Below are 112,193 nucleotides of genomic sequence, written 5' to 3' on the forward strand. Positions count from 1 at the left end.
GCGCTTGAGTCAGACATGGTGTGGCTCCTTCCGCCAGGCCGAATAGCCGAAAGTAACGCATGAGACACACACGGTGATATGGCGTGGTGGTGAGGCATGAGTACCGGCGGCAGAAGGACGACTCGGCAAAGAGCGTCAGTCCGCTACGTTCGCCTGGGCGAGGAGACCTCCGCCCGTGTCACCGCCGGACACGATCCGGCAGCACGCCTACGCCCCCGCTGACGACCTCCTCCGGTCTCCATGCTCGAAGCTCGGGGGTGAGAAGGCGAGCACCTCGGGAAGGGGGCTGTCGTAGCGCTCGACGTCGACCAGTGCACTGAGAGCACTCGGTCCTTGGGACAGGCGCGAGCACGGCCGATCCGCGGTGAGGACGTTCGGATTACCGTGGCGGTCCAACGTTCCGTTCAGGCCTGGCTGGACCGGATCCCACCACGCCCCCGTGGACAGTTGCACGACGCCCGGCATGACGTCGTCCGACAGGACCGCGCCCGCCAGACAGCTGCCTCGATCGTTGTGGACGCGCACGATCATGCCGCTCTCGATGCCGCGCGACGCGGCGTCCGACGGGTTCATCGTCACGGGCTCACGACCATCGATCTTCGAGCTGAGACTGCGGCCACCGTTGTCGTACTGACTGTGCAAGCGTGAGGCCGGCTGATTCGAGATCAGGTGCAGCGGGAATCGGTCCGACAGTTCCGCGCGAAGCCACTCCGCCGGTTCGAACCACTTCGGATGCCCGGCGCAGTCGTCGTAGCCGAACGAGTCGATCTCCTCGGAGAAGATCTCGATCCGGCCCGACGGCGTCAGCAGGGGGAAACGCTGCGGATCTGAGCGGAGGTCCTCGAAACTGCCGGGGAACGGTCCGGTCACCGCCGGCAGCTCAGCGGTGGAGCTGCGCCAGAAGTCGTCGAAGCCCGGCAGGGCGGCATCGCCGCCGAGCTTGGCCCTGGTCTGCTCGTAAAGGTGTCGGACCCACTCGATCTCGGAGCGCGACTCCGTGAACTCCCGCTCGTACCCGAGCCTGGCGGCCAGGGCGGCGAAGATGTGGTGATCGGTGCGCGACTCGCCCGCCGGCTCGCGGACCTTCGGCATCGCGACGAGGTGGGGGTCGGAGAATCCGGCGGCGAAGTCGTCGCGCTCCAGGCCGGTGGCGACGGGCAGCACGATGTCCGCGAACTTGGCCGTGGTGTTCCACCAGGCCTCGTGCACCACCACCGTGTCAGGGGTCTGCCAGGCGCGCGCCAACCGATGGAGATCTTGGTGGTGGTGGAACGGGTTCCCTCCGCACCAGTAGATCAGGCGGAGCTCGGGCAACGTGAGGCGCCGGCCGTCGTAGTCGATGGTCTTGCCCGGATGCAGCAGGGCGTCGGCGATCCTGGCCACGGGGATGAAATCCGGAACAGGGTTGGATATGTCGGGTATCGTCCCCACGAAGGCGCGATCCGGGGCAACGCCTGTCGCGTCCATCGTCGCGTACCCCGCGCCCCAGCCGCAGCCGGGCCGGCCCATCGAGCCGGCCATGGCGGCCAGTACGACAGACATCCAGATCGGCTGTTCACCATGGTCTGCCCGTTGCACCGCGTAGTTGACCATGATGAGAGAACGCCGGGTGGTGAGGCGGCCGGCGAGGTCGATGATCGCGTCGCGGCCGATGCCCGTGATCTCCGCTGCCCAGGCAGCGTCCTTGGGAATGCCATCGAGCTCGCCGACCAGATAGGAGGCGAAGCGATCGAACCCGACGCAGCATCGGCGAAGGAAGTCCTCATCGTGCCACCCGTTGACCAGCATCGTGTGTGCGATGCCGAGCATCGCGGCGGTGTCGGTGTTGGGGATGACGGGCAACCATTCAGCGTCGAGGAAGCGGGCGGTATCGCTGCGGATGGGGCTGATGTTCACGAACCGCACCCCAGCCTCACGGCACCGGCGTTGCAGGTCCTGCGTCTGGTGCCTGGCCAGGCCACCGGGGTTGATCTGGCTGTTCTTGAGCGCGAGCCCTCCGAACGCCACCACGAGCTCACAGTTCTCGGCTATCTCACCCCACATCGGCATCCGGGACTGGTAGCTCCACGGATGGCCTCCGATCACATGAGGGAGGATGACCTCCAAGGCCGCGGTGCTGTAGGTGTTGCGAGAGTCGGTGTATCCCCCTCCCAGCGCCAGGAACCGGTGGAGCTGACCCTGCGCGTGGTGAAACCTGCCCGCGCTCGCCCAGCCGTAGGACCCGCCGAACACCGCGCTGTCTCCGTACTGTGATCTAACTCGACGGAGTTCGTCGCTCACCAGCGTGATCGCGTCGTCCCAGCTCACCTCCACGAAGGCGTCGGTGCCTCTGGCCGTGTCGTGGGCACGCGGCTCGCCGTTCAGCCAGCCCTTGCGCACCGCGGGGCGTAACACGCGAGCGCTGTCGTCGGCGGCTGTCACCATTCCGGGGCCGATCGGTGATGGCACGGGGTCGTCGTGCCTCGGTTCGATGCGCACCAGCCGGCCGGAATCGACCACGGCGATGTAACTTCCCCAGTGCGTCGCGACCGACATGCGTCGTTCCACCATGGCTCAACTCCGGCTCTGAAGTTTCCGCCTGACAGGGACAGCGGTTGCTGACGTCATACCCCTGGGCACTACAGTGCCACCCCTGACCACCGGGCCCCAGACTTGTTCTACATTGGCGCTGAACCGGGAGCTGAGGAGGGCCGCGTGGCCGTCGGCGTCGAGGTCAAGATCGCGAGCTTCTGCCGGGAGCTCGGCGACGACACCCTGGAAGGGCTCGCCCGGGAGGAGAACGCGCTCGCGGCCTACCTCCGGGCCCGCTCCGCGATCCGGGCGGGCCGGGTCGACCAGGAGCTGGAGGCGGATCTCGACGCGCTGGACCGGGCCGTCCTGTCCGCCACCGGCCAGGGGCTCTTCCCCTCCGGCAACCGCGCCTTCCAGCCGCTGCCGGGAGCCCAGGGGACGGGCGGCCCCCGCTTCTGGGAGTGCCCCCGCGGGCTGTGCGCCGGACGCGGCCGGGTCAGGCCGGGACAACCGGCCCCGTCGTGCGGCGCGTCGGGGGAGCCGCTGAAGCCCGGGCCCCTGCCGCGGTGAACGGTTTCCTCGGCGAGCTCGGCAAGAAGCTGGCCGAGCGGTGGGCGGCGCTCCTGGCCCTGCCGGGCCTGCTGTTCCTGGCGACCGCGGCCGCGGCCCACACCCTGGGCTGGGCGGACGCCCTGGACCTCGCCCGGCTCCGCGCGCGCGTCGAAGAGTGGGCCGCGGAGCCCGTCCTGCGCTCGGTCGGCGGCGGGGTGCTCACCGTCGCCGCCGTCCTCGCCGGGTCGGTGGCGGCCGGGCTGGTCGCGGCGGGCCTCGGCCGGCTTCTGTCCCGCCTGTGGAACCTGCCCGGCCACCGGCCGCCGGCGAGCTGGCTGGCGGACGCTCGCCGCCGCAGGTCGCGACGGGCCAAGAGCGAGGCCGACGACCCCGCGGCGACGGCGCGGCAGGTCGGCGCCGCGATCGCCAGGGCCGACCGCGTCAGCCTGGTGCAGGCCGAGCGGCCGACCTGGATCGGTGACCGGCTGCACGCGTGCCGGGTGCGCGTCGAGACGAGCTACGGGCTGGACCTCGACGCGGCCTGGCCCCGGCTGTGGCTGCTGCTGCCCGACACGGCCCGTACGGAGATCCTCGCCGCGCGCCAGGCGTACGACGCCTCGGCCCGGCTGATGGGGTGGGCGCTGCTCCATCTCCTGCTGACCGCCTGGTGGTGGCCCGCCGCCCTGATCGCCGCGGCGACGGGGGTCACCGCCTGGAGCAAGGCGCGGGCGAGCGTCGCCGGCTTCGCCGACCTCGTCGAGTCGGCCGTCGACCTGTACGGCAGGGAGCTCGCGACCCGTCTCGGCCATGCCGTTCGCGACGACGGCCCGCTGACCGTCGCGGAGGGCGAGGCGATCACCACGACGACGCGCAAGTCACGGTGGGATCCCGACTCGCCGCTCGCGGACTGATCCGGGCCGGCGGAAGGCAGGGCGGATCGCCCGGGCACGGCGTACGTTCGGGTGGTGCGCCAGGATCTCCTGTCCCTTGTCGCCGCCCGGGTGCTGGAGATGAGCGCCACCGGCGACCTGTCCGCGGTCGCCGACCCCGAAGCGCTGCGGCAGGCCCAGGCCCTGGCCGACTCCCTGGCGGCCGACGACCTGCCCGAGGTTCGGGTCGTCCTGGGCTGGTGGCACTGGCTCCGCCACCGGGGCACCGGGGATCCCGGCGAGTTCCGCCGCGCGGTCGAGCTGCTCGTGCCCTGCTTCCTCCTCGAGATCGACGCGCTGCCCGAGCCGATGCTGCCGGCGATCGCCGTGGCGGCGGCCGTCCCCGCCGTGGACCTCCTGCGCGATGCCTTTGACGGGGCCGACTCCCAGCGCCTGTCCGCGATCATCCGGCTGTGGCGGCGCATCACGGCCGCGGTGCCCGCCGACGGCCAGGAGCAGATCCTCTACCAGCCGCTGCTCTCCTCGGCGCTGCTCGAACGGTTCCTGCGAGCAGGCGACGACGCCGACCTCGCAGCCGCGCTCCAGGCCTCGGAACGAGCCCTGCGGGCCGGCGCCGCACACGACCGGAGCGACCCGCGGCACCTCTTCGACCACGCCCAGCTCCTCCTGATCCGGAACCGCCGATCGGGCCGCCGCGAGGACCTGAATGCGGCGGTCGCCGCGCTCGGGCTCGCCTTCTCCGCCGGGTCGTCCGGCGACGACTGGTGGGATCCCTGCGTGACGCAGCTCGGCGGCCTGCTGGCCTCCCGGTACGAGCACTTCGGCGACGCCCGCGCCCTGGACCAGCTGATCGAGGTGTACGCCAGGGCGTCGGCGGCCGACCCGGACGACCGCCGGCGGGGACTGCTCGCGGCGGCGCTCCACCACAGGTTCAAACGCTCGGGGCAGCCGGAGGACCTGGCCGCCGCCGTACGGCTCGGCGATCCGGGACCGGGGTTCGCGCCGTCCGGCGACGCCGACGCCGAACGGCTGGCCCAGTGGGCCGACATCCTCCAGACCCGCTTCGAGGAACACGGCGACCCCGCCGACCTCAACGCCTGCCTCGACGCCCACCGGCGGGCCCTGCGGGTTCCCGGCCCGCACCCCGCGCACCGGCACTCGGGCTACGCCAACGCGCTGCGCGCCCGCTACCAGCAGACGGGGGACCTCGCCGATCTCGACGAGTCCGTCGCCGTGCACCGGCACGCTCTGGACCTCGCCCAGAACTCGTCGTCCGGGAACGACCTGCCCATGTTCAAGTCCAACCTCGGGCTCGCGCTGGTCGCCAGGTTCGAGCGGACCGCGCGGGAGGACGACCTGGACGAGGCCGTCGAGCTGCACCGGCAGGCCGCGTCCACGAGCGGCCGGGAGGACGTGCGCCGGGGCCTGCTCCACGCCAACCTCGGTGGCGCGCTGATGAGACGCGTCGAGCTGCGCACCACGGCCGACGACGACCCCGGCGCCGCCGATGACGACCTCGGCCAGGCGATCGAGGCGTTGCGCACCGCCGTGGCCGCCGTGCCTCCCGGCCACCGGGACCGGGGACGCCACCTGGTCAACCTGAGCAGCGCGCTGTTGCTGCGGCAGCGACGCGCCCCGGAGCACGCCCTGCTCGCCGAGGCGGAGGACCTGCTGCGCGAGGCCGTCACCTGCCAGCCGGACGGCCATCCCGACCAGGCGTCCGTCCACCTCGCGCTCGGGCAGGTCCTGCGGGCGCGCTTCGACCGGGAGGGCGGTGAGCCCCTGCGCGCCGAGGCGGTGTCGGCCTTCGTACGCGCGGCCGAGAACACCTCGGCTGCCCTCGTCCTGCGGATCCGGGCCTATGAGGCGGCCTCGTACCTGGTCGCGGAGTCGGCGCCGGGCCGGGCCGCGGATCTGCTGGAGGCCGCCGTACGGCTGCTCCCGCACCTGGCCGCCCGCCAGCTCGGCCGGGACGGGCAGCAGGACCTGCTCAAGGAGTTCAGGACGCTGACGGCGCAGGCCGTCGCCCTGGCGCTGACCCGGCCCGAGTCCGGCCCGGCGCAGGCCCTGCGGCTGCTGGAGACCGGCCGGGCCGTGCTGCTGAGCCAGGCGCTTGACGTCCGCGCCGACCTGGGCGCGCTGCACGAGCGCGATCCCGGGCTCGCCGGCCGCTACCTCGAACTCAACGACCGCCTCTCCCGGCCGCGGTCGCCATCGGCCGCCGATCCGCACCGCGTCGCGCAGGAGCTGGCGGAGACGGTGGCGGCCATCCGGAGGCTCGACGGCTTCGCGACCTTCCTGGAGCCGCCGACGGTGGGGGAGCTGCTGGCGGAGACCGCCCAGGGCCCGATCGTGGCGTTCACCGTCAGCCGCACCCGGGGCGACGCGCTGCTGCTGACCTCCGACGGCGTCCGGGCGCTGCCGCTGCCGGGCCTGGACGTCACGGCGACGCTCGACAAGGTCACGGAGTTCTACGGCGCGCTCCACATCACGCAGACGGGGACGACCCTGGCGGAGCGGGCCGCGGCTCAGGCCGCCATGAACGAGGTCCTCGCATGGTTGTGGCGGGTCGCGGCCCGTCCGGTCCTCGACGCCCTGCGGCTCGGCCCCGTCGCCGCCGGCGGCGCATGGCCCAGGATCTGGTGGGCGTCCGGCGGCATCCTGTCGCTGCTTCCCCTGCACGCGGCCGGCGTGCCCGGCTCCGAGACCGACGCGGTGCTGCACCGGGTCGTCTCCTCCTCCATCCCCACCGTCCGCGCCCTGCGTCACGCCCGCCGCCCGCTCCCGCCGGGCGACGGACGCGACGGCGCCCTGGTCGTGGCGATGCCCACCACCCCCGGCGGGCCGGACCTGGAGCACGCCGCCGCCGAGGCGGCCGCCGTGGCCGGGCACCTGCCCCATGCCGTCGTCCTGACGCCGGCCGGGCCTCGCGAGCCCACCCGTGAGACCGTGCTCTCCCACCTGGCCACCAGCTCGATCGCCCACTTCGCCTGTCACGGGGCGATCCACCCGACGGACCTCTCCCGCAGCATGCTCGTCCTGCAGGACCACGCCACCGCCCCGCTCACCGTGGCCGCACTGAACGCGGTACGCCTCGATCACGCCGAACTGGCCTATCTGTCCGCGTGTGTGACCGCGACCGGTCCCTCCGCCCATCTGGCCGACGAGGCGATCCACCTGGCGAGCGGGTTCCAGCTGGCCGGGTTCCGGCACGTCGTCGGCACCCTGTGGGAGATCCAGGACGAGTTCGCCGTCGACCTCGCCGACGCCTTCTACCGGGGTCTGGCCACGGGGGCGGGGTCGATCGACCCGGCGCGGTCCGCGTTCGCGCTGCACCACGCCGTACGGGAGCGTCGAGCGCGGCATCCCCGGGCCCCGTCGCTGTGGGCGGCCCACATCCACGTGGGAGCGTGAATCGAAAGCGCTCATCAGGTGAGCACTTTGCCTGGAAGCATCGTTCTCACAAGCCACCGGACGGAAGGCAGAGGGACATGCTCCGCGGACTCACCACCATCAGCTTCTACGCCCACGACGTCGTGGCCGCCCGCGACTGGTACGCCGAGCTGCTCGGCGTACGGGCCTACTTCCAGCGGCCCGAGCAGGGCGACCCGGCCTACGTGGAGTTCCGCGTCGGCGACTACCAGCACGAGCTCGGCATCGTCGACGCGCGCTTCGCCCCGGACGGCTGGAGCGCCGAGAGCGCCGGAGCGATCGCCTACTGGGCCGTCGACGACCTGGAGGCGACCTGGAAGCGGCTGCTGGAGCTGGGGGCCACCCCGTTCGACAAGCCGACCGAGCGCGGCCCCGGGTTCGTCACCGCGTCGGTGCGCGACCCGTTCGGCAACATCCTCGGCGTCATGGCCAACCAGCACTACATGGACGTCCTGGCGGGCCGGAAGGGCTGACCACGAACTTATTGAACCTTTTGGTTCAGCGTCGTATACTGAACCATATGGTTCAGCAAGAGGTCCTTGACCGGACGTTCGCTGCCCTGGCGGATGCGACGCGACGACAGATCCTCGTCCGGCTCGGCCAGGGGCCGGCCACGATCGGTGAGCTGGCCGAGCCGTTCGACATGTCACTCACCGGCATGAAGAAGCACGTGCAGGTCCTGGAGAACGCCGGACTGGTCACCACGGAGAAGGTCGGGCGATCACGGCGCTGCCGCCTGGGCGCCGAACGACTGGAGGACGCCATGTCCTGGATCAGGTTCTACCAGCGGCTCTGGGAACGCCGGCTCGACGGCCTCGACGCCTACTTCACCCTCAGGAAGGAAGACGACCGATGACGCAGAACATCGAGACCGCTCAGCTGCGCGTGAGCCGGGTCCTGCCCGCGACCCCGGAAGAGGTCTTCGACGCCTACACTGACGCCGAGAAGCAGAAGATCTGGTTCAGCATCCTCGACGAGACGCCCGGCTTCGTGGAGATCGACGTGGACCTGCGGGTCGGAGGCCGGCAGACCGCGGTGTGGGGGCCGGACCCCGAGACCCTGTTCCGCGAGACGCAGACGTTCCTGGTCATCGACCGTCCGCACCGCCTGGTCACCGAATCCGTCGGCGCCGGCCCGGACGGCATGACCATGACGACCACGGTCGAGGTCACCTTCGAGGAGCACGCCGACGGGACGCTCCTCACCGTGGTGCAGTCCGGGTTCCCGGCGGCCGAGATGCGCGACTTCTTCGTACGGGAGGTCTGGGCGGGCGCGCTCGACCGCATCGAGACGTACCTGCGCCGTCAGTAATTCGCGGCAAGCCGAATGAGCAGGCAACTGGTACGCTCCGGGCTGCTGTAGATCATCCGGTTGCTGTGCCAGGTCTCGGAGGCCCTTTCGATGCGCCGTTTGCCAGCCCTCTTATCCGCCATGATCGTCGGCCCGGCGGCCCTGCTCGTGGTTCCGTCCGCGGCGGAGGCCGCCGTTCCCGATGTCGTACGCGCGGTACGCGAACAGCTCGCCAGGGGCGCGAGCGTGAAGTTCACGCAGTACGGCTCCGTCGAAATCAACAACCGCAACAAATACACCAACCACACGGCCCGGGTGTTCCGCTACAACCCGATGCAGGAAGGGACGCTGGTTCTCGGCAGAGGCGGGGTCGTCGCGGCGAGCATCACGCGCCGGGTGGATTTCAACCGTCACCTGCTTTCGCTCCCCAAGGAGCGCGCGGCCGAAGGCGACCCGGTCTCCCGGAGCCTGCTCGCGCAGACCCGGCCGCACCGCTGGATCAACGCCAAGGGCCGCTTCTACAGCACCGGACGGCTGTGGACCGCGGACCTGCCGCAGGGAAAGACCTGGGCCCGGCGCGGCGACCGGGGCGCGGGCGCCACGGCCTTCGGCGACCACCTCATCAACATCTTCGAGCTCGGGACGCTGAAAGCGCTGATCGCCGGCGCCGATGAGAAGAAATTCAATCTGCCGAACCCGGCGGGCAAGACCGCGGACCTCAAGCGGACCGGGTTCTACCGCGGCAGCCTCACGTTCGCCGAACTGTACGACCTCTCGCCCACTTTCCGGCAGGTCGCGGGGAGACGGCCGGACGCGAGTTACGCGAACAAGGAAGTGGGCTGGACGCTCTATTTCGACGCGAAAGGGCTGCCCTTCAAATTCGGATCGGGCTTCTCCACGCAGGAGAAGGAGAAGTACTACACCCAGGGAGGCGCGACGACGGACATCGTGAGCTGGGGCCCGTCCAGGAACATCGCGCCGCCCAGGCCGGATCAGGTCGGTGTCGTCCGCGCTCCCGCCGACGGTCTGCCCGAATTCGACGACCTCGCGGAGGTCGCCCAGGTGAAGGCGCCGAGCACGGAACCGGCGTGGGAGTCGAGGTGAGCTGAAGGCCGGACCCGCGAGGCGGCGGCGCGGGGATCGGCGTGCCGGTCCGACGGCCCGCCCCGCGCCGAACGCCGGCGCGGGTCAGCGGGCGAGCCGGTACAGCCGCTCGTTGATCCTGTAGTAGAGGTTGCCGTAGTCGTCGGCGGTCAGTCCTTCCATGCCGTCGGCCGTCAGCAGGACGGTCACCGCCTTCGTCGACCTGTCGATCCTGAAGATCTGGTCGCCGAGGGTGCCGTACACGTGGCCCGGATCCTGGGGCACGGTCAGCAGTACGCCGTCCCGCCAGGCCAGGCTGGGATGGGCGGCGTAGTCGGGGTCGGGGAAGAGCCGTTTCGTGGTGATCGTCCCGGGCCGGGCGGGATCGAGCGTGAACAGCGTGCCGCCCACCAGGCCCCACAGCTCGCCGTCCACCTCCCTGAGGGCCGTGACGGCCTTCGGCGCCGTCAGCGGGAGGGGGTGCAGGCGTACGGCGCCGGTGGCGGGGTCGTAGGAGAAGAGCGTGGCCGAGGCCCCCGGCGCGTAGACCGGGTCCACGCCCAGCGCGCCGCGCGTGGACGTGCCGCCGAACACCTTGCCGCCCGCGTAGGCCAGCGCGACGACGGCCTGGTCCTGCGCCACGCAGAGGGTCCGCGCGGCCGTGCCCTGCTTCCAGACGGTGAGGGCTCCGCTGCGCTTGCCGTACTTCGGCACCGTGCCCATGTAGACGGCGCCGTCCGGGCCGCCGGCCAGCGCGTACGGCCGGTCCTGCGGCGGCGGACCCTTGCCCGGCTCGCAGTCGTCGGCCTTGTCGCCCGCCTCGCCGCCGGTGTGCAGCAGCGCGGGCGGCCAGGAACCGCCGGGTTCGTAGGCGTACAGCTTGGCCGACGGGTAGGCGCCGATGTAGAGCCGGCCGTCGTGCGTCAGCATGCTGTCGGTCTGGCTGAGCCCGTTGCGCGTCGGCGTGTCGGGCCGGTCGTCGTCGCCGTCGCCGCGCAGTGGGTCGTGAACGCCGAAGCCGCCGGTCAGGTAGCCGCCGGTGTAGACGCGGCCGTCGGGCCCCGTGGCGAGGGTGTTGATCGCGGCCGGCAGAACGGGGGTGCCGGAGACGGGTCTGGTGCTCCCTTCGCCGGTCGCCGGGTCGTACCTGAAGATCCTGGTGCCGTCCGTGGCCCCGCCGAGCCCGATCAGGGTGCCGCCGGACCAGGTGTAGCCGGTGACGTCGAGGCCGGGACGGACCGAGGTGGCCTGCACGGACCTGGTGGCCACGTCGTAGGAGTGCAGCAGCCCCTCCTTGACGAACCAGACCTTCCCGTCGCGGGCCGGCGAGTGCTGCAGGTCCACGTCCCTGATGGTGGCGTCGGTCTCGGCTGCGTACGAGCCGTCGGCCGCGCGGACCACGCGCAGGACGAGCAGCGTGCGGTCGATCCAGGCGAACAGCCTGCCCCCGGTCCAGGTCAGCCCGCCCACCATGGAGTCGTGCGCGTAGGCCGCGGGCAGCAGGCTGTCCTTGCGGCCCGTGACGTTGTCGAACCTGATCAGCGCGGCGTTCGTGCCGGTGCCCAGGTAGGTGGCGTTGGCGGCCGGGTCGTGGGCGATGCTGCGCACGTTCTGCGCGCCGGCCACGATGGGCACGCTGCCGATCGTGGTGAAGGCGCCGTTGTCGTACTTGAAGTAGCGGCCGTCGTTGTGCGTGCCGCCGTACACCTTGCCGTCCGCGCCCGCCTCCAGGTCCCAGATGAAGGAGTAGCCGCCCTCCGCCCGTCCGAGGTCGCTGATCGTGGACTGGCCGGGGACGTACCGGTAGAGCTTGGAGTTCGGGTAGGTGCCGAGGTAGACGCTGCCGTCGGTGGCCGTGGTCGCCGCCCAGCCGCCGACGGTGGGCGTGGCCGCGCTGTCGGGGATGGTGAGCTTCCTCGTCGTGGTCCCGGTGGCCAGGTCGATCACGGCGAGCTGCGGGTTGACGTCGGCGGTGCCGGTGAAGAGGGCGTAGGCGCTGCCGCCGGCGAAGGTGGTGGCGTTGGGCACGCTGCTCTCGATCTGCACGCCGAGGTCGCTCACGTTCTTGGTGATCAGCACCTCGTCCCAGTAGGCGGTGCCCACGTCGGCCACGCCCGAGTAGATGAGGGCCGAGACGGTGGCCGTGCCGGCGGGCGCGACGCCCGAGGTCGTCACGCGGTTCCACCGCCGCCCCGTCGCCGAGGCGTTCGCGCCGCCGGACAGGAGCCGGCCGGAGGCGTCCCTGAAGCGCAGGTACAGCTGTGCCGTGCCGGTCTCGGCCCAGACCTGGGCGTTCAGGGTGTAGCGCGTGCCTGCGGCCGCGGGCAGGCCGGGCATGCTCTCCCTGCCGTAGGCGGCCGCGGGGTCGGCGTCGGTGACGCGGGCGGTGGTCCGCCCGTCCCAGAGCACGGGATCGACGCCGCCCGGGCTGTGCGAGCCGCTCCACCCGGTCAGCCCGTTGTCGAAGCCGTCGTTGACGAGCCGCAGGTCGGCCGCGGAGGCCGGCGTGGGCGGCGCCGCGAGCAGCGCCGCCAGCAGCGCGGCCGGGGCCGTCGCGCGCAGGACGCGCCTCACGCGCCCGTGCCTTGCCTGGGGGCGGCGCGCCGCCGATGGGACCGTGTCGAGGGAACATGCGGGGGGACGTGCACAGCGCCACCTCCAGGGGCTCGTGCAGGCGTGATAACGGTCCTGACCGTAACTTGGCAAGGCGGGTCCGTCAATGACGGGGCTGTCATGAGGGCTAGGCTTGCCGCCGCCGTAACCCCGAGGCCGTTGATCCGCCGCCTTTATCCGATATGGAGGGACAGACCGTGCGCATCGCACTCGCCGGGCTCGCCACCAGTCACCCCTACACCGATGCCCGCACCCTGTCCCGCCACGCCGAGCTCATGGTGTGGGAGCCCGACCCGGAGCGGCTCGCCCGATTCAGCGCCGAGCACCCGCGGGCGAAGGTGGCGGGCAGCCTGGAGGAGGCGCTGGCGGGCCGGCTCGACGGGGTGGTGCTGACCGTGCCCAACCCGCAGGTTCCCCGGGCGCTGGCCCAGGTGCTGGAGACCGGGCTGCCCTGCTTCGTGAACAAGCCCGCCGCCGCCGACCGGGCCCAGCTCGACGCGCTCGACCGGCTGCCGATCCATGACCGGGTCCTGTCGAGCTCGGTGCTGCGCTTCGCCCCCGCCTTCGCGGGCAGGCGTGTCGACCGCGACGAGGTGCTGGCGGTGCGGGCCACCGTACGGCACGACGTCGGTCTGTGGGCCACCGGCTACAACGCCTGGCAGGACACGCCGGGCGAGGGCGGCGGCACCATGGTCACCATGGGCATCCACGGCGTGGAGCTGCTGGTGGCGCTGCTCGGCCCCGACGTACGGCTCGCCGGAGCGGCGGGGGCGAAGCGGCACTACACGACGCTCCGCTCCGAGGACACCGGCGTGATGGCGCTGCGCTGGGACGACGGCGTCACCGCCACCGTCGAGATCCTCGGCGTGTCGGAGTCGGAGTCCTACAGCGTCACCCTGCACAAGCGCGACGGCACCGAGACGATCGTGATCGAGAGCGGGGACGACCCGGTCCGCAACCTCGGGTACGAGGCGACGATCGAGGCGTTCCTCGCGATGGTGGGCGGGGCGCCCAGCCCGGTGCCGTGGAGCGAGACCAGGGCCATCCTCGACGTGCTGATCCGCGCGCGCGAAGCCTGCTGACCACCCGAGGAGCGCCGCCTCCCCGTTGACAGCCGACACTTCGCCCAGTTACGGTCTGGGCCGTAAATCGAACTTCGGAGGAGACCGCGTGCGGACGACAGCGGAGCTGGAGGAGCGGCTGGCACGGCCGAGCCAGGAGCTCGTCGACGATCTGGGCAAGCTGGACGGCGACATCATGATCCTGGGGGCCGGCGGCAAGCTCGGACCGAGCCTCGTACGCCTGGCGCTGAACGCCACCGGCGGCGACAGGCGGATCATCGCGGTGTCCCGGTTCTCCGAGCCCGGCCTGGCGGCCGCGCTGAGGGACGAGGGCGCCACGGTGATCGCCGCCGACGTCGCCGACGAGGCCGCGCTGGGCGAGCTGCCGGACGCGCCCAACGTGGTGTTCCTGGTGGGCGCCAAGTTCGGCACGAGCGGCCGCGAGCACGCCGCCTGGTTCACCAACACCTACCTGCCGGGACGCGTCGCCGACCGGTTCGCGGGGAGCAGGATCGCCGCCTTGTCCACGGGGAACGTCTATCCGCTCGTCCCCGTCGCCGAGGGCGGCAGCACCGAGGACTCGCCCGTCGGCCCCGTCGGCGACTACGCGATGAGCTGCCTCGGCAGGGAGCGCGTGCTGACCCACTTCGCCGAGCGCAACAGCACCCCGATGTCGCTGCTGCGCCTCAACTACGCGGTCGAGCTGCGCTACGGCGTGCTGGTCGACCTCGCGCAGAAGGTGCTCGCCGGACAGCCCGTGGACCTGACGACGGGCCAGGTGAACGTGGTCTGGCAGGGCTACGCCAACGAGGTGACGCTGCGCTCGCTGCTGCTCGCCGACGTACCGCCGTACGTGCTCAACGTCACGGGCCCCGAGCTGATCTCGGTGCGGCAGGCGGCGCTGGCCCTCGGCGAGGCCCTGGGCAAGGAGCCGGTGTTCACCGGCGAGCCCGCGCCGACGGCGCTGCTGTCCAACGCCTCGCGCTGTCACCGCCTGTTCGGCTATCCCGAGCTGACCCCCGCCGAGCTGATCGAGCACACCGCGCGCTGGGTCACCGACGGCGGGCCGCTGCTGGGCAAGCCCACCAAGTTCGACCGCCGCGACGGGCGTTTCTGAAAGCGCGTGCTCACTTCACACGGCAACCACAAAGGGGGACCTCACGTGCTCGGCACGGTTTCAGAGGCGCAGACGTCCGTACGCGACCTGTTCAGGCGCGGTCTGGTGATCCCGGCGCACCCGCTGGCCCTGACGGAGGACAGGAGGCTCGACGAGCGCCGCCAGCGCGCGCTGACGCGCTACTACGTCGAGGCCGGCGCCGGCGGGCTGGCGGTGGGCGTGCACACCACGCAGTTCGCCCTGCACGGCGGCGGCCTGTTCGCGCCCGTGCTCGAACTGGCCGCGACCACGGCCAGGGAGGCCGGCCGCGAGGTCGTGCTGGTGGCCGGCGCGACCGGCCCGACCCGCCAGGCGGTGGCGGAGGCGGAGCTGGCCCGCTCCCTCGGCTATCACATGGTGCTGCTCAGCCCGCACCGGGAGCTCGACGAGGACGGGCTGATCGCGCGGGCCAGGGCCGTGGGGGAGGTGCTGCCCGTGATCGGCTTCTACCTGCAGCCCGCGGTGGGCGGGCGGCCCCTGTCGCGCGACTTCTGGACGCGGTTGGCGAGCATCGAGTCCGTGGTGGGCGTCAAGGTCGCGCCCTTCGACCGCTACCGCACGCTGGACGTGCTGCACGGCGTCGTACGGGCCGGCCGCGCCGGCGAGGTCGCGCTCTACACGGGCAACGACGACCACATCCTGGCCGACCTCATCACCTCGCACCGGGTGGTCGTGGACGGGCGGCAGGTGGAGGTGGAGTTCGTCGGCGGCCTGCTCGGCCAGTGGGCCGTGTGGGTGCGGCGGGCGGTGGAGCTGCTGGAGGAGGCCAAGCTGGCGCGCTCGGGCGACGACGCCGCGGTGCGCCGGCTGCTCGGCCTCGACGGCCACCTGACCGACGCCAACGCGGCCATCTTCGACTCGGCGAACGGCTTCCACGGCTGCATCCCCGGCATCCACGAGGTGCTGCGCCGCCAGGGGCTGCTGGCGGGCCGCTGGTGCCTGGACCCGGAGGAGGACCTGTCGCCCGGGCAGCTCGCCGAGATCGACCGGATCTGGGCCGCCTACCCCTGGCTGCGCGACGACGACTTCGTGGCCCAAGGGCTGGACCGATGGCTGGCCTGAGCGGCTACAGGGTGAGGCGGTAGAGCGTGAGGGGACGGCCGCTGGACCCGCTGGTCAGGTTGCCGGTGCGCTCGGCCAGTCCGGCAAGCTCCAGCCGGTGCAGCATGCGCCGGGCGGTGCGCTGCTGGACGCCGAGCCGCTCGGCGATCTCGCGGGTGGTCAGCGCCTCCCCGCCGGCCGCGTCGCGGGCCTGCAGCAGCTTCTCCAGCGTCGGCACCGACAGCCCCACGCGGCGGGCGATCAGCGCCAGGTTCTGCTCGCCGGAGGGCGCGCTGATCACCGATTCCAGCACGATGTCGGTGTCGGCGCGCAGGGACAGCACGGCGGCCACGTTCCCGATGCGCCTGGCCCTGGCCAGGGCGCGGCGGGCCAGGCTCTCGGCTTCGGCGGCGCTGCGCCCGAGGCCGAAGCCCACCCGCGCCACGCTGCTGTGAGCGGCCAGCCGCGCCAGCATGGGCAGGCCCGTGAAGCCGCCCGTGGCGTCGTGGAGCGGGCCGCGGGTGGTCACCAGCAGGTGCGTGCCCCCGCGGAACCCGGCCAGCGTGCCGGCCAGCGCCCCGGCCTCGCGCAGCAGGCCCTCCTCGCCGTCCACCTCGACCAGGCCGAGCGCGATCTGCGCGTCCTCCTGGGCCTGGCCCTCGGCGGTGAGCAGGAGCTGGCGCAGCGCCGTGCGCACCGAGTGCTCCGACGGCGCCAGCCGCAGCACCTGCATGTCGCCGCGCAACGCCTCGTGCACCGAGCTGAGGCAGGTGATCACGGGATGGTCGGGGGAGCGGCGGTGGAAGGCGATGATCTTCTTGGAGGTGGTCTCCGGCCGGTAGCCGAGCGTGCGCAGGCCACCGGTGGGCAGGCCGGCCTCGACGAACGTGGCGGTGACGTCGGCGGGCGCGATGGTGTCGATGGACAGGCGGGTGATGTCGCGGCCCTCGTGCTGGAGCCGTACGAGGGCGCTCAGCAGCGTCGCGCCGGAGTAGTCGACGAACACGGCGGGGCGGGTGAGCACGTCGGCGCCGCGGGCCAGCATGTACGGGACGATGCCGGTGAACAGCCAGCCCTCGACCGAGCCGGCCTGGGCCTCGACGATGGCCGGCGCCTGCGACTCGTGGTCGTAGTCGAGCCGGAGCGTGCTCACGCCGGGCTGCTCCTCGCAGGTGGCCGCGACGTCGTCGACCAGGTCGTGCGGGCCGACGACTCCGATGACGAAACCCACCCGCGTCTCCTTCCGTTTTACGGTCTAGACCGAAAGGCTATCCGGTGACCCTGCACTTTCCCAACATGGCCGAACCCGCGGGCCGCACCCTCGGCGACGAGGAGCTCGCGGCGCTGGAGCGGGTGATCCGCTCCGGCATGCTCAACTCCGTCTGGGGGAGCGAGGCGCGAGCGCTCGAACGCGAGGTCGCGGAGCTGTACGGCTCCCGCCACGCGATCGCGTGCTCCTCCGGCACCGCGGCCCTCCACCTGTCGGTCGTGGCGGCGGCGCCGGATCCCGGTGACGAGATCATCACGACGCCGATCACGGACTTCGGGACAGTGGCCCCTATCTTGGCGCAGAACGCGGTTCCTGTCTTCGCCGACGTGGATCCGTCCGACGGCAACCTCGATCCCGACGCGGTGGCCGCGCTCATCGGGCCGCGCACCCGCGCCATCATGGTGGTGCACCTGTTCGGCGCGCCCGCCCGGGTCGGCGAGCTGCGCCGGCTGGCCGACCGGCACGGGCTGACGCTCATCGAGGACTGCGCGCAGGCATGGCTGACCGAGCTGCCCGGCGGCCGGTACGCGGGGACCGCGGGCCACGTCGGCACGCTGAGCCTGCAGCAGTGGAAGCACATCACCTGCGGCGACGGCGGCCTGACGCTCACCGACGACGACGAGCTGGCCAGGCGGATGCGGCTGTTCGCGGACAAGGGATGGGACCGCGCCGCGGGCCGTTCGCACGAGAGCCTCGGTCTCAATTACCGGATGACCGAGCTGCAGGCGGCGGTCGCCCGCGCCCAGCTCGCGAAGCTGCCCGGGGTCGTCGAGTCCAGACGCCGCACGGCCGCCGAGCTGATCGCGGCCCTGCGCGCGCTCGACCTGGGCCTCGGCCTGCCGCGGCCGGACGGGCACGCGTGGTGGCTGTTCCCGATCGTCCTGCCCGGCGGCGGCGCGGCCGGGCTGGCCGCACACCTGAGCGCGGCCGGAGTCCCCGCGCGGGCCGGCTATCTGCGCGAACCGCTCAACCACGCCCCGCTGTGGGACGGGCCGATCTACGGCTCCTCGCGCTACCCCTTGCGGGACTACCGCCCCGCCCCCTGCCCGGAGGCCGAACGGCTGGTCGCGGCCACGCTGCTCACCGTCGAATGGAACGAGCACTACACGTCCGAGCACGTCAAGGTCATCGCGGAAGCCGTCGCGGACTACTCCGCCCGGGCCTAGTTACGTTCATGTATCAGGCATTGACCGGGCCATCCGCTATCACTAGGTTTCGGTCAGGACCGGTATTCAGGAAAGGAAGCCGCCGATGAGAAAGCTAGCGGCAGCAGGCATAGCGGTCGCCCTCACCGTCGTGACCGGCGCGTGCGGATCCGGTGGCTCGGGCTCGGACAAGAGCACGGTGACGCTCTGGATGTACCCCGTGATCTCGGACCAGGCCAAGAACAAGGCGTTCTGGGACAAGGTCGAGAAGGACTTCGAGGCCAAGAACCCCTCGATCGACGTGACGATCGACCAGCAGCCCTGGGACAGCCGCCAGGAGAAGGTCACCACGGCCCTGGCCTCCAGGAAGGGCTTCGACCTCACCCTGCTCGGCCCGGACCAGATCCCGCAGTTCGCCGGGCAGGGCACGCTGGAGCCCGTGGACGACGTGGTCGCGGCGAACAAGAGCGGCTATCTGCCCAACGCCCTCACCGCGCTCAGCGTGAACGGCAAGCTCTACGGCGTGCCCATCTACCAGACGATCACCGCCCCCATCTACAACAAGAAGCTCTTCGCCGACGCGGGCGTCACGAAGGTGCCGGAGACGCTGGAGGAGCTGAAGGAGGCCGCCCCCAAGCTGGCCGCCAACAAGGTCGCCGTCCTCGACTACCCGGGCAAGCCGGAGATCTCGCTCAACCAGAGCTTCTACCCGATCCTGTGGGCCAACGGCGGCTCGGTGTTCTCCCCCGACGGCAAGAGCGTGACCGTCAACAACGAGCAGGGCGTCGCGAGCCTGCAGTTCCTGCTCGACCTCAAGGCGCTCGGCGGCCTGCCGCAGAACACCGCCAGCAAGGGCAACGACATCGAGGGCGGCGCGCTCGCCGGCGGCAAGACCGCCATGTACCACGCGGCCACGGCGCTCAACGCCGTACAGCTCGGCGCCGCCATCGGCGCGGAGAACGTCGGCGTCGGCCTGCCGCTGGAGGGGACCAAGCGGGTGGCGTTCGGCATCCCCGGCGGCCTGGTCCTCGCCAAGCACTCCGAGAACAAGGACGCGGCCAGGAAGCTCGCCGCCTACATCTCCTCCCCGGAGGTCGCCGGCGAGCTGGCCAAGGAGTCCGGCTTCTTCTCCGCGCGCACCGACGTGACGATCCCCGGCCAGTCGGAGATCTCCAAGGAGTTCGCCAAGTCGCTGCAGTACGCCTTCCCCGGCGACACCCACCCCAAGGCCCGCCAGGTCATGGCGATGGTCGCGGCCCACATCCAGGCGGCGCTGATCGGCAAGGAGGACGCCAAGACGGCCCTCGACGCCGCCGCCAAGGAGGCCGACGAACTGCTGGCCAGCGGTGGCTGAGGCGACCCGGGCCCGCTCCGGCGGGCCCCTCCAGGCAAGACGGGACCGACGAGGGCGCCTGCGTGACCCGATGACGGGGCTGCTGTTCGTGCTCCCGATGCTCGTGCTGTTCCTGATCTTCAAGATCTTCCCGACGCTCGGGGCGGCGGGCATGAGCCTGACGAACTGGAGCATCGGCGGCGACTGGAGCTTCGTCGGCGCCGACAACTACGCGCGGCTCGTGAACGACCCGAACTTCTGGTCGAGCCTGCGGGCCACGCTGGTCTACACCGTGATCTACGTGCCGCTCGTCATGGCCGTCTCGCTCGGCAGCGCCCTGCTGCTCAACAGCATCATCTTCATGCGCGGGCTGTTCCGCGGCATCCTCTTCCTGCCGTACGTGACCAGCTTCGTCTTCGCCGGCATCATCTGGCGGTGGATCTACGAGTTCGACGGCCTGCTCAACGGCGTGCTGGCCAAGCTCGACCTCGGGCCCGTCGCCTTCATGGAACGCACGGAGCTGGTGCTGCCCGCCCTGGCTCTTGTCTCCTGCTGGAAGGGCTTCGGCTACTCCATGCTGATCCTGCTGGCGGGGCTGAAGGCCATCCCCGGCTCCTATCTGGAGGCGGCCAAGGTCGACGGCGCCGGCCCCTGGCAGCGTTTCCGCGGCATCACCCTGCCCCTGCTCAAGCCGGCGATCTTCTTCGTCCTGGTGATCGAGACCATCGCCTCGTTCCAGGTCTTCGACACGATCTACGTGATGACCGGCGGCGGGCCCGCCAAGGCCAGCTACACCCTCATCTACGGCATCTTCGAACGCGGCTTCAGGTTCTGGGAGTTCGGCTACGCGGCGACCTGGGGGATGGTGCTCTTCGCCATCGTGCTGGTCGTCTCACTGATCCAGCGCCGGTTCGTCGGCAAGGAGAACGCATGACGTTGACGGCCACGCGCCCCGCCGTCCAGAACCGGCCGGCCGTCGAGCGCCCCCGCCGCCGCCACGGACGGCGGTGGCCGCTCTACACGCTGCTCGCGCTCATGTCGCTGCTGACGCTCGGCCCGTTCGCCGCGATGATCATCGTGGCGCTGTCGCCCCGGGGGAAGCCGACCGTGCCGGCGCAGTGGCCGGACTCGCTCACCTTCGACAACATCACGCAGGTGCTGAGCGCGTCCGGGTTCGCCGAGTGGACACTCAACTCGCTGGTCTACTCGGGCGTGTCGGTGGCGGTCATCCTGCTCACCGCGTCGATGGCCGGCTACGCGTTCGCCAAGAAGCGCTTCCCCGGCCGCGACACCATCCTGTGGACGTTCCTCGCCACCATGATGGTGCCGTTCCAGGCCACGCTCATCCCGCTGTACGTGCTCGTCTCCGACCTCGACGGCGTCGACACCTTCTGGGGGCTGATCGTGCCGACGCTGGCCAACTCCCAGGCGGTCTTCCTGATGCGGCAGTTCATCCTGGGCCTGCCCGACGAGCTGTTCGACGCCGCCAAGGTCGACGGGGCCTCGGAGCTGCGCGTCTACTGGACGATCGTGGTGCCGCTGACCAAGCCGATCCTGGCCACCCTCGGCGTGTTCGTCTTCCTGTGGCACTGGAACGACTTCCTGTGGCCGCTGGTGATCTCGCAGAGCGACGCCACCCGGACGCTGACCGTCGGGCTGACGGTGCTGAAGACGGAGGAGCTGCAGTGGTCGATGCTGATGTCCTCCGCCGCCGTCTCGGCCGTGCCGTGCCTGGTGGTCTTCTTCCTGCTGCAGCGCTACCTGGTCAACAGCATCGCGATGACCGGCCTGAAGTGACCGGCTCCCCCTCGCGCGGATGAACGGCCTACTCTGGTCGCCCTGAAACGTGAGGGAGCGAGCATGAGCATGCCGATCGACGCGCGGGCCGCCGGGTTGCGCGACCGCCTGCGCGGGAGCCTGGCCGCCGCGGCGCTGACGCCGATGACCCCGGCGGGGGAGGTGGACCTCGACGTCGCGGAGGAGTACTTCCTGCGGCTGGTCGCCTCGGGCGCCGGCGCCCTGGCCGTGCTCGCCCACACCGGCCGCGGGCCCTTCCTGCCCGCGGAGGTGCGGGCCGGCCTGATCGTACGCGCCCGCCGGGCGGGCGTCCCCGTGATCGTCGGCGTCGGCTCTTCTGAGGGCGGGGCGGTCGCGGACGCGCGGATGGCGGCCGAGCTGGGCGCCGACGGGGTGCTGGTGTTCCCGGAGCCGGGGGACCGGGTGGCGCTGCACGAGGCGGTGTGGTCGGCGGCCGGGCTGCCGATGATCGCCTTCGACCTCTACACGAACCCGTGCCCGCCCGCCACGCTGCGCCGCATCCTGGACCTGCCCGGCGTGGCCGGACTGAAGACGGCGCTGCTGTCGGACGCGATGGGCTGCCAGGAGACGATCGCGCTCACCCGCGAGGCCGGCCGGCTGGCGATCACCGGCGAGGACCGCATGTTCGGTCCGTCGCTGCTGTGGGGCGCGGAGGCGGCGCTGGTGGGCGTCGCGGCCGCGTCGGTGGGGACGACGGCGGCCGTGCTGCGCGCGTTCGAGGGCGCGGACCTGCGCGGTTTCGAGCAGGCGTCCGCGCGGCTGGACCGGCTGGCGGCGGCCACGTTCACGGCTCCCATGGAGGGCTACGTCCAGCGCATGGCGTGGCTGGCGGCGGCCGAGGGGCTCATCCCCGGGAGCCACGCCCACGACCCGTACGGGCCGGGGCTCCCGGACGGCGAGCGCGCCCGGGTGCTCGCGGCCGCCGCGTGGCCGTCAGATCGCGACGCGGATGAGGTTGCGTCCCTTGAGCGCGTAGAGCGCCTTGCGTGACGGGTCGATGTTGATCCTGGAGCCGCCGCCGAACCAGTCGCTGGCCAGGCCCGTCACGAGCTTCTCCGAGGTGAGGCGCGCCAGGTCGATCCGGTAGACGGCGTCCTCGTCGCTGGTGTAGGCGTACCGGCCGGCGAGCACCAGGTCGCCGCCCCGGTCGCACACCTTCAGCGTGCGGGTGACCTTGCGGCGGAGCAGGTCGTACTCGAACAGCACGCCCGTGTCGGTGATCCCGTACAGGGCGAGCGGGGTGTTCTTGAGGCTCGTGACGGCCTTCGCGCCGGCCACCGGCTCGATCTCCCACTTCACCCGCCGGGTACGCAGGTCGAACGCCGCCAGCCTGGCCGTGGACGTCACCGGCGGCGCGCCCAGCCCCTCCTGGGTGCTGGTGCCCAGGTAGACGGTGCCGAGCAGGGCGGTCAGCGAGAACACGGTCTGGCGCTCGACCACCGGCCGGTAGGTGTCGAGGCGGCCGGTGCGCGGGTCGTACACGTCGAGCGCGCCGTTCTGGTGCCCCGGCTCCGGCTGGGTGGACATCACGATCAGCCCGGTGAGCTGGTCGTGGACCAGGTCCTTGGGCCGGTCCTGGCTCTGGCCGGTGCGGAAGAGCAGCTTGGCCTCGGCGTCGCCGGCGCGGTGGGAGTAGAGGGCGGCCTGGGTGTAGACGCCGAGGTAGGTGGTGTCCTTGACGGTCATGATGGTTTTGGGCTCGCCGGCGATGGTCAGCCGGGTGACCTGGCGGGTGGCCAGGTCGTGGATGTCGCAGCCGCCCTTGCCGCCGACGTAGACGCGCCTGCCGTCGCTGTGCACCGACATCGGCTCCTCGGGCGCGGCCTTGAAGCCCTTCTGCACGTGGCTGACGTAGTCGATCGCGCCGGTGGCCGGGTCGTAGACGAAGATGCCGGGGTCCTGGACGCCGTAGATGCGCCCGCCGTGCTCCAGGATGCGGACGGTCGCCGCCTCGGGGAAGGGCACGCCCAGCACCTCGTACGCGCCGCTCTCCAGGTGGTAGCGGTAGAAGGTCCCGGACGGGCGGCCGGCGAAGTAGACGTAGCCGTCGTGGATCAGCACCGAGACGATGTACTTCTCGCCCGGTGCGGTGGCCTTGACGACCTTGTACGAGGCCGGGTCCGCCTTCTCCAGCACGAGCAGCTCGGCCAGCGAGTTCATGCCGCCCGCGATGTGCGTGTCGCTGATCGACATGCTCGACACCCAGTCGCGGTCGGCGACCTCGGCGGGCAGCAGGTCGCGGGTCTCGCCGGTCGCCCGGTCGATCGCGACGAGGTGGGCGTTGGTGCCGACGCCGGCGTACACGTGGGTGGCGTCGGCCTGGATGCTGCGGACGTACGGCTCGCCGGGGGCGGGCTGGCCGAGGTCGCGGCTGGCGCCGGTGGCGGGGTCGTACTCGAGGACCCGGCCGGGCTGCGAGGTGCCCATGTAGACCTTGCCGTCGGGGGAGGCGGCCATGGTCCAGATGTAGTCGTCGGAGTAGCGCTCCAGCAGCGTCGTGGTGCCGGTCAGCGTGTCGATCCTGTAGAGGTCGGAACGGGTGTGGGTGGCGACGTAGACGTCGGTGCCGACCTTGCACATCGCCCAGATGCCCACGCCGGTGGGGATGTCGAAGTGCGCCGTGACCTTGTCCTGCCCCAGGTCCCAGGCGCCCACGACGTTCGGCGCGAGGCCGCGTGAGCCCAGGTAGAGCACGTCGCCGACGAACTCGGCGTTGCCCAGGGGGCTGGCCACGCTGGCCGGGCCCAGGTCGGTGATCGTGCCCGGCTTCTCGCGGGCGGCGGCCGTCGCGGGGGAGGCGGGCAGGACGGCCGCGCCCGCCGAGACGACGGCGGAGGCGGCTGCGGCTTGGAGGAAACGGCGGCGAGGGATCATGCGCTGGTCACTCCTTGTGAGGGGTCGCCGCACGCTATAACGGGCCGGGCCGTAATGTCCAGCCTGAAGAGCCGTACGGCGTTCCGCCACGCGACCAGCTCGGCCGTCTCCTCGTCCAGGCCCGCCGCCGCCACGGCGCCGAACGCCGAGGCCGGATCGATGAGGGTCGAGTCGGTGCCGAAGAGCAGCCGCTCGGGGTCCACCGCCGCCGCGACCTGCGCGACCCGGCCGGCGGGGGCGTGGGAGTAGCACGGTTCGAGGTAGAGGCGGTCGCAGGCGGCGGCCGCCTCGACGGCGTACGCGTGGCCGTCGGCGCCCATGTGCCCGGCGATGGCCCGCAGGCCCGGCGTGTCCCGGCAGACCTCGGCCAGGTCCAGCACCGTGGCGCCCCACGTGTGGACGAGCGCGGGCACCCCTGCCTCGGCGACCATGGCCAGCGCCTCGCGCGTCTGGGGCGAGGAGGCGGGGGACCGGGTGTAGTCGGTGTGGATCTTGACGCCCACGAACCTGCCGGTGGGCAGGTACGCGCGCAGGTCCCGCTCGGCGTCGGCGAGTCTGCGGGGGTTGACGGTGACGTACCCGAGGTGGCGGTCCTGGGTCTCCAGCCAGGCGGCCAGCGCCCGGTTGCCCGCGGGCGCGTCGTAGATCACCGCCTCGGTGGCCGAGACGATCGACAGGTCGATGCCGTACCGGTCCATGGCGCTCACGTTGGCGGCGGCCACGTCCATGGTGAAGAACCAGGGGCCCCAGTGGGCGTGCACATCGATGATCATCCGAGCAGCCTCCTCGCGTTGCCGCCCGCGACGGCGGCGATCTCCTCCGGCTTCAGCCCGCTGGTCGCCAGGCGCAGCAGGGGGACGACCGGCTCGTAGTGCGGGGTGCGCGAGCCGAAAAGGAGCCGGTCGGCCGGCACGCTCTCCAGCGCGTCGGGCGAGTTCAGCAGGCGCGTCGAGGTGTGGAAACCGGGCTCGTCGGCGGCGAGGACGAGGAAGTCGCCCAGGTGGTAGAAGTGCGTGTCCAGGAAGACCACCGTGGCGTCCAGGCCGGCGAACGGCTGCCAGAAGCGCCGCACGTCGCCCCCGGTCAGCACGACGAGGCCGAGCCGCGCCGCCTTCCTGGCCACGTGGCGCACCGAGGGGAAGCCCGCCTCCACGCCCTGCTCGTCGGGGAAGAGCCTGACGCCCCTGACCCCGGCCTCGGCCAGCCGGTCCATCTCGCGTACGGCGCCGACGGGGTCGCGCAGATCCACGGTCCCGACCGGGACCACCGGGCCGTCCAGCGCCAGGACCTCGTCGTTGCCCGAGCGCACGTCGAACAGCGCGGCCCGCAGGGACGCGACCGCGCCCGCCCGGATGCGGTGCGCGGCCAGCCTGTCGAGCACGGCGGCGGGCGTGCCCGGCGGGCCGTCACGGTCGGGATAGGCGCCGACCAGGACGTCCACGTCGAGGCTCACCTCAAGGTCCCCGATCAGCTTGCTCGCGTCGAAAGCCGTCACAACCGCCTCCATTGACTTCTCAGGCTCAGCACATTACGGTCTGGGCCAAAATTGGGCAACACGCTCTTGTGGAGGTGCGGCCGTGCCGCGCAGACCCCTCGCCATCCCCGCCGCCCTGGCCGCCCTGGCCGCCGGCCTGCTCCTACCCGTGTCCCCGGCCCAGGCGGCCGCCCCGGCGCAACCGTCCACGTGCGACGCGCCACGGGTGGAGACCTTCGGCCCCGCGTCCATGACCGGCGCCATCGTGGGCGCCACCGTCCACCAGGACAAGGCCTACGTCGTCACCCGCGGCCAGAAGCCGCCCGTCCTGGCCGAGCTCGACCTGAACACCCGCACGGTCGTCAGGAGCGTGCGCCTGCCCGACGCCCCGGCCGCCGGGGAGCCGGAGGGCGGCTGGGCCACCGCCGTGGCCGGCGGCAAGGTCTACGTCGGCACCTACCCCGTGCCCGACCTGTACCGGTTCGACCCGGCTACGGGTGAGGTGGCGCATCTGGCCTCGTTCGGCAAGAACGGCGGCTACATCTGGTCGCTGGCCGCCGCCCCCGACGGCACGATCTACGCCGGCACCTACCCCGACGGCCGGGTCAGGGAGTACAACCCCGCCACCGGCGCCGTACGCGACTTCGGCGTGCTGGCCACCGGCGAGCGCTACGTCAGGGCGCTCGCCGCCGACGCCGACAACGTCTACGCGGGCCTGCTCGACAAGGGCAAGCTCATGGCGATCAACCGGGCGACCGGCGCCGTCAAGGAGCTGGCCCAGGGGACGACCGGCATCTCGGTGGTCGTCGAGCACGGCGACCGGATCCTCGCGGTGAGCGGCCAGACCCTCATCGACGTGCGCAAGGACGGCACCGACGCCAGGAACGTCCCCCTCGGCTCGATCAGCAGCCTCGACGCGCTCACCGTGGCCCCGGACGGGACCGTCTACGGCACCTCCCGCCCCGACGGCGCCGTCTACCGCTACCGCACCGGCGACAGCGCCCCCACCAGGATCGCCGACCCGCCCTCCCAGGACGACGAGACCCGGCGGCTCGCGCTGACCGGCGACGGCGCCCTCGTCGGGTTCTCGGGCAGCGGCGGCATGTGGTCGCTCGACCTGGACACCGGGCGCTCGGCCTTCACCGACCTGATCGAGGCCGGCCTGCCGGCGGGCGCGGAACGCCCGCAGAGCATGCTGCTGGTGCCCAACCGCGCCCTGTACGTGGGCGGCCACTTCTTCATGGACGTCCGCGACCTGCGCACCGGCAAGCAGCGCCGCTTCCGCGTCCCCGGAGAGCCCAAGGACCTCGTGCGCCGCGGCGACAAGATCTACGCCGCCGTCTACCCCAGCGGGAACATCATCTCCATCGACCTGCGCACCGACGAGGTCCGCAGCCTCGGCTACCTGGGACACGGCCAGCAGCGCCCCTGGGACATCGAGTACGACGCCGTACGCGACAAGCTGCTGGTCGCCTCCGCCCCGCTGGGCGCCGAGCTGGACGGCGCCCTGTCGATCGTCGATCCCCGCACCGGCCACATCGACGTCTACAAGGGCGTCATCCCCGGCCAGAGCCTGATGAGCCTGTCGCTGGACGAGCGCAAGGGCGTCGTGTACCTCGGCGGCGACGTGCTCGGCGGCGGCGGCACCCCGCCGGTGCACACCACGGCGTCGGTCGCGGCCTTCGACCTGCGGACCCGTACCGTGCTGTGGCAGACGGACCCGGTCGCCGGCTACCGCACCTTCCAGGACATCAAGGTGCACGACGGGCTCCTCTACGGCGTGTACAAGCGCAACTCCGGCGCCTGGATCGCCCTCGACCTCGCCACGAAGACGGTCAAGCACCAGGGGACCCTGTCCGGGTACGGCGAGCTGACCGTCCACCGCGGCCGGGTGTTCGTCAGCACGTTCTTCGGCGGGGGCAACGCCTACGAGCTGAGCGACACGGCCACCCACCTGGCCACCGGGCTGGGAGACGACTGGTACACCAACCCGCAGCTCCACTTCGAGCCCGGCTCCTGGAAGGCATGGGCGCTGAGCGGCCGGCACCTGGCCAGGATCGACCTGAACCCGCGCTGCCCCCTGCTCACCGTCACCCCGCCCCAGAGCTGACAGCGCCCTTCCAAGGCGGAACGTCCGGAGCCTCCCGGCCCCGGGCGTTCCGCCTTGCTGATGCCTACACCCTTCGGTGCAAGGCGTACAGCGAACGGTGCAGGGTCAAGTGACGGTCATCGGACGACGCGCTCCCGATGCGTCCCGGCCTAACGTTTCTCGTCGTCACAACCGGATGAGGACTGAAGGAGCCGCCATGAGCAAGAGAGTGCTGACCGTGGTCGCCGGGCTGAGCCTGACAGCCGGCCTGCTGGGATCGGCCGGCGCCCAGGCCGGCACGGCCGGCCAGGTCGCCGCTGCGACGGCCGCGCCGAAGCCGCCGAAGGGCGCCAGGGCGGTGGTGCGGGTCAGCCCGAACCCCACCACCCGGCGCGGCCAGGAGGTGACGATCACCGGTCACTGCGGCGGCGGCGAAGGGCTCAAGGCCGTGCTCGCCGGGCTCGACAGGAAGCACCCGGTGCTGCGGAACGTCCGCATCGTCGAGGACGATCCGAAGGGGTTCGTGGCCAAGGCGACCCTCGCGTCCACGATCGGCAACGGCGTCGGTCCCGTTTTCGTCGACTGCGGCGGCGAGGCGGGCGTGACCCTCCTGGTCACCCACGTCTGATCCGGACCCGTCACCCTTCGCCGAGAAAGAGCCTCCGCATGGCCGAGTCGTCCCCCCGACGTGAACCCGCGCCCGTCCGGCACCTCGCCTGGATCGTCGACATCACGCTCGCCGTCCTCACCCTGGTCTTCTTCGTCGCCGTGGCGCTCGCCACCGGGGTGCGCAGCCCCTGGCACGGCCCGATTCCCCTCGGGCTGTTCCTCGGCGGGCTCCTGCTGGTCAGACGCCGCTGGCCGATGACCGTGCTGCTGCTGTCGATCGGCGGGATCTTCGTCTATCACCTCGCCGTGCACTGGTCGCCCGCCGGCTGGATCTGGCCGGCCGCGGTCGCCTACTTCACCGCGGCCACCACGTCACGGGTGCGCTGGGTGCCCGTCATCGGGCTGGCCCAGCTGGTCTACTCGGCGGTCGACGCCCGCCGGATCTTGGACATCAACGTGACCCATTACGTGGTCCACGTGGCGGGGGAAGGACTGCTCCTGGCGATCCTCATCGGCGCGGGCGTCACCTACGCCGCCGCGACCCGCTGGCGCGGGCGGCTGCGCGAGACCGACAGCCGCGCGCACGCGGCCGAGGAACGGCTGCGCGTCTCGCACGAGGTGCACGACGTCATCGCCCACACGCTGGCCGTCGTCGGCGTGCAGCTCAACGTCGCCGCCGACGCCCTGGAGGACGACCCGGCAGCGGCCGCCGCCGCGCTGCGCGTGGCCAAGGACGTCAGGAACCGGGCGATGGCCGACCTGCGCTCCCTCGTCACGATCCTGCGTGACGATGCCGGCGACACCGCGCCCCAGGCGGATCTGGCCTCCTTGGACACCCTCGTCGCCGACGCCCGCGCCGCCGGTCTCGAGGTGACCCTGGACGAGCACGGCGAGCGCGCGGCCGTCCCCGCCATCACCGCCATCGCCGTCCACCGCGTCGTACAGGAATCCCTCGCCAACACGCTCAAGCACGCGGGGGCGCGCAGGGCCGGGGTGACGATCGGCTACCAGCCCCGCTCGATCACCGTCGAGATCACCGACGACGGCCGCAGCGTCCCGGGCGGCGCCGACGTCGCCGAAGGTCACGGTCTGGCCGGCATGCGCGAGCGGGTGAGCGCGCTCGGGGGCACGCTCACCGCGGGGCCCCTCCCCGGCGGCGGCTTCGCCGTGCGGGCCGACATCCCTGTGGCAGGCTCGACGGCATGACGATCAAGGTGCTCCTCGCCGACGACCAGGCACTCGTACGGGCCGGCTTCCGCAGCCTGCTGGCCCGCTCCCGGGACATCACGGTCGTCGGCGAAGCCCAGGACGGCGACGAAGCCGTACGGCTGGCCGCGAGCACCCGCCCCGACGTCGTCCTCATGGACATCCGCATGCCGGGCACCGACGGGATCGCCGCCACCCGCCGCATCGTCACCGGCCCGGCCGCTCCGGGGTGTCGCGTCATCATCCTGACCACGTTCGACACCGACGAACACGTCTTCGCCGCCCTACGGGCCGGAGCCAGCGGCTTCCTCACCAAAGAGGTCGAACCCGCCGAGCTCCGCCGGGCGGTCGCCGCCGTCGCCGGCGGGGACGCGCTCCTGTCGCCGGGCGTGACCCGGCGCGTCATCGAGCAGTTCGCCCACCGGCAGGACCTCACGCCCGGCGCCGGGCAACGGCTGGCCGCCCTCACCTCACGGGAGCTGGAGACGGTCGGGCTCGTGGCGCTCGGACTCTCCAACCACGAGATCGCCGAGCGCCTCTCCATCAGCCCGCTGACCGCCAAGACCCACATCACCAGGGCCATCGCCAAGCTGGACGTGCGCGACAGGGTCCAACTGGTCATCCTGGCCTACGAGAGCGGCCTGATCAGGCCCGGCGCGTGACATCCGCGCGGCTCGTTCCACTTTCACTCTATAGCAGATCTTCGCCCCTCATGAGAAGTCAAAAAGTGCTCCATACTTGCCCGTTGCGTACCGACCCGACGAACGATGGAGCGAACGAAGTGGGCTACGTGCTGGGTTTCGCGCAGATCGACTCGACCAACCTCGCGGACGTCGGCGGCAAGGGGGTGGGCCTCGGCGAGCTCTCGCGGATCGACGGCGTCCGCGTGCCGGACGGCTTCTGCGTCACGACGGACGCCTTCCGCCGGGTGGTGGCCGCCGCGCCGTCGTTCGGCGACCGGCTCGACCGGCTGTCCCGCGTGGATCCGGACGACCGCGAGGCGATCCGCGCCCTGAGCGCCGAGATCCGCGGCGTCATCGAGGACGTCACCGTGCCGGACGACCTCGTGGCGGCGATCGGTGACGCGCTCGACGGGCTCGGGGCGCAGGCCGCGTACGCGGTGCGCTCCAGCGCCACGGCCGAGGACCTGCCGGGCGCATCCTTCGCCGGGCAGCAGGACTCCTTCCTCGACGTCGTGGGCCTGACGGAGATCGTCCGGCAGGTCCGGCGGTGCTGGGCGTCGCTGTTCACCGAGCGGGCGGTCACCTACCGGCGGCGCAACGGCTTCGACGACCGCAAGGTGCTGATGGCCGTGGTCGTCCAGCGGATGGTGCACCCGGACGCGGCCGGGGTGCTGTTCACGGCGGATCCCGTGACCTCCAACCGGAAGGTCGCCACGGTGCAGGCCGTCCAGGGGCTCGGCGAGGCGCTCGTCTCCGGCCGGGTCACCGGCGACGTCTACGCGGTGCGCGACGACCAGGTCCGCGCCACGGCGCTCGCCGCCGAGACGCGGCCGATCCTGACGGACGCCCAGGTCGTGGCCCTGGCCCGGCTGGGCCGGCGGATCGAGGCGCACTTCGGCCGCCCCCAGGACATCGAGTGGTGCCTGACCGGCGACGACGTCCACGTCGTCCAGAGCCGGCCGATCACCACGCTGTTCCCCGTCCCGGAGGCCGGCGACGAGGAGAACCACGTCTACGTCTCCGTCGGTCATCAGCAGATGATGACCGACGCGATGAAGCCGCTGGGGCTGTCGGTGTGGCAGCTCACGACGCCACGGCCGATGTACGAGGCCGGGGGGCGGCTGTTCGTCGACGTGGCCGCCCAGCTGGCGACGCCCCGGGGCCGGGAGGGGCTGTTCGCGACCTTGGGCAAGGACGACCCGTGGATGCGGGACGCCCTGCGGACCGTCATCGACCGCGGCGACTTCATCCCCTCGCGCCCTGACGACCCGGCCGCCGCCGCGCCGCCGGTCCCGCCCGCCCCGGCCGAGCCCGATCCGGCCGTCGTCGCCGAGCTGATCGAGGCCGACCAGGAGCACCTCGCCACCCTGCGGCGCACGATCGCGACGCTGTCCGGGCCCGAGCTGCTGGACTTCGTCCTGGCCGACCTCGCCGAGCTGCGGCGCGGCCTGTTCAGCCCGCGCAGCTACCAGGCGATCATGGCGGGCATGGAGGCGTCCTGGTGGCTCAACGACCACCTGGAGACGTGGCTGGGGGAGAAGAACGCCGCCGACGTGCTCACCCAGTCGGTCCCGCACAACGTCACCTCCGAGATGGGGCTGGCGCTCCTCGACGTCGCCGACGCCGTCCGGCCGCACGCCGAGGTCGTGGCCCACCTGCGCCGCGTCGCCGACGAAGGCCGTGAGGGCCCGGACTTCCTGGACGAGCTGGCCGGACTGCCCGGCGGGCGCGAGGCGCGCGACGCCATCCTGGGCTTCCTCGACGAGTACGGCATGCGCTGCGCGGGCGAGATCGACATCACCCGGACGCGCTGGAGCGAGAACCCCGCCATGCTCGTGCCCACCATCCTCGGCAACGTCAGGAACTTCGAACCGGGCGCCGGCCGGCGGCACTTCGAGCAGGGACTGCAGGAGTCGCGGCGCAAGGAGCAGGACGTGCTGACGCGGCTGCGCGACCTGCCCGACGGGGAGCGCAAGGCGGAGGAGACCAAGCGGATGATCGATCGCGTCCGCGCCTTCACCGGCTACCGCGAATACCCCAAGTACGGCATGATCAGCCGCTACTTCGCGTACAAGCAGGCGTTGCTGCGCGAGGCCGACCGGCTCGTCTCGTCCGGTGTGCTGCGCGAGCGGGACGACGTGTTCTTCCTGCGATTCGAGGAGCTGCGGGAGGTCGTGCGCACCGGTGAGGCGGACGCCGGGCTCGTCGCGGAGCGGCGAATGGCGTTCCGGTCGTACGAGACGCTCACCCCGCCCCGGGTCTTCACCTCGGAAGGCGAGGTCGTCACGGGCCGCTACCGGCGGGACGACGTCCCGCCCGGCGCGCTGCCCGGCCTGCCCGCCTCGGCCGGGACCGTCGAGGGCCGGGCCAGGGTCGTCACGGACATGGCGCGGGCGGACCTGGAGGCGGGCGACATCCTGGTCACCGCCTACACCGACCCGAGCTGGACCCCGTTGTTCGTGGCCGCCGCCGGGCTGGTGACGGAGGTGGGCGGCCCCATGACGCACGGGGCGGTGATCGCCCGCGAGTACGGCCTGCCGGCCGTCGTCGGCGTCGAACGGGCCACCGGGCTCATCAGGGACGGGCAGCGGATCCGGCTCAACGGCACCGACGGCTACGTGGAGGTCCTCGACTGATCGGCCGCCCACTCAGGCACCCAGGTCCCGGCCGCGCCGTGGTTGGCCGCGGCGGCGAGATGGTCGCGGAGGGTGGCCAGCGCGGGGTGGGGGTTGTCGCGGTGCCACAGGAGCGAGTGCGGGTAGACCGGCACGGGATCGGTCACCGGGATGCGGCGCAGCCCGTGACCGGCGGGCCAGACGAGCCGGGTGTGCCCGCCCATGAACGTGGCCAGCGCCGGGGTGTCGGCGATCGTGTCGAGCAGCACGTCGGAGCCGAAGTTGGGGCCGGTCGCCTCGATGGTGAGGCCGAACGCGGCGACCAGGTCGTCGTAGTAGGCGGCCCACTCGGTGCCGGGAGCGAGACCGGGCATCCAGATGCGGTGCCCGGCGAGCCGGGCCAGAGGCACCGAGCGGGCGGAGGCCAGCGCGTGCGCGGGCCCGGTGAGGAGTTCGAGCGGCTCGTCGAGCACCCGTACGGACGCGAGGTCCTCCGGGAGCGGCCGGCCGGGCGCGTTCACGGCGCGGAAGGACGCGTCGATCGTGCCGGACCGGAGGGCGGCGACGGCCGCGTCGATGTCGTGCAGCATCACCACGCCGAGCTCGATCTCGGGGTGGGCCTGGTGGAAGGCGCGCATCAGGCCCGACTGCGCGCTGCGCGAGGTGATCACGTCGACGCGCAGCGGCCGGCTGCCGGTCCGCACCGACCCGGCCGCGCGCTCGGCGACCCGCAGCAGCTCGCGGGCGTGGGGCAGGAACGCCTGCCCGTCGATGGTGAGCACGGCGCCGCGCGGCGTCCGGGTGAACAGCCGGACGCCGAGGTCGCGTTCCAGAGCGGCGACGCGCTTGGAGACGGCCTGCTGGGTGATCGCCAGCTCGGCGGCGGCCTCCTGGAACTGGCCCGCGTCGGCGGCGGCGACGAAGGTCCGTACGGTGTCGAGATCCACGCCGACACCCTAGCGGTACAACCGCCGGTTGTGGATGAGCCGATCCGAGTTGTTTGATCCCCTGCTCCGTCGCACGCTTTGATGCTCCTCGATCACGGATCGGTTGTGGCGACGAGGAGCGTGGAGCATGCGGAGCGGGCATCGGCTGGGGCGGGACTTCGGGTGGCTCTGGGCAGCGTACGGGACCAGCGCCCTCGGCACCTGGCTGGCCTTCGGCGCGTTCCCGCTGATCGCCGTCCAGGTGCTGCACGCGGGGCCGGCGGAGGTCGCCGCGCTGTCCGCCGCCGGGGCGGCCGTGGGCGCGGCCGTGGCGGTGCCGCTCGGCCCGTGGGTGGAGTTCCGGCACAAACGGCCGGTGCTGATCGGGATGGACCTGGCGCGGTTCGCGGCGCTGCTCACGATCCCGGCCGCGTACGCGCTCGGCGTCCTCACCTTCGCCCAGCTCCTGCTGGTCTCGGTCGTGTCCGCGGCAGCCGACATCACCTTCCGCGCCGCGTCCGGCGCGTACCTGAAGACGCTGCTGCCGGCCGGGGACCTGCTCGTCGCCAACGCCCGCTTCGAGTCCACGTCCTGGACGACCACGATCGTCGGGCCGCCGCTCGGCGGCGCGGCGATCGGGCTGCTCGGCCCGGTGGCGACGGTGCTGGCCGACGCGGTCAGCTACCTGCTGTCGGCCCTCGGCATCCGCGCGATCGGCGGCCGTGAGCCGAGCCCCGAGCCGCGGCCGGCCGCGCGCCTGCGGGCCGGGGACCTGCTCGACGGCTGGCGGCACATCCTCGCCGACGCCACGCTGCGGCCGCTGTTCTTCAACACCGCCCTGTTCAACGGCCTGGTGATGGCCATCGACGCGCTGCTCGCCGTCCTGATGCTCGGCGAGCTCGGGTTCGCGCCGTGGCAGTACGGCCTCGCCTTCGCCGTGCCCGCGATCGGCGGGCTGTTCGGCGCGCGGCTGGCCCGGCCGCTCGTCGCCCGGTTCGGGCAGCACCGGGTGCTGGTCGCGTCCGGTGTGCTGCGCGCGCTCTGGCCCGCCGGCCTCGCCTTCGTGGGGCCGGGCACCGGGGGACTGGTCCTGGTCATGGCCGTCGAGCTGGGGCTCATCTTCTGCTGCGGGGTCTTCAACCCCGTCCAGGCCACCTGCCGTCTCGAACGCACCCCGTCCGGCCGGGTCACCCGCACGCTGTCGGCCTGGACGGTGACGACCCGGGCCTCGACCGCGCTCCTGACCGCCGTCTGGGGGGTGCTGGGCGGACTGCTCGGCCCCCGTCCGGCCATCGCCCTGGCCGGCGTGCTGCTGCTGGCGACCCCGCTGCTGCTTCCCCGGCGCGCCGCCGCGCCCTCGCTCGACCCGGCCTCCCACCTGGCCTGACCCCATCCGACAAGGAGAAGACGATGACCGTCCCGCCGCTGGACCCCCGCACGACCGCCCTGCTCGTCCTGGACTACCAGGAGGCGACCCTGGCCGCGCTCCCCGACCCGGCCGAGCCGCTGGCGCGGGTGGCCGGCGCCGTCGCCGAGCTGCGCGCGCACGGCGCGGCCATCGCCTACGTACGTGTCGGCTTCACCGAGGCCGACTGGGCGGCGATCCCGCCGGCCAACGAGACCTTCGCCTTCCTCGGCCGGCAGCGCCTCCTGCACCATGCCGATCCCGCCACGGCCGTACACCACCGGCTCGCTCCCGAGCCCGGCGACATCGTCGTGCGCAAGACCCGCGTCGGCGCCCTGTCCACGACCGACCTGGACCGGCGGCTGCGGGAGCGCGGGATCACCACCCTCGTCGTCGCGGGCGTCACCACCAGCGGCGTCGTGCTGTCCACCGTCACCGACGCCGCCGACCGCGACTACCGCCTCTACGTCCTCTCCGACGCCGTCGCCGACCCGGACCGGGACGTCCACCGGGCCCTGATGACCGGGGTCTTCCCGCGGCTGGCCCACGTCATCGACACGGCCGGCCTGCGCGCGCTCCTGCCCGGGGGCGGCGCCGGGTCACTGGAGCCGGCGGGTTAGGGGCAGCCTGGTCCTGGTGATCAGCGCCGCGGCCGTCGCCAGGACGGGCGGCCCGGCCACCACGGCGATCACGAACGGCCACGGCACGGCGATCGTGGCGGGATCGCCGGCTCCGTGCGTCGTCATCGGCCGGCTCAGCGCCACGCCCGTCACCGTCCCCGCGGCCAGCCCCATCAGGGCGCCGAGCCCGGAGACGTAGAGCGCCTGACCGGCCACCACCAGCCGCAACGTCGCCGGTGGCGCGCCGATGGCCAGCATCGTCGCCCGCTCGGGCCGCATGTCGGCCGCCGCCAGACCGGTGGCGGCCAGCGTGCCGCCGACGGCGAGCACGACGGCGCCCACGAGCCAGCCCAGCAAGCTGGGATCGGGCAGGTTGCGGTAGCCCTCCTCGGAGGCGACCGTGACCCGGCCGGTCACCTTGGCGAGATCGCCTCCCAGCGTGGAGTCGGCCGGTGGCCGGTACATCGCGTAGAGCTGCCGTTCGGCCGTGGTGAACCCCGCCTGCTCGACGAGGGCGCGCGGCAGCAGGGCGCCGCCCTGGTGCTCGTCGGCCGGTACGGCGACCACCGCCGGCACGTCGAGCCTGCGTGGGGGGCCGGACGTGGAGGCGGCCCGCAGCGTCAGCTTGCCGTCGCGCACCGCGGCCGGGTCGAACACCACGGCCTTGCCGCTCGCCAGCGCCTCGGCCGCCCGCGGGTCGTCCCGCCCCTGAAGGAGCCGGAGCAGGGTCCGGTCACCGATGGCCACCGTGCGACGGGTACGGATGCCGTTCCACTTCACGGTGTAGCGCAGCGCGTAGCGGCGGCCCTGGGTGTCCAGCGCCTGGTAGCCGGAGGCCAGCGGCACTCCGGGCAGCAGCCGGGCCGCCTCCGCGCGCAGCCTGCCCCAGGTGGCGTCGCTCATGGTGCCGCCCCAGATCGCGAGCGTGCCGGTCGGGCGCGCCGAGGTGTAGGCGTTGCGCCGGTCCATGTACTCGCTCTGCACGCCGATGCCCATGGCGACCGCCGTGGCCGTGACCGCCATGACGGCCGCCACGGCGCTCGTCGTACGGGAGCGGTGGCGGACCGCGTCGCGGACGGCCACCCGCAGCGGGAGCCGCAGCCGCGTGGCCGCCCGTCCGGTGAAGCGGACCAGCCAGGGGGTCAGCACCAGCAGCCCGATCATGATCAGCACCGCGGCGGCCCACACCCACACCGGCTCCGACTGGCGGCGCGCCACGAAGGTCGCCCCCAGCCCGGCCAGCACCAGCACGACCCCGGCCAGCGGCCGTCCCGGCCCGTCGGCGGCGGCGGGCGGGCGGGAGGCCAGCACGCTCGCGGTGTCCTGCCGGGCCGCCTGGACGGCGGGCACCAGCGCCGCCGTGATCCCGGAGATCAGGCCCAGCGCGGCCACGGCCAGCACCGCCGGCCACGGCACGTCCACCGGGCCGACCGTCCCTTCCGTCCAGCGCGCCACGAGCGGGGCGCCGAGCGCGCCGGCCCCGACGCCGAGCGCCGTCGCCACGACTGTGGCCGCACCGCCGAGGACCAGCCCGTCGGCCAGCACGATCGTCCGCAGGTGGGCGGCGGAGCCGCCCTGCGCCGCGATCTCGGCGAGCTCCCGCCGCCGTCGCCTCAGCCCGACGGCGAAGGCCGGACCGGCCAGCAGCACGGTCTCCAGCACCAACATGATCACCATGACGCCGAGCCCGGCCGTTCCCGCGGCGTTCATGGGGCTGGGACGGACCGGAGCGCGCGCGTCCAAGGTCATGGCGGGGGAGGTGACGTACAGGTCGGCCGCGTTCAGCGCGGGGACGTCGTCCCAGGTCACCGGTTTCGGAGTGTCGGCCAGCCAGCCGGAGCCGTGCTCGCGCGGCGACCAGAACCGCTGCACCTCCACGGGCGCGATGTCAGGGCCCACGACCTGCCGGAGCGAGGGCTCGTGCGGGTGCTCCACCACGCCCACCACGGTCAGCGGGGCCGCGCCGGGCGGCCGCAGGACCTCGCCGGGCCGCAGGCCGGACGCGGGGGTCGCGACGACCTCCCCGGCCCCGGGCAGTCTGCCCTCGGCCAGCGTCAGCATCCCCTTGGTGAGGGGGTCGCGCAGGTCGATCCGCAGCGCGTCGATCCGCTCGGCCCCGCGCCGGAACACGCCGGTGGTGAAGGGGACCAGCCGGGTGCCGGGCCCGAGCAGGGCCGCCACCTCGGACGGGCTGCGCCGGGCGGTGGACGCTCTGCCGTCGCCCGAGCTCCAGCTCGTCCCTGTCGGGCTCTGGCGGAGGTTCCCGTCAGGGGGCGCCTGCAGGACGCGGGCGTCGGCCGCGCCGAACTCGGCCGTCAGCCCCTCACGGGCGGAGACGTTCATGGTCTCGACGACGGTGAACAGCGTCGTGATCACCAGCACCGGCAGGCCGATCATCACCATGATGAGCGCGCTGCGCCCCCGCGAACGCCACGCGCTCCTGCGGGAGATGCGCAGCGCGGCCTGCAGGGCGCTCATCGGGCGCTCGCCGGGGGCGTGTCCGTGGTGTCGGCGATCATCCCGTCGCGCAGGAACACCACCCGGTCGGCCCAGGCGGCGTAGCGCGGCTCGTGGGTGACCAGCAGGACCGCCGCGCCCGCGTCGGAGCGGGCGCGTAATATCCGCAGGATCTCGTCGCCGGTGCGGGTGTCGAGCGCGCCGGTCGGCTCGTCGGCCAGCAGCAGGCGCCGCTCGCCGACGAGGGCGCGGGCGATCGCGACCCGCTGGCGCTGCCCGCCGGACAGCTCCTCGGGGAAGCGGTCGGCCAGGTCCGCGCTGTCGATCTCCGCCAGCACGGCCAGGGCCTCCTGCCTGGCCCGGCCCGAGCGCACGCCGTCGAGCTCGCGCGGCAGCATCACGTTCTCGGCCGCGGTCAGCGACGTGATCAGGTTGAGGTCCTGGAAGACGTAGCCGACGCTGCGCCGCCGCAGCGCCGCCAGATCGCGTACGGCCGCCAGATCCCGCTCGCCGACGTGCACCGTGCCGGAGGTGGGCCGGTCGAGCCCGCCCGCGAGGTTGAGCAGGGTCGACTTGCCGGACCCGGACGGGCCCATGACCGCGACCAGCTCGCCCACGTCCACCTCCAGGCTCACGCCTTTGAGCGCGTGCACGGCCGTGGCTCCCTGGCCGTGGACCCTGGTCACCCCGGCCAGCCGTACGTACGTCATCTCTCCTCCTTCAGAACGGCCTCGCAGTGGTCCAGCCACCGTTGCTCGGCCTCGGCCTGGAAGATCATGGAGTCGATCACGAGCCGCTGGGCGGCGCCGTCCGTGGCCGCGCGCTTGGCCGTGGTCAGCTGCTGGAGGGCGCGCATGGTCGCCGTCCGCTGCTTGTGGATGACCTCGGCGACGTCCGCCCGGCCGGCCGCGACGGCCATGGCCAGTTTGATGACCAGCTCGTCGCGCGGCCGGTCGGACTGGACGACCGGGGTGCCGAACCACCGCGCCAGCTCCTCCCGGCCGGCCGCGGTGATCGTGTAGGCGACCCGGCCCTGTTCGTCCGACTCGCCCGGCTCGACCAGGCCGTCACGCTCCAGCCGGGACAGCGTCGTGTAGACCTGGCCGATGTTGAGCGGCCAGGTCGCCCCTGTGGACGCCTCGAATTCGACCCGCAACTGGTAGCCGTGGCGGGGTCCCGTGCTGAGCAGAGCGAGCAGCCCGTGTCTGATCGACATGAATACTCAGTATGCATACGCGGTATGCCCTGAGCAAGATTACTCTCTGTCATTCATAATTGCTCTGAGTAATCTCGGCCTCATGACGAACCCGATTCACGGCCTGACCGTGCTGCTCACCGCCGCCGCAGCCCTCACCGCCGCCCCGCCGGCCGCCTTCGCCGCCTCGCAGAGCCCTCCCCGCGGCTGCGCCAGTAAGGAGGTCGCCTCCGGCGACTACTCCGCCAGGGTCACCATCTGCCTCACCGAGGCGTGGAAGACCCATGTCTTCGGCGAGCGCACCCTGGAGCCGACCGACACCGTCACCCTGGAGTGCCGGCACGGCGTGGTCCTGTGGTCCAACACCGACTGCTCGATGAGCTCGAAGCTGTCGCTGCTGAAGGACGGCGTCAACGCCTGGACCGAGCCGCGCAGCAACAGGGTCCACATCGCCCGCTCCGGCAACACCAGCACCTACACCGACTACTACGCCTGCCGTGGGCCCGGCGCGTACGAACTCCGCTTCGAAGGCGCGACGGTCCACGTCACGACGCATTCCAGCAGCGCGAGCCTGACCGTCCCGGCCTTCTCCGTGAAGGCGCGCGGCTGCGTCTGACGCCGGGCGCTCAGCTCGTGGCGCCCCAAGTGAGGGACAGGCCGGTGGCGGCGCGCTCGGTGCGGATCTCCATCATGCTGCCGAGGATGGTGGCGTGGTCGGACACCACGGGCGTGGCGTCGAGCGCGTACGTGATCCGCGTGCTGACGAGCACAGGGCCGCCCGGCGCCTCGTGCAGGTGCCGGGCGGCGGCCGCGTCGAGCAGCCCCGGCCGGACCACCTCCGACGCCCGGGCGACCGCCACCCCCGCGTCGGCGAGCGCCGTGTAGAGGGAGACGGCCGTGAAGTCGCGGTCGCGGATCGCGTCGGCCACCGGCCGGCGGACCCAGGACACCTGGTGCACGGCGGGCCGCCCGGCGAACTCGCGGACCCGCTCCAGCCGCAGGGCGCTGTCGCCCGGACGCAGCCGCAGCTCGGCGGCGATCCCGGCGGGGGCCCTGCGCACGGCCCGCCCGATCACCTCGGTGCGCACGTCATGGCCCTGCCCGCGCAGGTCGTCGGCCAGGCTGCGGAGCGAGTCGAGCTGGTAGGCCAGGTGGGGCGGGGCGACGAAGGTGCCCTTGCCGGGCCGCTGGACGATCAGCCGCTCGTCGCTGAGCTCGCGCAGCGCGTGGCGCAGGGTCATGAGGGTCACCCCGTAGGAGGCGCTCAGCTCCCGTTGCGGCGGCAGCGCCTCCCCTGGGGCGTAATGTCCCGACCGGATCTTCGTGGCGAGGTCGGCGGCGATGGCGCGGTATCTCGCCTCGTGCCCGGCGTCGGGGGTCATCGTGGTCGGTCACACTCCTGGTCGAGGGCTTGCCGCAGGGTCATGAGGAAGGACTGCAGGTCGTCCGGTCCGGCCCCGTCGAGCACCCGTCGCATGACCGCGGCGCCGACCACGACGCCGTCGGCGTGCCGGCGGGCCTCGCGTGCCTGGTCCGGGGTGGAGATGCCGAATCCTAGCAAGACCGGCAGGCCGGTGACGTGCCTGATCCGTCCGGTGAGCTCCGCCGCCGAGGCGGCGAGCGCGGTCCGCTCGCCGGTGGTGCCCATCACCGACACCGCGTACACGAATCCGCGGCTGTGGCGGGCGATCTCCGCCAGCCGCTCCCGCGGCGTGGACGGCGAGGCCAGCAGGGCCGGCTCGATCCCGGTGGCGGCGGCGACGTCCGTCAGCTCGTCGGCCTCGTGCACCGGCAGGTCGGGCACGATCAGGCCGCTCACCCCGGCCTGGCGCAGCGCCTCGCAGAAGGCCCGGGGCCCGTCGTGCAGCACCAGGTTGTAGTAGGTGCTGACGACGAGCGGCACGCCCAGATCCGGCAGCCCGGACAGGTCGGCGAGGATCCGGCGGGTGCTCGCCCCCCGGTCGAGCGCCGCCTGGCTGGCCTGCTGGATGGTGACGCCGTCCAGCGTGGGATCGGAGAAGGGCAGGCCGACCTCGATCGCGTCCGCCCCGGCGGCGGCGAACGCCCGCAGGTAGCCGGTCCAGCCGGGCGTGATCCCGGCGGTGACGTACGGCATGAGCAGGCCGCGACCGGCGTCCCGGCGGGCGCGCAGGTGGCGTTCGACCGCGCCGGCGGTCAGGGCGGAGTTCGTCACAGCAGCTCCTTCAGCGTCGAGACGTCCTTGTCGCCCCGGCCGGACAACGTCATGAGCACCGTCGCCCCCGCGGCCAGCTCTCCGCCGCCGGCCGCGCGGATCACCCAGGCGAGGGCGTGGGCCGATTCGAGCGCGGGGACGATGCCCTCGGTGCGCGCCAGCCGTACGGCCGCGGCGATCGCCTCGTCGTCGGTCACCGTCACGTAGCGGGCCCGGCCGAGGTCGCGCAGGTGGGCGTGCTCCGGGCCGACGCCCGGGTAGTCGAGCCCGGCGGCCACGGAGTGCGCCTCGACGATCTGCCCGTCGTCGTCCTGCAGGAACAGCGAGCGGGAGCCGTGCAGGACGCCGAGCCGGCCGCGGGCCGCCCCCGCTCCGCCCTCGGCCTCGACGCCGACCAGCCGTGCCGGGGTGTCGGCGAACCCGGCGAACGTGCCGGCCGCGTTGGAGCCGCCGCCGACGCACGCGACCACGTGGTCCGGCACGCCGGTCCGCAGCTCGGCGGCGCACTGCGCGCGGGCCTCGTCGCCGATGACCCGCTGGAACTCCCTGACCAGCCACGGGTACGGATCCGGCCCGACGACCGAGCCGATGCAGTAGTGGGAGTCGGCGGTCGCGCCCACCCAGTGCCGCATGGCCTCGCTGGTGGCGTCCTTGAGCGTGCGGCTGCCCGTGGTCACCGGGACGACCTCGGCGCCGAGCATGCGCATGCGGAAGACGTTCAGCGCCTGCCGCTCGATGTCGCGCTCGCCCATGAAGACCGTGGCCTCCAGCCCGAGCAGCGCGGCGGCGGTCGCGGTGGCCACGCCGTGCTGGCCCGCGCCGGTCTCGGCGATCAGCCTGCGCCGTCCCATCCGGGTGGCCAGCAGGGCCTGGCCCAGCACGTTGTTGATCTTGTGGGATCCGGTGTGGGTGAGGTCCTCGCGCTTGAGGTAGAGCTCCACGCCCAGCGCCTCCGACAGCCGGCGGGCCGGCGTGAGCGGGGTCGGCCGCCCGGCGTGCACGGCGAGCAGCCGCGCCAGGGCGCCGCGGAACCCCGGATCGGCCCACGCCTCCCGGAACGCCTCGTCCACCTCGCGGCAGGCCTCCACGAGGGATTCCGGGGCGTACCGTCCGCCGTACTCGCCGAACCGGCCCCGCGTCAGGGGCTCGCCCATCGTCCCGGCCGGCGTGGCCGGCTCGCGCCAGGGCAGCACGTTTCGCATGCCATACTCCCGTCGTTATAGAACTCTCGACAGAGTTCTATAACAGTGAGTGTGACATGGACGGCGCGGGCCCGCCACTGCCGCCTCAGTCGTGGGACGGTCCCGGCGCCGGCTTGGTCTTCGTGCCGACGCCGCCGAACAGCGCGAGGCCGCTGATGACGACCCTCGGCGCCCCCCGCCTGGCGCGGACCGCGCTCCTGTCGAACGCGCCGAACAGCCCGAACCCCTTGACCTCGACCTCCACGTCGTCGGGCACGATCACCTCCGTGTACCCCCACAGGGCGAAGGCGCGCACCCGGATCTCCTGGCTCGCGAAGCGGGCGTCGCGCAGGTCGATCTCGCCGCCGCCGAACATCGAGAACGACGTGAACGCGCGCGGCGCGACCCAGCGGCCCTTGCGGCTGAACCAGCCGAACACGCTGAAGGCGAAACGGGAGCCGGGCTCCTCCGCCACCACCAGCGAGTCGGCGCGCGTCGGCTCGGGCAGGCCGCGGCCCGCGTGCGCGAGCTCGCCACGGGTCCGGGCCCCGTAGATCTCGCTCAGCCGCTGGTCCAGCTCGGCCAGCTCGATCCGGCCCGCGGCGGCGGCGTCCTGGAGCCGCCGGGCCGCCCGCTCACGCTCCTCGTCGGAGGGGCGGGTCTGGCGGTCGGGGAAGGGGGTGACGTGCTCGGCCATGCTCTCGGTCCTGTCTGCGGAATCAGCGGGCAGGACCATCTTATTCTCCAACTGGAGAACAAGTCAGCCGGACTCCTCCGCCCCGGACTCCTCCACCATGTGGGCGCCCATCATCCGCGCGAGCTGGACGCGGAACTCCGCCGCGTGCGCCGGGTCGTCGGGGTCGTGACCCAGGCCCGCCAGCCACGACCGGCCGCCGATGGCGAAGCCGTACGCGGCCGAGAGCCCGATCAGCACCACCGCCTCGATCCGCGCCCTGCCCGGCACGGGCCGGCCCCCGAGCGCGTCCCTGATCCCGGCCTCCATCGTGTCGACCAGCTCCACCAGCGCCGGCCGTGTGGCGCCCCGGTAGTCGGCGTGCATCTCCGCCCAGACGAACAGGCGCAGGTAGCGCTCGTCCGCCAGCGTGTCGAAGACCACGTCCATGATGTCCGCCGCCAGCGGCACGCCGCCCTCGGCGCGGATGCGCTCGCGCACCCGCGCCTCGATGCGGTCGTTCTCGACGCGCAGCACCTCCCTGACCAGGGCGGCATAGCTGCCGAAATAGTGGGACACAAGCCCGTGGGCGACCCCGGCGGCCTCGGCGATCTGCCGCAGGCTCACGTTGTCCGGGCCCCGCTGCCTGATCAACTCGGCCGCCGCCGCCAGCAGCTCGGCGCGTGACTCCGCAGGGTCGCGCCTGCGTCTCGGTGCCATGACCGGCAGTTTAGGCCGCGCGGCAGGGCCGTCCCGTCTGGGTCACCGGCGGGGGGTGAACTGGTTCAGGTCGTAGATGCCGAGCGTCTTCTCGATGTCGGCGACCTGTCCGACGACGCCGGTGAAGCCGGCCGGGCCGAAGCGGCGGTGCTCCTCGTCCTCGAAGGTCTCGGCCAGCTCGCTGAACTCCTTGGGCGGGATGACCTCGCGCATGGCGGGGAAGACCACGGTGTCCTCGCGGGCCTCGTGGGGCTCGTACATGCGGACGAAGGCCGCCAGGTCGGCGGCGAGGTCGCGACGGGCCCGCTGGGGGACGGCTCTGGCGGTGACGTCCAGGATGCGGCCGGTCAGCACGCGGCCGCGCTGGTGCTGCCGGACCAGGACGGGGACGGTGTCGGTCAGCTTGCCCGCCTTGACCAGGCGCGGGAAGACGTAGCGTTCTTCGAGCTCCTCGTGGTACTCCTCGATGAACGTACGGATGATGCCGGCCCCGGCGTGCAGGGGCCGGATCGGCACCGGCTCGCCCGCGCCGATCCGCCGGATGCCCTCACGGTAGATCAGCAGGACGCGTTTGAGCACGCCGTGCTCGCGCATGAGGTCTTCCGGCGGCGTGACCGGCACCTCTTGCGCGGCCTGTTTCCCGAGGGTGGCGGGGGTGGAGGTGGCGCACGCGGCCGGCACCACCGCGCCGCAGGCCAGGGCGACGGGCAGGCCGAGCACGTTGCGGCGGCGCACGTCCGGTGCCGCGCGGTCGTCCCGTGCTTCGTCGCTCATCATCCGTCCCCGATCCCCCGCCTGTCCGCGTCGCCTCAGATGCCTGCCCGGTCGCCGGTGATCCGACCCGGCAGCGGAGGTAATGCTTCCCTCTGGCCGGGCGCGGTCGCTTCACGCCGAGCGCGCGGTGATCGCCCGGCGCAGGCCGTACGCGGCCGCGCCGGCGGCCAGCACCGCGGCCCCGGCGATCACCGAGGAGAGCGGCAGCGCGAAGGCCAGGACCAGGCAGCCGGCCAGGCCGACCGCGGGGATGGGCCGCGCCGGGCGGCCCTCGGCGCGGGTGAGGGTCCACGCGCTCGCGTTGGCGACGGCGTAGTAGACCAGCACGCCGAAGGAGGAGAAGCCGATCGCGCCGCGCAGGTCCGCCGTGGCGGCCAGGACCGCGACGACCGCGCCGACGGCCAGCTCGGCGCGGTGCGGGACCTTGAAGCGGGGGTGGACGGCGGCCAGCGCGTGCGGCAGGTGCCGGTCGCGGGCCATGGCCAGCGTGGTACGCGACACGCCCAGGATCAGCGCCAGCAGCGAACCGGTCGCGGCCACCGCGGCTCCCGCGCCGACCACCGGCGCGAGAGCGGGCAGCCCGGCCCCGCGGACGGCCTCGGCCAGCGGGGCGGTCGCCACGCCCAGGCCGGCGCCGCCCAGCACGGACAGGACCGCCACCGCGACTCCCACGTAGACCACGAGGGTCAGGCCGAGCGCGAGCGGGACGGCCCGGGGGATGGTCCGGGCCGGGTCACGCACCTCCTCGCCCAGCGTGGCGATGCGGGCGTAGCCGGCGAAGGCGAAGAACAGCAGACCCGCCGCCTCCAGGACCCCGCCGACGCCGGCGTCCGAGGTCACGTCGAGGCGGGCGGCGTCCGCGGCGCCGGAGGCCAGGCAGGCCAGCACGACGGCGGCCAGCACGGCCACCACCACGACGACGATCCCCCTGGTCAGCCAGACGGTCTTGCGCATCCCCGCGTAGTTGACCGCGGTGAGCGCCACCACGGCGGCCACCGCGACCGCGTGCGCGTGCTCCGGCCACAGGTAGGCGCCAACGGTCAGCGCCATCGCCGCGCACGAGGCGGTCTTGCCGACCACGAAACCCCATCCGGCCAGGTAGCCCCAGAAGTCCCCGAGGCGCTCGCGCCCGTAGACGTAGGTGCCGCCGGAGGTGGGATAGCGGGCGGCCAGCCGGGCCGAGGAGGTGGCGTTGCAGTAGGCGACCAGCGCGGCCAGCGCCAGCCCGAGCAGCAGCCCCGAGCCGGCCGCCCGCGCCGCCGGAGCGAACGCGGCGAAGACCCCGGCGCCGATCATGGAGCCCAGCCCGATGACGACGGCGTCGGTCAGGCCGAGGCGCCGCTCCAACCGGTCCTGCCCGGCGGACGTGCCCGCCACGGTGACCTCCCGTTTCCCCGGACCCACGATACTGTCGCCGTTCTGACAGGCTCAGGAGGCGGGCTGGAACAGCTCGACCAGGTTGCCGGCGGGGTCGGCGAGCAGGATCTGGCGGCCGCCGGGGCCGGTGACCACGTCGCTGCGGAACGGCAGGCCCGCCTCGCGCAGCCGGGCGACCTCGGCGTCCAGGTCGTCCACGATGAGGTGGATGCGGTTGCGGCCGGCGCCGGCGTCCTGGGCGGGGGTGGCGCGGGCGCCGGAGCTGGCAGGGCCGGACAGCAGCAGCCGCAGCGGTCCGCGTACCACGTCGGCGAAGGCGGGCGCGGCGTCGAAGTTGACGGTGAAGCCGAGGTGGGCGGTGTAGAAGTCGACGGCCGCGCGGACGTCGTCGACGATGTAGCGGACGCTGGCGACCTGGTCGGCTGCGGTCATGGCCGGACCTCCTGGCGTGGGGCGGGGAAGAGGACGGGTTGCAGGTGCCGGACGCGGGTGTCGATCTCGGCGGCGGTGCGGTCGAAGGCGGGGTAGCCGTCCTGGTCGGCGGCCGGGTCGGGGATGCTCCAGTGCAGGCGTCGCGGGTGGCCGGCGAAGTCGGGGCAGACCTCGCGGACCTTGTCGCACAGGCTGATCACGTAGTCGAAGCGGCGGCCGGTCAGCGTGTCCAGGCCCCGTGGGCGCCGGTCGGCGACGTCGATGTCGTACCGGCGGCGCAGCACGCGTACGGCGTGGGGGTGCAGGCGGTCCTTGGGGTGGCTGCCGGCGCTGGTCACCTCGGCGCGGCCGCCGGTGCGGTGGCGCAGCAGGGCCTCGGCGACGGGTGAGCGGGCGCTGTTGCCGGTGCACAGGAACAGCACGGAGGGCGCCCCCGCCGAAGCGCCGGCCGCGCCGGCGGTCTCGGCGGTCTCGGCGGTCTTGGCGGGGGACGGCCGCAGCGCGGGATGCAGGGCGGCACCGGCGGCGGCCAGCGCGTCCGCGCAGCGCTCCAGGTCCAGGTGGTAGTAGCTGTCGCGGCCGTCGAAGCTGCTGCGGCGGGCGGTGACCAGCCCGGCCGAGCGCAGCAGCCGCAGGTGGTAGGAGACCAGGTTCTGCGGCTCGCCGACGCGGGCGACGAGCTCGCGCACGCGCAGGTCGCCGTGCGCCAGCTCGCTCAGCAGCCGCCAGCGCACCTCATGGGCGGCCAGCCGCACGAACGGCGGCGGTACGGCCCGGCCGGACAGCTCCATGCTCCGCACAATACATCAAACCTGCTTGATGTATTCGGCTGAGGTGCGGCGGGAGCGGGCCATCACCAGCCCGCCGAGGATCATGGCGACCGGCCCGACCACCAGGCACACCCAGCCGCCGACGATGCCGTAGCCGGTGCCGGGGCCGCCCTCGGCGGCGGCCACGACCAGCGCGCCGACGACCGTGGCGGCGAGCCCAGCCGCCAGGGCCACGATCGCCCCCCTTCTCCTGGTGACGGGGCGGCTTGAGCGGCGGGCCAGCGCCAGGGCGCCGACGACGACGCCGGCCAGCCCCAGCGCTATGCCCACCATGGACCAGAGGCGCCCGGTGGTCATGGCGTAGGCGTCGACGGGCTGGGCCAGAACGTTCGTGGTCGCCAGCAGGTGAGGGACGGACATCGGGATTCCTTTCGACGGAGGTGACGGCCTCGATCGTCGCGCCGTCGCGGCGCCCCCGGCCTCCGCCTGCGGTCGGCGACGGCTACGTAGTTCCGCGTAGCCGGCTCGTCCCTCGCTACGCCCGTCGTCGTAGGCGGCCGCGCGTCCGGGCGGAGGGCGCTCGAAGCGGAGGAACCGTAGGATCGCGGCATGAAACACCGCGTGGCGTCGTTGCGCCTGCCGATGCCGGCGCAGGAGGTGCTGCTCGCGCTCTTCGTCACCGTGATGCAGGTTCAGGGCACGATGGTGCGCAATGCCGGCGAGGTGGTCCAGCGTCCCCTCACCGACCTGGGCAACCTCGGCTATGTCCTGCTGATCGTGAGCGGCCTGGCCGTCGCCGTGCGCCGCCGGTGGCCGGTGCCGGTGTTCCTCGTCACCGCGTTCGCCAGCCTGGCGTACTACACCCTCGACTTCCCCGACGGGCCCGGCTGGCTCGGGCTCTTCGTCGCCCTCTACACGGTCGCCGCCTACGGCGACGGACGCAGGTCGCTGGTGACCGCCGGCGTGGGCATCTCGGTGCTCGCCGTCTGCTGGCTGGTCGCCGCGGCCGACGTCGAGCCGGGCGCGGCCATCGGCTGGGTGTACTTCAGGATCGGCGCGTCGGTCATGAGCGCGGCGCTCGGCGAGTCCGTACGGACCAGGCACGTCATCGCGGCCGAGGCCCAGAAGCGCGCCGAGCTGGCCGAACGCACCCGCGAGGAGGAGGCGCGGGCGCGCGTGGACGCCGAGCGGCTGCGGATCGCCCGCGAGGTCCACGACACCGTCGCGCACGCCATAGCGATCATCAACGTCCAGTCCGGCGTCACCGCGCACGTGCTCGACAAGCGGCCCGAGGTGGCCCGCGAGGCGCTGCGCGCCATCGAGCAGACCAGCTCCCGCGCGCTGCGGGAGATGCGGGCGATCCTCGGGGTGCTCAGGGACGACGACGACGGCGAGCGGGTGCCGTACCCCGGGCTGGGGCAGATCGGCGAGCTGACCGCCAAGGCGCGGGAAGCCGGGCTCGACGTCGAGGTCGAGGAGAGCGCGCCCGGCGCGCCGTTGCCCAGCGCGGTGGGCGGCGCGGCCTACCGGATCGTCCAGGAGTCGATCACGAACGTGGTCCGCCACGTCGGGCCGACCCGGGTGCGGGTGGCGCTCAGGCCGGGGATCGAGGATTTCGAGATCCGCGTGACCGACGAGGGCCGCCGGGCCGCCCCGGAGCAGCGTCCCAGGGGGCCGGTCGGGCCCGGCCGCGGGATCGTCGGCATGCGCGAGCGCTGTCAGCTGCTCGGCGGGGAGCTCGACGCGGGGCCGACTCCGGACGGCGGGTTCGAGGTCAGGGCACGGCTGCCCCTCGCTCCCACCGGGCCGAGCCTGTGAACGCGGCCGGCCCGCCGCCGGACGGCGCGTCGATCAGGGTGCTGCTCGCCGACGACGAGGGTCTCGTGCGATCGGGGTTCAAGGTCCTGCTCGACCTGGAGGACGGCATCACGGTGGTGGGGGAGGCGACCGACGGCGCCGAGGCCGTCGAACGGGCCCGCGCCACCCGCCCCGACGTCGTCCTCATGGACATCCGCATGCCCAGGGTGGACGGGATCCAGGCCACCGCCCAGATCGCGCGGACGCGCGGGCTGGAGCGGGTCCGCGTCCTCATCCTCACCACCTACGACACCGACGAGTACGTCTTCGACGCCCTCCAGGCCGGCGCCAGCGGCTTCCTGCTGAAGGACGCGGGACCGGCCGAGCTCCTGCACGCCATCCGGGTGATCGCCGCCGGGGACGCGCTGCTCGCGCCGCGGATCACCCGGCGGCTCATCGGCCAGTTCACCGCGCGCCGTACGGCCGCCCGGGCCGCGGAGGACCGGCTCGCGGTGCTGACCGAGCGCGAGCGCGAGGTGCTGGCCCTGGTGGGGCAGGGCCTGAGCAACCAGGAGATCGGGGCCGAGCTGTTCCTCAGCCCTGCCACCGCGCGCACCCACGTCAGCCGGGCGATGGCGAAGCTGGGCGCGCGCGACCGCGCCCAGCTGGTCGTCATCGCCTACCGGACAGGGCTGATCAGCCCTTGAGTCCCTGGTTCAGGAGTTCCTGGCGTCCTCCAGGACGCGGGCGGCCTCCCGTTCGTACGAGCGGCGGGAGGCCAGCACCACGAGCCCGCCGAGGATCATGGGCACGATCAGCGCGTACATGGCCGCGAGGAGTGAGCCGGTCGCGTCCGAGGCGATGCCCACGATGAGCGGGCCGAAGGCGGCGCCGATCGTCAGCAGGACCTGCAGGACGGCGAAGCCGACGCCCCGCGACGAGGCGGCCACGACGTCGGCGATGCACGCCGTGCAGGTGGGGATCGCGGTGGAGGAGATCGTGACGGCCAGCAGGAGGAGGATCACCAGGGCCGCGGACGAGTCCGTGATCAGGGCGACGCCGAGGACGATCGAGCCGGCGGTGATGCCGGTGCCGCCGACGAGCAGCCGGCCGCCCGGGACCCGGCCGTGCAGCCGCTTGCCGAGGCGGGTGCCGATCACGGTCCCGGCCAGGACGCCCACGATGGTGATGCCGCCGCTGAGACTGCCGGCGGCGCCGACCTCCATGCCGAACCCGCGGACCATGAGGGAGGGCAGCCAGAAGTAGACGCCGCCGAGGCCGAGGGTCAGGATCATCACCCCGAGGGAGACGAGGACCAGGGTGCGGATGGCCAGGACCTGACGGACCTGGGGCCAGAAGGGCCGCTTCACGGTCGCGCCGGGGGTGGGGGCGGGGTCGGCCTCGGGCGGCCCGGCCTGCGGCGGCTCCAGGGCGCCGGGCGCGGGTGCGGGCGCGGAGGAGGCGCCGGCGGTGGCCATGATCCGGTCCATCTCGCCGCGCTGCGGCTCGCGCAGCCGCCACACGAGGAGGGCGGTCAGGGCTCCGGGTATCGCCATCAGCAGGAACGCGGCCCGCCAGCCGAACGCCTGGCCGATGACGCCGCCGAGCAGCGTGCCGACGCCGCCCAGGTACGTGGTCATCCGTGTCCAGCCGTACACCTGCATGCGGGTCGCGGCGGGGTAGTAGTCGGCGAGCAGGCTGCCGACGGCGGGGTTGTCGATGTTCTCGGCGGCGGCGAGCAGCACCCGCGTGAAGTAGAAGAAGGCGAAGCCGGCGGCCAGGCCGGAGCCCAGGGTGGCCAGGGCCCAGACGAGGACCACCACCGCGATGATCTTCGTACGGCTGTGCCGGTCGGCGAGGTAGCCGGCCGGCAGCGCGACGAGCGCGGCGGCCAGGGCGGCGGCGGTCGGGATCGATCCGGCGGCGGTGTCGCTGAAACCCCATTCCTCCTGGATGAGGGGCAGCACGCCGGACATCAGGTTGGCTTCGATGCGGTCGACCATTCCCACGATGAACAGCACCACGAACGGTCCCCATCCGAAGGGATTGGGATCGGTCGCGCTGATGCCGCCCGGTGGCGGGGACCCGAGTCGGCGACGTTCGCGGGCGACGGCCTTCACCATGTCTTTCTCCTCCGCGCTAGGTGCTCCCGTGTGGGGTGGTACGGCGGCACGGGAACGCAGAACGCTGTTCTAAAACAGGGTTCTAGGAAGAGAGTGTCGTACATCACACCGTGTTTCGCCAGTGCCTCCTGGGACCCGTAGTCTGGCCCCCTGTTCCCGCGCCACTTTCCGCGCCGCCGAAGGGGCTGCCGATGATCACCGACCCGACGATCCTCCGGATCGGCCAAGGGGTGGAGTTACATCACCACCAAGGTCAGCGCGAAGCCGCTCGTGACCTGTTCGCCGAGATCTGGGAGGACATCGGCGGCGAGGAGGGCGACCCGCTGCACATCTGCGTCCTCGCCCACGCCATGGCCGACGTGCAGGACGACGTGCACGAGGAGCTCGTGTGGGACCTGCGGGCGCTCGCCGCCGTCGGTCAGGTCACGGACGAGCGCCTGGCGGGGGCCGGGGTCGCGCTCTCGGTGGCCGGCCTGTACCCGTCGCTGCACCTCAACCTCACCGAGTGCTACCGCAAGCTGGGCGATCTCGACCGCGCCCGCGAGCACCTGCGGCAGGCCCGGGCCGAGATCGGCAGGCTCGGCGACGACGACTACGGGCGGCTCATCAGGGGCGGCCTGGAGCGGCTGGAACAGCAGCTGGGCGAGGGCGAAGACCGGGCCGCTCCGCCCGGCCCGCCCTGAGCTCCAGGTGGGAGCCGGTGAGCCTAACCCGCACGCGCCGGTCGTGGGTGACGATGACGAGCGCGCCCTCGTAAGGGACCAGAGCCTCCTCCAGGTCCGATGACGAGGGCTGCGCTCAGCCAGAGCTTGTCGCCCCCGGCAAGCGTGGCGCGCTGATCACACGGCAGAGGGCGGGCAGGTGGGGTCGTCGGTCCGACCGCGCGGTCGGGGTGGCGTTGCCCAGGGTCAGCCGATCCAGCCGTTGCCGATCTTCACCGGTTGCTGGCTGCTGTAGCCGCGTCTGCTCTCGCCGGGGTAGAGCCACAGGTCCCAGGTGTCGTAGTTGATGGCGAGGATGTCCTGGTGGCCGTCGGCGTCCCAGTCGGCGACGCTCGCGACGAGATACCGCTGCCAGCCGTTGCCGATCTGGACCCGGGGTTGGCTGCTGAAACCCCGGATGCTTTCACCGGGGTAGAGGATCAGCAGATCGTTTCCGGTGCCGTTGCCGATGACGTCCTGGTGGCCGTCGGCGTCCCAGTCGGCCACCCAGCGGATGTAGGTGAGACGGCCGGCCATGACGACTCCCACCATTGGCTGACTGCTGTAGCCGCGCTTGCTCTCGCCGGGGTAGAGCCGCAGCCCGCCGCCTTGGTACTGCGCCAGGATGTCCTGGTGGCCGTCGCCGTCCCAGTCGGCCAGCCCGCGGATGTGGTAGCCGTTCCAGCCGTTGCCGATGACCACCGGTTGCTGGTTGCTGTAGCCGCGCTTGCTCTCGCCCGGGTAGAGCCACAGCAGGCCGGTGCTGCGCTGGATGGCGAGGATGTCCTGGTGGCCGTCGCCGTCCCAGTCGGTCATGCCGCGGACGTAGAAATCGTTCCAGCCGTTGCCGATTCTCACCCGCGGCTGGAAGCTGTAGCCGCGCCTGCTCTCGCCCGGATAGAGCCATAAATAGCCGGTGCTGCTGTCGATGGCGAGGATGTCCTGGTGGCCGTCGCCGTCCCAGTCGGTCACGCCTCTCAGGGAGATCGTGGGAGTCGCGGTCGCGTGCGCGGGCGTGGTGGACGCCAGCGCGACGACTGTCGCGAGGAGGATCGTTGCGGCACGACGGGCTTTCGATGGGCGTTGAGCTGATCGCGGCACGTGTTCCTCTTTCTGTGCTGGAGCGACGGGTCTGCCGCGAGGATCGCATTCGCCGTTCCAGGTGTCGAGCGGCAGGGGCTGCTCACGTGTCGGGCCGGGCTCGACCAGGCCCTCGCCGTCGCGCAGGGCGGCGATCAGGGTCCTGGCCCGGGCGTGGCTGGCCGCAATCACCGAGGCCGACATCGGAGACCTCGGCCACACCGAGGGCTACGACCTGCTGTGGGTGCGTCGCAAGGGTGGCAAGCACCAGCCGCCAGGGACGGCCACCGCACACCTCCGGGCACTGGTCGTACTCGGGGCATTGCGCGTGGCCGTTTCCGTCGAGGCTGTCCGCTCGACCGCGTAAGCAGAGCCGGGAGCGGGTGCCGTTGGAGGGCGTCGGTCACCAGAAGGTGCGCCATCGGAGAGCGGGCGCCGTCAGAGGGGGTCGGCGCGGCTCTCCGAACGGCCGCCACATGACGCCGTGATGGTCATGACGGTGCTGGGGATGTCGAGCTGGATCCGGTGCCACCGCCCGCGCGGGACGATGGCGGCGGTGCCGGCCGTCAGTCTGATCTCCTCCTCTACTTCCCTCTGCCGTCCCGGTCGTTCTGGACGCAGGTAGAGGCGGATCTTGCCGATGACGCAGGATACGATCTCGTCGGCCTCGGTGTTCACGTGCCAGTGGTCGGCGTGGACGTCGGAGCCGGTCCTGGCGTGGAACGCCTTCAGGTGCCAGCCATCGCGCCCGGCGTCCGCCGGCCGGGCGCCGGCGTGGATCCTGCCGCCCCGTGACAGGTGGATGCCGGACGCGGAGAGCTCGATCGGGGTCACGGTCATGGGGTCTCGGCGGTGGCGGTCAGGACCGCGCGGCCGAGGAGGTGGCCGGTGATGGTGAAGCCGAGGTAGGCGGGCGTGGCACTGGCCGGGACGCCGATGGTCTCGGTGTCGAGGGCGTGCACCACGACGAAGTAACGGTGCGGGCCGTGCCCCGCCGGCGGGGCCGCGCCGAGGTAACGCGCCACTCGGGCGTCGTTGGGCAGCTGGTAGGCGCCGTCGGGGAGGCCGGAGCCGGTGTCGTCGCCCGCGCCTTCGGGCAGCTCGGTGACGGTGGCGGGGATGTCGGCCACGGCCCAGTGCCAGAACCCGGAGCCGGTCGGCGCGTCCGGGTCGTACACCGTGACGGCGTAGCTCTTCGTCCCCTCGGGGGCGCCGCTCCACGACAGCTGTGGCGAGATGTCCTTGCCTCCCGGGAGGCTTGCGGACCTCTGCTCGGCGGGCCAGGGGGCACCGTCGGCCAGCGTGGTGCTGGTGAGGGTGAAGGAGGGCACCTGGGGCAGGCGGGCAAAGGGGTCGTTCATGTCTGGTCCTTCGAACAGATGGTGAGGGTGTCGGCCGGTGGGTCGGCAGACGTGGGCAGCGCCATCGGGGGGCGCCGTTCACACATCATCGACTGTAACACGAATAATCGATTATTTTGCAGATGGTCTATCCTGAGGGCATGACGGCCGACCCCTCGACGAAACAGATGCTCTCCGAGCGTGTTCACACCCGGCTTCAGGAAGCGATCATGAGGGGCGAGTACGCCCCGGGTGAGGCGCTCAAGCCGCAGCAACTGGCCCAGCAGCACCAGGTCAGCCTGGCCGTCGTCCGCGAGGCCCTGGTGCGGCTGGTGGGCGAGGGCATCGCAGTACGGCTGCCCAACCGCGGCTTCGCCGTCCCCGACTTCTCCGACCGGCGGTGGCAACAGATCGCCGAGGCCCGCCGTACGATCGAGCCGGTCATGCTGCGCCTGGCGATCGAGCGCGGCGACCTCGACTGGGAGGCACGGGTGCGCGCGGCCCACCACCGCCTGACCCGCACACCGCCGTACGAGCCGGAGGAAGGCGAGTACTACACCAGCGCGTGGTCGGAGGCACACCGCGTCTTCCACCGGACCCTGCTGGACGGGTGCGGCAACCCCGTGCTGCTGGACACCTTCGACAGACTATGGACGGCCGGCGAGCTGGCCCGCCGCTGGTCGGCGCAGCGCACACCCGACCGCGACGGCGCCGCGGAGCACCGCCGCCTGGAGGAAGCGGCGCTGGCCCGTGACGCCGACACCGCCACCGAGGTGCTGACCCAGCACCTGACGCTTACCGTCGCCGCCCTCACATCCGCACCTGATCAGGTCAAGCCGCAGTCGTGACTTTCGACAGGCAGCGAGATCAACGCTGATCGATCGCTCTCCACACGTTCGAATGCCTTCACGCCGGAGCTCACCATGCTGGGCATGCCGAGCTCCACTTGCCTGACGTGCCTGACAGACCTTCACGCGGCTGACCAGCCAGGTCGCTTGACAACCCCAGATAGCCATCGAGCCGCTGTTCGTCACCGTGCCCCGAAGCGGCAAGCCCGGCAGGACCGCAAGGCCCTCGGCAAGCTCATCCGCCGCATCGCCACCCACGCCGGGCTGCCCGCACCGGCGCGACGCTGCGCGACGTGCGCGACGCCATCGGACTGCATATGAGCGTCCTCCTGGTGTCGGTGCGGCCGAGGGCGTGGCGGGTGCGTCAACGGCCGCTCCCCGGGGCGGGAACGGCGTGCTCGGCGTCGCGGCTGACCTGCTCCCAGGCGGCCCAGGTCGCCATCTGCTGCCGGGAGATGTCGAAGGCCAGGTCGTACACCATGCTGCCGAGCAGCAGCCGCAGCGGCGGGTCGTCGCTGTCGACCAGCTTCAGCAGCGCCTCGGCGGCCAGGCGCGGCTCGCTGTCGACCGAGCCCTCGGCCCACTGCTTCTCCAGCTCGGCGCGCAGGGATGCGTACTCCTCCTTGGGCGTGGCCGTGGTCATGCTGGTGTAGAGGTCGGTCCAGTAGCCGCCGGGCTGGACGATGCTGAGCTTGACGCCGAACGACGCGGCCTCCATCGCCAGCGACTCGCTCATGCCCTCCAGCGCGAACTTGCTCGCGCTGTACATGCCGGTGCTGGGGAAGCCGCCGAGCGCGGCGATGCTGGAGACCTGCACGATGTGGCCGGACCGCTGGGCGCGCAGGTGCGGCAGGACGGCCTGGCAGACCCACATCGCGCCGAAGAAGTTGACGTCGAGCTGGGCGCGGGCCTCGGCCTCGGTGAACTCCTCGATCATGCCCGAGGACATGGTGCCGGCGTTGTTGACCACGATGTCGAGCCGGCCGAAGTGCTCGGCGGCGGTGTCCACGGCGGCGAACACGGCGGCGCGGTCGGTCACGTCCAGGGGGAGGACGAGCAGGCGGTCGGCGTACTGGCTGGGGAAGTCCTCCAGGGTGACGGTGCGGGCGGCGGCGGCCACCCGGTCGCCGCGCTCCAGCGCGGCCAGGGCGAACGCGCGGCCGAGGCCGCGACCGGCGCCGGTGATGAACCAGGTGCGGGGGGCGGTGGTTTCCGGGGTGCGCATACGCGATCTCCGATCGGCTGGTGCTAGTGATACGAGACGGTTCGTCTCGCGTTGATGCTGTGAAGGTATCGGCTCTCCTCCGTCACGTCAATACGGTCCGTCTCGTCTAGTTTCACGCCGGTCCCGTCGGCTGCGGCGTCAGGCCGGGCGCAGAACGCAGAACTCGTTGCCCTCCGGGTCGGCCAGCACCCGCCACGGGACGTCCCCCTGGCCGACGTCGGTGAGCGTCGCGCCGAGCTCCTTCAGCCGTTCCACCTCCGCCGCCTGATCCTCACCGGGGTAGGGCAGCACGTCGAGATGGACGCGCGTCCACACGCTGCCCCCGCCGGGCACGCGGATGAACTCCAGGTACGGCCCCACGCCCTTCGGCGAGCGCAGCCGCGCGAAATCGTCGCCCGCCTCATGGACGGTCCAGGCGACCGCCTCACCCCAGAACCGGGCCATGGCCCGCGGGTCTGCGCAGTTGACGACCACCGCGGCGATCGGCCCGGTGTCGCGGTAGATCTCCCGGGGCTCCAGCACGCAGAACACGTTGCCCTCCGGGTCGGCGAGGACCGTCCACGGCACGTCGCCCTGGCCCACGTCGGCGGGCGTCGCGCCGAGCTCCTTCAGCCGCGCGACCAGCTCCGCCTGATGGGCGGCGGAGGTGGTCGCCAGGTCGAGGTGCGCGCGATACCTCACCGTCTCGGGGTCGGGGACGCTGACGACGTCGACGCAGACGGCGGCCGGGTCCGGCCACGTGAAGCCCACAGGCTCGACGTTGGTCACGCCGGGCCCCTCGCTGGAGACGCCCCAGCCGAGCGCCTGCGCCCAGAACCGGCCGAGCGCCGCGTCGTCCCGAGCCTTGAAATTCACCTGAACCAGTTGCAGCCCCATGCCCGCCAACCCTAAGCCCGCGCCCCTGCTCCGGCGGTCGTAGCCCGGGTCGCGGTCCTCGCGGCCCTCGCGCCGACGACACCGCGGCGGGCCTGCGCGGCCGGTCGTCGTGACCACGTTCGACACGGACGTTCCGCGCCTCAATATGGTTTGACCTTGACGCTGCGTCAACTTCTAGCATCGGGCCCATGTCCATCACCGTTCTTGACACCTGCTCCGCCATGCGCCGGATCCTGCAGGCCCCGGCCGCGGACCGCGCCGACCTGCTGCGTTCGATGCTGGAGCCCATCAGGGGCCTGTACCGTTACCATCCCGGCGAGCTCGACCTGGTGGCGATGCACCTCCAACAGTCCGGGTTCCCGATCGACCGCGACGAGGAACGTTGCCTCGACGCGCTCGAGACCTTGGCGGCGGCCGACGCCTGGAAGCGGATGCAACGCGCCGTCGACGACGCGTTCGCCGTGCTGCGGGAGGCGACGCCGGGGCTGGAGGTCCCGGACATCGACGTGCTGTTCGTGCTCGGTGACCGGGTGACGACCATTTCATGGGGCCCTGCAAGGGAGTGACCGGGTTCGGCGGCATCTCGGGCCAGATCCTGATCACGTTCTGGCCCTTCCCCGAGAACGTCGGGCGGCTGGAGGGCACCGCCGTCCACGAGCTGCACCACAACCTGCGGTTCGGCCCCGGCGGGGTCGTGTGGGACCCGGCGACCGTCACGGTCGGCGAGCACATCGTCTCCGAGGGCCTGGCCGACGCCCTCGCCCGTCAGCTCTACGGCGACGAGCTCGGTCACACCCGCATCGGCGTGCCGCACCTGCACGACGACGAGGTCTTCGCCAAGGTGCTCACCGGGCTCGACGTGACCGGCATGCAGAACTTCACGGCCTGGGTGCACGGCGACCCCAGCGCCGAGCGCTTCGGCCTGCCCCCGGTGGGGCTGCCGATGGGCGCCGGGTACGCCGCCGGCACCCGCCTGGTGGACACCTATCTGGCGGAGACCGGGCGGACGGCGGCGCAGGCCCTGTACGCCGACAGCGCGCAGATCATCGCGGCCACCCTCGGAACCAGGTGACACTGGACGATGGAGTGGACGATCCAGGAGCTCGCGGCGAGGGCCGGCGTCACGAGCCGCACCCTGCGTCACTACGACCGCGTCGGGCTCCTGACACCGTCCCGGGTGGGCGCGAACGGCTACCGCTACTACGACGCGGCCGCGGTCGTACGGCTGCAGCGGATCCTGCTCATGCGCCGCCTCGGCATGGGCCTGCCGGCCATCGCCGAGGTCCTGGCCGACGAGGTGGACGTCCGCGACGGGCTCCACGCCCACCTCGCCGCGCTGGAAGAGGAACGTGACCGCGTCGAGCGGCAGATCCGGTCGGTGCGTGACACGCTCGACGCCCTGCGGAAGGGGGTGGAGCCGCGGTTGGACGTCCTGCTGGCGGGGTTCAACGACCGCTACGAGGACGAGGTGGTCGCACGCTGGGGCGAGCGCGCGTACCAGGTGAGCAACGACTGGTGGCACGGCAAGACCCTCGACCAGCAGCAGGCGTGGAAGCAGGACACCGAGGACCTCGTCGCGGCGTGGGTCGCCGCGGCGAAGACCGGGACCGCTCCCACGTCGGAACACGCGCAGTCGCTGGCCGCCCGGCACGTCCGGTGGCTGAGCAGGATTCCCGGCACCCCGACGGCCGAGGGCGACCGGGAGCGCTCGATCGAGATGGTGCAGTGCCTGGGGGACATGTACGTCGACGACCCGCGTTTCGCCGGCATGTACGACGACGAAGCGGGCGCGAGACTCGTCCGCGACGCCCTGCGGACGTACGCGCGGACCCGGATGTAGCCCCTGGTCGTACACCCGTGGTCCGATGCGCGGGCCGCGGACGCGCCGTTACGATTCCGGGCATGCACGTGACACCGCCCTCGCCGCCGCTGAAGCGGGTCCCGCCCGCCGCGTGGACGGTCCTCGCCTGGTGGGCGGGTCTGGTGTTCACCTTCCTCATCCGGTTCAGGCTGCCCGGCGAGTCCGGGCCCGCCAAACTGGCCGGGCAGCTCTTCTTCGAGTGGGACGGGTTGACCTGGCTGGTGGTGTCCACCGCGCTGGCGCACGTGGCCGCCGTCCTGCTGCGCCGGCGGCCGCTGCCGGCGCTGGGCCTGCTGCTCGCCGCCGCGGTCCTGGCGTGTGTGCCGCTGGGGGTGGCCGAGATCCCGTTGGCGCAGTTCCTGGCGGTCGACGCCGCCCTCTACTTCATCGCGGCCGGACGCGCCCGCCGGACCGGGATCCTCGCCCTGCTCGGCGCGCTCACCGTGCTCGCCGGCTACCTGACCGTCCGGGTGCTGGCCGGCTGGCCCGCCGGCACCTCGGCGGAGCTGGCGGTGGCCATGACGGCCGTCATCGCCTGGCTGGTCGGCCACTCGGTGCGCCAGGCCCGCGAGCACGCCGAGACGCTGGCCGCCACGGCCACCGCCCAGGCCGTCGCCGCCGAACGCCTGCGCCTGTCGCGGGAGCTGCACGACACGGTCGCCCACAGCATCGGCGTCATCGCGCTGCAGGCCGGCGCCGCCCGCCGGGTCATCGACACCCAGCCGGGCCGGGCGGGCCAGGCGCTCGGGGTCATCGAGACGGTCGGCCGGGAGACGCTGTCCGGGCTGCGGCGCATGCTCGGCGCCATGCGTCACGGCGAGCCGACCCGTTCTCTCGACCCGGCGCCCGGCCTGTCGGACCTCGACCAGCTCGTGGCCACGACGACGGACGCCGGCGTCCACGTCGAGGTGCGCCGGCTGGGCGAACGCCGCCCGCTGCCGCCGGAGATCGACGTCTCGGCCTACCGCATCATCCAGGAAGCGATCACCAACGTCGTCCGCCACGCCGGCACGAGCCGCTGCCAGGTGTCGATCGACTACCGGGACGACGAGCTGGCCGTCGAGGTCCTCGACGGGGGCCGCGGCCCGCGCCGCCCGCCGGAGGGCGGATTCGGCCTGGTCGGGATGCGGGAGCGCGTCAACCTGCTGCAGGGCAGCTTCTCCGCCGCGCCGCGCGCCGAGGGCGGCTTCCGCGTCACGGCCCGCCTGCCCCTGCCCGCCGAGGCACGATGACGGTCCGCGTCCTGCTGGCCGACGACCAGCCGCTGATCCGCACCGCCCTGCAACTGGTCATCTCCGACGCCGCCGACCTCGAACTCGTCGGCGAGGCCGCGACCGGGCTCCAGGCCGTCCAGCTGGCCGAGGAGCTGAACCCCGATGTCGTGGTGATGGACATCCGCATGCCCGTCATGGACGGGATCGAGGCCACCCGGCTGATCGCCCGGGGTCCCGGCCAGGCCCGCGTGATCGTCCTGACCACGTTCGACGAGGACGAGCACGTTCACGGCGCGCTCCGCGCGGGCGCGTCCGGATTCCTCGTCAAGGACATGGCCCTGGACGACATCCTCACCGCGATCCGGGTCGTGGCCGCCGGCGACGCCCTGATCGCGCCGGGCGTCACCCGGCGGTTGATCGAGACGTTCGCGGGCCGCCCCGCCCCCGATCCCGTGCCGGCGCGCGAGCTGGAGGGCGTCACCGAACGCGAACGCGAGGTCCTCACCCTGATCGCCCGCGGCCTGACCAACACGGAGATAGCCGCCGACCTGGTCATCAGCGTCGCCACCGTCAAGGCGTACGTGGGCCGGCTGCTCAGCAAGCTCGACGCCCGCGACCGGGTCCAGTTGGTCATCCTCGCCTACGAGGCGGGCCTGGTGTCACCGTCGAAGTGACGATACGAGGTCCCATCAGGGTGGAACTCATGTCCGGCGAGCCACCGCCGTCTCAGACCGTTGCGGGACAACCGGGCCATCAGGTAGGTGCAGCACATCATCGCCGGCCCGGCCCAGTACGGCAGGCCCGGCTCGACCCGTACGAGGAACATGACCCAGAAGAGCATGACGACGCTCACGTACCGCTCGACGAAGAAACGGCCGCGAATGTCGTCCCTGGCTCACCAGCGATAACCGTCAGGCGCAGGTCATCGTGGCCGAGTACGACGCTCCGAGCACCGAGCAGCTTGGCCACCGCCGACGGTCTCAGGTTCCCGGCCTTGGGCGGCGCGGACGCGTCACCCAGGGCGACCCGCTCCTGGGCCGGGACATCTCGGGGTGGGTCAGCGCGTCAGGAGGCCGGCGAAGATGTCTACCAGTTCGGGCCGGTCGAACGGGCCGACATGAGGTGCGTCCACGCTGCGTACGTCGGTCGGGTTGTCCGGGGTGAGGCGGTCGGCCTCGGCGATGAAGCGGTCCTGCAGGGCCAGAGGGATCAGCCGGTCCTTGGTGAAGCGGACGTAGGTGCGGGGGATCCGCCCCCAGGCGTGCTTTTCGCCCCGCGCGTCGGCCATCGGGATGCCGACAGGTTCGTCCGGCTGGAAGGTGTTGAGCAGGTGCATCACCGCCTCGTCGGTGAAGTCGCCGGCCAGGCACTCCTTGATGCCCTTGATCAGCTCCGGGTCGGCCGTGCGCCAGTTGACCCGGGCCACCCCCAGGACCGCCGGATCGCCGACGACGGCGGAGGTCACCTGGGGGAGCAGGCTGCCGGCGTTTTCGGGGGTGGACAGGTAGGCGTTCAGGCTGGGCAGGGTCACGCAGCAGTACGCGGCGACGTACACCACCCGCTCCAGCAGGTCGGGGATCGCGTTGCCGACCCTGCTCAGCACGATGCCGCCCTGGCTGGCGCCGGCCAGGATCACGGGGCCTCGGCGGTGGGCGCGGCGCACCGCCTCGACGACGCGTTCGACGTAGTCGTCGATGGTGAGCTTGGCGAGTGGAGAGGGCTCGGTGGCCAGCGCCTGAAGATCCTGCGGAGCCTGGTAGGAGCGGGGATAGAACGCCTCGTTGCCGTGTCCGGGCAGGTCCACGGCCACGGCGTGGTGCCCGCGCAGGGTCAGCTCGGTGAGCAGGCCGCTCGCCAGGTACGACGAGGAGTGGGTGCCGTGGATGAACACCAGGGTCGGCCGGGCTTCGTGAGTCATCGGTTTTCTCCTTCTTGTGCTGTTTCTTGTGCCGCATGACGCCACATCGGCCACAGGGTCGGGGCGTCGGCCACGCGCACCGGCTCGCCGAGATCCGCGAAACCGTGTCGCAGGTAGAGGGCACGGCTCCGGGTCGAACTGGCCTCCAGGTACGTGGGGAGCCCGTCGGCGTCCGCTCGCTCCAGGCGGTGCCGCAACAACGCCGAGCCGAGCCCGGCGCCACGCTGTCCGCCGATCACGCCCATGCACGGCAGGTAGAGGTGCGGCTCACGTGGGTGCCGCGGGTCCAACGCCTCTCCCAGGGCCCGCAGCCGCGCTCCGCTGTCACCGAAGGCCTTCGGCTCGAACGAGTCCTCGCTGAGCGCCTGATCGCCGGCCATCAGCGTCAGCCACACCGCGGCGCCCGCACGGCCGCCGGCCAGGTACGCCTCGGCGGCGGGATGGGCGAGCAAAGGGCGATAGAAGTGCCTCTGGAGGCGGCCCCGATCGCCGACCTCGGGAAAGAGCCAGCGGATCAGGGAGTGGTTCATGAACGCCTCGGTCAGGACGTCCAGCACCGCCTGCCGTTCCTCGCCGTCAGCCCGCCGTACGGTTGCGTACGACGTATCGTGTGTCATGTGTACAGCGTATTCGGGCTGTCCCCGCAAAAGCCCGTACTAAATGAAGAAAGTGTACTAGACGGAGCCCGAATGTGAACTAGTACACTCTACTGTCATGCCGTCCCCGACCCCGCCCTACCAGCGGATCACCGCCGAAATCCGTACCCGCATCCTGACCGGCGAACTGCGCCCCGGCGAACGCATGCCCTCCATCCGCCAGATCGCCCAGCGCTGGGGCGTGGCGGTCGCCACCGCCACGAAGGTGATGGCGGCCCTCCGCGACGAAGGGCTGGTGGAGACGAAGGTCGGCGCCGGTGCGGTGGTCACCGCCGACCGGGGGCAACCGGCCGCGCGGCAGCGGCAGGCCGGCACGCCCAAACAGGCACTGAACCGCGGACAGACCCTGCGCACCGCCATCGCGATCGCCGACAGAGAGGGACTCGACGCCGTCTCCATGCGCCGGATCGCGGCCGAGATGGGCGTCGGCCCGATGTCGCTGTACCGGCATGTCGCCGGCAAGGACGAACTGGTCATGCAGATGGCCGACGAGGTGTTCGGCGAGGCGGAGCTACCAGAACCGGGACCGGACGGCTGGCGAGCCAAGCTCGAACTGATCGCCCGTCGGCAATGGGAGCTGTGCCGCAGGCATCTTTGGCTGCCCAGGGCGGTCTCGTTCACCCGCCCGTTGCTGGCGCCCAGAGTGATGGAGCACACGGAGTGGACGCTGCGCGCGCTCGACGGGCTCGGGCTGGACATGGCGACCCGGATCCGCGAAGCGCTCACCCTGCACGCGCTGGTCGTCTCCGCCTCGCTGTCCATGGCGCAGGAGGCCGAGACCGAGCAGGAGACCGGCGTAACGCTCGACCGGTGGTGGCGGACCCAGCAAGAGCGGACCGGCGCGCTCCTCGGCACCGGGCGGTTTCCGCTGCTGGCCGCCATCGCCACGGAGACGGTGTCGGACGTGGACGCACTGTTCGAGTACGGCCTGGCCCGCCACCTGGACGGGTTCGCCGCCATGCTGAAGAAGATGTAGCCCATCCTCGGCGACCGGTCGCTTCGCGGCTTGTGCGACTGATGGCCGCGCCTCGCGTCGCCTTCGCCTAGGTCGTGAGGGCGGCCGAGGTGGCCGCCGGCAACAACGCGCAGCGGCGCGCCGAGACCGCCGACGCGGTGCTCGCCATCGTCGCCGACCGCGGCCTGGCCGCCGTCTCACTGACCGAGGTCGCCGCCCGGGCCGGCGGAGGAGCGGCCCGGGACCGCAGACAACACGCGCCGTCGCTTTTCCGACAGAGTTTCCGTTGGGGGCAGAAGATCAGCATCTGGGGCAGATGGCCTCGCGCCGGACGCGCCAGGTGAAGGTGGTGCTTGCCTGGCCGCCGCCGACGGCCGTGACCGTGACGTCGTAGCTTCCTATCGAGGGCGTGCCGGTGATCAAGCCGGTCGTCGTGTCGATGGTCAGCCCGGGCGGCAGACCGGTCGCCGACCAGGTGTAGGACCCGCTCCCGCCGGTGGCCTGCATCTGCAGCATCACGCTGTCCGGGAGGCGCGTGCTCTGGGTGCCCGGGTTGACGACCGTCATCGCCGGCGGGGGCGTGGGGATATCCGGCGGCGGGCAGTCGAGCCATACCGGATCAGACCCCGTCGATGCGGTGATGAACTCCGGAGACCCCGACAGGTATTGGACCGTGGCGGTCGCCCGGCCCGAGTAATAGCCGGACTCGCACAACTCGCCCGGGGTGGGGGCGCCGAGGCCGAACAGGGGGACCAGGGTGGTGTACTGCCAGACATCGGTGCGGCCGCTCACGGTTACGCCGGGGCCGGCGACCAGTCCGTGGTAGAGCAGCTCCACGGTGAGGTCGATGCGGCGCACTGGACCATCGCACTGGACCGTCGCGCTGTAGTTGACGGTCTTGGCGTCGGTCTTGCTCGGTGGGCTGCCCGGCGAGACCCACCAGCAGACGTGGCCGTCGGGAAGGTCGGCGGATGCCGGGGTGGCGTCGATGCGGCGCGCTGGACCGTCGCACTGGACCGCCGCACTGTCGTTGACGGTCTTGTTGTCGGTCTTGCTCGGTGGGGTGCCCGGCGCGACGTACCAGCAGTTGTCGCCGTCGGGAACGGCGGCGGACGCCGGGGTGGCCAGGCCCAGGAATGCGATGGAGAAGGCAGCTGCGACCAGGGCCAGGAGGATGCGGGATAAATTGCGATACCACAGATTCACACGCATCGCTGGATGCTCTCACGGGACATCAGCGTCGACAATGGGTGAGCCCGGGACCGGGAGGTGGGCCGGGGCGTGCACTCGAAGACAACCTGCTCACGCACGACTGTGGCGGGATGGGAGATCGCCGGCGGGACCGACCTACTGGCATTTCCGTGTCGCGACGTACCGACGCTCTCGGCCCCGGGAGTACAGCGGGCCGCGGGACCGTCCTTCGTGTGCATACTGCCTCTAAAAATGTCGATCAGTGGGACGGCGCTCCAGCGGCGGGCCACCTCGTTCTTGATCCGGCGCAGGTTACGCGGCTCGGGGGCGGCCTCGATCGGCGTCAGCTTGATCGCTCCCGCCTTGCGGTCGCTGATCTCCACCCAGTCCAGGGAGGGCAGCGCGTCGTTCAGCCTCGCCAGGGCGCTGGTCATCTCCTCGCGCAGGCTGTCGCAGAACTCTGTCGGATCCAAGGGCTTGTGCAGCTCGCGGGAGTGCTCGGCACGGCGGCATCTGCCCTGTGGCGGTAGTCATGCCGGTCGTCGCCCTCTCTGGCATGCCCGGCCCCGACAGTCCGGCCGATGATCGCGCCACCGTCGCCGGCGCCGTCGCCCGCCTGACCGCCGCCGGCGGCACCCGCCACCCGGTCGCCGCGCTCGACTGCGACCACTACGCCACGGTGATGGACCACTGGGCAGCGGTCGAGCCGACCACCTGGAATCAGCACCTGTCCGCGTTGGTCTCCTTCACCACCTGGGCCCAGCGCCAGGACCTCCTCGCCACCAACCCCGCCCGCCGCCTGGCGGCGCAAGATCACCCGCCGCGGCGACCGCGCCTCCCGGCTGGAGGCGCTGTTCGCCGACGACCGGCACGCACTCCGTGAGCGGGTGCTCTGGCGGCTCCTCTACGAAACGGCGGCCGGGGCCGAGGAGATCCTCTCCCTCGCGTCGGGGACCTCGACCTGGAGTACCGGCGCGCCCGCGTCTTCTCCAAAGGCGGCGCGCTCGCGTACGTGCACTGGGCCACCGCCATCGCCCGCCTCCTGCCCCGCCTGCTGAAAGGACGGCAGACCGGGCCGGTCTTCCTGACCGACCGACGCGCTCCCACTTCCGGACGAAGGGCTCCCGCAGCCGCCGCCATCTGCCCCATCACCGGCCGCGGCCGCCTGTCTTACCGCGCGCGGAGCACCTGCTCAAGACCGCCTCCGCCGAGCTGGACCCGCACGGCGACCGCTGGACCCGGCACCAGCTCCGGCACAGCGCGCTGACCCACCTGGCCGCGGCCGGCCGCCCCACCCCCGAGCTGCAGGCCACGTCTCGCCCCCCGCGGCCCGACGACGCACGCGCTGACGCCAGGCAAGACGCCTACAGGCGGTGTGTTTCTGGTACTCCGGCCCCGGGGGGGGGGGGTGACCGCGTCCCGGTCGGCGACACATGGCCGGTCCAGGTATCAGGGATCACGGGTCGTCGACGGCCCCGTTGCCGTGAAGCTCAGCAGCAGTTCGCTGACCGTCTCGGGTGCTTCCAGCATGGGCAGGTGCCCGACGCCGGGCAGCAGCTCGACCCGCGCGCCCGGCACCGCGTCGTAGCGGTGCGCCGACGACGGCTCCCAGCGGGGGTCGGCAGCGCCGAAGATCACCTGTACGGGGAGGCCGAGGGCGGCCAGACGCTCGGGCACGCTCCGTTCGGCGATGTAGGCGGTGTTCTGACGCAGCACCGTCCTCATCGAGCGGTAGGTGATGCCCCGTACGTCGGCGACCACGTCGTCCGGGAGGTCCACCGGGCGAACGGCCGTCGCGCTGATCCCCTTGCGGATCATCGCATCCGAACGCCTCGACCACAGGAGCGGGCCCAACGGCGGGGCCAGCAGCACCCGAAGGATGAACGGCTGCCGGAGGAGCGCATCCGGGCTCGGGCCGCTACTGATCAGCGCAAGCGATCCCACGAGGTCGCGATGTTGCTCGGCAAGCGCGGTGGCGACGTAGCCTCCGCTGGAGTGCCCGGCCACGGCGACGTGACGGAGGCCGAGGTCGTCCAGCAGCGCCGCCACCTGGCCCGCCTGCGCGACGCGGGCTGCCGACGTGCTGGTCACCGGAACCGGTCCGGGCCCGAATCGTCCCATCGTGATGGAAAAGCCCGAGTACGCGCCCGGGGCCTGGCCCGCGCCGCCGGTGGGAACCCCGATTCCACCGGCGGAACTGTCCGCCACGGCCAGCACGTTCAAACCGCACGTGGGAGACCCCCGACTCGCGGTCGACGGTGACCCGTTCACCTACTACCACTCGTGGTATCCCGACGCGGCCGATCCCACGGTGAGCCCCGCCCAGCCGGACTTCATCACGGTGGACATGGGGCAGGAGCGTACGCTGTCCGCGGTCCGATTCGTGCCCAAGCTGGCCGCCGTCTTCTCGGCTGCCCAGAATCCGGTCGTCAACATGACCGGCACACCGCTCAGAGGTGTGCCGGAGGTCAGCGCCGACGGCACCTGGTGGGCGCAGGTGGCGAGCGTGACCTGGCCGCGGATCACCGGGCCGAACGACGTCCACCTCAATGGCGTCAAAGCCCGCTACCTGCGACTGCGCGTGGACAACGGAATGGGCGGCGCCGCCGCGATCGCCGAGATCACTCCGTACGAATGACGTTGGAAGAGGTGCTGGTCCGCTGGTGAGAATCGCCACACAGCTCAGATGAGCGGCGTCGCCGCAGGCCCCGGGGGGGGACCCCGGCGACGCTCCGGGTTACGCACCGTCAAGGACTACACGTGCAGGCACCATCGCATCAGTTCAACTCAAAACTGGGCGCTCTTCGTCCTGGAGTAAGCAAGGTCCGCCGGGGGAGTCCATGTCCTCGGGCCAGGACTCCCCCGGAGGGTTCGGGCATTTCAGGCGGCCTGCGGCGCGGAGGCTGGGTTGCGGACCCATGCCGACGGCCTCTTCCTGGTCATTCGTCTGGTCATGAGCGTGATCGCGGTGATGGTCAGGTGGGCTTCGCTGTGCGACGGCGTTCCCGTGCGGCGTCGCGGTCGGGCTGCCCGGTGGCCGTGACCATGACCATCATGAGCAGGCCGAAGGTGTCCACGACCAGGTGACGCTTGCTTCCCGGCACCTTCTTCCCAGCGTCGTAGGAGCGGGAGCGGCCGGTGACGGTGGCCGCGGCGCGCACCGACCGGGAATCGATGACGCCGGCGACCGGGTTGGGGCAGCGTCCGGCGCGTAGCCGGATGGCGCGGCCAAGCTCATCACGGACCCGGTTGAAGACCCCGGCCCTGGTCCAGCGGCTGAAGAAGCCGAACATGGTCTGGTAAGGCGGAAAGTCGGCGGGCAGGGCCCTCCATTTGCAGGCGTTGTCGGTTACGTACCTGATCGCGTCGAAGATGTCGCGGCGGTGGTGCCTTTCCGGCCGCCCGCCCGTGCGCGTCTGGCAGTCGGGCACCTGCAGGTTCCTCGGTCGCCTTCGGCACGGCCATCAGTACCTCCGTCGCCGAGGCCATCGTCCGCGCCGCCCTGCGCAGCCGCGGGAAGGTACGCAGCTGCTCGGCCTTGCCCGCTCGCTCCGCGCGAGCCAGCAGGTTGGAGGAGATCAGCAGATCGAGCACGTCCAGGGCGTCATCGACCGAGGCGGTCTCGAGGTGTCGCACTGTGGCCAGCAGCGTCGCGCCCTGCCGATCGGCTGCCGGATCCCGCCGCGTGGGCGCCTTGGCCGCCAGCCCCCATCGGGCCGGCGCCCCTAGCTCGACCCCCGCGATGCCCCTCACCCTGGCCGGCGGACCGTGGTGAGCGGCACTCCTGGGACCAACCGCTTGATGGGCTCGTGACTCAGCGGTAGAGGTCGGCGACGGCCGCCAGTACCTGCTGGCGGGCGGTGCTCGCGGGGGTGACGCCGGTGAGCACGTAGGCGGCGAGCCCTTCGGCCAGCGCCACCAGGGCCAGCGCCGTGTCGCGGGGGTCGAGGGCGGCGGGGATGTGTCCGGCCTGCTGGTCGCGGGCGATGAGGTCGGCCATCTGACGGTGGAAGTCGGCGTACAGGACGCGCAGCCGGGCCGCGATGGTCTCCTCGGCGAAGGCGAAGGCGTGGAAGGACTGCCGCACGCGCATGTGCGCCTCGGTGGCGGCGTCGTAGGGGATGAGCTCGCCCAGCACCGTGGTGAGCACCAGGCGCGGCTCGGCGGCCTGCAGGTCGGCGCCGGCCTTGGCGCGGATGCGGGCGCTGGACAGCTCGTTGCCGCGCTCGAAGGCGGCTTCGATGAGTTGCCGCTTGGCCGGGAAGTAGTGCTGTACGCGGCCAGGTGAGATGCCGGCCTGGGCGGCGACCTCGGTCAGTGAGACGGCGGCCAGGCCGCGGTCGGCGACGATGGCGAGCACCGCGTCGGCGATCTCGGCGCGCCGCTGCGCGTGGTGTGCTCCCGGTCCCCGGCCCATGACCCCTCCCACCGTTTTTCGATGTGTTCGCATTGGATTATATGCTGAAGTCACGGTAAAACAATGTGATCGCATCGTCATATGAGGGGGAGGGCGGGTGCCGGTCGTGTTGGCGCTGCTGTGTGCCGCGCAGTTCATGGTGGTGCTGGACGTGTCGGTGGTGAACGTCGCGCTGCCGTCCATCCAGGCCGCACTCGGCTTCGACACCCGTCACCTGGCGTGGGTGGGCAACGCGTATGCGCTGGCCTTCGGCGGGCTGCTGCTGCTCGGCGGGCGGCTGGCCGACCTGTACGGGCACCGGCGCGTCCTCACCGCCGGCCTGGCCCTGTTCACTGTCGCGAGCCTGGCCGGTGGGCTGGCGGCCGCGCCCGGCGCTTTGATCGCCGCCCGGGCCGGCCAGGGGGTAGGGGCGGCGGTGCTGGCCCCGGCCACGCTCACGATCTTGACCTCTGTCTTTCCCGAGGGGCCGCGCCGCACCCGCGCGATCGCGATCTGGACGGCCGTCAGCCTGGCCGGCGGCACGGCGGGCAACGTGATCGGCGGGGCGCTGACCGAATACCTGTCCTGGCGGGCGATTCTGCTGATCAACGTACCGATCGGGCTGGTCTGCCTGGCCGCCACCCGCCGGTTGGCCGCCGGCCCCGACATGCGCGGCGGGCGGCGGCTGGACGTGCTCGGCGCGGTGCTGGCCACCGCCGCGCTGGGCGCGCTGGCCTACGGCCTGTCGGACGCGCCCGCTGTAGCGTTCGCCGGGGCCGTCCTGCTGGCAGTGTTCGCGCTGGTCGAGGTGCGCGTGGCGCGGGCGCCGCTGATCCCGCCGCGCTTGGTGTGGCCGCGGTCGATCTGGCTGGGCAACATCGCGATGCTGCTGGCCGGGGCGTGCCTGAACCCGATGTGGTACTTCCTGACCCTGTCCCTGCAGAACGTCCTGGGCTACGGGCCGCTGCAGACCGGGCTGGCGTTCCTGCCGCACACCCTGCTGACCATGCTGGTGGGCCTGCGCCTGACGCCATGGCTGATGCGCCGCGCCGACGATCGCGTGCTCATCGTCGCAGGGGCGCTGATCGGCGCAGCCGGCTTCTGGTGGCAGAGCCGCATCGCCCCGGGCCAGGACTACCTGACGGCCATCGCCGGCCCGGCCGTGCTGATCTCGCTCGGCGGCGGCCTGCTGAACACGCCGCTGACCGTCACGGTCACCTCGGGCGTCGCCACCGCCGACGCGGGGGCGGCATCCGGGCTGATGAACACCGCCAAGCAGATCGGCGGCGCGCTCGGCCTGGCCGCCCTGGTCGCGCTCACGGCGGGGCAGGACGGCGAACGTGCCGGCCCGGCCCGGGCGCCGGAGCTGGCAACCGGCTACGGACAGGCCTTCGCCGCCATCGCCGTGGTGCTGGCCGCCGTCGCCCTCCTGGCGGCCGCGCTGCCGCGACGGCGCGACGCCACCCCGGGTGCCACACGGCAAGGCGGGAGGCTGGAGACCTGAACGCGGATCGGGCCCTCCCCTCCGCCGACCAGCGTCGTCGGCGCGCCAGGCAGAAGTCAGCGGCAGGTGCGGTCGCGCCGCTGTTGTCGAGCCGGTCGGTGATGGACAGCAGCTCGCCCATCTCCTCCAGCGTGGGGTGTTCACGAGCGTGGTTGAGCAGCGACGATGACGCCCAGGCGAAGGTCGCTTCCCGAGATGCATGTGATCGTTTCCCAGCTGAGCGCTCAGGGGTTCAGCGTGCTCCGTCGGTCATGCGGACCGTTGTTACGGGTGTGGTTGTTCCAGCCACTCGCTGGTCAGCCTTGCTCCTGTAGTCTGGCCGATGACCGCGAGCATGGCGGCTTGCCAGTCGTAGTCCTCGTCGCGTTCGTCGAAGTCGACGAGGACGTCTGTCATCGCCTGCAGCGGCGCTCGCCCGACGCCGATGCGGCGATGCAAGTCAATGCCTCCGTTTAATGCCTCAGTCGAGGCCACCGGAACTCGGTCCGGTGGCCTCGCGGGTCCGCCTTGACCTTGACCCAAGGTCAAGGCGGATGCTGACCGCATGACGCATTCACACGCTTCCTCATGGGCCGGCATGGTGGCCGTCGACGACACGGCCCTGGCGGTCACCGATACCCGCGGCCCCGGTCAAGCCGTCGTGTATCTCAGCGGCTCCTATGCGAGCCAGCGCTCCTGGCGGCGGGTGATCGCCGAACTGGGCCCCCGGTGGCGACACCTCACCTACGATGAGCGCGCCCGCGGCAAGTCGAAGCGGTCGGCCGACTACTCCTTCGAGGGATGTCTGCGCGACGTCGACGCGGTCCTCGATGCGACCGGGGTGGAGCGGCCGCTGCTGGTCGGCTGGTCCTATGGTGCGGCGCTGGCGGTGCACTGGGCCGATCGCAACCCCGACCGGATCGCCGGTGTGGTCTCGGTCGACGGCGCGGTCCCCTGGGGGCTGACCGGTGAGGAGAACCGGGAGCGGATCCGGCGCGCGTTTCGCGCCATGCGGCTGGGGCTGCCGCTCGCGCGCCCCTTCGGCCTGGCCGCCTCGATGAGTGCCGCTCAGCACGCCCAGGTCAACATCGAGATCAACGAGGTGTGCGCCGCCCTCGAACCCGTCCTGGACCGGCTGTCCTGCCCGGTGCGATATATCCTCGCCTCCGGAGCCAACCTCGGCGGCGGCGCGGAGGAGATGGAGCAGATGCGCGCCTCTCTCGATCCGGTGCTCCACCGCAACCCCAACCTACGGGTCAGCACCAAAGTCGAGAGCAACCACACCCAGATCCTGCGCAAGGACTTCCGAGCGATCGCCGCCGCGGTGCGGGAGGCCGCCGCGGCCGCGCAGGTGCGAGAGGATCGCTGAGCCCATGGCCGCAGGGGTGACCATCGGCCAGGCGGCCGCGTTCGCCGGCATCACGATCAAAACGGTGCGGCACTACCACAAGCTCGGGCTGGTGGAGGAGCCCGCGCGCGACAGCTCGGGGTACCGACGCTACGGCTCGGCCGAGCTGTTGAGACTGGTGCAGGTCAAAACGCTCGCCGGCGCCGGGGTGCCGCTGGCCGACATCGGCCCGCTGCTGGACTGCGACGCCGCGCCGTTCGCCGTGGCACTCGCCGACGTCGAGCAGCACCTCACCGCCCGGATCGCCGCGTTGGCCGCACAGAGGGACATGCTCAACCGGCTCACCAGCGGCGACCGGACCTTGCTGCCCGACCGCGCCGTGGCGATGCTGGAGGCGATGCCGACCCTCGGCTTCACCCCAGAGGACGTACGCACCGCCCGGGAATCCTTCGTCCTGGCCAAGGCCCTGGTCCCCGAAAGCTTCGAGGACTACCTCGCCGACATCGAACACGCGCTGCGAAACCCCCGCTTCGTGGAGCTGACCAAGCGCAGCGCCGAAGTCATCGGCTGGGCACCGGATGATCCCCGCGTTGTGGAGCTGGCCACCGACATGGCCGAGCACTACCTCGCCCACCCCGACCACCTCAGGATCGTGACCGGTCTGCAGGCCCATACCGAGACCGCGACCCGCTACCGGTTGATCGCCCACCACGGCGAAGAACGCGACTCCGCCGCGGCCCGCCTGGCCTCGCTCGTCGAAGCGAGGCTCCGCGCCGGCGGTATCGACATCCCCCGACCGGATCGAGGCTGAGACCGACAGGAGCCGTTGGCAGAGAGCCCGTTCCCCGGGCTGCGGCCCGGGGAACGGGCTGAGGAGGGGATCGGTCCAGCCGCAGATGTGCACGACTCGGGGTCGAGCACATCGACCTCGAGTCCCTGCCGCTGCCCTTCCTCAACGGCGATCCCCAGGTTGCCGCCGCTTGGCGTGCCGAAGCTGCCAGGATCGCGGCCGAGCCAGCATGGGTCTGGACTCTGACGGCTGGACGATCTTCTTTGAAGGCCGACCGCGCTCATCATGACCAAGGCCCGCATGGCCACGGACATCCTGTCTGGTCAGACCGGAGACGCCGTCCTTAGCAACCGTCCAACGTCGAGGCCACCGCCTTCGAGTCGCTGCCGGCGGCCAGCCACGCCTGGGCCAGGACCCTGATCGCCGCCCTGCGCGACGGCGCAGGCCTGGTCGAGCCCGGCCCGGCATGGGATCGGCTCCGCGACGTGATCGGCCTGTTCTCCGACTACGTCGAAGTCGGCGAGCACCTGCTCGCCCGGAGCCTGGACGCTGACCTCGGTGGCGGCCGAATGCCGTACGGCGTTGGTCAGCGCTTCCTGCACCACCCGGTAGGCGGTGTGATCGACAGCCGGCGGTAGCGCGCCCCCGGTCCCGGAGCGGCGTACGGTGATCGTCCGGTCCGCGCAGGTGAGCTGTCCGGCCAGTTGCTTCAGGTCGGCGGTGCCGGGCTGGATGGCGGGCGGGTGCTCGTCGAAGGTCCGCAGCAGGCCGCGTACCTCGGTGAGCGCCGACTGCGACAGGTCCGAGATCGTCTGCAGGGCCTGCTTCGCGGGTGCGTCGCCGGGCCGCCGCGGCCTGCAGCCGGATCGCGGTCAGGTGGTGACCGACGCTGTCGTGCACGTTCCTGGCCAGCCAGATACGCTCCTCGGCGTTCACCACCTGCGCCACAGCTGGGGGTTCGCCGCCCGTTCCAGGTCGAGCGGCATCAGCCGCATTCGGCGGACCTGACCGCCCTCATGCCCCCGCGCCCTCCGGCTCAGGGGAGCGTCCGGCTTCAGCGGATTCCGGCAAGTTCCCACCGGGGGTCACGCGCAGGTCGGTGAAAACCGGCCAGCGTCGGCCGGCGCGGTCGCGAACGATCGACAGTGCGATGCCGCCGGTGTTGTCGGCGCCGTGGCGGCTGGGCGCGCTCAGCCGGATCGCTCCGTCGACCAGCGCCACGATCCGGCCTCCTCGTACCGTGAGCAGCACATGGTGCGTGGCGCCGGGTGTGAGCGGGTGCTCGGCGAGGACGTCCCCGCCGCTCCGGCCGCGGATGAGCTGGGCCGTGCGAGCGGACAGCCGGATGGCCACCGGCTCCCGCCCGCCGACGCGGGCGTAGAGGCCGGCGGTGTTCGTGCGCGTGGCAAGCCGGGACACCCGCGCTTCCACGGTGTAGTCGTCCCAGTCCGCCGAGCCGTAGGGGGCGTAGGCGGCGTACCTGTAGGTGTCGTGGCCCGGTGTCGGGTGCCTGCCGGTCAACGGGAAGCCGCCCGGCCTCACGGGTTCCCCGCTGACGGACGTCCACCGTTCGTGGTCTTCCAGCGGCGTCCCACGGGGAGGGATCGCGAGGCGCCGCGTCACCTCGCGCATCAGGTCGTCGGCCGTCGTGTCCGCCCGGACCTCCAGCCGCTCGTACGCCTGCGCCGCGGAGGACCTGCGGCTGGGCGGCATCGGAGGCGACGCGTGGTTGCTCATCGCCAGCACGAACGAGTCCCTGATCATGTGGTCGGCGACGGCCCCGCTCGTCGTGCCGGCCGACGGGGGCTCCGGCGGCCGGCCGTCGCCGGAGTCGGAGAAGGGGTAGGAGAACAGGACCGGCCGCGGCAGCCCATGCTGTCGGAACGCGCGGAACGCCGCCGCGAAATCGGCTCGGACGCGCGCCTGCCAGCGGGCGGGACTCTCCCACTCGCCGGCCGCGGGGGAGTAGACCCGGTGGGTCAGCGGCGACCCGGTCCGCCCGTCGGGCCCGGTCACGACCCGGGCGTGCAGGTCGTGGGTGTGACTCTGGAAGTCCCACCGTCCCGAAGCCGCCATCCGGGAGATCTCCTCCCAGGACAGGTAGTACGTCCTGCGGCCTACCAGGCCGGTGATGAGGAACGCCGAGGCCCGCATGCCGTGACGGGCCAGGATCGCATCGCCGTGGATCCACACGCCGCGCGCCCCGTCGTCGAACGTGATCACGACCGACCTTCGCGGCACCGGTCCGCCCCGCGCGTACGCGGCCAGCTCCGCCGCCGACAGCGTGTCGTACCCCGCCGCGCACAAGGCGCTCAGGTGCGACTCGAACTGCTGCGGCGTCACCGTGTACGGTCCGCCGTCACCGGGACGGATGTCGTGGTAGGTGAGGACGACCGGTGCGGCGCGGTCGGGAAGGCCGGCGGCCAGGCCGCGCCAGCCGGCCACCGCGTCGGCCGTGAGCGGGCCAGGACTGGTGGTCTCCTGTTCGGCGACCGACCTCAGATGCTCGTGCAGCCGCCAGGACAGCACGAAGGGCGCGGCCAGCGCCGCCAGCGCCACGAGCGTGAGGCTCGCCCTGACCAGCCGTATGGCGGCGCCGCGTGCGATCACAGGAGCTGCCACGGCAGCCACTCTCCTCGGCTGAGCACGAACACGTACAGTGCGCCGATCGCCATGGCGAGCAGCACCCCGGCGACAGGGCTGAGCAGCCGTCTCACGAGGCCCCCCGGAACCAGGTCGTGCGCCGGATCGTCGCGGCGGCGTACGGCAGCAGCCACGACAGCAGCACCGAGGACAGCAGGCTCATCACCAGCCGATAGCGCCAGCGCGACGAGCCGTCCGCGCCGAACCTGAACGCCATGCCCCAGAAGAATCCCTTGATCACCACTCCGGACAGATACAGCCAGGTCATCAGCCACATGCCGTTGAGCGGCGCCCACAGCAGGTGGCGGATCACGAGCACCGGGGCGGCCAGCACCCACAGCACGTGCACGTAATACAGCGCGGCGGCCCCCACCCCGCGCCTCCAGATGAACGTGCCGGTGAAGAAGATGTTGCGGATGAAGCTCTTCTTCCATCGGATCTGCTGGCGCAGGAACGGCCGGAGCCGGTCGGGCACCGTGGTCCAGACGCGGGCCGAGCGTACGTACGACGTGCGCCAGGCCAGCTCGGGATGGTTGACGTCCCGTACGAACGGCGAATCGGCGTGCCGCCGCTTCAGGTCGCGCCCGTGGTAGCGCTGGCCGAGGACATATCCGGTGAGCTGCCGGTCGGTGGCGAAACGGAACTCAGCGCCGAGAAAACGGTCCTCGGCCCAGGCGGGGAGGTAGTTGTAGATGGCGCCCCGGCGGAAGACCGCCAGTGGCCCGGAGACGCAGGTGACCGCGCCGAAGACCGACTCGGCCGCCTTGATCACCCGGAACTGGCCCTCGTACCACACGTCCTGTGCGCGGGAGAGGATGCTCTGCTCGGCGTTGAGTGCGCGCGCGTGCCCGCTGACGGCGCCCAGTTCGGGGTGCCTGACGAGCGCGGTGACGCAGCGGGACAAGGCGTCCGCGGCCAGCACGCAGTCGGAGTCGGTGAAGGCGATCACCTCTCCTTCGGCACGTTCCATGGCGCGGACGAGCGCCCGTTTCTTGCCGACGTTCTCCTCCAGGAAGAGGACCTCGATGGGCAACTCGCGGGCGAGCTCCCGCAGGATGTCCGGCGTGCCGTCGGTGGAGGCGTCGTCCACCACGATGACCTGCACGCCGTCGAGGTCTCCTGCCACCATGGAGTGCACGCACGCCTCGATGCCCGACTCCTCGTTGCGCACCGCGACCAGGAAACTGACGGTGGGCTGGGCGGGCAGCGGGACGAACAGGTCCGTGTCCCGGCGGCGGTGTGCGCGTGGCGGATGCACGGCCGGGTCGGCGTACCTCGTGTAGGCCAGATAGAAGATCACAATCGTGGAAGTGAGCACCAGGCAGCCGTAGCCGAGCAGGAGCGGAGCCTGGAGCACGTACGGGACGGCGCTGCCGAGGAGCAGGAGCAGCGGGAACAGCAGCACCAGCGTCGCCACCCGCCGGATGCCGTGCTGAACGCCGTGGTCCAGGCGGCGCAGCCGCGCACGGATCCGTTCCTCCCGGGATCTTCGGGGGGACGGCGTGCCGGGGGTGGTGACAGCGGGCGGAACAACAACGGATGGAGGGCGCACGAAATCCCCTGTGCTGGGCGTGAAGGAGTGATCGCCAGTTGATCGAGAAGCACCCTAGCCAGGGCCGCTGAGGCCGGAAAGGACTGACACCATAGCTTTGCGGAAGACGGGCTATGACGTGCCACAGGTGGCGTCGCGTCACAGCTCGGCTCGCGTTCCCCTGCCGGTCGGGACCGATGGTCAGGATCGATCGATCGGAGTCCCTGGATCGGACTGCAAAGATCAGCCGAGCGTGAACATCCTCGCGCGGATACGGCGCCGACTGGGAGGGTGGATCTCATGATGGAGGACTTGCGGGACGCCGAGCGCTGGCTCCAGGCCGCGCAGTTCGCTGGAGATCATGCCCCGCACTGCCGCGTGCCGGCGAACCCGTCGAAAGATCCGCAAGGATCTGATCACCCCATCGGCAAGCACAAAGGTCGCAGCCCCCCTCCAGCATCTATCCCACCCTCGCAGAACACGAGAAGGGCCAGCGCCACCCCGACGCGGTCGAACAGGCCCGCGCCGAGTTTGCCGCCTTCCACAAGGGGCTCTAACCTCGCTGACCCGCGGATCAGCCGTCAGCACCAACAACTACGACGAAGTCCTTTACCTCGAAATGGAACACTGCGTCACTGCAGGTCAATGGCGGGTTCGTTGGATTCTGCCCCATTGCTCCTAGGACCCCTATCTGCTGGCGGCCGACATCGATGTGTCCATCGGCACGTCGGCGACGCGCTCGACAACGCCTTGATCGAATCGCAGATCGGGCTCTGCAAAACCGAGCTGATCAAGCTCCGGGGTCCGTGGCGCAGCCTGGCCGAGGTGGAACTGGCCACTGCGGAATGGGTGGTCTGGTTTAACACCTGCCGCCCGAGAAGTTCGAGGCGATCTACTTCGCTCAGCATCACTCCGAAGCCCTAGCACTCAACCCAGGGCACACCAAAGTCTCCACCAAGCTCGGGGCGGTTCAGTAATTACCAGGACCTGGTTGCAATTGCTCCAGAGGTGTTCAGTTCTCAAGGCTGATGTGATGAACAAGGCGCCACACTTGCTGGTGGCTCTGCCAGATGTTCATAAGCCTGGCAGGACGGTCAGAGGGGAAAGGACGAGGCTGCCGCTCTCCCCACCAGAGAAGCACGAGGGTGCGACCTTCGGCATATCTCTGGAGAGCCTCTTGCCGTATGTACAGAAGGTGACCTCGCATGCGCGGCGGGGGCCCGTAGGACATGCTTGTGGTCACTCCCGAGCATTCAACCTGATGGAATTCCTGGGCGCGGGCTCGCAAGTCCAGGGCGCGGGAGATCTCCTTCGACGGGACGATGGCGCCATCGACATCGTTGAGGACGGAGTGGTAGCTCTCCCACGTGTAATGATGCGCGAGCACTTCGGCGGGAACGGTGACGCCGTCGCCCAGTCGCAGGGTTCCGCGGTAGGGGTCGTACGGATCGTCCTCTTCGTGGATATGCGCGAATGTCGGGTGCCACGGGATCTCTCCGGCGAAGGTGTAGTAGTCCCGGGGAGGCTCAGGTATCCAATTACGGCCTGGATAGTCGGCCGAGTTGAAAGCCGAGACAACGGTGTCGGCCTGGCTGCTGTCGACGAGGAGGGCGTTCAGCATGCCCCACACGTGCCGGCCTGGGGCTTGTGTGTCTGTCTCGAGGTGCCCGGCCACGGCAATCCATGGACCGGGGTGTCCGTCCAGTTCCTGAGGCTGCAGCAGTTCCGGCGGGACGACGACCTCACCGCTGGTGACCCAGTCTTCGAGGCCTGCCGGCGTCGAAGACGCCCAGTCCGGGATTGTGAAGGGCAGGGGCGGAAGGGGGCACGGGAAGGTTGGATCGATACCGAGATCGGGCAGGCGCTCCGAAGCTGGTTGGAGTTCGCCGCGATCCTGAAGTCTGCCTGCGGCCGCGTAGAACCCGATCCAACTGTACTTCTTGCCGTAGCGTTCGGCGTTGCCTGACAGTTCGCGTCGGGGGTAGCTCTGATGCGCGATGGTGCCGTCGATGTCGCCTAAGGTCGACGTGCGCCACCCCAGAGCCCAAATGCTGCCTTTGATCTCGGCGAGGACTTGCTGGTATCGAGGGTGGTTCTGGTCATACCTGGTGCGATCGTCGATAAGTCCGCCGACCGTGTAGTTCTCGAAATCCATGCGAAGCGCGTGGCTGACTTCCTCGTCGCGTGGGTCGTCCGCGGTGATTGGGTCGGGTGGCGGGCATGCGCCAAAGGGCAACTCGCCGGTGCCCGACCGCCCCTGCGGTAGGGCGTCGGGATAGTAGGTGGCCGCTAAGTGGGCGGCTCCCTGCACATAAAGCCTGATGAGCCAGTCGCTCGTCGGCCGTGCCGCTTCGGTGCCGATCAGCGTCGCATCAAGGCCGGTAAGGAACGACCGCAGAGCCGCGCTGAAGTCTTCATCGGGTAGTTGGTGCGCCGTGACGACGCCGTACGCCGCCGCCATGACACGCTGGGAAACGTAGGAATCGTTGATGTCGAGAGCATCAATGGCGAGGTTGAACAGGTCGCCAGGCGATCTGCGGCCGAACGCGTACAGGGTCCGGGTTGCCTGATCGCGCAGGTCTCGGACCGTGCTCGTCAGCAGCCACATCGACCATCGCGCGCGCAGCGCGTCACGGCGATCAGAAAGTGGTCTCTCCGCCATCCAGCGCTGTTCCAGCTCGCGCAGGTCGCGCGCCAGGTCCCTCCACCGGCCTCGGGCCCACTCCGTCCAGGTACGGTCCCGTCCGGCCACCTCCATCTGGCGCAACACCCGGTCGAGGAATTCGGCGTTGAGCGGGTGAGCGGGGGCTCCGCGCACCAGGTGCAGCGACTTGAACAGCTGCGCCTGGTGAGCACCTTCCTTGCGCGCGAGCGTCGCTAGCGCCTCCACAGTCGGATCGTCAAGATAGGACGGTTCGAGCGCGGTGCTCAATAGGAGCGCGCGCTCCCTGAGTTGGTCCTCCACCAAGCGCCACAGCTGCTGCTCGCGACGCCGTGGCAACAAGCCCGCGAGCGCGGTGAAGATGTCTTCCTCGAGGGGATGCCGGTGGTCACGATCCCCAGCGAAGGCGTCGGTGGTCTCCGGTGCCGACAGCCATCGCTCCACCGCCTGGCGATCCCGCTCGGCGATCAACGCATCGGCGATCAGATGTCCGGCCAGCGCGTCGAAGCTGATGAACAGGGCATCCTCGCCTGGCCGCCCGGGAAACGGTGCGCGGAGAAGAATGCCTTCCTGCTCGAGCATGCGGACGAGGCTGTGATCCCATTGTTGATCGGCATCGATGAGCCCGCGAAGTCGGCCGAACCCGAAGCCGTTGGCCTGGTGCTCCCACAAGGCGCGGCCGATCTTCTCAAACGCCGCGCGCACCTCCGTTCGATGGATGCGGAAAGTGGCGGGGGCAAGCTCGGCAACCCGGTCCGCTACCTGTTCCAAGTAGCGGTCGAAGACACCGGCAAGTGAGCCAGGCATCGCTTCGATACCTACCACGTCGGCGCGGTCGGGATTGGTCACCTCGCAGAAGAGGCGAAGCCCCAGCGGATTGTCCAGAAGAGTCTCCGGGAGATCCGCATCGGTGCCGTCGATGCGGTACCAGGCGAAGTACCGCTCTATCGCGTTGGCGCGATCCGTGTTGAAGCCTTCGACGACGAGCTGATGCGTCCCCAGGGGCAGGCACTCCTCGGTGAAGGCTTTGCGGAGCGTACACACGAGCAGCACGTGGGGATAACGCGCCAGAAGCGTGCTCACCGAGCTGAGCAGGTTGCGCCACTGCCGCGGATCCTCGGACTCGTTGAGCCCGTCGATCACCAGGGGAAGTCGCCGTTTGGCCCGCTCTCCGGCGGCGTCGAGCGCGGCCAGCAACGACTCGGTGTTCGGGCAGGGCCGTCCGTTGATGGAAATGGTGCGAGCAAGGTCGTCCAAGGTGTGCCGTACGGCGAGCTGGCGCCCTTGCAGGAAGATCCCCGCTGGTTGGTCCGTCCCGGCGCGGGTGATCTGAGCAGAAAGGTGGGTTTTTCCATTTCCCGCGTCGGCGACGACGGCGACCATGCGGACGCTGAGCTGCTCGTTGAGCGTTTTCAGCAAGGCGAGGGTGTTTCTGACATCGTCCAGTGCGTTTGTTGCCGGTGGTGCCAGCGGGCTTCGCACGTTTCGCAGGCGACGGAGAAGCGCGTGGTGCTCGGGGAGCAGTCGAAGACTGCTGCCGAAAAGCTCTTCGAGCGATTTCCAATCGGCCTGGGCAAGCGAGTCCTTCACCGCCCTCACGTGCTCATGGACGCTGCCGAGGAACGCCGCGAAGGCTCCTGTCGGCTCGTGCAGGTCGGGCGGGACGTCAGCCGGCAGCCGCCGCAGCAGCTCAGCACGTGCAAGCTCCAGTTCGTATCCTGCGACGTCGAGTTGAGCCTGGGCCCGGCTGCCGCCGAGCATCTGCTGGAGGACCCGCTCCGCATCGATCGGCTGATGCGCCTCGGGCAGCCAGCGGAAACGAACCGGGGCCACTGACCGCTCGTGCAGTTCCCCGAGGTCCTCAGGGGTGAGAACCAAGTCGCCGAAGTACGTGGCGCGGTACAACTCACCCGGCCCCGCCAGGTGCTCTTCGACGTTGGCGCTGGTCCACAAGGTGAGCCGCATGCTGCCGGCGATGGATTGCAGCCCGTAGAACCACTCCTGATCACCTTTCGTGAGCGGGTGACGAGTCCACAGGACCCAGTCGGTCAGCCCCGGAAGATCTCGCAGGCTGGTCTTGATGGCCTCCTCGATTTTGGCTCTTCTGGTGGCTCCGATGGCTCGTCCCGACGGCAGCTCGTACCAACGGCATTGCCAGCCGAACCAGCGGCCCGCCTGGCCGAGGGCGCACGGGCGGTCCAACTGGAGATGGAACTCGATGCCGGCCTGGTTCGCGGTCGCCTTGAAGTCCCCGTAGGCGGCGTAATGGCGGTGCATGAGGTGCCGGCACAGCATCTCGAAGTTGTAGGTGGCCGCGCCCGGCAAGCGGGTGAAGGCATCCCAGCTGACGCTAACCACGGCGAGGAGCCCCGTCATCGGCAAGCTTCTCCTCTTCGCCCGGATAGTCGTGTGCCGAGAAGACGTCGATACGCGCCCCCCTGCTGACGAAGATCTTCAGGATGGCCTGCACGTCGGACTCATCGGTGCGAATGACTATGGAGTCGCCCCGGGCGACGACCTTGGTGTCGTAGACGAGTTGCTCAAGATCAGCGGGAGACAGGTAGTGCACGTTGAGCGACATCAGAAGGTCGAGCATGGCCGGACTGAATCTCCGGTCAGGTTCGCCGACCTCGATGTGCCCGGCGTCGATATCCTTCTGCACGCCGGCCGCGAGCTTGTCGATCAGCTCCTTGGTGGCTTCGGCGTCCCCGGCCGAGGCGAACTTTCCGATCATGACGAGGTTCATGGAATGCTCGGAGCCGTAGCCCCACCAGATCTTCACGCGGTGCCCTCGCTCATCTCGCGTAGAGCGGCCAGCGCCTGCATGATGGTGCCGTCTCCGATCGTGACGCCGCTGTCGTCGTACGACGATCTCTTCAGCGTGCCGTTGGCGTCGATATGGGCGTATGCCTCCAGGGGTTCTTCCTGCGGGAGTGGTGCGGCGGCCGGCAGGCCATCGGCGGCGGCTGCGCTGACGGTGAGCGCCAGCGACCCGTGGTAGGCCTTCACCCAGGTATGCAGGGATGCCGTGGTGTCGCTGTCGATGCCGCTTCGGGCCGAGGTGGGTTGTTCAGGGAGAAGGAGGAACTCGCGAGCGCCGACCTCGGCAGCCACGGCCACGGCGTCATCCAGTTCACCGATGGTGTCACCGTTGACCACGTAATTGATGCCGAACGGCGCCAGCGTTCTCACCTCCGCCAACCGGTCCAGCAGCGCGCTGAAGGAGCGGCCTCGCAGACGCTCGTAGGTCTCGCCCACTCCGTCCATGCTGACCCTGACGAAGTGCACGGCGCCCTGCAGTCGTGAGCAGAGCGCGGCGTCGAGATGATGCCCATGGGTGGTGAAGGTGATCGCCAATTGCGTCTCTTCAGCAAGGCGCTGGCACAGTCGCGGAAACTCCCGTAGCAGTGTGGGTTCGCCACCACCGAACCCGACTCCCAGGCAGCCTTCCTGGTCAAGGTCGCTAAGCCAGCCAACGAGTGCATCAATGTTCAGACGCCCAGGCGTCTTCGGCGCGTAGCAGTAGGAACAGCGCAGATCGCACGCGTTGCTCAGCGCCACCGAGATCTGCCGTGGCGCCAGCGACGGCGAACATGGCCCGGTGCTCGACGGCTCCAGAAGGAGGTTGAGCCCGGTGCGCCGGTCAAACAGATGGACGCCGGATGAGGTCTGGCGAACCTTGAGCAGAAGCACCGAAATATTCTGCCAGAACCGACCTTCCTTCAGATGACCATGACGCACGGCTGCCGTCCGCGTTATGCGAAGCCGGCTGGCCGTGCGTCGCCCGGCTTGGAGCCGTCGCAGGTGGGACTTCGGTCCGATGACGGACGTGGCGATTCGGTGACATCCGTGGTAGAGGCGGGATCACCTGTACCGGGACGGCGTGTTCAGGGCGGCGTGAGGCCTCCTGCTCACGCAGCAGGGCCTGCGCCATGGCGGCGGCTGTGATGGCCGCCTCGCGCTGGTGTTGAACGGCCTTGAGCGCGCTCGCGCTCGGTCTCGCGTACCCGTTCCTCCCGGTCTTGGGCCTGCTGGCGCAGGGCGATGAGCTCGCCTTCCCGATCCGCCGCCAGCTGCTCAAGTTCGATGATACGGACTCTCGCCGCAGTGTGCAGCGCGGTGAGCTCGACGGCTCGCTGCTGGGCGGTGTCGCGGTCGTTTTCGGCTCGGCGCTGACGGAGGGTGGCCTCGTCGGCGGCCTGCTCGGCCTGGACGCAGGTGGACTGATGCTCGCCGCCCTGGCGCCAGGCGTCCTGTTCCTGCTCCTGGGCACGATCGCGCGCGCTCTCGCCTGGGTGGGTTCTTGGTCGGCGGCGGTGATCCGGGAGGTGGCTGTGTGCCCGGTATCCAGGGCCCGCCACGGCCGTCGTCGTTCGTCTTCCTCTGTCGCGACTGACTCCGCGGCGCCCGCCCTGGCGGGCTCTGGTGGCTCTCCCTCAGCGGGTCCGGTCCAGAGCCCGTGAGGTCAGAGCGGGCCGACCGGAGGCGCCTCGCCCGGTTGACGTCGGGGCTGGAAGGCGAAGCGCCATACCGGATGGTGACCGTGTTGCGCAACGGCGGCGGTAACGACGGCTTCGGCGGCTCGCGCGCCGGAGCCGGCCGGTCCGGGAGCGAGCCGCCGGGAACGCCATGCTCGCCCCCACCGTGACCAAGCGGCTCATCAGAGCATTCACCGAACAGCGCCACCCCTCCACGACCGGTGACGCCCGCAGACTTCTCGCTGAGCTGACCGACCGCGAGCACGAAGTCGTCCTCGCCGTCGCCCGCGGCCTGTCCAACCGGTAGATCGGTCGCGAGCTGTCCATGACCGAGACGACCGCCAAGGCACACTTCAGCCGCGCGCTGGCCAAACTACGCCTCGCCAACCGGGTGCAGGCAGCGATCCTGGTACACGAGGCTGGCCTTCTCTGATCCCGTTTCCGGCCCTCGCACGAATCCGCAGCGATCGGCCCTTACCCTGAGGCTTCAGAAAACCTTCGATTCTTCGACACCCGTCAGCGGACCTCGGCTGTCCTCTGGACAGGTACCTATCCGTTGATCCATTTGGTGATCGCGGAGCGGTCCCCGTCCGGGTTCCGAGCGCCGCCTACGGTGCGAAGCGCTGGTCATCCGGCAGGCGGTTCAGGGGACGGATGGCAGGGGTGCGCAGCCGCTCGATGTCGTCGCGCAGTTCTTCGGCGGGACGTAGGTCGTAGGCCATGGTCGTCTCCGGTCGTGCGTGGCCGGCCAGTTTGGCGGCCTTGATCGCGTCCACGACCGGTAGCACGTTGCTGATGAAGGTGCGGCGCATGTCGTGCGGCCGTACGCGGCGGGTGCCCGCCTGGGTGCTTCTCTTGGTCAGGATGTCGGCGATGCCCTGGGGCTGCATGTGCCGGGGCCTGCCGTTCTTGATCCGCGGGGCGCCGTTGCGTTCCAGGCGGGGAAACAGCGCTCCTGGGCCGTCGCCTCGGATGGCCAGCCAGCGTTCCAGCAGGCCGGTGGTGAACGACGAGAGCGGCAGATGCCGTTCCTTGTTGCCCTTGCCGACGACGCGCAGCATGCCGGTGGTCAAGGCGCCGTAGTCGTCCATCGCCAGGTTCGCGGCTTCGGCGCGGCGCAGGCCACAGCTGTCCAGCACGGCGATGAGCGCGGCGTCACGCGCGCCGGCCGGGGTTTCGTCGGCCAGGCAGGCGGCCAGGAGCGCGCCGATCACCTCGTCGGGGATGTAGCGGCCAGCGGGGTGGCGCTCGCCCTTGACGTCCTTGACGCTGCGGGCTCGCTGGTATTCCTCCCCGGTGATGCCACCCAGCAGCCAGGCTTCCTCCAGCACGCGGCGCAGGGCGCTGAGATGCTTGTTGACGTGGGCATCCGACCAGCCCTGCCGGAGGAGTTGGGCCCGCAGGTGCACGGTGTGCTCGTAGCGCAGCAGCCACCATGGCTGGCCGCGCCCGCTGACGCTGGCATCGTCGAATGGGCGGCCGAGGATGAGCCGGGCGATGCGGTCGAGACATCCGCCCATGGTGCGTCGCGACTCCTCGCTGTCCAGGCCGGCCAGGTAGGTGTCGTACGGGTCCTTCATCGCCGCGGCGGTGGCGATGCGGTTCTCGGCGCCCGGGTCCGCGGCCGCCGGCAGTGACAGCGCCGCCAGCGCTACAAGCCCTGCCTCCAGGTCGGGCGCCGCTGCCGGCGCGCCCTCAAGCACCGTCAGGTCATCGGCGGGTGCCGTCACCCAGGTCCCTCCTTGCCCGATGCGCACGGCCTGGCATCCCCTGCGTCACGCCTAGATCATAGCGGTTTTACCTGTGGGAGTCCGCATTCCCGTGGGTAAATTCCATGATCACTATGATTCGTGATGATCACGAACGTTTGGTTTCCGTTCGCGATCATCACTTTTCTGATACGGTCATTCGCATGGCAACCGGACATCAAGATCGCTCCGCTGCGGCCGGTCCCCCCGGTGACCCGTGGATCGCCACGCCCGCGGATGACGGCGCGGAAACCGACGGACACCAACCGGCCCAGGAGCCGGCGCGGTGCGCCGGGCCGGCCTGCGGCAACACGCTGCCGCTGGCCGTGACCAGCGCCGGCCGGCAGCGCGCCTACTGCTCCGACGCCTGCCGCGCCCGCGCCTACCGCGAGCGCCGAGCCCGGCACGAGGGCGCGATGAGCGAGGCCGTCCGCCGCACCGCCGCGCTGGACGAGCGGATCGCCCCCCAGCTCGAGCAGCACGCCGCGGCGACGATCCGCCTGGCCGAGGCGCTGGAGGAGCGCACCCGGCAGCAGCAGCGCCTGGCCGACGTCTCCGCCGAGCGCATCGCCGAAGCCGAACGCGCCGCCGACGAGGCCGCCGCCGCCAGCCGCGATGACCAGGAGACCGCCCGCCGCGCGCTCGCCGACGCCACGGCCGCCAGGCACGCCGCGGCCGAGGCACGTAAGGCCCGCGAGCAGGCAGAACAGGCCGCCCGCCAGGCCGACCGGGACAAGAAGCGGGCCGAGCAGGACGCCGACCGGGCGCGCGCCTCCGAGCTGCTGGCGGTGACCGAGGCCGGCAACCTCAAGGAGGAACGAGCTCTGCTGCGCGGCCGGCTGGAGCAGGCGGAGCAGGCACGCCAGCTCGCCGAGACCGCCCAGCAGGCCGCCGAGACCGCCCGCGCGGACGCGGAGGAACGGGCCGAGCAGGCCCGCCACACCCTCGCCGAACACCAGGCCAAGCTGGCCGAGCGCGAGCGCGAGCTCGACGAGCTGCGCACCGCCCTGACCCGCGCCACCCGCGACGCCGACCGGCTGCGCCAGGACCTGGACCGCGAACGCGCTCGTGTCGAGGCGGCCGAGCAGCGCGCCGAGCAGGAACGCCGGGCCGCCGCCGACGCCCGGACCGAGACCACCACGGTGCGCGAGGAGGCCGACCGGCTACGGGAGCAGCTCCGCGAAGAAGGCGGCCGGGCCGCCGCCGCGGCGCTCGAGGCGGCCGTGGCCGCCGCCCGGCTGGAGGCCGCCCAGGCCGCCGCCGGGCTGGTGCTGCCCGAGCCGGTCGACCTCAGCGGCGACCTCGGCGACGGGGTGCGGGGCGTGACCCTGCCCGAGGCCGGCATCCAGGCCGTCGCCCGACACCCGGACGGCGCCGTGGTGCTGCACCACCAGAACACCCGGATTCGGCTCGGCGACCCCGAGCACGCGGCCGCCCACGGGCAGGCGCTGGCCGCCGCGCTGCTGGCCGTCTCCTCCGAACGCCCCTGATCGCCCTGGCCGAACCGCCGCTCCCCCGATCGCCTGGCCACCGCGCCATCCTCGTGAAACGAAAGCGCGCGGGTCAACTCGTGCGGTACGCCCTCCACCCAGGGTTTTACATGCTGGAGGCTGATGTGCCGCAAGGCGCGGGTGACTACCATGCCTGAATGGTTCGCAGGCTTTTGTCCCTGACGAAGCGTCTGCGGCTGGCGCACCCCATGCTCGTCGACGGCCTCATGGCGGTGGCCCTCACCTGCGGGAGCTGGCTGTGGGCGGTCAACGAGCCGCAGCGGGCGACCTATCCGGCGGACCTGCTGTCAGGGCTGCTCACCGTGGCCGCGAACCTGCCGCTGGCGTGGCGCCGACGGGCACCGTTCACCGTCCTGCTGGTGGCTACCGCGGCCGCGACCGTCTACCACCTGCTGGGTTACCACTACGGCAACAACAGCATGGGACCGCTGCTGGCCCTGTACTCCGTCACGGTGCACCGGCCCCTGCCCTACGCCGTCGTCGGCGCGGTCCTGGTCATCCTCGAATGGACACATGCCTCGGCACCGCACCCCGGCATCCGGATGTGGTCGGCAGCCGGCCAGGCGATCCTCGTGGCCGGCTGCGCATGCAGCATCGGCGCCTGCGTGCGGCTGCTCGGCGACCGCAACAGGCAACTCGCCGATCTGGCCGCCCAGCTCCACCTCGAACAGGGCGCCGCCGCCCGGCGCGCCGTCACCCATGAACGGTTACGCATCGCCAGAGAACTGCACGACGTCGTGGCCCACCACATGTCCGTGATCGCCGTGCAGGCCAACCTGGGCAGCTTCATCGTGCTCGAAGACCCACCCGCCGCGCGGACCGCGCTGGACACGGTGGCAGACACCAGCCGAGAGGCGATGGTCGAGCTGCGCCGCCTGCTGTCCATCCTGCGCATCGAAATCGACGACAACGAGGACGAGCGCTACAACCCCGCCCCGCAACTCGACCGTCTCGACCCGCTGCTCGCCCGCATGCGCGCCGCCGGCATATCTATCGAGGTCGATGTCACCGGCACGCCACGCCCGCTGCCCCGTGGACTGACGCTGTCGGCGTACCGCATCATTCAGGAGGCCCTCACCAACGTACTCAAACACGCACCTGGCGCCCCCACCCGCATCAGCGTCCACTACGGCGTCACCGAGCTGAAGGTGACCGTGACCAACGACGGAGACCCGTTGACCACCTCACTCGTCCGCGACGGCCATGGGCTGATCGGGATGAACGAACGAGTCAGGCTCTACGACGGGACGATCATGTCAGGCCCCGAGCCGGGCGGCGGGTTCTCCGTCCGGGCGGTCTTCCCCCTGCCCGAGGAGGGCGACCAGGACGGCAGCGAAAGTAAGATCATCCCATGCTGAAGGTGCTCGTGGTAGACGACCAGGAGCTGATCCGTGCCGGACTGGTCGCGCTGATCCGCGCTGCCCCCGGCTTCGATGTCGTCGGCGAGGCGGCTACTGGCGAAGAAGCCGTCACGATGGCCGCGACCACCGATCCCGACGTGATCCTCATGGACGTCCGCATGCCCGGCATCGGCGGCATCGCCGCTACCGAACAGATCCTCGCCTCGCCCCCGCCCGCCAAGCCCAAGGTGCTCATCCTCACCACGTTCGACATTGACGAGTATGTCTACGAGGCCTTACGCGTCGGCGCCTCCGGCTTCCTGCTCAAGGAGACCTCCCCACAACGCCTGCTGACCGGCATCCAAACCGTCGCCAACGGCGACACTCTGCTCGCCCCCACCGCCATCCGGCACCTGATCGAAGCGTTCACCCCCGTCCCCGAGCGAACACCCGAACCTGCCGCAGGAGTTGTGTCGCGCCCCACCGAGATCCTCACCACCCGCGAAGCCGAGGTCCTCATCCTGGTCGCCAGCGCTCTGTCCAATCAGGACATCGCCGAACGGCTTACGGTGAGCGAGTCCACCGTCAAGACCCACCTCAACCGCCTGATGACCAAACTCGGCCTGTCCAGCCGAGCGCAAGCCGTCGCCTACGCCTACGAACACGGCCTGGTCACCCCTGGCCGTCCCCGCCGGTAGCCCTGTGCCCGCGTGCCGCCACTGTCGAGGACGGGTCCGGCTACCAGCGGCCTTGGTGCGTACGGTCGGGCCGTCCTCACCTACAGCACCGCCGTGCTGGAGGAGGACGTCGAGGTCATCGGCGAGGTAGAGCGCCCGAGATCTTCTTCCGCTCCGGCCTGCCCATGCCGGTGGGACCACGGCGGCGCAGGTGTGGCTGTGGCCCACTAAGTACCGGTTCTGGTGTGGTCACCGCATCCGCGTCCGGGTCTCCGGCGGCGCCTTTCCAAGCTACAACCGCAACCCCGGCACAGGTGAACCCGGCGCCACCCTGCGCGCCGCCGACCAGCAGATCTTCCACGATCTTCGGCACCCGTCCGCCGTCATCCTCCCGATCGGCTGGCTGTCACCACTCACGAAGGAGCCGTCGGTATCTCGCCACAGCGTGCCGCGCCTTCCGCTCCATCTCGGCCTCGTCGATCTCGATGCCGGGGCCGGGTCGGGCGGTGCAGGTGGCGTACCCGACCGGGAGGTCAGCGACGCCATGATGGAGACGTTCTGGTCTCGCATGCAGGTCGAGCTCTTCGACCGTCAGCGCTGGAACACCCGGATCGAGCTCGCGACGCGATCTTCGAGTATCTGAGATCTGGCGCAATTGGCAACGACGGTACAGCAGTCTGGGCATGCTCACCCCTTCACAGTTCGGGAACACGGCCGCTGTGGCATGACAATCCAGAAACGCGAGCCCATCGAACCCCGGGACGGTTCACGGCGCCGTTTTGAGGTACCCGACCGTTGACGCCTGAGAACTTTGCTACATCCACTTGGGCAAACCTCGCCGGCACCGGCCGAAGCTGCCCCCTCGTCTGATCAAGGCTTCTGCTTCGAGTTGCGGAAAGTGGGTTTTACCAACCTCATACCGAGCCAAAACTGCGACCGAGCTATGCCGAAAGCGGCTGAGACCGATCATCTTGCACGGCACATCGCCCATCAGTCGAGTGATTCCCTTGACCGACTTCCGCATGCCCGAGGGCTACACGTGGCGGGCGGGCACGTTCCTCCTCTGAACGGGGAGGGGCAGCCATCGCCACAAATATCAGTGCCTTGGCGTTGATGCATACCACTTCTGACATTGCTGCAGACGACTTCGGAAATTGACAGAGGCCCGCACTTATCACCACTTGCACCAAGGAGCGAGGAGCGTGTACTGCGAAAGGCGACGGTGGGGCCCCAATGGACGGTCAGCGTTTTGGCGCTCGGCAGCGCTTCTACTGCGCGAGTTTATCGCTAATCGCCCGTGTACCGCAGAAGTTGACCAGTGGATCAACCCGCCATGCGATATCCCGCAAAGGCGATCCCGTCATATTGTGCGGGCGGACAGCGGTGCCCTGCCGCCTTCCTTGGCGCAGGGGGAGACGTGCATGCCCGGAGACGGGTCGCCGAGGAGGGAAGCACATGCGATTACGAGGTACGGCAGTGGCCGTGGCGCTGGCGACGGTGGCTGCGAGCGCGCTGGTGTCGGCTCCGTCAGTGAGGCCGGCCAAGGCCGCCGTGGCAGCGGCGCCTGGCTCGCCGTTGTCGATCATTCCGACGTCCTATTCTGTCCCCGCCGACGCGATCTTCGTCGCTCCCACGGGCAACGACGCCAACCCTGGCACCCAGGGGGCCCCGCTGCGCACTGCGGGCGCGGCGGTTGCCAAGGCGGTAGTGGGCAAGATGACCACGATCGTGTTCCGCGCCGGAGAGTACCGTGAACGGCTGGGCAACGTCGCCGCGCCGGTGACCCTGCAGCCGTACCCGGGGGAGAAGGTCTGGTTCAAGGGCAGCTCGGAGATCCGGCCGGCCCAGCTCGTGGCCGACGGCAACGCCTGGCGGCTCGACGGCTGGAACCCGGGCAGCGTGTGCCGGGCTACGGCTCCGGCCTATGACGAGTGCATGAACCCGCTGCACTTCAACGACGACAACCCGGTCGGCGGGGATCCGCAGATGGTCTTCCTCGACGGCGAGCCATTGCGCCAGGTGGCCACCAGGGAAGAAGTCAGGGCGGGCACCTTCTTCCACGACGGGCCTGCGGACAAGACCTACATCGGCAGCGACCCGGTCGGGCGCAGGATCGAGATCACGGCAAGGAAGAGCGGCATGCACTTCTTCGCAGGCGCCGACGGCTCGATCGTGCGCGGGCTCGGTTTCGCCCACTACGGCAGCAGCCAGAACCAGAGCAAGGAACCGGCCGCGCTCATCGCCCAGGCCAAGGGCATGGTGTTCGAGAAGAACACGATCATCCACAACGCGGCGTCCGGCCTGCTGGTCAACGCCGACGACGTACGCGTGAGCGGCAACGCGATCGCCGAGAACGGCTACCTGGGCATCGGCGCGCACCGGTCGGCCGGCTTGACGGTCGAGGGCAACCGGGTCCTGCGCAACAACACCGAGCAACTCGGCTACTCACGGGGGTACAACCTGGCGGGCGCCGGAATGAACGCCACCCGGGTCACCAACGCGACCGTGCGCGACAACGTCTTCGAGGCCAACCAGGGCGTCGGCCTGTGGTGTGACCTGTCGTGCCACAACCTGACGATCATCCGTAACCTGATCCGCGCCAACTCCCACCACGGCTTGCACTACAAGGTCTCGGGGCAGGCGCTGATCGCCTCCAACGTGCTGGCCGACAACGGCAGCACCGGCCTGAGCATCCTGGGCTCGAACAACGTGCGGGTCATCAACAACACTTCCATCGGCAACGCGCAGGCGATGGCGGTGCAGGAGGACGTTCGGCCGACGTGCCCGGGCGAGGACGACGTCTGCCCGACCGACGCCGAAAAGGCGCTGGGCATCACCTGGGACACCGCGGACATCACCCTGATGAACAACGTGATCGCGGGCGGCACGAGCACCGCGCCGCTGGTCAACACCACGGACAACAACACTGGTGCGTCGGGGCGCCGGGTCGGCGCCGACGGCATGATCCCGGCCGCTCAGATGCACCACAACGGGTACTCGCGCACCGCTGGCGACACTCCCGGCACCCTCGTGCAGTGGTCACGGGTGACCGGCTCGAGCATCCACCACACCTCGCTGGCGGAGTTCCAGGCCGCGACCGGCCGCGACGCGAACTCTCGCTATCAAGAGACCAGCTACGTGGGCAACGCGCCGGCCGGAGACTACCGGCTGGTGCCGGGGAGCCCGGCCGAGTCGGCAGGCGCGGCGCTTCCCGCCGACGTCGCCGCGGTCCTCGGCGTGCCGTCGGGTGGGCCGGTCAGGCTCGGCGCGCTGGCCTGGCCGAACGAGCCGGCCAAGACCGAGTTCGTACGCAATGGGACGCTGGACGAGCCGTCGACCACGCCGTGGTGGTCGGCGGGCAACCCGGCGCTCGCCGTGGAGAACGGTGAACTGCGAGCGAGCGTCGCGGAAGGCGCCGCCGAACCGGGCGACGCCGTCGTCACGCAGCTCATCGGCAGCCTGATCAGCGGGCGCACCTACACGGTGTCCTTCGACGCTCGTGCCTCGGCCGACGTGGCCGTCCAGGTGGCGGTGCAGGAAGGGGACGCGCCGTACAGCGCCGCGCTCGCCCAGAGCGTCGAGCTGGAGACGGGCCGTCAGCGCTACTCTTTCCCGTTCACCTCCACGATCGACACCCCTGCGGCCGAGGTGGCCTTCCAGCTCGGGGGCAAGGGCGCCATCACCGTCCACCTCGACAACGTCTCCTTGGTGGAGAACACCTGGGGCGTGTCGAAGGAGCCGAAGCAGACCGAGGCGGAGGCCCTCGCCGCCGCGACGGCGACCGGGCAACTGGTGGAGGTGCTGTCGGAACGCGGCGAGACGCGCGAGGTTTACGCCACCCCCGACGGCAGCTTCACCTCCAAGGAACACTTCCAGCCGGTCCGCGTGGTCAAGGACGGCGCCTGGACGCCCGTCGACACCAAGCTGCGCAAGCTGGCCGACGGGTCGATCGTGCCGAACGCGACGCCGACGGAGATACGGCTGTCGGGCGGCGGCACCGGCCCGCTGGTGACGATCAACCGGTCAGGCCGGCCGATGTCGCTGACCTGGCCCACGGCGCTGCCCAAGCCGTGGCTGGACGGCGACTCTGCCGTCTACCCCGGCGTCCTGGGCCCGGACGTCAACCTGCAGGTGCGGGTGGAGCCGGAGGGCTTCTCCCACGTGCTGGTGGTGAAGACCGCTGCGGCGGCCAGGGATCCCCGCCTGGCCAGCATCAAGCTTGGGCTGTCCGCGCCTGGCCTCAGCGTGCGGACGGCGGCGGACGGCACCCAGCAGGCGGTCGACGAGACCACCGGCGGCGTGGTCTACGAGGCCCCGGTGCCCATCATGTGGGACTCCACCGCGCCCGCCACCCAGCAGGCGCGGGCGGCGACGGCCGGCGACGAGGAGACCCCCGGCGAGGACCTGACGGACGGCGGCGTCGTGGAGGCCTCGGCCAGCCAGCCGGGCGACACCTCCAAGATCGCCGCGGTCGCCGCGAGCGTGACCGGCGGCGAGATGACGCTCAAGCCGGACCCGGCCCTGCTCACAGGCGCCGACACCACCTTCCCCCTCTACATCGACCCGATGTGGGACACCCCCCGCGCCTCGGCCCGCCTGATGGTCTCCAGCGCTGGATGGACGAAGTACAACTTCGACAAGAACGAGGGCATGGGCCGCTGTCCCCGCGACTACCCGCCTGCCGGGAGCTACTGCAACGGCTGGTACGAGAAGCGATTGTTCTATCGCGTCCCGACCGCCAGGTTCGCGCACAAGCAGATCATCTCGGCTGAGTTCCACGTGCAGGAGACCTTCGCGACCTCGTGCAGGAAGCGGATCGTGGACATTCACTTGAGCAGGAGCTTCGGGGTGGGCTCTACCTGGAACTCCACTTCGGACAACTGGCTGCGCCGGTTGGACAGCAAGAACGTGGCCAAGGGATGGAGTTCTGGCTGTCCCGCAGGTGACGTGCTGTTCAACGTGACCAGCGCGGTGCGGGAGGCGGCCAGGAAGGGCTGGTCGAACACCACTTTCGGCCTGCGTGCCCGCGACGGCGAAGACCAGCTCGCCTGGAAGCGGTTCGACCGCAACGCTTTCGTCCGGGTGCACTACAACAGCCCGCCGCCGCAGCCGAAGATGAGCCAGTTGTCCTCCAGTCCCGGCGGCGCCTGCCGTGGCCCGGCCGGCCCCGCCAGGTTCAACCGCCTGCCGACCCTCTTCGCCAAGAATCTCACCGACCCTGACAACAAGGGCGTGGAAGGGGAGAAGCTCAAGGCGCAGTTCCAGGTGAAGTGGACGGAGAACGGCGTCCAGAAGGCCAAGAACCTCGGCACCGTCAGGAAGATGTCGGCCAACGGCCCGCGCAAGTCCTCCTTCAGCGTCGTGATCCCCAGCGGCGTGGTCCCGCAGGGCGTCGTCGCTCACTGGGGGGTCCGCGCCTTCGACGGGCGGGCGTGGAGTCCGTGGAGCTGGGACGGCAACGCCACGGCCTGCTACTTCGTCTACGACGCCAGGGCCCTGACCGAGCCGAAGGTCACCTCGACCGGCGCCGACGGTTACCCCGCGCTCGACCCGGCCAACCCCAACCAGGTCCCGACCGATGGCGTAGGCCGCTACGGGACGTTCACGATCGCCCTCGACGCCCGGGTCAGCAAGTACGCGTGGGCGATGAACACCGATCCCGCCGAGGGGACGGCGAAGACCAAGACGGCCGCCACCGAGTCGATCAAGGCGATGCCCACGCATGCGGGGCTGAACACGCTGTACGTGACGGCGTGGGACGCGGCCAACAACTGGTCGACCGGGACCTACGAGTTCTGGGTCGCCGACGGCAAGGGCCCGAAGGCGCACTGGAAGCTCGATGAGGCGGCGGGAGCGACCCGGTTGGCCGACACCCAAGGCGCCTATCCGGCGGTGCCGCAGGGCGGCGCCGTCCTCGGCGTTCCCGGAGCGCTGGGCACGGCGATGCGCCTCAACGGCGCCGGCGCCCACGCGGCCACGAGCGGCCCGGTCGTGGACACGACCAAGAACCTGGCCGTCTCGGCGTGGGTGAAGATCCCGGCCACGTTGCCCACGACCCATTTCGTCGTGGCCAGTCAGGCTGGCACGCAGAACGCTGGCTTCTATCTCAAATACGACCCGGCCGACAGGAAGTGGAGGTTCTGGCGGACCCAGTCCGACTCGGTCGCCGACGGTTCCGGCACCGCGATCTCCCTGTCCCCGGCCAGGCCGGGGGCCTGGACCCACCTGGTGGGTGTGCAGGACGTGGTGACCAAGAAGCTGCGCCTCTACGTCAACGGTGTGGAGGGGGTTCCGGGCGAGATGGGTTCTGCGGCCTGGGGGGCGGGTGGCGCCTTCCAGATCGGCCGGGGCGTGTACAAGGGGCAATTCGGCGATTACACGCCGGGCCCGGTCGACGACGTCCGCGTCTTCGATCGGGTGGTGACCGCCGACGAGGTGCAGGACCTGTACACGATCAAGCCCGTGGTCGAGAGCACGTGGCACCTCAACACCGCCACCGGCACCCCGCCCAGCAGTTCCGACACGGGACAGGGCGTCGCCTACCCGCTGACGCTCCACGGCGCCGCCAAGATCACCACGGACTTCGCCAAGGTGCTCGTGAAGTCCCCGGCCGGAACCCCCAGCGGAGCGCTGGAACTGCCGGGCGGCAACAACGACTACGCCGCGGCGACCGGACCGGTGATCGACACCCGCGACAGCTTCACCGTCTCGGCATGGGTGTCCACTCCCGGAGAACCCAGCAGGCCGATGACCGTGCTGGGCCTGGCGGGATCGCACAACAGCGCGATCACGGTCAGGTACGACCCGGGCAAGCAGCGCTACGTGCTCGACGTGCCGGACAAGGACGGCGCCGGCGCGGCCACGGCCAGCGTGGAGCACTCCATGTTCCACCAGGGCAACTTCGGCGACTGGGACCACGTCGCCGTCACCTACGACGCGACCGAGGGCACGGTCACGTTGTGGGTGAACGGGGTGAAGGAGGCCGCAGGCGAAGCGGAGAACCTGTCCTTCCGCCACCGCACCCGGCCCTTCGGCCCCATCGCCTCGCTCCAGGTGGGCCGGAGCCTTTCCAACGGTGCCTACCCGGCAGGCAGGGCTTGGTCCGGCGTGATCGATGACGTCTGGGTGCTGCGTGGCGTGGCCTCACAGCAGCTCATCGACATGCTGGCGGTGCCGACGGAGATCGCCTCGATTCCCGGTTGACCCGGCGCGGGCCGGTGGCCTTGCCGCCACCGGCCCGCCCTCTGTCTGACTCCACGACTCGTTCGGAGGTTTCGCATGACTGTCCGCGGTGTCATGACGCGGGTGGGATCTGGGCCGGTCCGCCGGCTCCTTTCCTCAGGACTCACGATTGCCCTGGTGGTCGGGCTGCTCGCGGCCACGCCGGCGTCCGGCACGGCCCGGATCGCCACCCAGGAACCGCTCAGACCGGTCGACCACGAGGTCGTGGTGCCCGGCACATCCTTGAAGGTCACGCCGCGCAAGGGCTCCCCGCGTGCTCCTGACCCGGTCGTACGCTGGCCGGCTGCTGGGGAGGCCGAGGTCGCGCTCGGTGGTGATCCCCGTGCCCGGCACGCGAGCGACGCCCAGCGGGCAGGCGAGCTGCCGATCTGGGTCTCCGCCCCGGCGACGGCGGCCGCGGGCGCGCAGGGCCTGGCCGCCGAGCCCGGCAAGGTACGGGTGCGGATGCTGGATCGCGCGGCCGCCGCCCGCGCCGACATCAGCGGCGTGGTGTTCACCGTCGGCCAGGCGGCCGGCCCACCGCGCAAGGTGGGCCTGCGGCTGGATTACTCCGGGTTCGCCGAGGCATTCGGCGGCGCGTTCGGATCGCGGGTGCGGCTCGTAGGCCTGCCTGCGTGCGCGCTGACCACCCCTGACGTGCCGGGATGCCGGATGAGCACGCCGCTGCCTTCGGCCAACGACGTCCGGGCGAAGACGGTCGCCGCCGACGTCAACACCGCCGCCGAACCGGCCGTGTTCGCGGCGATCGCGGGCGTGGAGAGCTCTCGCGGCGACTACAAGGCGACCGAGTTGGCGGCCTCGGCCACCTGGCAGGTCGGCACCCAGACCGGCGACTTCACCTGGTCGTATCCGCTGCGGATGCCTCCAGTGCCCGGCGGGCTCACCCCCGAGCTGGTCGTGGCCTACTCCTCCTCGTCCATCGACGGGCGAACCTCCAGCTCGAACAACCAGGGCTCCCAGGTCGGCGATGGCTTCGACCTGTGGCCCGGCTACATCGAACGCAAGTACCGCTCATGCAAGGACGACGGCGTGCCCAAGGACGCCACCTACGACGTCCACCCGATGGACCTGTGCTGGGGCTACGACAACGCCGTGATGACGCTCGGCGGCAAAGGCGGCGAGCTGGTGCAGTCGGGCGAGAACGAGTGGCGGCTGCGCAAGGACGACGGCACCCGCATCAGGAAGGTGTCCGGGACCGACACCGACACCGCCAACGGCGACGACGACAACGAGTACTGGGTCCTCACCGCGCCGGACGGCAAACGCTACTACTTCGGCAAGAACCGGATGAAGGGCTGGTCCTCCGGCAAGGCCGAGACCAAGTCCACTTGGACCGTGCCCGTCTTCGGCGACGACTCCGGCGAGCCCTGTCACGACGACACCTTCGCCTCGTCGTGGTGCCAGCAGGCCTGGCGATGGAACCTCGACTACGTCGAGGACCCGCACGGCAACGCGATCGTCTACTACTACGAGCAGGAGGGCAACCACTACGGCCGCAACCTGAGGGCCGAGGACGACACTCCCTACGTCAGGGGCGGCTATCTCAAAGGCGTCGAATACGGGCTGAAGGCCGCCAACCCCTATCCGGCCAACGCCCCCGCCAGGGTGGACTTCAAGGTCGCCGAGCGGTGCCTGCGCTCGGCCGGGGACTGCGCCGAGTCGAAGATCGACGACCATCCGGCCTACTGGGAGGACGTTCCCTGGGACCTCAACTGCGCGGCCGGCACCAAGTGCCAGGACTACAAGGGGGCGTCCGCCCCCACCTTCTGGACGCGCAAGCGGGTCGTCGAGGCCGCGACGAAGGTCATCCAGAGCGACGGTTCCGGTCACCGTACCGTGGACTCCTGGGCCTTCGCTCACGACTGGGGCACCGCGGACGTGGACCGGCAGCTGCTGCTGAAGTCGATCGTGCATACCGGCCATGCCGGGCCCGCACCGGTGGTGATGCCGCCGGTCAGCTTCGCCTACACCCAGCTGGCCAACCGCGTCGACGCCCTCGGTGACGACATCGGCCCGTTCATCAAGAACCGTGTCGGCTCCGTCACCAACGAGACCGGCGGCGTCCTGGACGTCACCTACTCCGTGACCGACTGCCGCGTCGGCGACACACCCAGCCCGCCCGCCAACCACCGCCGCTGCTTCCCCGTCATGTGGGAGCGCACCAGCGGCGACGCCAACCCGACGCTCGACTGGTTCCACAAGTACGTGGTGACCCAGCTCGTGCAGACCGATCTGACGGGTGGCTCCCCCGACATGGTCACCGCCTACGACTACAGCATCGGCAAGCCCGCCTGGCGCTTCACCGACGACGACGGGCTGACCAAGGAGAAGTACCGTACCTGGTCGCAGTGGCAGGGCTACGACAAGGTCCGGGTCCGCACCGGCGCGACCAGTGCCGCCCCGACCCAGACTGACCACTGGTTCTTCCAGGGTATGGACGGCGACCGTCTGAACGCCGACGGCGGCACCAAGAAGGTCACCGTCAACGACGGCGAGGGCGGCTCCTACGCCGACCACGAGTCGCTCCAGGGCCTGACCCTCAAGAAGATCATCTACGATAAGGCCGGCGGCGAACCGGTCGGCAAGACCATGAACAGGCCCTGGCATCACCAGACCGCCTCACGCACCCGCACGATCGACAAGGGCACGATCACCGCCACCGCCAACCTCACCGGCGTCGCGGGCACCCGCACCCTGACGAAACTCGATGACGGCTGGCGGGCGACCAGGTCGAGCGTCAACGCCTTCAACCTCAGCACCGGCGCGCCCAGCCAGGTCGACGACGAAGGCGACCTGGCCGTCACCGGCGATGAGAAGTGCTCCACCACGACGTTCACCGCCGACGGCACCCGCGTGCTGGCCAAGCCCGCCCAGGTCACAACCGTGGCACGGCGCTGCGCCGACACCCCCGACCTGGCGAAGGACCTGATCTCGCAGGAGCGCACCTATTACGACAACGGCGCCTTCACAGCGGCGCCGAGCCTGGGTGACGCCACCCTCGTGGAGAAGGCGAAGCAAGCCACGGCCACCGCCGTGACGTCGCTGGCCGCGACCCGTACCACTTACGACGCCCACGGCCGCCCGACAACGGTCACCGACGCCGCCGGCAGGACCACGACCACGAGGTACACCGAGACCCGCGGGCTGACCACGAGGATCGAGGAGACCGGCCCACCCGCGAACGCCGGCGACGCCACGACCGCGCACACCACCGTGAAGGTGCTCGACCCGGCCTGGGGCAGCCCCGTCAGCGACACCGACGCCGGAGGCAGGACCACGACGATCCAGTACGACGCCGCCGGACACCTGACCAAGGTGTGGCTGGGCGGCCGCCCGTCCTCCGCCGTGCCGGACAAGGAGTACGACTACCTCATCCGGCCCAACGCGGTCGTGGCCGTCTCCGCCAAGGCACTCACCGCAGCAGGCGGCCAGGAACAGTCGTACACGCTGTACGACGGATGGCTGCGGCAGCGGCAGGTCCAGGCGGCGGGCCGCGACGGCACGACCAGGGGGCGGGTGATCTCCGACACCTTCTACAACGCCTCCGGCCAGGTGGACCGCACCTACGAGAGCTACTACGCCGACGGCGAGCCGCGGCCGGAAGTCTTCGGCGTGGCCGACCCCGGCAAGATCGAGACCCAGCACGTCCACGAGTACGACGGCCAGGGCCGCGCGACGGCCGACCGGCTGCTCGTGGGCAGCAGCGACGCGCAGGAGAAGTGGCGCACCCGCTACGAGTACGGCGGCAACTGGACCAAGGTGACGCCGCCGGCGGGCGGCACGCCCGTCACCACCTACACCGACGCCCACGGCCGCACGAGCGAGATACGCGAGCACCGGGCCGACGGCTACCTCGCCACCACCTTCCGTTACGACCACCGCGGACTGGAGTCCTCGGTCACCGGGCCCGGCAACCACATCTGGACCACGACCTACGACCTGCGCGGCCGCAAGATCCAGACGTCCGACCCGGACAAGGGCGTCACCAAGTTCACCTACAACGACGTGGACCAGCTCATCTCCACCGAGGACGCCAGGGGCAAGAAGCTGTCGGTCACCTACGACGGCATCGGCCGCAGGACCGGCCTGTATGACGCCACCACGGCCAGCCCTGGCGTCAAGGTCGCCGAGTGGGTCTACGACACCGTGCGCAAGGGCCAGCTCACCAGCGCCACGCGCATCGTGGGGACGGCCAGGTACACCACCCAGGTCGACATCTACGACAACCTGAACAGGCCCACGCGCAGGCGCCTCCTGCTCCCGAGCAGCGAAGGAGCGCTGGCCCCAGAAGGCGGATACGTCTTCGACACCACCTACAACCTGGACGGCAGTGTCAAGGCCGCCAGCAGCCCGGCCGCCGGCGACCTGCCGGCGGAGAACACGGCCTTCACCTACGACGACCTCGGCCGGCTGGCCGCGACGGGATCCAACTTGTCGACCTACCTCGTCGGCGTCGACTACACCAAGACCGGCAAGCAGATCGGCCAGCGGCTGTCGATCGGCGCCGCCGGCAAGCAGGTGGACCAGACCTTCACCTACGAGTACGGCACGCAGCGGCTGCGGAAGGCCACCACCGCACACGCCGGCACGGCCGGGACCGACCGTAGCGTGGAGTACCGCTACACCGACTCCGGTAACTTGCTCCAGGCCGTCGACACCTCCCGGGACGGAGTGGACAACCAGTGCTTCCGCTATGACGACCTGCAGCGGCTGGTCGACGCCTGGACCCAGGACGGCGCCACGTGCGCGGCCGACCCGGGGCAGGCCACGATCGGCGGGCCGGCGCCGTACCGGGTGAACTACACCTACGACGACACCGGCAACCGGACCGGGGAGACGCATTACGGCGCGGGGCCCTCGGGCGGCACGCAGACCGCCACGCGCGGCTACCGCTACGCCGGCAACCCTGGAGTCGACCCGAAGTACAAGGGACACCAGCTCGCCGACGTGAACGGCAACCCCGAGTCGTACGGCTACGACCTGGTCGGCAACACCACCGAGCGCAGAACTTCCTCCGGCAACCAGACGCTGCACTGGGACGCCGAAGGCGAGCTGACGAAGGTCGTCGACGACAAGAAGGGGGAGACCACCTTCCTCTACACCGCCGACGGCGAGCGGCTGCTGCGCCGCGACCCGGCGGGCACCACCCTCTACCTGCCCGACATGGAAGTGCGGCTGGCCAAGGGCCAGAGCGCCGCCAAGGCCGTCCGGTACCACCGCAACGCCATGCGCACCAGCGCCGGCGTCGCCTTCCTCGTCAACGACCACCACGGCACCGCCGAGCTGGCCATCAACGCGATCGACGGCTCGGTGAGCCGGCGCCGCTATACCCCGTTCGGCCAGCTACGGGCCAGCAAGGGCCAGTGGCCTGCCGGCAATGAGAAGGGTTTCGTCGGCGGCATCGTCGACTCCACCACCGACCTCACGACGCTCGGTGCGCGCGGCTATGACCCGAACACCGGCCGCTTCATCTCGGTGGACCCCGAGATCGAGATGGGCCGCTCACAGCAGATGAACGGCTACAACTACGCCGACAACAACCCCGCGACCATGTCCGACCCCGACGGCCGCTTCCCCTACGTCCGCTACTACCTGCTCGGCTACCGCCAGTTCTGGGTGCGGTACGGCAACTACGACTACCTCCTGCGGCAGAACCTCTACCTGGTTCACGTGTACCTGAACATCTTCACTCACCGCTTCTACCTGGCGGTCGGCAACTGGTACGTCGCCGCCCGCCAGTGGGCCTATCGCGCGGGGCCGGTCTCACCGGGGCAGAGGCCGCTGCTGCGGCAGCCCGGCATCCCCGAGCTGACCCCCCGGCCCTCGGCGCAGGTGGCCAAGCCTCCGGCGCCGAGCAAGCCGAAGAAGGGCACCATCGGCGCGTGCCTGGGATTCGGAGCCAAGCTGCGCGCTTCGTTCGGCGTGGAGGGATGCGTGGTCTTCGACAGTAAGGGCGTCGGCCTGGCCGGCACTTACAAGACCGGTGTGTCCACCTCGGTCGGCGTTGAGGTCACCGGCGGATTGTTCTACAAGAAAACGGACATCCCTGGCCTGAACACCAAGCCTGGCACGTGGGACACCTACATCGGGGCCGAGTACGAATCCAGTAAGGGCTGGGGTGGCGGTGGTTACATGGTCACTGACAGCGACGGCAACTTCAAGGGCGGCGGCGCCGACCTCACCTACGGCGTGGCGCACGGCCTGCACGAAGTAGCCGGAGGCCGGCGTCCCGTGGGCGTCACCCTTGAGCGGGGCAGGACGAAGGCTGAACGGCTGCGCAGTCCGGTGAGCTGGTATCAGGAGAAGATGAGCGCCTTCATGCGGTGGTCCTATCACCCCGGAGGCTGAGAAGCGGGAGGCCTGGCGCCCGGCCAGTCACCGTCCGGGCGCCAGACGCACCAACGACGCCAGCCGGTCGGCCTACATGCTGCAGCCCAGAATAACCGGGCACTGTGCTCGGACGTCGAGAACGCCTCCACCGGCCGACGGCGGCGCCATGACCGCATGGGCACCGCCAGCCCGGCCCCAAGGCGACTGCCACCCGGTCGGCCTGGGCGTGCTGCTCATCGCGTGGCTGGCAGGAGCCGAATCACTGCTGTGCTGCATGGCCATCGGCAGCATGCACACCGGCTTCCGCGCCGACCTGGACAGGGAACTTCCCCGCGAGCGTATCGCCGACATGGTCAGCGGCGCCCTGGGCGGGCTCCCGGTGCCGACGTGATCATACGCCGCACCCACCGACGTCCGCGCGCAGCCGCTGCTCGCCCAGGGTGCTGTTGTTCGCCCTCTGCCTGGGCGGTGGCCCACCGAGGCCAGGAAGCGCCGCCGCTCGGCCACCAGCTCCGACACGTCCAGGGTGGGGCGTCCATGTTGCGCAGCCGGGCGGATGCCGCTCCGGCGGTGATCGAATTGCCTAGCCTCGAGCCTTCATGATCATCGCGTCGTCGGCCGTGCGGTTCGGCTGAGGGTTGCATTGCGTGCTGTGGTCAGCGCGTCGGCGAAGAATACCTTCAACTGGCTCATCGGACAGCTCACCGACACGGCCCGCGGCATGCTGACCCATGACCGGCTGAAAGAGACGATCGTCGAACAGGGCCGTGAGCTGCAACGCCAGCTGCTGCAGGCCCCCTTGATCTGCGGGCGCTACGCGAGCGTCAGCAGGCGCACCACGCCCGCCAAACCCGCCAGCACGCAATGGGCTCCAGAGGTGCCCGGGTCCGACGCCGCGGCCGCGGCGGGAGACGGGCCATCACCGCCTGCTGGCCACCCTCGCCGGGACGTTGACTGTCACCCGGTGCGCCTGGCGCCCTCCTGCGTGCGCAACGTGTATCCGGCTGACACCGCCTTGTCGCTGCCGGGGGCGCGTCATTCGGCCGGGCTGGCCAAGCTCGCGGTCATCGAGACGGTGCGCGGCTCGTTCGACGCCGCGCACGCGGCGCTCGTCGCGCGCTGCGGCAACGCGATCGGCGAACGGCAGATCGAGCAGGCAAGCGTGGCGGCGACGGTCGATGGCGACGCCGTCTACGCCGAGCGAACCGTGCTGCCGTGCACCGCCTGCACGGTGCTGGCGATCAGTGTGGACGGCAAGGGCATCGCGATGCGCCCCAGAGCGCTGCGGCCGCCACCACCAAGGCCGTCGCCCGCGCCCGGGTCACCTTTCGAACCCGGCCGGCGACGGGAGAGAAACCGATCCGCAAACGGATGGCCACCTTGCGGTTTACGACGCCGAGCCCGCCCCCCCCCACCGGCGCCACGATGTGATCGCCGTCCCCGGCGGAGGCGGGCCGGGCAGCGCCTGCCCCGGCCCAGCCACGCGCGATGCGCAAGTGACTGTGCGGCTCGATCATCACCGGTCCCGCCGAAGTGATCGCCAAGGTCTTCGACCACGCCGAAGCCCGTGATCCCGGCCCTGTCCGTCCCTGGGGCGTGCTCGTCGACGGAACCCGTCACACGATCGAGCTGATCATCTGCGACAGCCGCCCGCTGCGGCATCGGCATCGGCATCGTGGTCGAACGCGGCCATACGGAGCCATGGGCAGACATCGAGCTCACGAGGCGAGCCGGACCGAGCGGCTATGGCCTACCTTGGGTCAGCGGGAAACCAGCAGCCAGGGACCGGGGCCAGCACAGTGAGTCGTCCCCGCGCACAAGGGTGAGCCAGGCGCGCGGAAGACGACGTCGATCCACTGCCCGGCGGATCACGAGCCCTCGGGGTGGTGTGCGTGGTCTGGGTAGGGGATAGTGAGCGTCACGGCGAATCCGCCGCTAGGAAGGGGGCCCGCAGCGAGGGTTCCGCCAGAGAGCTTGGCGCGCTCCCGCATGCCGATCAGGCCCTGTCCGCCCTGGGTCGCGGGTTCGGCCGGCTGCTTGTCGGGTGCAGCGTTGACGACCCGTACCGTCAGTGCGTCGGCCATGCCGCGCACCGTGACCTTCGTCGCGCAGAAGCCGGCATGCTTGATGACGTTGGTCAGCGCTTCCTGGACGACGCGGTACGCCGCCAGCCGCAGACCGAAGGGCAGCGCATCGAGGTTGCCCTGGATGTCCAGGTCCACGTGGAGGCCCGTTATGCGAACCCGATCGATCAGCGTCCTCAGCTCCGTGACGCCCGGGACCGGCTCGGTCTGCCGATCGGGTTCCTCGCCGGCCGGGCCGACGGCGTCCGAACCTCGCAGGAGGTGTAGCACACGGCGTAGTTCCTCAAGGGTCTCTCTGCTGGTGGCGGCGATGGTGTCCACGGCCGCCCGCGCGGCAGGTGGATCGGAGTTGAGCACGTAGCCGGCCACGCCCGCCTGCATCGAGATCACTGTCACGTGGTGGGCGACGATGTCGTGTAGTTCCCGGGAGATGCGCAGCCTCTCTCGGGTGATGGCATGCTCGGTGCGTTGGCGCTCCTCCCGGAGGAGCCGCGCGGACGCATCAGCGAGTTGCCGGTTCGCCTCGGCCAGCTGACGGTTGCGCTGGGACAGCTGCTTGGTCAGCCCGCCCAGAATCCACGCAGCGGCCGGCACCGCGATGGCCTGCGCTGCGGCGGCGGTCAAACCGATCTCGGGCACCACTAGCGCGGCGACCAGCAGCGCCGCTCCAGTGATCATGGCGCCGACGGCGGTGGCCCGGGCTTCCCTCGCCGCGGCGAGGCTGTAGAAGGCCAGTACCGGTGACCAGAAGATCACTCCTGGCACGTGCCCGGCCAGCAGGTAGAGGAGGAAGGCGGCCGTGGTCACCAGCAGTACGGTCATCGGCGCGGTCCGCCGCCAGGCCAGAGGCAACCAGATCAGCGCTGTCATGACCAGCGCCATCGCGTCGAACGCCGGCCATCTCGGATGCTCCCATAGTTGGTGGGTCAGCGCCACGGCCGCGAACAACAGGCATGCCAGCACCGCGTCCGCCACCCACGGGCCCGTCCCGCGCAGCCGTCGCGCCAACTGCCCGATGTCCCGCAGCGGCCCGTGGTCAGCCAGGCTACTGGTCGTGTTCCAGCGTCCCGCCAGCTTGCGGAAGCCAGAGAGGGCCGCTCGGTCTGCCCGGTTGCGCGTTCGTCCGGATTCCGGTTCCGTCACCATGACCTGGCTGACCTCCATGATCACAGGATCACCGATCCGGACCAGAAACGCGCCGCCCAGGCCGTTGGCTCCTGGGCCGTCCGGCGCGGGGTGACCAGCCCGTGCTCGTACGCGTAGGCGACGGCCTGGGCACGGCTGCGCAACCCGAGCTTGGCCATGACGCGGTTGAGATGCGTTTCACGGTGGACTCGGTGACCGTGAGCCGTTCGGCGATGTCCGGGTTGGACAGCGCCTGGGCGACCAGGACCAGCACTTCCGTCTCCCGGGCGGTGAGCGGGTCAGGCAGGGATGACGACGAAGAGGCGGCGGGACCGGACGTGGGATCGGAAGCCCGGGCGGGGGCGAACGCCTCGATCAGGTGACGGGTGGCGGCGGGGGCTAGCAGGGTATCGTCGTCGACGACGGTTCGGATCCCGGCCAGCAGACGCTGCGGAGAGATCTCCTTGAGGAGGAAGCCGGCGGCACCGGCACGTAAGGCGTTATAGACATACTTGTCGATGTCGAACGTCGTGAGGATGAGCACCCTGGGCGAAGCAGCGGGGGTCGTGGCGAGGATCCGTTCGGTGGCGGAGATACCGCCCATGCCGGGCATCCGGATGTCCATGAGGATCACGTCGGGATTGGTAGTAGCGGTCAGCTCAACGGCTTCCTCGCCGGTGGCGGCCTCGCCTACCGCCTCGAAACCGGGCGTGGCACGGATGAGCGCAACGAGGCCCGCGCGGATCAGCTCCTGATCGTCTGTAACGAGCACCCTCACCATGCGCCGATCTTACTTTTCCTCGGCGGCCCCGTCGCGGTCGCCGAGTAGCGGGAAGTTGGCGCGGGGTGGGGGCACCGGGTGCGTGCTTGAGCACGGTGGTAAGGGCTTCCTGCAGCACGCGGTACGCCGCCAGGGCCAGCCGCCCCTGTATCAGGGGACTGCGCGGCCCGTTGTGGTGGCCTGCACCGGCAGTCCGGCGGCACACATCCGAGTCAGGAGAGGACCGAGGTGGTACAGCTGCGGACCAGGGTTGTGGCATTCGTCGTCCTCTCGGCCTCCCCGTCCTCGGTCTCACCGTCGACATGCCCGACCGACCGCAGGCGCCGCAGTTCCGACATCGCCTCGCGGACCGTCTGGCCGACCGTGTTCACCGCCGCCCGCGCGGCCGCGGTCGTGGTGCACGACGAAGCCGCCCAAGCCGGCCTGTATGGAGATAACCGACATGTCGCTCACCCCGAAGCTTCCCGCCTCCGCGGCCACGACATGGCCTGGGCGGCTGCCGACCACAGCTCGATACCCGGGCAGCGCCCGATGCGTGCATCCACTCGGCTACCAGCGGCGGTCGCTGCACCGTGACCGAGTACAGCGCCAGCAGCGGGCCTGCCGGGGACCTCGTGAAACGAAAGGGCATCCTCAGGTGAGCACCGACAAGCGAACCGACACATCCGACGGCGGCAGCCCACCGGGAAGGCCACCGCAGCCAGACGGTGCACGGCGAATGGCCGAACGTGCCGTCCTCGCCGACGCCGCGCTCGCAACGCAAGGCAAGGCCCCCGTCACCGTGGTGCACGGCGAGCCCGACTGCGATGAGGACAGGCGGCTCATCTGCGAGGTCCTGCCAACGCTGGCCGAGCAGGGCGGTCCCCCAGCCTTCGCCAAGGCGGCGGCGACTCCATCGCCTACGTCTTCGCCCCGCCCGGCGCCGCCGCGGCGGCGGCCGCGTTCGAGGCCGAGGTCCGGGCCCTCGCCCCACCGTGGTGGCGGATCGTGCCGTCGCTGTACGCGCGATGACCTCGTGGCCAGCGGCCAGTCCAGCAGCAGCCGACGAGGGTCACAATGAAGCAGATCCGACACCCCCTTGGGAGAAGGTCCATGAGCGACTCAGCAGCGTCACCTGCGAGAGCTTCCGCCGGCGCCGAAGGACGGCCAGCGGGTCCGCCGGCGGAAAGACCGTGCGGGACCTGCCCCTACCGTAAGGACGTGCTTTCGGGATTGTGGGCCCGAGAGGAGTACGACAAGCTGCGCGGCTACGACCGGCCGACCTTCGCTCAGCCGGTGACGCTGTGGCTGTGCCATCAGCACGACCGCGACTCGCCCCGGCGGCGGGTGTGCGCGGGCTGGGCCGGCTGCCACGACGGCACGACACTGCTGGCGGTCCGGGTCGCGCTGGCGACCGGGCTGCTCTGCCCCGCGAACGCGCGCGCCGTCGAGAGCTACACCTCGCCCGTGCCGCTCTTCGCCTCCGGCAGTCAGGCGGCTGATCACGGCCTGGCCGACCTCGATACGCCGAGCCTCGAAGCCGTCCAGGCGATCGCCGCATTCGATCGCCGGCGACCGGCACCGACCGTGCGGGGCGAGGCGACGACCACACCGACTCCCGAGATGGTTCAGCCGATCGCCAACCTCAACCGCCAGCCGGCCGCACTCGCGCAGAGCGAGCCCGCGGGTGACACACCGCGCGCGGACAAGCCCGGAATCCCACCCAGCAAGCCGGACCCGGCCGGATCATGACTGCCGACAGGACGAAGCCGCGCACGACGCCACCCCCGCACGACACCTCGCCACGGCGTCACCCCGCCGATTTCGACGTCGCCGACTGGCAGCGGCATGCCGGCGGCCTGCTCGACACCTGGCTTCGAGAGGAGTTCACCTGGGCGGACCAGCCGCTCGCGCTGTTCCTCTCCGAGGTCAGCGCCGTGTTCGACGACGGCCACCGGCTCGCCCTCTGGCGGGCCGCCGAGCCTGCCGCCGCCTTCCGGGGCCCGGCGTCACGTCCAGCACCGATGCTCGATGACGCCGAGTACGACATGTTCCATCCCGTCTGGGTGGAGCTGATGCAAGCGCCGTGGCTGCTGGACGGACGCCTGCTGCATCCGCACACCCGCTTCGAGATCGACCAGCACGCCTTCGCCCACAACGGCGCCAATTTGCTCATCGCCGTCCCGGACCGGCGCACGCCGGACATGGCACCGCGGCTCGACCCGGACACCTCGCCGTACAGCACGGATCAAGACGTCATCGCCGTCCCGCTGTGGCCCTTTCGGGCGCTGTCGGCGATGCGCGCAGGCGCCGACGCGGTCACCGCCCTGCTCCTCCTGGCCGGTACCGCGGTGGCCGACTTCGGCGTGCACGAGGCGCTGGAGACCTACCAAGAAGTCCCGGGCCGCCCGGTCTGGGACCCCCACGACAGCCCTCACGAGCTGACCATTGAAGTGCGCTGGCGAATCACTGACATCGTCACCCAAGGCTGGCCGGTGTTGAAGCGGACGTGAGATTCGGCCGTCCTCGTCGCCGCAGTGTAGCCGTCGCCCCCCGTACGTCCAGGTCGTACGTCCTCGCTACGCTGCGGGCGCTCCACCTGGACCCGCGGCTGGTCCGACGGCAGGGGCGGCAACCGACGAGGAACAGCCACGCGTGAGCCGAACACGCGTGGAGAGAATCAGGGCACGAGATGCGCAGGGCACCGGCACGACCCATCAGCACGACACGATCAGAGAGGCAGTGAGCTGGATTCAGATCGGCGCGCTCCTCCAGTCGTCGACGGCCTCCTGGGTCGGACATCGACCCCGACATCCAGCGAGAGCGGGCAGCCACCGCCCCGCCAGCAGGCCCGCGCCGAGCACGGACGGGTGTTGGCGCCCAGCCCCAACCCACGCTAAGGAAGGACACGCCGTCATGAGCCGACGCTCCGCCGAACGCCGCCGTCGCCGACAGGCGCTACAGGAGCTGTATGCGAGCCTGCCCGATGTGGCCTGCCAGGGACTGTGCCAGCAATCGTGCTCGTCCCAGATCGACGTGTCCGACCTTGAGCGTGATCTCCTTCAGGCATCGTCCGGGGTGCGACTTCCCGAGTGGGACCAGTGGCCGACCGGCGCCTCCTGCCCCCTGCTGACCTCTTCGGGCGCGTGTGGCGACCACGCCAACCGGCCGGCCATCTGCCGCTTGTACGGAGCCGGGGCCAGGCTGCTCGAGGTCATGCTGCGCTCTTTCGAGATCGGTGGGCACCGCGAATACGCCGGCCGCATCGAAACCATGCGGGCGATGATCGCCGATCCCCGGCTGCACCCCGCCATACTGCGCCTGTTGACCGGCCACACCTCACCCCGCCAGGAGTTCAATCGCGCGCGGCACCGTCGTTTCAGCCGTTGAGGCATCGCCGGTGCGGCCGCGCTGGCGGATGGCTGCCGCACTGCGGTCATGTAGGGCTGCGGGTGGGCGACCACGACGTGGGCGATGCCGCCGGGCGCATCAGCGCCGCCGAGACCGAGCAGCGCAACGCGATCACGACGGATGGTCAGTTCGGCAGAAATGCCGCCCGCGTTGCATCCACTCGCTCCATCGGATGGGCGCACGCGTCCTGTCTGATGGAGCCGGTCACCGCGACGAAGGCATAGAAGCGCTCGCCCTCACAGCAGAGGAGATCCTCCCGCACTACCGGCACGGGGCTGCAACCGGCAGCGATGTGCCGCGGCCCCTTGGAGACTACGGTGAGCGCTTCAGGGACTGCGCCTCCTGCGGAAGTCTTCAATACTGGCGTGACCCAAGGATCATGGCGGTAGGGTCGGCCCTTCTCATCGGGACCCTACCGACGCACCGGACCGTCTCAACACTTGTGAAGCGAAACGATGATGGCTGACGCTCTGATGGAGATGATCGCCGCATCGATGATCGATGCGCAAACCACGGCGGGCGTGCCGAACCCCCTCCACGCCCATCAGTACGCTCGTCGGGTAGCCGCGGACCTGCGCGGCGCAGGAGCCGTCACCGACGGCCCGGCGACAACCGTCGGCCGACCTCGTATGGCCGAACATGACGTGCCCGGCTGGATCATCGACGCCGTCGCCAGCACCTAGCAGCCCACGCAGGCCGCTTCGACGCGCTACACCTACGCCTACGACTTCGTCCGTCAGCACCATCAGGCCTTCGGCTTCGCCGCGCCGCACGCCATCACCTCACCAGGCTGAGTCTCGCCCGGCTCGGCCTCGCAGCCCTTCCCGACAGCCTTGGCGACCTGAACAGCCTCACCCATCTGGACCTCTCCGGAAACCGGCTCACCCACCTACCCGAATGGCTGGGCGAGCTCGCCAACCTCACACAGTTGTTCCTCGGCGACCTCACCAACCTCACCGGGTTGGACCTCCTCGAGAACCAGCTCACGCATCTGCCCAGCCTGAGTGGCCTCACCAACCTCACCCACCTGGACCTCTCCGGAAACCAGCTCACCCACCTGCCCGAATGGCTGGGAGCTCACCAAACTCGCCTACTTGGGCCTCCGCGGAAACCAGCTCACCCATCTGCCCGAATGGCTGGGCGAGCTCACCAACCTCACCGGGCTGGACCTCGGCGAGAACCAGCTCACCCTCCTGGGGGCCCCGTAGTACTCGCGGAAAAGCGGGCGGATATGGCCCGGACCTGCTGCCGTTGGGAGTGTCAACTTAACGGCTGATCTTGGTTGTTGAAGTGTTCAGAGGTTGGCAGGGGTGAGGCGGCCTTCGAAGGCGATCTGGAAGGCGTTCAACGGTGCCTTCCAGCGCATGGTCCATCTCTTGC

The 112,193-nt window shown here is 71.1% G+C and carries 99 protein-coding genes and 4 pseudogenes (1 of these 103 cut by a window edge); 57 read left to right on the top strand and 46 right to left on the bottom strand.

Annotation, left to right across the window (positions count from 1 at the left end):
• On the bottom strand, positions 1-17 hold the beginning of the coding sequence (locus tag ACBR40_RS04350; RefSeq protein ID WP_371247477.1) for an EF-hand domain-containing protein. The gene continues 562 nt to the left of window position 1, outside the view; 17 of the gene's 579 nt are visible here — the first part of the coding sequence; the start codon lies at positions 15-17; the stop codon falls past the left edge of the window.
• A gap of 190 nt (positions 18-207) precedes the next feature.
• On the bottom strand, positions 208-2,535 hold the full coding sequence (locus tag ACBR40_RS04355) for a molybdopterin-dependent oxidoreductase (protein ID WP_371247478.1): 2,328 nt from the start codon (positions 2,533-2,535) through the stop codon (positions 208-210).
• A 159-nt stretch (positions 2,536-2,694) separates the two neighbouring features.
• Here ACBR40_RS04355 and ACBR40_RS04360 point away from each other — a divergent pair, with 159 nt between their 5' ends.
• The 7 genes from ACBR40_RS04360 to ACBR40_RS04390 all read left to right on the top strand — a co-directional run bounded on the left by ACBR40_RS04360 (position 2,695) and on the right by ACBR40_RS04390 (position 9,779).
• Positions 2,695-3,081 (top strand): hypothetical protein, encoded by a 387-nt coding sequence (locus ACBR40_RS04360; protein ID WP_371247479.1) that lies wholly within the window; start codon positions 2,695-2,697, stop codon positions 3,079-3,081.
• A complete protein-coding gene (locus tag ACBR40_RS04365; protein WP_371247480.1) occupies positions 3,078-3,974 on the top strand; it encodes a hypothetical protein in 897 nt (298 codons plus the stop codon). Before ACBR40_RS04360 ends, ACBR40_RS04365 begins: the two co-directional genes overlap by 4 nt.
• Positions 3,975-4,028: 54 nt before the next feature.
• Complete coding sequence (locus ACBR40_RS04370) at positions 4,029-7,367, top strand: CHAT domain-containing protein (protein WP_371247481.1); 3,339 nt, start codon at positions 4,029-4,031, stop codon at positions 7,365-7,367.
• A gap of 77 nt (positions 7,368-7,444) precedes the next feature.
• Complete coding sequence (locus ACBR40_RS04375; RefSeq protein ID WP_371247482.1) at positions 7,445-7,858, top strand: VOC family protein; 414 nt, start codon at positions 7,445-7,447, stop codon at positions 7,856-7,858.
• A gap of 47 nt (positions 7,859-7,905) precedes the next feature.
• Positions 7,906-8,241 carry a metalloregulator ArsR/SmtB family transcription factor gene (locus ACBR40_RS04380; protein ID WP_344216002.1) on the top strand — a complete coding sequence of 112 codons (336 nt, stop codon included), beginning with the start codon at positions 7,906-7,908 and terminating at the stop codon, positions 8,239-8,241.
• A complete protein-coding gene (locus ACBR40_RS04385; protein ID WP_371247483.1) occupies positions 8,238-8,696 on the top strand; it encodes an SRPBCC domain-containing protein in 459 nt (152 codons plus the stop codon). Before ACBR40_RS04380 ends, ACBR40_RS04385 begins: the two co-directional genes overlap by 4 nt.
• 120 nt (positions 8,697-8,816) lie before the next feature.
• Positions 8,817-9,779, top strand: a complete 963-nt coding sequence (locus ACBR40_RS04390) for a hypothetical protein (RefSeq protein ID WP_371247484.1) — start codon at positions 8,817-8,819, stop codon at positions 9,777-9,779.
• Between the two features lie 84 nt (positions 9,780-9,863).
• On the opposite strand, the gene ACBR40_RS04395 is transcribed toward ACBR40_RS04390, so the two are convergent.
• Positions 9,864-12,332 carry a hypothetical protein gene (locus ACBR40_RS04395; RefSeq protein WP_371247485.1) on the bottom strand — a complete coding sequence of 823 codons (2,469 nt, stop codon included), beginning with the start codon at positions 12,330-12,332 and terminating at the stop codon, positions 9,864-9,866.
• 236 nt (positions 12,333-12,568) lie between these two features.
• Between ACBR40_RS04395 and ACBR40_RS04400 the strand changes: the two genes are divergently transcribed.
• From ACBR40_RS04400 to ACBR40_RS04410, 3 genes are all read left to right on the top strand, one after another.
• Positions 12,569-13,453, top strand: a complete 885-nt coding sequence (locus ACBR40_RS04400) for a Gfo/Idh/MocA family protein (protein ID WP_371247486.1) — start codon at positions 12,569-12,571, stop codon at positions 13,451-13,453.
• An 88-nt stretch (positions 13,454-13,541) separates the two neighbouring features.
• Entirely contained in the window at positions 13,542-14,549 is a 1,008-nt protein-coding gene (locus ACBR40_RS04405) for an NAD-dependent epimerase/dehydratase family protein (RefSeq protein ID WP_371247487.1), read from the top strand.
• 45 nt (positions 14,550-14,594) lie between these two features.
• On the top strand, positions 14,595-15,650 hold the full coding sequence (locus ACBR40_RS04410) for a dihydrodipicolinate synthase family protein (RefSeq protein ID WP_364457676.1): 1,056 nt from the start codon (positions 14,595-14,597) through the stop codon (positions 15,648-15,650).
• 4 nt (positions 15,651-15,654) lie between these two features.
• Here the strand turns inward: ACBR40_RS04410 and ACBR40_RS04415 are convergent, their stop codons facing one another.
• Positions 15,655-16,860, bottom strand: a complete 1,206-nt coding sequence (locus ACBR40_RS04415) for a hypothetical protein (RefSeq protein WP_371247488.1) — start codon at positions 16,858-16,860, stop codon at positions 15,655-15,657.
• 65 nt (positions 16,861-16,925) lie between these two features.
• On the opposite strand from ACBR40_RS04415, the gene ACBR40_RS04420 reads away from it, so the two are divergent.
• The 5 genes from ACBR40_RS04420 (at position 16,926) to ACBR40_RS04440 (ending at position 22,185) form a co-directional block, all read left to right on the top strand.
• Positions 16,926-18,065: a DegT/DnrJ/EryC1/StrS family aminotransferase gene (locus ACBR40_RS04420; protein ID WP_371247489.1), complete on the top strand. Its 1,140-nt coding sequence runs from the start codon at positions 16,926-16,928 to the stop codon at positions 18,063-18,065.
• An 85-nt stretch (positions 18,066-18,150) separates the two neighbouring features.
• Positions 18,151-19,398: a sugar ABC transporter substrate-binding protein gene (locus ACBR40_RS04425; RefSeq protein ID WP_344215983.1), complete on the top strand. Its 1,248-nt coding sequence runs from the start codon at positions 18,151-18,153 to the stop codon at positions 19,396-19,398.
• A gap of 70 nt (positions 19,399-19,468) precedes the next feature.
• Positions 19,469-20,311: a carbohydrate ABC transporter permease gene (locus ACBR40_RS04430; RefSeq protein WP_371247490.1), complete on the top strand. Its 843-nt coding sequence runs from the start codon at positions 19,469-19,471 to the stop codon at positions 20,309-20,311.
• Positions 20,308-21,174, top strand: a complete 867-nt coding sequence (locus ACBR40_RS04435) for a carbohydrate ABC transporter permease (protein WP_344215979.1) — start codon at positions 20,308-20,310, stop codon at positions 21,172-21,174. The genes ACBR40_RS04430 and ACBR40_RS04435 overlap by 4 nt, the downstream gene beginning before the upstream one ends.
• A 63-nt stretch (positions 21,175-21,237) precedes the next feature.
• Positions 21,238-22,185, top strand: a complete 948-nt coding sequence (locus ACBR40_RS04440) for a dihydrodipicolinate synthase family protein (protein WP_371247491.1) — start codon at positions 21,238-21,240, stop codon at positions 22,183-22,185.
• Here the strand turns inward: ACBR40_RS04440 and ACBR40_RS04445 are convergent.
• The 3 genes from ACBR40_RS04445 to ACBR40_RS04455 are packed head-to-tail and all read right to left on the bottom strand — an operon-like array spanning position 22,129 to position 25,564.
• Complete coding sequence (locus tag ACBR40_RS04445; RefSeq protein WP_371247492.1) at positions 22,129-24,069, bottom strand: hypothetical protein; 1,941 nt, start codon at positions 24,067-24,069, stop codon at positions 22,129-22,131. The genes ACBR40_RS04440 and ACBR40_RS04445 overlap by 57 nt on opposite strands.
• Positions 24,066-24,842, bottom strand: coding sequence for an amidohydrolase family protein (locus tag ACBR40_RS04450; protein ID WP_371247493.1), 777 nt, complete (start codon positions 24,840-24,842; stop codon positions 24,066-24,068). The genes ACBR40_RS04445 and ACBR40_RS04450 overlap by 4 nt, the downstream gene beginning before the upstream one ends.
• Positions 24,839-25,564, bottom strand: coding sequence for an amidohydrolase family protein (locus ACBR40_RS04455; protein ID WP_371247494.1), 726 nt, complete (start codon positions 25,562-25,564; stop codon positions 24,839-24,841). Before ACBR40_RS04455 ends, ACBR40_RS04450 begins: the two co-directional genes overlap by 4 nt.
• A gap of 82 nt (positions 25,565-25,646) precedes the next feature.
• On the opposite strand from ACBR40_RS04455, the gene ACBR40_RS04460 reads away from it, so the two are divergent.
• The 5 genes from ACBR40_RS04460 to rph all read left to right on the top strand — a co-directional run bounded on the left by ACBR40_RS04460 (position 25,647) and on the right by rph (position 32,766).
• Positions 25,647-27,653, top strand: a complete 2,007-nt coding sequence (locus ACBR40_RS04460) for a PQQ-binding-like beta-propeller repeat protein (RefSeq protein WP_371247495.1) — start codon at positions 25,647-25,649, stop codon at positions 27,651-27,653.
• A 196-nt stretch (positions 27,654-27,849) separates the two neighbouring features.
• Positions 27,850-28,260 (top strand): hypothetical protein, encoded by a 411-nt coding sequence (locus ACBR40_RS04465; RefSeq protein ID WP_344215966.1) that lies wholly within the window; start codon positions 27,850-27,852, stop codon positions 28,258-28,260.
• A 38-nt stretch (positions 28,261-28,298) separates the two neighbouring features.
• Complete coding sequence (locus ACBR40_RS04470) at positions 28,299-29,447, top strand: sensor histidine kinase (RefSeq protein WP_371247497.1); 1,149 nt, start codon at positions 28,299-28,301, stop codon at positions 29,445-29,447.
• Positions 29,444-30,109: a response regulator gene (locus ACBR40_RS04475; RefSeq protein WP_371247498.1), complete on the top strand. Its 666-nt coding sequence runs from the start codon at positions 29,444-29,446 to the stop codon at positions 30,107-30,109. Before ACBR40_RS04470 ends, ACBR40_RS04475 begins: the two co-directional genes overlap by 4 nt.
• A 119-nt stretch (positions 30,110-30,228) precedes the next feature.
• The gene (gene rph, locus ACBR40_RS04480) at positions 30,229-32,766 is read left to right on the top strand and encodes a rifamycin-inactivating phosphotransferase (protein ID WP_371247499.1); all 2,538 of its coding nucleotides are present in this window, start codon (positions 30,229-30,231) and stop codon (positions 32,764-32,766) included.
• On the opposite strand, the gene ACBR40_RS04485 is transcribed toward rph, so the two are convergent.
• Positions 32,745-33,692, bottom strand: a complete 948-nt coding sequence (locus tag ACBR40_RS04485) for a LysR family transcriptional regulator (RefSeq protein WP_371247500.1) — start codon at positions 33,690-33,692, stop codon at positions 32,745-32,747. The genes rph and ACBR40_RS04485 overlap by 22 nt on opposite strands.
• 127 nt (positions 33,693-33,819) lie before the next feature.
• Here ACBR40_RS04485 and ACBR40_RS04490 point away from each other — a divergent pair, with 127 nt between their 5' ends.
• Complete coding sequence (locus ACBR40_RS04490) at positions 33,820-35,058, top strand: MFS transporter (RefSeq protein WP_371247501.1); 1,239 nt, start codon at positions 33,820-33,822, stop codon at positions 35,056-35,058.
• A 23-nt stretch (positions 35,059-35,081) separates the two neighbouring features.
• Positions 35,082-35,696 carry a cysteine hydrolase family protein gene (locus ACBR40_RS04495; RefSeq protein WP_371247502.1) on the top strand — a complete coding sequence of 205 codons (615 nt, stop codon included), beginning with the start codon at positions 35,082-35,084 and terminating at the stop codon, positions 35,694-35,696.
• Here ACBR40_RS04495 and ACBR40_RS04500 read toward each other — a convergent pair.
• From ACBR40_RS04500 to ACBR40_RS04510, 3 genes are read right to left on the bottom strand one after another with little or no spacing between them, the layout of a single operon-like run.
• Positions 35,676-38,174: an FtsX-like permease family protein gene (locus ACBR40_RS04500; RefSeq protein WP_371247503.1), complete on the bottom strand. Its 2,499-nt coding sequence runs from the start codon at positions 38,172-38,174 to the stop codon at positions 35,676-35,678. The genes ACBR40_RS04495 and ACBR40_RS04500 overlap by 21 nt on opposite strands.
• Positions 38,171-38,863, bottom strand: a complete 693-nt coding sequence (locus ACBR40_RS04505; protein ID WP_371247504.1) for an ABC transporter ATP-binding protein — start codon at positions 38,861-38,863, stop codon at positions 38,171-38,173. Before ACBR40_RS04505 ends, ACBR40_RS04500 begins: the two co-directional genes overlap by 4 nt.
• A complete protein-coding gene (locus ACBR40_RS04510) occupies positions 38,860-39,369 on the bottom strand; it encodes a PadR family transcriptional regulator (RefSeq protein ID WP_364457639.1) in 510 nt (169 codons plus the stop codon). The genes ACBR40_RS04505 and ACBR40_RS04510 overlap by 4 nt, the downstream gene beginning before the upstream one ends.
• A gap of 82 nt (positions 39,370-39,451) precedes the next feature.
• On the opposite strand from ACBR40_RS04510, the gene ACBR40_RS04515 reads away from it, so the two are divergent.
• Positions 39,452-39,964 (top strand): hypothetical protein, encoded by a 513-nt coding sequence (locus tag ACBR40_RS04515; protein ID WP_371247505.1) that lies wholly within the window; start codon positions 39,452-39,454, stop codon positions 39,962-39,964.
• A gap of 10 nt (positions 39,965-39,974) precedes the next feature.
• On the opposite strand, the gene ACBR40_RS04520 is transcribed toward ACBR40_RS04515, so the two are convergent.
• The 10 genes from ACBR40_RS04520 to ACBR40_RS04565 all read right to left on the bottom strand — a co-directional run bounded on the left by ACBR40_RS04520 (position 39,975) and on the right by ACBR40_RS04565 (position 47,889).
• On the bottom strand, positions 39,975-40,730 hold the full coding sequence (locus tag ACBR40_RS04520) for a GntR family transcriptional regulator (protein WP_344215944.1): 756 nt from the start codon (positions 40,728-40,730) through the stop codon (positions 39,975-39,977).
• A complete protein-coding gene (gene trpA / locus ACBR40_RS04525) occupies positions 40,727-41,542 on the bottom strand; it encodes a tryptophan synthase subunit alpha (RefSeq protein WP_371247506.1) in 816 nt (271 codons plus the stop codon). The genes ACBR40_RS04520 and trpA overlap by 4 nt, the downstream gene beginning before the upstream one ends.
• Positions 41,539-42,744: a tryptophan synthase subunit beta gene (gene trpB / locus ACBR40_RS04530; protein WP_371247507.1), complete on the bottom strand. Its 1,206-nt coding sequence runs from the start codon at positions 42,742-42,744 to the stop codon at positions 41,539-41,541. Before trpB ends, trpA begins: the two co-directional genes overlap by 4 nt.
• An 85-nt stretch (positions 42,745-42,829) precedes the next feature.
• A complete protein-coding gene (locus tag ACBR40_RS04535) occupies positions 42,830-43,420 on the bottom strand; it encodes a DUF1707 domain-containing protein (RefSeq protein ID WP_344215940.1) in 591 nt (196 codons plus the stop codon).
• A 63-nt stretch (positions 43,421-43,483) separates the two neighbouring features.
• A complete protein-coding gene (locus ACBR40_RS04540; protein WP_344215938.1) occupies positions 43,484-44,116 on the bottom strand; it encodes a TetR/AcrR family transcriptional regulator in 633 nt (210 codons plus the stop codon).
• A 42-nt stretch (positions 44,117-44,158) separates the two neighbouring features.
• On the bottom strand, positions 44,159-44,890 hold the full coding sequence (locus tag ACBR40_RS04545; RefSeq protein WP_371247508.1) for a hemerythrin domain-containing protein: 732 nt from the start codon (positions 44,888-44,890) through the stop codon (positions 44,159-44,161).
• Positions 44,891-45,001: 111 nt separating this feature from the next.
• A complete protein-coding gene (locus ACBR40_RS04550) occupies positions 45,002-46,267 on the bottom strand; it encodes an APC family permease (RefSeq protein WP_371247509.1) in 1,266 nt (421 codons plus the stop codon).
• Between the two features lie 51 nt (positions 46,268-46,318).
• Complete coding sequence (locus ACBR40_RS04555; protein WP_371247510.1) at positions 46,319-46,699, bottom strand: VOC family protein; 381 nt, start codon at positions 46,697-46,699, stop codon at positions 46,319-46,321.
• Positions 46,696-47,490, bottom strand: coding sequence for a metalloregulator ArsR/SmtB family transcription factor (locus ACBR40_RS04560; RefSeq protein WP_371247511.1), 795 nt, complete (start codon positions 47,488-47,490; stop codon positions 46,696-46,698). Before ACBR40_RS04560 ends, ACBR40_RS04555 begins: the two co-directional genes overlap by 4 nt.
• 15 nt (positions 47,491-47,505) lie before the next feature.
• Complete coding sequence (locus ACBR40_RS04565) at positions 47,506-47,889, bottom strand: DUF6223 family protein (protein WP_344215928.1); 384 nt, start codon at positions 47,887-47,889, stop codon at positions 47,506-47,508.
• Positions 47,890-48,078: 189 nt separating this feature from the next.
• Between ACBR40_RS04565 and ACBR40_RS04570 the strand changes: the two genes are divergently transcribed.
• Positions 48,079-49,287: a sensor histidine kinase gene (locus ACBR40_RS04570; protein ID WP_371247512.1), complete on the top strand. Its 1,209-nt coding sequence runs from the start codon at positions 48,079-48,081 to the stop codon at positions 49,285-49,287.
• Entirely contained in the window at positions 49,284-49,973 is a 690-nt protein-coding gene (locus ACBR40_RS04575) for a response regulator (RefSeq protein WP_371247513.1), read from the top strand. The genes ACBR40_RS04570 and ACBR40_RS04575 overlap by 4 nt, the downstream gene beginning before the upstream one ends.
• A 9-nt stretch (positions 49,974-49,982) precedes the next feature.
• Here ACBR40_RS04575 and ACBR40_RS04580 read toward each other — a convergent pair whose 3' ends face one another.
• Positions 49,983-51,389, bottom strand: coding sequence for an MFS transporter (locus ACBR40_RS04580; RefSeq protein ID WP_344215922.1), 1,407 nt, complete (start codon positions 51,387-51,389; stop codon positions 49,983-49,985).
• Between the two features lie 191 nt (positions 51,390-51,580).
• On the opposite strand from ACBR40_RS04580, the gene ACBR40_RS04585 reads away from it, so the two are divergent.
• A complete protein-coding gene (locus tag ACBR40_RS04585; protein WP_371247514.1) occupies positions 51,581-52,072 on the top strand; it encodes a hypothetical protein in 492 nt (163 codons plus the stop codon).
• Here the strand turns inward: ACBR40_RS04585 and ACBR40_RS04590 are convergent.
• From ACBR40_RS04590 to ACBR40_RS04605, 4 genes and pseudogenes are all read right to left on the bottom strand, one after another.
• A pseudogene (locus ACBR40_RS04590) lies at positions 51,996-52,169 on the bottom strand (tylosin resistance protein TlrC); the annotation flags it as partial. The gene ACBR40_RS04585 and the pseudogene ACBR40_RS04590 overlap by 77 nt on opposite strands.
• Positions 52,170-52,297: 128 nt before the next feature.
• The gene (locus ACBR40_RS04595) at positions 52,298-53,062 is read right to left on the bottom strand and encodes an FG-GAP repeat domain-containing protein (protein WP_371247515.1); all 765 of its coding nucleotides are present in this window, start codon (positions 53,060-53,062) and stop codon (positions 52,298-52,300) included.
• 546 nt (positions 53,063-53,608) lie between these two features.
• A complete protein-coding gene (locus ACBR40_RS04600) occupies positions 53,609-54,010 on the bottom strand; it encodes a cupin (RefSeq protein WP_371247516.1) in 402 nt (133 codons plus the stop codon).
• A complete protein-coding gene (locus ACBR40_RS04605) occupies positions 54,007-54,531 on the bottom strand; it encodes a YbhB/YbcL family Raf kinase inhibitor-like protein (RefSeq protein ID WP_371247518.1) in 525 nt (174 codons plus the stop codon). Before ACBR40_RS04605 ends, ACBR40_RS04600 begins: the two co-directional genes overlap by 4 nt.
• A gap of 167 nt (positions 54,532-54,698) precedes the next feature.
• Between ACBR40_RS04605 and ACBR40_RS04610 the strand changes: the two genes are divergently transcribed.
• Complete coding sequence (locus ACBR40_RS04610) at positions 54,699-55,358, top strand: GntR family transcriptional regulator (RefSeq protein WP_371247585.1); 660 nt, start codon at positions 54,699-54,701, stop codon at positions 55,356-55,358.
• A gap of 364 nt (positions 55,359-55,722) precedes the next feature.
• On the opposite strand, the gene ACBR40_RS04615 is transcribed toward ACBR40_RS04610, so the two are convergent.
• Positions 55,723-56,583, bottom strand: a complete 861-nt coding sequence (locus ACBR40_RS04615) for an SDR family oxidoreductase (RefSeq protein ID WP_371247519.1) — start codon at positions 56,581-56,583, stop codon at positions 55,723-55,725.
• A gap of 138 nt (positions 56,584-56,721) precedes the next feature.
• Entirely contained in the window at positions 56,722-57,459 is a 738-nt protein-coding gene (locus ACBR40_RS04620; RefSeq protein ID WP_371247520.1) for a VOC family protein, read from the bottom strand.
• A gap of 188 nt (positions 57,460-57,647) precedes the next feature.
• Between ACBR40_RS04620 and ACBR40_RS04625 the strand changes: the two genes are divergently transcribed.
• The 5 genes from ACBR40_RS04625 (at position 57,648) to ACBR40_RS04645 (ending at position 61,208) form a co-directional block, all read left to right on the top strand.
• Complete coding sequence (locus tag ACBR40_RS04625) at positions 57,648-58,025, top strand: hypothetical protein (protein WP_371247521.1); 378 nt, start codon at positions 57,648-57,650, stop codon at positions 58,023-58,025.
• Complete coding sequence (locus ACBR40_RS04630; RefSeq protein ID WP_371247522.1) at positions 58,004-58,531, top strand: DUF2268 domain-containing protein; 528 nt, start codon at positions 58,004-58,006, stop codon at positions 58,529-58,531. Before ACBR40_RS04625 ends, ACBR40_RS04630 begins: the two co-directional genes overlap by 22 nt.
• A 9-nt stretch (positions 58,532-58,540) precedes the next feature.
• Positions 58,541-59,299 (top strand): MerR family transcriptional regulator, encoded by a 759-nt coding sequence (locus ACBR40_RS04635; RefSeq protein WP_371247523.1) that lies wholly within the window; start codon positions 58,541-58,543, stop codon positions 59,297-59,299.
• A 62-nt stretch (positions 59,300-59,361) separates the two neighbouring features.
• Positions 59,362-60,552: a sensor histidine kinase gene (locus tag ACBR40_RS04640; protein ID WP_371247524.1), complete on the top strand. Its 1,191-nt coding sequence runs from the start codon at positions 59,362-59,364 to the stop codon at positions 60,550-60,552.
• Complete coding sequence (locus tag ACBR40_RS04645; protein ID WP_371247525.1) at positions 60,549-61,208, top strand: response regulator; 660 nt, start codon at positions 60,549-60,551, stop codon at positions 61,206-61,208. The genes ACBR40_RS04640 and ACBR40_RS04645 overlap by 4 nt, the downstream gene beginning before the upstream one ends.
• Here ACBR40_RS04645 and ACBR40_RS04650 read toward each other — a convergent pair.
• The 3 genes from ACBR40_RS04650 to ACBR40_RS04660 form a co-directional block, all read right to left on the bottom strand.
• The gene (locus ACBR40_RS04650) at positions 61,175-61,387 is read right to left on the bottom strand and encodes a hypothetical protein (protein WP_371247526.1); all 213 of its coding nucleotides are present in this window, start codon (positions 61,385-61,387) and stop codon (positions 61,175-61,177) included. The two genes, ACBR40_RS04645 and ACBR40_RS04650, sit on opposite strands and share 34 nt — an antisense overlap.
• A 204-nt stretch (positions 61,388-61,591) precedes the next feature.
• The gene (locus tag ACBR40_RS04655; RefSeq protein ID WP_371247527.1) at positions 61,592-62,452 is read right to left on the bottom strand and encodes an alpha/beta hydrolase; all 861 of its coding nucleotides are present in this window, start codon (positions 62,450-62,452) and stop codon (positions 61,592-61,594) included.
• Positions 62,449-63,009 (bottom strand): GNAT family N-acetyltransferase, encoded by a 561-nt coding sequence (locus ACBR40_RS04660; RefSeq protein WP_371247528.1) that lies wholly within the window; start codon positions 63,007-63,009, stop codon positions 62,449-62,451. Before ACBR40_RS04660 ends, ACBR40_RS04655 begins: the two co-directional genes overlap by 4 nt.
• 157 nt (positions 63,010-63,166) lie before the next feature.
• Between ACBR40_RS04660 and ACBR40_RS04665 the strand changes: the two genes are divergently transcribed.
• The gene (locus tag ACBR40_RS04665; RefSeq protein ID WP_371247529.1) at positions 63,167-64,084 is read left to right on the top strand and encodes a TetR/AcrR family transcriptional regulator C-terminal domain-containing protein; all 918 of its coding nucleotides are present in this window, start codon (positions 63,167-63,169) and stop codon (positions 64,082-64,084) included.
• Positions 64,085-64,363: 279 nt separating this feature from the next.
• On the opposite strand, the gene ACBR40_RS04670 is transcribed toward ACBR40_RS04665, so the two are convergent.
• Together ACBR40_RS04670 and ACBR40_RS04675 are read right to left on the bottom strand one after the other, a co-directional pair.
• Positions 64,364-65,275 (bottom strand): Ig domain-containing protein, encoded by a 912-nt coding sequence (locus ACBR40_RS04670; RefSeq protein ID WP_371247530.1) that lies wholly within the window; start codon positions 65,273-65,275, stop codon positions 64,364-64,366.
• The gene (locus ACBR40_RS04675) at positions 65,266-65,727 is read right to left on the bottom strand and encodes a hypothetical protein (RefSeq protein ID WP_371247531.1); all 462 of its coding nucleotides are present in this window, start codon (positions 65,725-65,727) and stop codon (positions 65,266-65,268) included. Before ACBR40_RS04675 ends, ACBR40_RS04670 begins: the two co-directional genes overlap by 10 nt.
• 47 nt (positions 65,728-65,774) lie before the next feature.
• Here ACBR40_RS04675 and ACBR40_RS04680 point away from each other — a divergent pair, with 47 nt between their 5' ends.
• Positions 65,775-66,137 (top strand): hypothetical protein, encoded by a 363-nt coding sequence (locus ACBR40_RS04680; protein WP_371247532.1) that lies wholly within the window; start codon positions 65,775-65,777, stop codon positions 66,135-66,137.
• Positions 66,138-66,703: 566 nt separating this feature from the next.
• On the opposite strand, the gene ACBR40_RS04685 is transcribed toward ACBR40_RS04680, so the two are convergent.
• On the bottom strand, positions 66,704-67,471 hold the full coding sequence (locus ACBR40_RS04685; protein WP_371247586.1) for an alpha/beta fold hydrolase: 768 nt from the start codon (positions 67,469-67,471) through the stop codon (positions 66,704-66,706).
• 13 nt (positions 67,472-67,484) lie between these two features.
• Here ACBR40_RS04685 and ACBR40_RS04690 point away from each other — a divergent pair, with 13 nt between their 5' ends.
• Positions 67,485-67,892 carry a discoidin domain-containing protein gene (locus tag ACBR40_RS04690; protein WP_371247533.1) on the top strand — a complete coding sequence of 136 codons (408 nt, stop codon included), beginning with the start codon at positions 67,485-67,487 and terminating at the stop codon, positions 67,890-67,892.
• A 337-nt stretch (positions 67,893-68,229) separates the two neighbouring features.
• Here ACBR40_RS04690 and ACBR40_RS04695 read toward each other — a convergent pair whose 3' ends face one another.
• Positions 68,230-68,685 (bottom strand): transposase, encoded by a 456-nt coding sequence (locus ACBR40_RS04695; RefSeq protein WP_371247534.1) that lies wholly within the window; start codon positions 68,683-68,685, stop codon positions 68,230-68,232.
• 383 nt (positions 68,686-69,068) lie between these two features.
• Entirely contained in the window at positions 69,069-69,671 is a 603-nt protein-coding gene (locus tag ACBR40_RS04700) for a TetR/AcrR family transcriptional regulator (protein ID WP_371247535.1), read from the bottom strand.
• Positions 69,672-69,768: 97 nt separating this feature from the next.
• On the opposite strand from ACBR40_RS04700, the gene ACBR40_RS04705 reads away from it, so the two are divergent.
• On the top strand, positions 69,769-71,154 hold the full coding sequence (locus ACBR40_RS04705; protein ID WP_371247536.1) for an MFS transporter: 1,386 nt from the start codon (positions 69,769-69,771) through the stop codon (positions 71,152-71,154).
• Between the two features lie 264 nt (positions 71,155-71,418).
• On the opposite strand, the gene ACBR40_RS04710 is transcribed toward ACBR40_RS04705, so the two are convergent.
• Positions 71,419-71,550: a hypothetical protein gene (locus tag ACBR40_RS04710; RefSeq protein WP_371247538.1), complete on the bottom strand. Its 132-nt coding sequence runs from the start codon at positions 71,548-71,550 to the stop codon at positions 71,419-71,421.
• 181 nt (positions 71,551-71,731) lie between these two features.
• Here ACBR40_RS04710 and ACBR40_RS04715 point away from each other — a divergent pair, with 181 nt between their 5' ends.
• From ACBR40_RS04715 to ACBR40_RS04725, 3 genes are all read left to right on the top strand, one after another.
• On the top strand, positions 71,732-72,502 hold the full coding sequence (locus ACBR40_RS04715; RefSeq protein ID WP_371247539.1) for an alpha/beta fold hydrolase: 771 nt from the start codon (positions 71,732-71,734) through the stop codon (positions 72,500-72,502).
• Between the two features lie 16 nt (positions 72,503-72,518).
• Positions 72,519-73,292, top strand: a complete 774-nt coding sequence (locus tag ACBR40_RS04720) for a MerR family transcriptional regulator (RefSeq protein ID WP_371247540.1) — start codon at positions 72,519-72,521, stop codon at positions 73,290-73,292.
• 464 nt (positions 73,293-73,756) lie between these two features.
• Positions 73,757-73,909, top strand: a complete 153-nt coding sequence (locus ACBR40_RS04725; protein WP_371247588.1) for a hypothetical protein — start codon at positions 73,757-73,759, stop codon at positions 73,907-73,909.
• Positions 73,910-74,105: 196 nt separating this feature from the next.
• Here ACBR40_RS04725 and ACBR40_RS04730 read toward each other — a convergent pair.
• The 3 genes and pseudogenes from ACBR40_RS04730 to ACBR40_RS04740 form a co-directional block, all read right to left on the bottom strand.
• Positions 74,106-74,219 (bottom strand): annotated as a pseudogene (locus ACBR40_RS04730) (histidine kinase); the annotation flags it as partial.
• A 66-nt stretch (positions 74,220-74,285) separates the two neighbouring features.
• Positions 74,286-75,893, bottom strand: coding sequence for a polysaccharide deacetylase family protein (locus ACBR40_RS04735; protein ID WP_371247541.1), 1,608 nt, complete (start codon positions 75,891-75,893; stop codon positions 74,286-74,288).
• Positions 75,894-75,984: 91 nt separating this feature from the next.
• Complete coding sequence (locus ACBR40_RS04740; protein WP_371247543.1) at positions 75,985-77,331, bottom strand: glycosyltransferase; 1,347 nt, start codon at positions 77,329-77,331, stop codon at positions 75,985-75,987.
• A gap of 759 nt (positions 77,332-78,090) precedes the next feature.
• Here ACBR40_RS04740 and ACBR40_RS04745 point away from each other — a divergent pair.
• Positions 78,091-78,369, top strand: a complete 279-nt coding sequence (locus ACBR40_RS04745; protein WP_371247544.1) for an integrase core domain-containing protein — start codon at positions 78,091-78,093, stop codon at positions 78,367-78,369.
• Between the two features lie 88 nt (positions 78,370-78,457).
• On the opposite strand, the gene ACBR40_RS04750 is transcribed toward ACBR40_RS04745, so the two are convergent.
• From ACBR40_RS04750 to ACBR40_RS04760, 3 genes are read right to left on the bottom strand one after another with little or no spacing between them, the layout of a single operon-like run.
• A complete protein-coding gene (locus ACBR40_RS04750; protein WP_371247545.1) occupies positions 78,458-82,483 on the bottom strand; it encodes an NACHT domain-containing NTPase in 4,026 nt (1,341 codons plus the stop codon).
• Positions 82,458-82,889 carry a DUF6375 family protein gene (locus tag ACBR40_RS04755; protein WP_371247546.1) on the bottom strand — a complete coding sequence of 144 codons (432 nt, stop codon included), beginning with the start codon at positions 82,887-82,889 and terminating at the stop codon, positions 82,458-82,460. Before ACBR40_RS04755 ends, ACBR40_RS04750 begins: the two co-directional genes overlap by 26 nt.
• The gene (locus ACBR40_RS04760) at positions 82,886-83,800 is read right to left on the bottom strand and encodes a radical SAM protein (protein WP_371247547.1); all 915 of its coding nucleotides are present in this window, start codon (positions 83,798-83,800) and stop codon (positions 82,886-82,888) included. Before ACBR40_RS04760 ends, ACBR40_RS04755 begins: the two co-directional genes overlap by 4 nt.
• A gap of 284 nt (positions 83,801-84,084) precedes the next feature.
• On the opposite strand from ACBR40_RS04760, the gene ACBR40_RS04765 reads away from it, so the two are divergent.
• The 3 genes from ACBR40_RS04765 to ACBR40_RS04775 all read left to right on the top strand — a co-directional run bounded on the left by ACBR40_RS04765 (position 84,085) and on the right by ACBR40_RS04775 (position 85,018).
• Positions 84,085-84,570: a hypothetical protein gene (locus ACBR40_RS04765; protein WP_371247548.1), complete on the top strand. Its 486-nt coding sequence runs from the start codon at positions 84,085-84,087 to the stop codon at positions 84,568-84,570.
• 166 nt (positions 84,571-84,736) lie between these two features.
• Complete coding sequence (locus tag ACBR40_RS04770; protein WP_371247549.1) at positions 84,737-84,892, top strand: hypothetical protein; 156 nt, start codon at positions 84,737-84,739, stop codon at positions 84,890-84,892.
• A gap of 12 nt (positions 84,893-84,904) precedes the next feature.
• Entirely contained in the window at positions 84,905-85,018 is a 114-nt protein-coding gene (locus ACBR40_RS04775; protein WP_371247587.1) for a hypothetical protein, read from the top strand.
• 175 nt (positions 85,019-85,193) lie between these two features.
• Here ACBR40_RS04775 and ACBR40_RS04780 read toward each other — a convergent pair whose 3' ends face one another.
• Positions 85,194-86,315, bottom strand: coding sequence for a tyrosine-type recombinase/integrase (locus ACBR40_RS04780; RefSeq protein WP_371247550.1), 1,122 nt, complete (start codon positions 86,313-86,315; stop codon positions 85,194-85,196).
• 182 nt (positions 86,316-86,497) lie between these two features.
• Here ACBR40_RS04780 and ACBR40_RS04785 point away from each other — a divergent pair, with 182 nt between their 5' ends.
• The 8 genes and pseudogenes from ACBR40_RS04785 to ACBR40_RS04820 all read left to right on the top strand — a co-directional run bounded on the left by ACBR40_RS04785 (position 86,498) and on the right by ACBR40_RS04820 (position 104,970).
• Positions 86,498-87,823 (top strand): hypothetical protein, encoded by a 1,326-nt coding sequence (locus ACBR40_RS04785; protein ID WP_371247551.1) that lies wholly within the window; start codon positions 86,498-86,500, stop codon positions 87,821-87,823.
• A 158-nt stretch (positions 87,824-87,981) separates the two neighbouring features.
• Complete coding sequence (locus ACBR40_RS04790) at positions 87,982-89,202, top strand: sensor histidine kinase (RefSeq protein ID WP_371247552.1); 1,221 nt, start codon at positions 87,982-87,984, stop codon at positions 89,200-89,202.
• Entirely contained in the window at positions 89,196-89,882 is a 687-nt protein-coding gene (locus ACBR40_RS04795) for a response regulator (protein ID WP_371247553.1), read from the top strand. Before ACBR40_RS04790 ends, ACBR40_RS04795 begins: the two co-directional genes overlap by 7 nt.
• A gap of 169 nt (positions 89,883-90,051) precedes the next feature.
• Positions 90,052-90,504 (top strand): annotated as a pseudogene (locus ACBR40_RS04800) (CocE/NonD family hydrolase C-terminal non-catalytic domain-containing protein); the annotation flags it as partial.
• Positions 90,505-91,316: 812 nt separating this feature from the next.
• Positions 91,317-97,064: a LamG-like jellyroll fold domain-containing protein gene (locus ACBR40_RS04805; RefSeq protein ID WP_371247554.1), complete on the top strand. Its 5,748-nt coding sequence runs from the start codon at positions 91,317-91,319 to the stop codon at positions 97,062-97,064.
• Between the two features lie 156 nt (positions 97,065-97,220).
• A complete protein-coding gene (locus ACBR40_RS04810) occupies positions 97,221-103,451 on the top strand; it encodes an RHS repeat domain-containing protein (RefSeq protein WP_371247555.1) in 6,231 nt (2,076 codons plus the stop codon).
• A 148-nt stretch (positions 103,452-103,599) separates the two neighbouring features.
• The gene (locus ACBR40_RS04815; protein WP_371247556.1) at positions 103,600-103,824 is read left to right on the top strand and encodes a hypothetical protein; all 225 of its coding nucleotides are present in this window, start codon (positions 103,600-103,602) and stop codon (positions 103,822-103,824) included.
• A gap of 261 nt (positions 103,825-104,085) precedes the next feature.
• Positions 104,086-104,970: a hypothetical protein gene (locus tag ACBR40_RS04820; protein ID WP_371247557.1), complete on the top strand. Its 885-nt coding sequence runs from the start codon at positions 104,086-104,088 to the stop codon at positions 104,968-104,970.
• Positions 104,971-105,301: 331 nt separating this feature from the next.
• Here ACBR40_RS04820 and ACBR40_RS04825 read toward each other — a convergent pair whose 3' ends face one another.
• Entirely contained in the window at positions 105,302-106,681 is a 1,380-nt protein-coding gene (locus ACBR40_RS04825; protein ID WP_371247558.1) for a sensor histidine kinase, read from the bottom strand.
• A 10-nt stretch (positions 106,682-106,691) separates the two neighbouring features.
• Positions 106,692-107,423, bottom strand: a complete 732-nt coding sequence (locus ACBR40_RS04830) for a response regulator (protein WP_371247559.1) — start codon at positions 107,421-107,423, stop codon at positions 106,692-106,694.
• Positions 107,424-108,515: 1,092 nt separating this feature from the next.
• Here ACBR40_RS04830 and ACBR40_RS04835 point away from each other — a divergent pair.
• The 6 genes and pseudogenes from ACBR40_RS04835 to ACBR40_RS04860 form a co-directional block, all read left to right on the top strand.
• Complete coding sequence (locus tag ACBR40_RS04835; RefSeq protein WP_371247560.1) at positions 108,516-109,154, top strand: DUF6283 family protein; 639 nt, start codon at positions 108,516-108,518, stop codon at positions 109,152-109,154.
• Positions 109,151-109,915: a hypothetical protein gene (locus tag ACBR40_RS04840; protein ID WP_371247561.1), complete on the top strand. Its 765-nt coding sequence runs from the start codon at positions 109,151-109,153 to the stop codon at positions 109,913-109,915. The genes ACBR40_RS04835 and ACBR40_RS04840 overlap by 4 nt, the downstream gene beginning before the upstream one ends.
• Positions 109,916-110,318: 403 nt before the next feature.
• A complete protein-coding gene (locus tag ACBR40_RS04845; RefSeq protein WP_371247562.1) occupies positions 110,319-110,792 on the top strand; it encodes a YkgJ family cysteine cluster protein in 474 nt (157 codons plus the stop codon).
• Positions 110,793-110,854: 62 nt separating this feature from the next.
• Positions 110,855-111,037 carry a hypothetical protein gene (locus ACBR40_RS04850; RefSeq protein WP_371247563.1) on the top strand — a complete coding sequence of 61 codons (183 nt, stop codon included), beginning with the start codon at positions 110,855-110,857 and terminating at the stop codon, positions 111,035-111,037.
• A 231-nt stretch (positions 111,038-111,268) separates the two neighbouring features.
• A complete protein-coding gene (locus tag ACBR40_RS04855) occupies positions 111,269-111,496 on the top strand; it encodes a hypothetical protein (RefSeq protein ID WP_371247564.1) in 228 nt (75 codons plus the stop codon).
• 107 nt (positions 111,497-111,603) lie between these two features.
• Positions 111,604-111,885, top strand: a pseudogene (locus ACBR40_RS04860) (leucine-rich repeat domain-containing protein); the annotation flags it as partial.
• Between the last annotated feature and the right edge of the window lie 308 nt (positions 111,886-112,193).

Origin of the sequence: Nonomuraea sp. AD125B, assembly GCF_041402765.1 — a bacterium.
Taxonomy (GTDB): domain Bacteria; phylum Actinomycetota; class Actinomycetes; order Streptosporangiales; family Streptosporangiaceae; genus Nonomuraea; species Nonomuraea bangladeshensis.

Coding starts and splice junctions, on each gene's coding strand:
- ACBR40_RS04535 (WP_344215940.1), bottom strand. CDS start 43,420: ATGGCCGAGCACGTCACCCCCTTCCCCGACCGCCAGACCCGCCCCTCC.
- ACBR40_RS04540 (WP_344215938.1), bottom strand. CDS start 44,116: ATGGCACCGAGACGCAGGCGCGACCCTGCGGAGTCACGCGCCGAGCTG.
- ACBR40_RS04835 (WP_371247560.1), top strand. CDS start 108,516: ATGAGCGACTCAGCAGCGTCACCTGCGAGAGCTTCCGCCGGCGCCGAA.
- ACBR40_RS04375 (WP_371247482.1), top strand. CDS start 7,445: ATGCTCCGCGGACTCACCACCATCAGCTTCTACGCCCACGACGTCGTG.
- ACBR40_RS04570 (WP_371247512.1), top strand. CDS start 48,079: ATGAAACACCGCGTGGCGTCGTTGCGCCTGCCGATGCCGGCGCAGGAG.
- ACBR40_RS04500 (WP_371247503.1), bottom strand. CDS start 38,174: ATGAGCGCCCTGCAGGCCGCGCTGCGCATCTCCCGCAGGAGCGCGTGG.
- ACBR40_RS04710 (WP_371247538.1), bottom strand. CDS start 71,550: ATGACAGACGTCCTCGTCGACTTCGACGAACGCGACGAGGACTACGAC.
- ACBR40_RS04630 (WP_371247522.1), top strand. CDS start 58,004: ATGGGGCCCTGCAAGGGAGTGACCGGGTTCGGCGGCATCTCGGGCCAG.
- ACBR40_RS04790 (WP_371247552.1), top strand. CDS start 87,982: ATGGTTCGCAGGCTTTTGTCCCTGACGAAGCGTCTGCGGCTGGCGCAC.
- ACBR40_RS04795 (WP_371247553.1), top strand. CDS start 89,196: ATGCTGAAGGTGCTCGTGGTAGACGACCAGGAGCTGATCCGTGCCGGA.
- ACBR40_RS04425 (WP_344215983.1), top strand. CDS start 18,151: ATGAGAAAGCTAGCGGCAGCAGGCATAGCGGTCGCCCTCACCGTCGTG.
- ACBR40_RS04465 (WP_344215966.1), top strand. CDS start 27,850: ATGAGCAAGAGAGTGCTGACCGTGGTCGCCGGGCTGAGCCTGACAGCC.
- ACBR40_RS04390 (WP_371247484.1), top strand. CDS start 8,817: ATGATCGTCGGCCCGGCGGCCCTGCTCGTGGTTCCGTCCGCGGCGGAG.
- trpB (WP_371247507.1), bottom strand. CDS start 42,744: ATGCGAAACGTGCTGCCCTGGCGCGAGCCGGCCACGCCGGCCGGGACG.
- ACBR40_RS04520 (WP_344215944.1), bottom strand. CDS start 40,730: ATGACCCCCGACGCCGGGCACGAGGCGAGATACCGCGCCATCGCCGCC.
- ACBR40_RS04750 (WP_371247545.1), bottom strand. CDS start 82,483: ATGACGGGGCTCCTCGCCGTGGTTAGCGTCAGCTGGGATGCCTTCACC.
- ACBR40_RS04580 (WP_344215922.1), bottom strand. CDS start 51,389: ATGGTGAAGGCCGTCGCCCGCGAACGTCGCCGACTCGGGTCCCCGCCA.
- ACBR40_RS04555 (WP_371247510.1), bottom strand. CDS start 46,699: ATGACCGCAGCCGACCAGGTCGCCAGCGTCCGCTACATCGTCGACGAC.
- ACBR40_RS04785 (WP_371247551.1), top strand. CDS start 86,498: ATGGCAACCGGACATCAAGATCGCTCCGCTGCGGCCGGTCCCCCCGGT.
- ACBR40_RS04450 (WP_371247493.1), bottom strand. CDS start 24,842: ATGATCATCGATGTGCACGCCCACTGGGGCCCCTGGTTCTTCACCATG.
- ACBR40_RS04610 (WP_371247585.1), top strand. CDS start 54,699: ATGCTCTCCGAGCGTGTTCACACCCGGCTTCAGGAAGCGATCATGAGG.
- ACBR40_RS04440 (WP_371247491.1), top strand. CDS start 21,238: ATGAGCATGCCGATCGACGCGCGGGCCGCCGGGTTGCGCGACCGCCTG.
- ACBR40_RS04585 (WP_371247514.1), top strand. CDS start 51,581: ATGATCACCGACCCGACGATCCTCCGGATCGGCCAAGGGGTGGAGTTA.
- ACBR40_RS04615 (WP_371247519.1), bottom strand. CDS start 56,583: ATGCGCACCCCGGAAACCACCGCCCCCCGCACCTGGTTCATCACCGGC.
- ACBR40_RS04470 (WP_371247497.1), top strand. CDS start 28,299: ATGGCCGAGTCGTCCCCCCGACGTGAACCCGCGCCCGTCCGGCACCTC.
- ACBR40_RS04565 (WP_344215928.1), bottom strand. CDS start 47,889: ATGTCCGTCCCTCACCTGCTGGCGACCACGAACGTTCTGGCCCAGCCC.
- ACBR40_RS04855 (WP_371247564.1), top strand. CDS start 111,269: ATGATGGCTGACGCTCTGATGGAGATGATCGCCGCATCGATGATCGAT.
- ACBR40_RS04805 (WP_371247554.1), top strand. CDS start 91,317: ATGCGATTACGAGGTACGGCAGTGGCCGTGGCGCTGGCGACGGTGGCT.
- ACBR40_RS04635 (WP_371247523.1), top strand. CDS start 58,541: ATGGAGTGGACGATCCAGGAGCTCGCGGCGAGGGCCGGCGTCACGAGC.
- ACBR40_RS04670 (WP_371247530.1), bottom strand. CDS start 65,275: ATGCGTGTGAATCTGTGGTATCGCAATTTATCCCGCATCCTCCTGGCC.
- ACBR40_RS04605 (WP_371247518.1), bottom strand. CDS start 54,531: ATGAACGACCCCTTTGCCCGCCTGCCCCAGGTGCCCTCCTTCACCCTC.
- ACBR40_RS04655 (WP_371247527.1), bottom strand. CDS start 62,452: ATGACTCACGAAGCCCGGCCGACCCTGGTGTTCATCCACGGCACCCAC.
- ACBR40_RS04445 (WP_371247492.1), bottom strand. CDS start 24,069: ATGATCCCTCGCCGCCGTTTCCTCCAAGCCGCAGCCGCCTCCGCCGTC.
- ACBR40_RS04515 (WP_371247505.1), top strand. CDS start 39,452: ATGACGAACCCGATTCACGGCCTGACCGTGCTGCTCACCGCCGCCGCA.
- ACBR40_RS04560 (WP_371247511.1), bottom strand. CDS start 47,490: ATGGAGCTGTCCGGCCGGGCCGTACCGCCGCCGTTCGTGCGGCTGGCC.
- ACBR40_RS04510 (WP_364457639.1), bottom strand. CDS start 39,369: ATGTCGATCAGACACGGGCTGCTCGCTCTGCTCAGCACGGGACCCCGC.
- ACBR40_RS04495 (WP_371247502.1), top strand. CDS start 35,082: ATGACCGTCCCGCCGCTGGACCCCCGCACGACCGCCCTGCTCGTCCTG.
- ACBR40_RS04545 (WP_371247508.1), bottom strand. CDS start 44,890: ATGAGCGACGAAGCACGGGACGACCGCGCGGCACCGGACGTGCGCCGC.
- ACBR40_RS04435 (WP_344215979.1), top strand. CDS start 20,308: ATGACGTTGACGGCCACGCGCCCCGCCGTCCAGAACCGGCCGGCCGTC.
- ACBR40_RS04845 (WP_371247562.1), top strand. CDS start 110,319: ATGAGCCGACGCTCCGCCGAACGCCGCCGTCGCCGACAGGCGCTACAG.
- ACBR40_RS04745 (WP_371247544.1), top strand. CDS start 78,091: ATGGCGGGTTCGTTGGATTCTGCCCCATTGCTCCTAGGACCCCTATCT.
- ACBR40_RS04715 (WP_371247539.1), top strand. CDS start 71,732: ATGGTGGCCGTCGACGACACGGCCCTGGCGGTCACCGATACCCGCGGC.
- ACBR40_RS04840 (WP_371247561.1), top strand. CDS start 109,151: ATGACTGCCGACAGGACGAAGCCGCGCACGACGCCACCCCCGCACGAC.
- ACBR40_RS04380 (WP_344216002.1), top strand. CDS start 7,906: ATGGTTCAGCAAGAGGTCCTTGACCGGACGTTCGCTGCCCTGGCGGAT.
- ACBR40_RS04830 (WP_371247559.1), bottom strand. CDS start 107,423: ATGGTGAGGGTGCTCGTTACAGACGATCAGGAGCTGATCCGCGCGGGC.
- ACBR40_RS04665 (WP_371247529.1), top strand. CDS start 63,167: ATGCCGTCCCCGACCCCGCCCTACCAGCGGATCACCGCCGAAATCCGT.
- ACBR40_RS04420 (WP_371247489.1), top strand. CDS start 16,926: ATGGCCGAACCCGCGGGCCGCACCCTCGGCGACGAGGAGCTCGCGGCG.
- ACBR40_RS04700 (WP_371247535.1), bottom strand. CDS start 69,671: ATGGGCCGGGGACCGGGAGCACACCACGCGCAGCGGCGCGCCGAGATC.
- ACBR40_RS04620 (WP_371247520.1), bottom strand. CDS start 57,459: ATGGGGCTGCAACTGGTTCAGGTGAATTTCAAGGCTCGGGACGACGCG.
- ACBR40_RS04640 (WP_371247524.1), top strand. CDS start 59,362: ATGCACGTGACACCGCCCTCGCCGCCGCTGAAGCGGGTCCCGCCCGCC.
- ACBR40_RS04770 (WP_371247549.1), top strand. CDS start 84,737: ATGCTCGCCCCCACCGTGACCAAGCGGCTCATCAGAGCATTCACCGAA.
- ACBR40_RS04490 (WP_371247501.1), top strand. CDS start 33,820: ATGCGGAGCGGGCATCGGCTGGGGCGGGACTTCGGGTGGCTCTGGGCA.
- ACBR40_RS04355 (WP_371247478.1), bottom strand. CDS start 2,535: ATGTCGGTCGCGACGCACTGGGGAAGTTACATCGCCGTGGTCGATTCC.
- ACBR40_RS04430 (WP_371247490.1), top strand. CDS start 19,469: ATGACGGGGCTGCTGTTCGTGCTCCCGATGCTCGTGCTGTTCCTGATC.
- ACBR40_RS04645 (WP_371247525.1), top strand. CDS start 60,549: ATGACGGTCCGCGTCCTGCTGGCCGACGACCAGCCGCTGATCCGCACC.
- ACBR40_RS04600 (WP_371247516.1), bottom strand. CDS start 54,010: ATGACCGTGACCCCGATCGAGCTCTCCGCGTCCGGCATCCACCTGTCA.
- ACBR40_RS04385 (WP_371247483.1), top strand. CDS start 8,238: ATGACGCAGAACATCGAGACCGCTCAGCTGCGCGTGAGCCGGGTCCTG.
- ACBR40_RS04825 (WP_371247558.1), bottom strand. CDS start 106,681: ATGGAGGTCAGCCAGGTCATGGTGACGGAACCGGAATCCGGACGAACG.
- ACBR40_RS04475 (WP_371247498.1), top strand. CDS start 29,444: ATGACGATCAAGGTGCTCCTCGCCGACGACCAGGCACTCGTACGGGCC.
- ACBR40_RS04815 (WP_371247556.1), top strand. CDS start 103,600: ATGACCGCATGGGCACCGCCAGCCCGGCCCCAAGGCGACTGCCACCCG.
- ACBR40_RS04625 (WP_371247521.1), top strand. CDS start 57,648: ATGTCCATCACCGTTCTTGACACCTGCTCCGCCATGCGCCGGATCCTG.
- ACBR40_RS04505 (WP_371247504.1), bottom strand. CDS start 38,863: ATGACGTACGTACGGCTGGCCGGGGTGACCAGGGTCCACGGCCAGGGA.